Origin of the sequence: Sphingobacterium siyangense (assembly GCF_007830445.1) — a bacterium.
Lineage (GTDB): Bacteria > Bacteroidota > Bacteroidia > Sphingobacteriales > Sphingobacteriaceae > Sphingobacterium > Sphingobacterium siyangense.
In genome coordinates this window covers 1-115343 of record NZ_VLKR01000016.1, presented here as the reverse complement: position 1 = coordinate 115343, position 115343 = coordinate 1, and the positions used below count along the sequence as shown (strand labels likewise).

Annotated in this window: 94 protein-coding genes and 1 tRNA gene (1 of these 95 running past the window's edge); 51 read left to right on the top strand and 44 right to left on the bottom strand. The window is 40.2% G+C overall.

The window, feature by feature from the left end:
- The 4 genes from IQ31_RS15285 to IQ31_RS15270 form a co-directional block, all read left to right on the top strand.
- Nucleotides 1-1138: the 3' portion of a nicotinate phosphoribosyltransferase gene (locus IQ31_RS15285; RefSeq protein ID WP_208734284.1), read on the top strand. The gene continues 353 nt to the left of window position 1, outside the view; the window shows 1138 of its 1491 coding nt (coding positions 354-1491); the start codon falls outside the window, past its left edge; it ends in the stop codon at nt 1136-1138.
- Nucleotides 1128-1910, top strand: a complete 783-nt coding sequence (gene nadE / locus IQ31_RS15280) for an NAD(+) synthase (protein WP_075991911.1) — start codon at nt 1128-1130, stop codon at nt 1908-1910. The genes IQ31_RS15285 and nadE overlap by 11 nt, the downstream gene beginning before the upstream one ends.
- Nucleotides 1911-2096: 186 nt before the next feature.
- Nucleotides 2097-3008 carry a cysteine hydrolase family protein gene (locus IQ31_RS15275; RefSeq protein WP_075991912.1) on the top strand — a complete coding sequence of 304 codons (912 nt, stop codon included), beginning with the start codon at nt 2097-2099 and terminating at the stop codon, nt 3006-3008.
- Nucleotides 3009-3011: 3 nt separating this feature from the next.
- The gene (locus tag IQ31_RS15270) at nt 3012-3716 is read left to right on the top strand and encodes an NUDIX hydrolase (protein ID WP_075991913.1); all 705 of its coding nucleotides are present in this window, start codon (nt 3012-3014) and stop codon (nt 3714-3716) included.
- A gap of 121 nt (nt 3717-3837) precedes the next feature.
- On the opposite strand, the gene IQ31_RS15265 is transcribed toward IQ31_RS15270, so the two are convergent.
- Both IQ31_RS15265 and IQ31_RS15260 read right to left on the bottom strand, forming a co-directional pair.
- Nucleotides 3838-4398, bottom strand: a complete 561-nt coding sequence (locus IQ31_RS15265) for a hypothetical protein (protein WP_088160988.1) — start codon at nt 4396-4398, stop codon at nt 3838-3840.
- Between the two features lie 49 nt (nt 4399-4447).
- Nucleotides 4448-5005, bottom strand: a complete 558-nt coding sequence (locus tag IQ31_RS15260) for a hypothetical protein (protein WP_088160989.1) — start codon at nt 5003-5005, stop codon at nt 4448-4450.
- A gap of 114 nt (nt 5006-5119) precedes the next feature.
- Between IQ31_RS15260 and IQ31_RS15255 the strand changes: the two genes are divergently transcribed.
- From IQ31_RS15255 to IQ31_RS15245, 3 genes are read left to right on the top strand one after another with little or no spacing between them, the layout of a single operon-like run.
- Nucleotides 5120-7657 (top strand): SEL1-like repeat protein, encoded by a 2538-nt coding sequence (locus tag IQ31_RS15255; protein ID WP_083663560.1) that lies wholly within the window; start codon nt 5120-5122, stop codon nt 7655-7657.
- A 25-nt stretch (nt 7658-7682) separates the two neighbouring features.
- Nucleotides 7683-10232 (top strand): SEL1-like repeat protein, encoded by a 2550-nt coding sequence (locus tag IQ31_RS15250; RefSeq protein ID WP_145328592.1) that lies wholly within the window; start codon nt 7683-7685, stop codon nt 10230-10232.
- A 3-nt stretch (nt 10233-10235) separates the two neighbouring features.
- Nucleotides 10236-10463 carry a hypothetical protein gene (locus IQ31_RS15245; protein ID WP_075991917.1) on the top strand — a complete coding sequence of 76 codons (228 nt, stop codon included), beginning with the start codon at nt 10236-10238 and terminating at the stop codon, nt 10461-10463.
- Nucleotides 10464-10540: 77 nt separating this feature from the next.
- On the opposite strand, the gene IQ31_RS15240 is transcribed toward IQ31_RS15245, so the two are convergent.
- On the bottom strand, nt 10541-11071 hold the full coding sequence (locus IQ31_RS15240; RefSeq protein ID WP_075991918.1) for a YfiT family bacillithiol transferase: 531 nt from the start codon (nt 11069-11071) through the stop codon (nt 10541-10543).
- 203 nt (nt 11072-11274) lie between these two features.
- Between IQ31_RS15240 and IQ31_RS15235 the strand changes: the two genes are divergently transcribed.
- Nucleotides 11275-11940: a DUF2625 domain-containing protein gene (locus IQ31_RS15235; RefSeq protein ID WP_075991919.1), complete on the top strand. Its 666-nt coding sequence runs from the start codon at nt 11275-11277 to the stop codon at nt 11938-11940.
- Nucleotides 11941-12053: 113 nt separating this feature from the next.
- On the opposite strand, the gene IQ31_RS15230 is transcribed toward IQ31_RS15235, so the two are convergent.
- The gene (locus IQ31_RS15230) at nt 12054-13376 is read right to left on the bottom strand and encodes an NYN domain-containing protein (RefSeq protein WP_145328590.1); all 1323 of its coding nucleotides are present in this window, start codon (nt 13374-13376) and stop codon (nt 12054-12056) included.
- Nucleotides 13377-13782: 406 nt separating this feature from the next.
- Nucleotides 13783-14577, bottom strand: coding sequence for a helix-turn-helix domain-containing protein (locus tag IQ31_RS15225; protein WP_145328588.1), 795 nt, complete (start codon nt 14575-14577; stop codon nt 13783-13785).
- A gap of 89 nt (nt 14578-14666) precedes the next feature.
- On the opposite strand from IQ31_RS15225, the gene IQ31_RS15220 reads away from it, so the two are divergent.
- Nucleotides 14667-15875, top strand: coding sequence for a CynX/NimT family MFS transporter (locus tag IQ31_RS15220; RefSeq protein WP_145328586.1), 1209 nt, complete (start codon nt 14667-14669; stop codon nt 15873-15875).
- An 84-nt stretch (nt 15876-15959) separates the two neighbouring features.
- On the opposite strand, the gene IQ31_RS15215 is transcribed toward IQ31_RS15220, so the two are convergent.
- Entirely contained in the window at nt 15960-17819 is a 1860-nt protein-coding gene (locus IQ31_RS15215; protein WP_075991922.1) for a CocE/NonD family hydrolase, read from the bottom strand.
- A gap of 637 nt (nt 17820-18456) precedes the next feature.
- On the opposite strand from IQ31_RS15215, the gene IQ31_RS15210 reads away from it, so the two are divergent.
- From IQ31_RS15210 to IQ31_RS15185, 6 genes are all read left to right on the top strand, one after another.
- Nucleotides 18457-19785: an inositol-3-phosphate synthase gene (locus tag IQ31_RS15210; protein ID WP_075991923.1), complete on the top strand. Its 1329-nt coding sequence runs from the start codon at nt 18457-18459 to the stop codon at nt 19783-19785.
- Between the two features lie 182 nt (nt 19786-19967).
- Nucleotides 19968-20678 carry a nucleotidyltransferase family protein gene (locus IQ31_RS15205; RefSeq protein ID WP_088160995.1) on the top strand — a complete coding sequence of 237 codons (711 nt, stop codon included), beginning with the start codon at nt 19968-19970 and terminating at the stop codon, nt 20676-20678.
- A gap of 13 nt (nt 20679-20691) precedes the next feature.
- Nucleotides 20692-21576 carry an ATP-grasp domain-containing protein gene (locus IQ31_RS15200; protein ID WP_232475744.1) on the top strand — a complete coding sequence of 295 codons (885 nt, stop codon included), beginning with the start codon at nt 20692-20694 and terminating at the stop codon, nt 21574-21576.
- Nucleotides 21557-22510 (top strand): CDP-alcohol phosphatidyltransferase family protein, encoded by a 954-nt coding sequence (locus tag IQ31_RS15195; protein WP_145328584.1) that lies wholly within the window; start codon nt 21557-21559, stop codon nt 22508-22510. Before IQ31_RS15200 ends, IQ31_RS15195 begins: the two co-directional genes overlap by 20 nt.
- Complete coding sequence (locus IQ31_RS15190) at nt 22500-23489, top strand: lysylphosphatidylglycerol synthase transmembrane domain-containing protein (protein WP_145328581.1); 990 nt, start codon at nt 22500-22502, stop codon at nt 23487-23489. The genes IQ31_RS15195 and IQ31_RS15190 overlap by 11 nt, the downstream gene beginning before the upstream one ends.
- A gap of 1 nt (nt 23490) precedes the next feature.
- Nucleotides 23491-24198: an HAD family hydrolase gene (locus IQ31_RS15185; protein ID WP_145328579.1), complete on the top strand. Its 708-nt coding sequence runs from the start codon at nt 23491-23493 to the stop codon at nt 24196-24198.
- Here the strand turns inward: IQ31_RS15185 and IQ31_RS15180 are convergent.
- From IQ31_RS15180 to IQ31_RS15150, 7 genes are all read right to left on the bottom strand, one after another.
- Nucleotides 24181-25071 carry an AraC family transcriptional regulator gene (locus IQ31_RS15180; protein ID WP_088161000.1) on the bottom strand — a complete coding sequence of 297 codons (891 nt, stop codon included), beginning with the start codon at nt 25069-25071 and terminating at the stop codon, nt 24181-24183. The genes IQ31_RS15185 and IQ31_RS15180 overlap by 18 nt on opposite strands.
- A gap of 2 nt (nt 25072-25073) precedes the next feature.
- The gene (locus IQ31_RS15175) at nt 25074-25754 is read right to left on the bottom strand and encodes a M15 family metallopeptidase (RefSeq protein ID WP_201664938.1); all 681 of its coding nucleotides are present in this window, start codon (nt 25752-25754) and stop codon (nt 25074-25076) included.
- 124 nt (nt 25755-25878) lie between these two features.
- On the bottom strand, nt 25879-27948 hold the full coding sequence (gene ppk1 / locus IQ31_RS15170; protein WP_145328577.1) for a polyphosphate kinase 1: 2070 nt from the start codon (nt 27946-27948) through the stop codon (nt 25879-25881).
- 247 nt (nt 27949-28195) lie between these two features.
- Nucleotides 28196-28573, bottom strand: a complete 378-nt coding sequence (locus IQ31_RS15165; protein ID WP_145328575.1) for a hypothetical protein — start codon at nt 28571-28573, stop codon at nt 28196-28198.
- A 9-nt stretch (nt 28574-28582) separates the two neighbouring features.
- Nucleotides 28583-29161 (bottom strand): DJ-1/PfpI family protein, encoded by a 579-nt coding sequence (locus tag IQ31_RS15160; RefSeq protein ID WP_075991932.1) that lies wholly within the window; start codon nt 29159-29161, stop codon nt 28583-28585.
- 78 nt (nt 29162-29239) lie between these two features.
- Nucleotides 29240-29803, bottom strand: a complete 564-nt coding sequence (locus IQ31_RS15155) for an NADPH-dependent FMN reductase (RefSeq protein ID WP_075991933.1) — start codon at nt 29801-29803, stop codon at nt 29240-29242.
- A 188-nt stretch (nt 29804-29991) separates the two neighbouring features.
- Nucleotides 29992-30939, bottom strand: coding sequence for a 1-aminocyclopropane-1-carboxylate deaminase/D-cysteine desulfhydrase (locus IQ31_RS15150; RefSeq protein WP_075991934.1), 948 nt, complete (start codon nt 30937-30939; stop codon nt 29992-29994).
- An 18-nt stretch (nt 30940-30957) separates the two neighbouring features.
- Between IQ31_RS15150 and IQ31_RS15145 the strand changes: the two genes are divergently transcribed.
- Nucleotides 30958-32004, top strand: coding sequence for an RluA family pseudouridine synthase (locus IQ31_RS15145; RefSeq protein ID WP_088161005.1), 1047 nt, complete (start codon nt 30958-30960; stop codon nt 32002-32004).
- A 19-nt stretch (nt 32005-32023) separates the two neighbouring features.
- Nucleotides 32024-32890 carry an aminotransferase class IV gene (locus IQ31_RS15140; protein WP_088161006.1) on the top strand — a complete coding sequence of 289 codons (867 nt, stop codon included), beginning with the start codon at nt 32024-32026 and terminating at the stop codon, nt 32888-32890.
- Nucleotides 32891-32923: 33 nt separating this feature from the next.
- Here IQ31_RS15140 and IQ31_RS15135 read toward each other — a convergent pair whose 3' ends face one another.
- Entirely contained in the window at nt 32924-33499 is a 576-nt protein-coding gene (locus tag IQ31_RS15135; RefSeq protein WP_145328573.1) for an NADPH-dependent FMN reductase, read from the bottom strand.
- Nucleotides 33500-33712: 213 nt separating this feature from the next.
- Here IQ31_RS15135 and IQ31_RS15130 point away from each other — a divergent pair, with 213 nt between their 5' ends.
- Nucleotides 33713-34255 (top strand): hypothetical protein, encoded by a 543-nt coding sequence (locus tag IQ31_RS15130; RefSeq protein ID WP_088161008.1) that lies wholly within the window; start codon nt 33713-33715, stop codon nt 34253-34255.
- A 269-nt stretch (nt 34256-34524) separates the two neighbouring features.
- Entirely contained in the window at nt 34525-35451 is a 927-nt protein-coding gene (locus tag IQ31_RS15125; protein WP_088161009.1) for a polysaccharide deacetylase family protein, read from the top strand.
- A gap of 84 nt (nt 35452-35535) precedes the next feature.
- Here IQ31_RS15125 and IQ31_RS15120 read toward each other — a convergent pair whose 3' ends face one another.
- Nucleotides 35536-36117: a PhnA domain-containing protein gene (locus IQ31_RS15120; RefSeq protein WP_088161010.1), complete on the bottom strand. Its 582-nt coding sequence runs from the start codon at nt 36115-36117 to the stop codon at nt 35536-35538.
- 280 nt (nt 36118-36397) lie between these two features.
- Between IQ31_RS15120 and ypfJ the strand changes: the two genes are divergently transcribed.
- Complete coding sequence (ypfJ, locus tag IQ31_RS15115) at nt 36398-37267, top strand: KPN_02809 family neutral zinc metallopeptidase (RefSeq protein ID WP_088161011.1); 870 nt, start codon at nt 36398-36400, stop codon at nt 37265-37267.
- A 129-nt stretch (nt 37268-37396) separates the two neighbouring features.
- Here ypfJ and IQ31_RS15110 read toward each other — a convergent pair whose 3' ends face one another.
- Both IQ31_RS15110 and fabG read right to left on the bottom strand, forming a co-directional pair.
- Nucleotides 37397-38377: a long-chain-fatty-acid--protein ligase gene (locus IQ31_RS15110; RefSeq protein ID WP_088161012.1), complete on the bottom strand. Its 981-nt coding sequence runs from the start codon at nt 38375-38377 to the stop codon at nt 37397-37399.
- 166 nt (nt 38378-38543) lie between these two features.
- Nucleotides 38544-39287, bottom strand: coding sequence for a 3-oxoacyl-[acyl-carrier-protein] reductase (gene fabG / locus IQ31_RS15105; protein ID WP_075991942.1), 744 nt, complete (start codon nt 39285-39287; stop codon nt 38544-38546).
- A gap of 512 nt (nt 39288-39799) precedes the next feature.
- Here fabG and IQ31_RS15100 point away from each other — a divergent pair.
- From IQ31_RS15100 to IQ31_RS15030, 15 genes are all read left to right on the top strand, one after another.
- The gene (locus IQ31_RS15100; RefSeq protein WP_075991943.1) at nt 39800-41299 is read left to right on the top strand and encodes a malate:quinone oxidoreductase; all 1500 of its coding nucleotides are present in this window, start codon (nt 39800-39802) and stop codon (nt 41297-41299) included.
- Between the two features lie 214 nt (nt 41300-41513).
- Complete coding sequence (gene pnuC, locus IQ31_RS15095) at nt 41514-42131, top strand: nicotinamide riboside transporter PnuC (protein WP_088161013.1); 618 nt, start codon at nt 41514-41516, stop codon at nt 42129-42131.
- Nucleotides 42118-43197 carry an acyl-CoA dehydrogenase family protein gene (locus tag IQ31_RS15090; protein WP_145328571.1) on the top strand — a complete coding sequence of 360 codons (1080 nt, stop codon included), beginning with the start codon at nt 42118-42120 and terminating at the stop codon, nt 43195-43197. Before pnuC ends, IQ31_RS15090 begins: the two co-directional genes overlap by 14 nt.
- A gap of 456 nt (nt 43198-43653) precedes the next feature.
- The gene (locus IQ31_RS15085) at nt 43654-47994 is read left to right on the top strand and encodes a hybrid sensor histidine kinase/response regulator transcription factor (protein WP_145328569.1); all 4341 of its coding nucleotides are present in this window, start codon (nt 43654-43656) and stop codon (nt 47992-47994) included.
- Nucleotides 47995-48150: 156 nt separating this feature from the next.
- The gene (locus tag IQ31_RS15080; protein ID WP_145328567.1) at nt 48151-49296 is read left to right on the top strand and encodes a pectinesterase family protein; all 1146 of its coding nucleotides are present in this window, start codon (nt 48151-48153) and stop codon (nt 49294-49296) included.
- Nucleotides 49297-49344: 48 nt separating this feature from the next.
- Entirely contained in the window at nt 49345-52758 is a 3414-nt protein-coding gene (locus tag IQ31_RS15075) for a SusC/RagA family TonB-linked outer membrane protein (RefSeq protein ID WP_145328565.1), read from the top strand.
- Between the two features lie 10 nt (nt 52759-52768).
- A complete protein-coding gene (locus tag IQ31_RS15070) occupies nt 52769-54793 on the top strand; it encodes a RagB/SusD family nutrient uptake outer membrane protein (protein ID WP_145328563.1) in 2025 nt (674 codons plus the stop codon).
- A gap of 18 nt (nt 54794-54811) precedes the next feature.
- Entirely contained in the window at nt 54812-56431 is a 1620-nt protein-coding gene (locus tag IQ31_RS15065; RefSeq protein WP_145328561.1) for a DUF5123 domain-containing protein, read from the top strand.
- A 38-nt stretch (nt 56432-56469) separates the two neighbouring features.
- Nucleotides 56470-57948: a pectate lyase family protein gene (locus IQ31_RS15060; RefSeq protein WP_145328559.1), complete on the top strand. Its 1479-nt coding sequence runs from the start codon at nt 56470-56472 to the stop codon at nt 57946-57948.
- A 166-nt stretch (nt 57949-58114) separates the two neighbouring features.
- Nucleotides 58115-59653 (top strand): glycoside hydrolase family 28 protein, encoded by a 1539-nt coding sequence (locus tag IQ31_RS15055; protein WP_244294509.1) that lies wholly within the window; start codon nt 58115-58117, stop codon nt 59651-59653.
- A 78-nt stretch (nt 59654-59731) separates the two neighbouring features.
- Nucleotides 59732-60640, top strand: coding sequence for an alpha/beta hydrolase (locus IQ31_RS15050; RefSeq protein WP_145328556.1), 909 nt, complete (start codon nt 59732-59734; stop codon nt 60638-60640).
- Nucleotides 60641-60654: 14 nt separating this feature from the next.
- Nucleotides 60655-63117: a glycoside hydrolase family 95 protein gene (locus tag IQ31_RS15045; protein ID WP_145328554.1), complete on the top strand. Its 2463-nt coding sequence runs from the start codon at nt 60655-60657 to the stop codon at nt 63115-63117.
- An 18-nt stretch (nt 63118-63135) separates the two neighbouring features.
- On the top strand, nt 63136-64782 hold the full coding sequence (locus IQ31_RS15040) for a glycoside hydrolase family 43 protein (RefSeq protein ID WP_232475746.1): 1647 nt from the start codon (nt 63136-63138) through the stop codon (nt 64780-64782).
- Nucleotides 64783-64890: 108 nt separating this feature from the next.
- Nucleotides 64891-65928 (top strand): pectinesterase family protein, encoded by a 1038-nt coding sequence (locus tag IQ31_RS15035; protein WP_145328552.1) that lies wholly within the window; start codon nt 64891-64893, stop codon nt 65926-65928.
- Nucleotides 65912-66928, top strand: a complete 1017-nt coding sequence (locus tag IQ31_RS15030) for an alpha/beta hydrolase (protein ID WP_145328550.1) — start codon at nt 65912-65914, stop codon at nt 66926-66928. Before IQ31_RS15035 ends, IQ31_RS15030 begins: the two co-directional genes overlap by 17 nt.
- Nucleotides 66929-67081: 153 nt before the next feature.
- Here IQ31_RS15030 and IQ31_RS15025 read toward each other — a convergent pair.
- The 23 genes from IQ31_RS15025 to flxA all read right to left on the bottom strand — a co-directional run bounded on the left by IQ31_RS15025 (nt 67082) and on the right by flxA (nt 90077).
- Nucleotides 67082-67153, bottom strand: a tRNA-Arg gene (locus IQ31_RS15025).
- Nucleotides 67154-67351: 198 nt separating this feature from the next.
- Nucleotides 67352-68644, bottom strand: a complete 1293-nt coding sequence (gene flxY / locus IQ31_RS15020; protein WP_088161022.1) for a flexirubin biosynthesis putative acyl-CoA ligase FlxY — start codon at nt 68642-68644, stop codon at nt 67352-67354.
- Nucleotides 68641-70308 carry a C45 family autoproteolytic acyltransferase/hydrolase gene (locus IQ31_RS15015; RefSeq protein WP_208734282.1) on the bottom strand — a complete coding sequence of 556 codons (1668 nt, stop codon included), beginning with the start codon at nt 70306-70308 and terminating at the stop codon, nt 68641-68643. The genes flxY and IQ31_RS15015 overlap by 4 nt, the downstream gene beginning before the upstream one ends.
- Nucleotides 70262-71803 carry a phytoene desaturase family protein gene (locus IQ31_RS15010; protein ID WP_088161024.1) on the bottom strand — a complete coding sequence of 514 codons (1542 nt, stop codon included), beginning with the start codon at nt 71801-71803 and terminating at the stop codon, nt 70262-70264. The genes IQ31_RS15015 and IQ31_RS15010 overlap by 47 nt, the downstream gene beginning before the upstream one ends.
- Entirely contained in the window at nt 71796-75422 is a 3627-nt protein-coding gene (locus IQ31_RS15005) for an MMPL family transporter (protein ID WP_145328546.1), read from the bottom strand. Before IQ31_RS15005 ends, IQ31_RS15010 begins: the two co-directional genes overlap by 8 nt.
- A gap of 1 nt (nt 75423) precedes the next feature.
- Nucleotides 75424-76596 (bottom strand): DUF2062 domain-containing protein, encoded by a 1173-nt coding sequence (locus tag IQ31_RS15000; protein ID WP_145328544.1) that lies wholly within the window; start codon nt 76594-76596, stop codon nt 75424-75426.
- A gap of 2 nt (nt 76597-76598) precedes the next feature.
- Nucleotides 76599-76976 carry an ApeI family dehydratase gene (locus tag IQ31_RS14995; protein ID WP_145328542.1) on the bottom strand — a complete coding sequence of 126 codons (378 nt, stop codon included), beginning with the start codon at nt 76974-76976 and terminating at the stop codon, nt 76599-76601.
- Between the two features lie 132 nt (nt 76977-77108).
- Complete coding sequence (lolB2, locus tag IQ31_RS14990; protein ID WP_145328541.1) at nt 77109-77720, bottom strand: flexirubin biosynthesis protein LolB2; 612 nt, start codon at nt 77718-77720, stop codon at nt 77109-77111.
- A complete protein-coding gene (lolA2, locus tag IQ31_RS14985) occupies nt 77701-78333 on the bottom strand; it encodes a flexirubin biosynthesis/transport protein LolA2 (protein WP_075991961.1) in 633 nt (210 codons plus the stop codon). The genes lolB2 and lolA2 overlap by 20 nt, the downstream gene beginning before the upstream one ends.
- Nucleotides 78323-79066: a polysaccharide deacetylase family protein gene (locus IQ31_RS14980; RefSeq protein ID WP_158638893.1), complete on the bottom strand. Its 744-nt coding sequence runs from the start codon at nt 79064-79066 to the stop codon at nt 78323-78325. The genes lolA2 and IQ31_RS14980 overlap by 11 nt, the downstream gene beginning before the upstream one ends.
- Before the next feature lie 20 nt (nt 79067-79086).
- The gene (locus IQ31_RS14975) at nt 79087-80082 is read right to left on the bottom strand and encodes a beta-ketoacyl synthase chain length factor (RefSeq protein ID WP_145328537.1); all 996 of its coding nucleotides are present in this window, start codon (nt 80080-80082) and stop codon (nt 79087-79089) included.
- Nucleotides 80075-81256, bottom strand: coding sequence for a beta-ketoacyl-[acyl-carrier-protein] synthase family protein (locus tag IQ31_RS14970; RefSeq protein ID WP_145328535.1), 1182 nt, complete (start codon nt 81254-81256; stop codon nt 80075-80077). Before IQ31_RS14970 ends, IQ31_RS14975 begins: the two co-directional genes overlap by 8 nt.
- A 3-nt stretch (nt 81257-81259) precedes the next feature.
- Nucleotides 81260-81517: a phosphopantetheine-binding protein gene (locus IQ31_RS14965; protein WP_075991965.1), complete on the bottom strand. Its 258-nt coding sequence runs from the start codon at nt 81515-81517 to the stop codon at nt 81260-81262.
- 3 nt (nt 81518-81520) lie between these two features.
- On the bottom strand, nt 81521-82120 hold the full coding sequence (locus IQ31_RS14960) for a beta-ketoacyl-[acyl-carrier-protein] synthase family protein (protein WP_145328533.1): 600 nt from the start codon (nt 82118-82120) through the stop codon (nt 81521-81523).
- A gap of 2 nt (nt 82121-82122) precedes the next feature.
- Complete coding sequence (locus IQ31_RS14955; RefSeq protein WP_145328531.1) at nt 82123-83277, bottom strand: beta-ketoacyl synthase N-terminal-like domain-containing protein; 1155 nt, start codon at nt 83275-83277, stop codon at nt 82123-82125.
- Nucleotides 83274-83723, bottom strand: coding sequence for an acyl-CoA thioesterase (locus tag IQ31_RS14950; RefSeq protein ID WP_083663564.1), 450 nt, complete (start codon nt 83721-83723; stop codon nt 83274-83276). The genes IQ31_RS14955 and IQ31_RS14950 overlap by 4 nt, the downstream gene beginning before the upstream one ends.
- 2 nt (nt 83724-83725) lie before the next feature.
- Nucleotides 83726-84166 carry a hotdog family protein gene (locus IQ31_RS14945; protein WP_075991969.1) on the bottom strand — a complete coding sequence of 147 codons (441 nt, stop codon included), beginning with the start codon at nt 84164-84166 and terminating at the stop codon, nt 83726-83728.
- Between the two features lie 153 nt (nt 84167-84319).
- On the bottom strand, nt 84320-85201 hold the full coding sequence (locus IQ31_RS14940; protein ID WP_088161037.1) for a lysophospholipid acyltransferase family protein: 882 nt from the start codon (nt 85199-85201) through the stop codon (nt 84320-84322).
- Between the two features lie 14 nt (nt 85202-85215).
- Nucleotides 85216-85452 (bottom strand): acyl carrier protein, encoded by a 237-nt coding sequence (locus IQ31_RS14935; RefSeq protein ID WP_075991971.1) that lies wholly within the window; start codon nt 85450-85452, stop codon nt 85216-85218.
- Nucleotides 85453-85461: 9 nt separating this feature from the next.
- Complete coding sequence (locus tag IQ31_RS14930) at nt 85462-86688, bottom strand: beta-ketoacyl-[acyl-carrier-protein] synthase family protein (RefSeq protein WP_075994721.1); 1227 nt, start codon at nt 86686-86688, stop codon at nt 85462-85464.
- Nucleotides 86689-86692: 4 nt separating this feature from the next.
- Nucleotides 86693-87424 (bottom strand): flexirubin biosynthesis SDR family reductase FlxB, encoded by a 732-nt coding sequence (gene flxB / locus IQ31_RS14925; RefSeq protein WP_120334711.1) that lies wholly within the window; start codon nt 87422-87424, stop codon nt 86693-86695.
- A 15-nt stretch (nt 87425-87439) separates the two neighbouring features.
- A complete protein-coding gene (locus tag IQ31_RS14920; RefSeq protein ID WP_145328529.1) occupies nt 87440-88555 on the bottom strand; it encodes a WG repeat-containing protein in 1116 nt (371 codons plus the stop codon).
- Nucleotides 88548-90077 (bottom strand): flexirubin biosynthesis tyrosine ammonia-lyase FlxA, encoded by a 1530-nt coding sequence (flxA, locus tag IQ31_RS14915; RefSeq protein ID WP_145328527.1) that lies wholly within the window; start codon nt 90075-90077, stop codon nt 88548-88550. Before flxA ends, IQ31_RS14920 begins: the two co-directional genes overlap by 8 nt.
- 127 nt (nt 90078-90204) lie before the next feature.
- Between flxA and IQ31_RS14910 the strand changes: the two genes are divergently transcribed.
- Nucleotides 90205-91449, top strand: coding sequence for an NAD(P)/FAD-dependent oxidoreductase (locus IQ31_RS14910; RefSeq protein ID WP_145328525.1), 1245 nt, complete (start codon nt 90205-90207; stop codon nt 91447-91449).
- Here the strand turns inward: IQ31_RS14910 and xerD are convergent, their stop codons facing one another.
- Nucleotides 91450-92352 carry a site-specific tyrosine recombinase XerD gene (gene xerD, locus IQ31_RS14905; protein ID WP_145328523.1) on the bottom strand — a complete coding sequence of 301 codons (903 nt, stop codon included), beginning with the start codon at nt 92350-92352 and terminating at the stop codon, nt 91450-91452.
- Between the two features lie 248 nt (nt 92353-92600).
- Between xerD and IQ31_RS14900 the strand changes: the two genes are divergently transcribed.
- Nucleotides 92601-95456: a M16 family metallopeptidase gene (locus IQ31_RS14900; RefSeq protein ID WP_145328521.1), complete on the top strand. Its 2856-nt coding sequence runs from the start codon at nt 92601-92603 to the stop codon at nt 95454-95456.
- A 136-nt stretch (nt 95457-95592) separates the two neighbouring features.
- Here IQ31_RS14900 and IQ31_RS14895 read toward each other — a convergent pair whose 3' ends face one another.
- The gene (locus IQ31_RS14895; RefSeq protein WP_028068906.1) at nt 95593-96453 is read right to left on the bottom strand and encodes a sigma-70 family RNA polymerase sigma factor; all 861 of its coding nucleotides are present in this window, start codon (nt 96451-96453) and stop codon (nt 95593-95595) included.
- 390 nt (nt 96454-96843) lie between these two features.
- Here IQ31_RS14895 and IQ31_RS14890 point away from each other — a divergent pair, with 390 nt between their 5' ends.
- Nucleotides 96844-97065: a helix-turn-helix domain-containing protein gene (locus IQ31_RS14890; RefSeq protein WP_046675813.1), complete on the top strand. Its 222-nt coding sequence runs from the start codon at nt 96844-96846 to the stop codon at nt 97063-97065.
- Here the strand turns inward: IQ31_RS14890 and fmt are convergent.
- A complete protein-coding gene (gene fmt / locus IQ31_RS14885; RefSeq protein ID WP_075991979.1) occupies nt 97062-97979 on the bottom strand; it encodes a methionyl-tRNA formyltransferase in 918 nt (305 codons plus the stop codon). The two genes, IQ31_RS14890 and fmt, sit on opposite strands and share 4 nt — an antisense overlap.
- Before the next feature lie 150 nt (nt 97980-98129).
- Between fmt and IQ31_RS14880 the strand changes: the two genes are divergently transcribed.
- From IQ31_RS14880 to IQ31_RS14825, 12 genes are all read left to right on the top strand, one after another.
- Nucleotides 98130-99347: an ABC transporter permease gene (locus tag IQ31_RS14880; protein ID WP_088161043.1), complete on the top strand. Its 1218-nt coding sequence runs from the start codon at nt 98130-98132 to the stop codon at nt 99345-99347.
- A gap of 115 nt (nt 99348-99462) precedes the next feature.
- The gene (locus IQ31_RS14875; protein ID WP_075991981.1) at nt 99463-101586 is read left to right on the top strand and encodes a cation:proton antiporter; all 2124 of its coding nucleotides are present in this window, start codon (nt 99463-99465) and stop codon (nt 101584-101586) included.
- A 25-nt stretch (nt 101587-101611) separates the two neighbouring features.
- Nucleotides 101612-102874 carry an NADP-dependent isocitrate dehydrogenase gene (icd, locus tag IQ31_RS14870; protein WP_088161044.1) on the top strand — a complete coding sequence of 421 codons (1263 nt, stop codon included), beginning with the start codon at nt 101612-101614 and terminating at the stop codon, nt 102872-102874.
- Between the two features lie 55 nt (nt 102875-102929).
- Nucleotides 102930-103187 (top strand): hypothetical protein, encoded by a 258-nt coding sequence (locus tag IQ31_RS14865; RefSeq protein ID WP_088161045.1) that lies wholly within the window; start codon nt 102930-102932, stop codon nt 103185-103187.
- A gap of 186 nt (nt 103188-103373) precedes the next feature.
- Nucleotides 103374-104444, top strand: a complete 1071-nt coding sequence (gene serC, locus IQ31_RS14860) for a 3-phosphoserine/phosphohydroxythreonine transaminase (protein ID WP_088161046.1) — start codon at nt 103374-103376, stop codon at nt 104442-104444.
- Nucleotides 104445-104588: 144 nt separating this feature from the next.
- Nucleotides 104589-105536, top strand: coding sequence for a D-2-hydroxyacid dehydrogenase (locus IQ31_RS14855; protein WP_075991985.1), 948 nt, complete (start codon nt 104589-104591; stop codon nt 105534-105536).
- 125 nt (nt 105537-105661) lie between these two features.
- Nucleotides 105662-106975: an aspartate kinase gene (locus IQ31_RS14850; RefSeq protein WP_088161047.1), complete on the top strand. Its 1314-nt coding sequence runs from the start codon at nt 105662-105664 to the stop codon at nt 106973-106975.
- Between the two features lie 15 nt (nt 106976-106990).
- Entirely contained in the window at nt 106991-108151 is a 1161-nt protein-coding gene (gene lysA, locus IQ31_RS14845; RefSeq protein ID WP_145328519.1) for a diaminopimelate decarboxylase, read from the top strand.
- A 137-nt stretch (nt 108152-108288) separates the two neighbouring features.
- Nucleotides 108289-109041, top strand: a complete 753-nt coding sequence (locus tag IQ31_RS14840; RefSeq protein ID WP_145328517.1) for a prolipoprotein diacylglyceryl transferase — start codon at nt 108289-108291, stop codon at nt 109039-109041.
- 5 nt (nt 109042-109046) lie between these two features.
- Nucleotides 109047-109286, top strand: coding sequence for a hypothetical protein (locus tag IQ31_RS14835; protein ID WP_046675824.1), 240 nt, complete (start codon nt 109047-109049; stop codon nt 109284-109286).
- An 11-nt stretch (nt 109287-109297) separates the two neighbouring features.
- Nucleotides 109298-110701, top strand: coding sequence for a radical SAM protein (locus tag IQ31_RS14830; protein ID WP_120334702.1), 1404 nt, complete (start codon nt 109298-109300; stop codon nt 110699-110701).
- Between the two features lie 115 nt (nt 110702-110816).
- Complete coding sequence (locus tag IQ31_RS14825) at nt 110817-113153, top strand: mechanosensitive ion channel family protein (protein WP_145328515.1); 2337 nt, start codon at nt 110817-110819, stop codon at nt 113151-113153.
- Nucleotides 113154-113208: 55 nt separating this feature from the next.
- Here IQ31_RS14825 and IQ31_RS14820 read toward each other — a convergent pair whose 3' ends face one another.
- The gene (locus tag IQ31_RS14820; RefSeq protein WP_145328513.1) at nt 113209-114039 is read right to left on the bottom strand and encodes an AraC family transcriptional regulator; all 831 of its coding nucleotides are present in this window, start codon (nt 114037-114039) and stop codon (nt 113209-113211) included.
- A gap of 107 nt (nt 114040-114146) precedes the next feature.
- On the opposite strand from IQ31_RS14820, the gene IQ31_RS14815 reads away from it, so the two are divergent.
- Nucleotides 114147-115061, top strand: a complete 915-nt coding sequence (locus IQ31_RS14815) for an AEC family transporter (protein ID WP_145328511.1) — start codon at nt 114147-114149, stop codon at nt 115059-115061.
- The last annotated feature ends 282 nt before the right edge of the window (nt 115062-115343 follow it).

The following is a 115343-nucleotide window of genomic DNA, read 5'->3' as shown; positions in this document are numbered from 1 at the left end:
CCTGGTGCCTATTGGCGTGCCAATGTTTACCATTGAAAATACACATCCCAATTTTTTCTGGCTTCCGGGTTATCTGGAAACACAATTATCGGCCTATATCTGGTCACCGATGACAGCAGCGACAATTGCAGATCGCTATAAAAGATTATTGACGGGTTTTGCCGAGAAAACGGGCGACGTCAATAAAGTCTTTACCCAAGCCGGTGATTTTTCCATGCGTGGCATGGGCTCTCCTGAAACGGCTTATCGTACAGCTGGGGGGCATCTGTTGAGCTTCGGTGTCTCAGCTACGCTTTCCGTTAGGGAGTATCTGAAATCCTACTATCATGCAAAAAGTGATGTAATGATGTATACCCCGTCTACGGAGCACAGTGTGATGTGTTCTTATGGTGAGGATGAAGTGGAAGCATTTCGGCATCTGATCACCAAGGTATACCCAAGTGGAAATATTTCCATTGTGTCGGATACATATGACCTCTGGAATGTAGTTGACAACGTATTGCCGAAACTGAAAGATCTTATTATGGCTAGGGAAGGAAAAGTTGTTATTCGCCCCGATAGTGGCGATCCTGTAAAAATTATCTGTGGTGATGTGGCATCTGATCGCAGTACCGTTCGGAAAGGTATCGTCGAACGTTTATTTGAACTTTTTGGCGGTACAACCAACAGCAAGGGATTTAAGGAGCTGGATCCACATATCGGAGTGGTTTATGGTGATTCCATTACAGTGGATAGAGCCGCTAAAATATGTCAAGGTTTGCTCGATAAGGGCTTTGCTTCCACCAATACCATATTGGGAATAGGCTCTTATACCTATCAATATGTTACACGCGATACTTTTGGTTTTGCGTTAAAAGGAACTGCCGAAATTGTCAATGGAGAATTTAAAGCAATTCAGAAACGTCCGGCTACAGATACCGGAAACTTTAAGAAGTCACAAAAGGGTATGGTGGCTGTGGTATTCGAAAATGATGAATTTCGTTTAATAGATAACCTGAATCCAAAAACTATAGCTGAACTGGAAAGTAGAAACCTACTCCAAACCTGTTATTTGGATGGTGAATTTACACACACAACGCGTTTTGAAGAAATAAGGAATAGATTGAAAACTGAAACAATTCGAGTATATGGAAAATAGCGTAAACAAACCGTTTTTCATCCAGGATGAAAACGTTGCACAGTATGCACAATTGATGGCATCCTGGATTGCTCAGCAAGTGAAATCTGCAGGCCGTCAGGGACTTGTATTGGGAATGAGCGGTGGTATCGACTGCAGTGTTGTGGCCTGCTTATGCCGTCTGGCACAAGTAGATGTTCACTTGGTCATGATGCCCTATGGCAGCGATATGAATAATAGTAAAAGTCATCAGCATGCGATGGAGCTTATTCAGAAGTTTGATTTTCCGTTTCATGTGTTTGACATTCAGTCTGCTGTGGATGCGTTGGCAATTCATCAAGAACAATTTGTCGCGGAAGCCACAGCCGCTAACCGCGCCTTGAGCCTTGCAAATATTCGCCCACGTGTTCGCATGACATATTTGTATCAGTTTGCGCAACTGGGCAGCAGATTTGTTATTGGTACGGGGAATATGGCCGAAGCTACGGTAGGTTATTTTACGAAATGGGGCGACGGCGCCTACGATCTGAATCCGTTGGCAATGGTTACCAAACAGGAAGTATATACCTTGGCAAAATACCTGGGCGTACCCGAATCTATTCAGTATAAAAGTCCGTCTGCCGGCCTTTGGGAAGGACAGACAGATGAAGATGAACTGGGAATGACTTATGCGCAAATCGATGGGTTTATTTTGAAAGGTACATCGGGCAACCCGGTTATAGATGAACTTATTCGTAAACGTATACAACAATCTGCGCACAAGTTTGCAGCAGTGCCTACGTTCAAGGGTTAATTTTAACTAGTTAAGGCAATCGGCTAGTTATGGCAATCGACGCAAGCACTTCATAGCAGCTAACAAGAGACAAAAACTATGCTTTAATGAAGATGATTTTTAATTGGAGGAAAAGTTTAATGGCCTCATCGTTTTGCGTAATAAATGCGGCGTTGAAATAAATATTGATGAAAGAAAATGAATAGCATGATAACACCATTTGATCAGATTGTCGATGTGCAGCATATTGCCAGCGGCAAAAGTGATAATATACCGGCAATGCTGGCATTGGCAGAAAAGGAGCAGGTCAGGCCTGCAGCTTCGGACCTGAAACGGACGCTGCTTTTGGCAATAGATGTTCAGAACGATTTTATGGAATCTATTGGGAGTCTTGCGGTCAATGGTTCCAAAGCAGATGTTCAGCGTCTAACACAATGGATGTACCGTAATTTGGGCTCGCTGACACAAGTGATGTGCAGTCTTGATTGTCATTCGATGATGCAGATTTTCCATGCCGATTGGTGGCTCGATACGGAAGGAAATCATCCGGAGCCATTTACCATCATTCGCTATGCTGATGTCCGCGATGGTATCTGGCGTGCTGTGAATGGCCATACAGCCTTAGCGCTGGATTATCTTCAGCATTTGGAAGCTGAGGGAAAAAAACAATTGTGTATCTGGCCATATCACTGTTTGGAGGGGACCTCTGGCGCACAGCTTGAGAGTCAATTTACGAATATGCTCTATTTTCATAGTGCTGTGCGTCAGGTAAAACCAGTCTTGGTTTACAAAGGACAGGATCCGAATACGGAAATGTATGGTATTATTAAAGCCGAATATGATGGTCATAAATTCGTAAACCATGCTGTACTTGAAGCAATACGGGCACACGATGCCATTTATATCGCGGGAGAGGCATCAAGCCATTGCGTATTGGCTTCGGCGGTGCAGATTTTGGAGTATTTTGAACATGATCGGTCCATCACCTCCCGTATTACCTTATTGATAGACTGCATGTCGCCGATTGCCGGATTTGAAGAGCAAACCTTCCTGCAGTTTGATGCTTTAAAAGAAAAATATGGGATACAGATCAAATTGTCAACCGAAGTAAATTTGTAGTACATGGCAAGCTCAGCAAAAAAATATGTATATGAATATCCGAGGCCTGCAGTAACGGTTGACTGTGTGATCTTCGGTTTTGATAAAAACCAGCTTAAGGTATTATTGACCAAACGTGCAATAGAACCTTTCTTGGGAAAATGGGCTTTTCCAGGTGGTTTTATTCAGGAAGAAGAAACCGCCGACGACTGTGCGCTTCGTAAACTGCAGGAGGAGGCCGGTCTCAAGGATATTTTCCTTGAACAGCTTTATACATTTTCAGACTTAGCGCGTGATCCGCGCGGAAGAGTGATCAGCATTGCTTATTATGCGCTTGTCAAGCCTGAAACGTATATTTTGGAAGCGGGTGCGGATATTGAAGCTGTAAAATGGTTTGGCATTGCTGAAAATAAAGACCTCGCTTTTGACCATAAACAGATCTTGAATACCGCCATCGAAAGGCTCAAAGGGAAAATACGTTATCAGCCGATCGGTTTTGAGCTGCTGCCCGAACAGTTTACCTTGCCCGATTTGCACAATTTGTATGAAACTGTTTTGCAACGGTCAATTGACCGTGGGAATTTTCGAAAAAAAATCCTCAGCATGGGTTTATTGATCGACCACAGCGATAAGCAGAAAGATCGGCGTGCCAGGGCTGCGAAGATTTATAGTTTTGATAGGGTAAAATATAAAGAACTTACTGAATCGGGGTTTTATTTTGAAGTATAAGTAGAACAGGGGGAGCAGGCAGAAATGAAATAATTCGTATAAGGTCATTTATTAATAATCGGGATTGTTTTATTCTCCTGATCTGTTGCTATTCGTGAATACCAACGAAATCAAGCCGGTGCTAACCCTGAAAATCACCACAATCATGTACTTCAAATTGATCGATCAAAGATTTCTGGGTGTAGTATTTTGCGATACGTTTATTCTTTAGCAACAGCGAATCCCCCTTGATTTGTAATTCGAAAATAGGCTCTTTCTCTACTCGCTTGAAGATAAATTCATTGTGCTGGGTCTTTATGATTAGGCCTGTGTCGTTGCTGATAGCGGTAAATTCTTTAATCTGATAGATTTCATTGGAATCACAGACATTGACCAAAAGCAGCTGTTTTTTATTTATTTTGATTTCTGCAAGATCACAGGCATAACATATTCCTGAAAATTCGATACCATATTTCTTGAAACTATTTTTGCTCTCCGGCTGAAGAATATCAATCGGATAGAGCTGATTAAAAAGAGCCAGGTCATCATTGGGTGTGGATTTCATCGCCTCCTTTTTCTGTAAAGTGTCTATACTGGCTGGGGTACTAACTGCAATGGCTGTTTTTTGAGCCTCATTCTTTTGTTGGCAGCTAAAAAGCAATGCTATACAGGGTAGAAAAATAGTTTTTATAGTGAACTTCATGGTTGTTTTAGGTTAGTTGTACTTTTTTGAAATTGGTTATACATGTTTTTTATTCGATCTCGACCCATTTTTTTTCGAAATAGATCGTGCATACCGGTATATCGGTCGAATCGATGAATTTAGCTTGCACAAAATCACCCTTTGTGTCCACATATTTTAGTTTTGAGCCTTTACTGTCTAAGCCAGAGGTATCGTAATATGCGCCCAGTTTGAGTTGAAATGGATTGTGTTCCACATCGTTGGTAAAGATGGAAAATAAAAGTAGTTTTTTTGAGCCTATATCTGCCTGCTCATAGCCAAAGAAGCGATGGTCTAAACGTATATTCGAATGTAGGCGTATGATGCTGTCTTGAGAAGCTAGGTTTACATAAGCTGTGGTGACTTCATCAGATTCCAGTACACTTTGCGCATTGGCATGGTCAATGCTATCCAGTTTGGCGTGTTTTGGCAATGCGGTGTCTTTTAAGACGGTATCTTTGACTGGTCTTTCCGTCGTTTTTGCGGGTGCTAGGTGTGCTTCCTGTGGCTTTGATTTTTCCTGACAGGCAATTTGCAATGAAAGAAGTATCAATGCGCCGATATAATAACTGTATTTGACATGATTCATTGTTCTTTCCGTTACAAAATCCAAACCAAAGTTGCCTAAAATAGGCTGAGAAAAAAATCCCTGTTTTCCGCTAATCGAAAAAATCGATAAATACGGTATTTTTACAGCATTCGCATGATTCTTGTCATATGGAATGGATTACTGCGATATAACGACAAACAGAAAAATTCGCGCATGGCACATCGTATTTATATCTATAATGTAAATCTCAAGACCAAAGAAACATATCCTTCTTATCTGGCCGAATGGAATTATGAAATTCCTTTCCTGATGCTACCTTTATTTTCCGCCAATATCCGGTCCAAAGGCAGCCAGCTTTATGCAAACAAGGAAGATGGGATCGCACGACTGCGCTATTTTTATGCGTTGTTGGCTGATAGGTATCAATTGCATTATAAAAAAATATATTTTGAGCCTGTCAATAGGATGTTTGAATTTTTGGAGGCTTTGCCTTTCGATACTTTTCAAATCGATGGACGCGATGTTTTTACCATGAATGAAGAAAATGGCGCGGAGCAGGCCAAAGATTGGGTGGCGGAAATAAGAATGAAGGCCGCTTTGTATGAACAAGCGGTCGAAGAACAGTCCTTAGATCCGCTGGACCCGCTTGTGAAAGAGTCTGGTTATACTTCATTTTTAGATGCTCTTCAAACCGATTGGATTGATTATGGCTTGGGCTTATGGGCAGAAGAGGTGTTGAAAGGACCAGGAACGGAAGTTTTTGAAGTAGAGGGAAAGCAAGGATTAAAAAATGCTAAAGGTGATATTTTGCTTGACGCGATTTATGATGAGATATTTGAATTCAACGATCAGGGGATTGCGGTAGTTCAATCAAATGGACAATATGGTTATATCAATGCTAGCGGCGCTGAGCTGCTGTCCTGTCAATATAGCGACGCTTTCGATGCGCGGCATATCAATGGTAACAATTACGCTGAAGTAGAAGTGGCAGGAAAACGTGGGGTACTGCATATAGATGCCAAACAGCTGAGCATACCTGCAATCTATGATGAACTTGACTGGATTGCCTATGGATTTATAAACGCAAGACAAGGGGATAGCCACATTCTCCTTTCGGCTGAAGGACGATTGATTATTTCAGATCCTGCACCCGAGCCGTTTATGTATGACTATAACAAGCTGTTCTATAACCGGCAAAAAGGAACGATAAAAAGGAAATATTACCGAATGGACGGTCAGTATTTAGGGACTTTTCTGGAAGGTAGTCTGGAGCCGCTAGCCAATCGATATTTTTGGATTAAACCCAATAAGCTACAGCCCAAAATTGCCGTCATTCAACCCGATGGTAATATTTTGGATGAAGGAATTGATCGGATTATAGTCTTGGATGGCTATCAAAGTATTGCCTATCTCAAAAATAAAAGATGGCAGATTTACTCGCTTGAACAGGGGGTATTTCGACTGATGGATAGCCTGATAGATAAAGTAGCTGTAGATAGCATACAGCAATACCGCAAAGATATTTTTGTCGTAAGCTGTGTTCAAGGACAGGGGATTTATGATGCTCATCGGGGGGAATGGTTACTTGAACCTGCTATTACCCATCAGAAAATCGAACATTGCTTTTTGGATTTTATGCGCATACACTGTCCTGTGGGAATGCGCTATTTCGATACGAAGCTTAACTTTTGCAGTGAGCTTTACGATTATATTTGTTCGCCTTTTCATTATCCAGCACCTGAGGCAATCTCAGGCGAACTCCTGTTGCTTTTTAAGGGAGAGAAGATCTTTCATCTCGACCTAAACCGGAATGTGATAGAGATACCCGAAACAGCATTCGGGCATTTATATACAGAACGTTATCAGCTACAGGGGCGTGATCAAAGCTATTTTGTGCAGTTTTATCAAGCCTGGACGAAACGCAAGGGTGATGGATATGAACAGTATTTCGATAATGACACACTGCTTGAAAGGGGGAAGAAGCTCGATGCTGAAGGGAAGGTCTCCGAAGCCATTCGGCTGCTCAAAATCGCGGCCGATCGGGGCAGTGCAGACTGCCAATATTTCCTTGGAAATATATATACAGATGCAGGCTACGATGGAATGGATATCGCAAAGGGAAAGTTCTTCTATGAACAGGCAATGGCGCAGAACCATGCTCAGGCATGGAATAACTGGGCCTTTCTATATGCGACAGCGCATGGTGTTGAATTGGATATTTCGAAGGCCTTAAAAGGGTATCAGCAAGCTGTTGCGCTTGGAGAGGCGCAAGCCATGACCAACTTAGGGAATTGGTATTACGAAGGAGCCTATGTGGAACAGGACTATGCCTTAGCCTTAGATTACTTTAAACAAGCTGAAAAAGCGGGTATCCCCAACGATGCGCAAATGGCAGAAATCTATTATCAAAAACAAGATTACGCGAACTTATTGCGTTATTTAAAAAGGGATACCACAAATCAATTTGCCGCTATTTATTATGGGATTTTGTATGAGGAAGGACTGGGCGTTAAACAAAGTTTGCCAAAAGCGATCCGTTACTATGAGCAAGCCAATGAAGAAAACGTGTATGCCTATGCTGTCAATCGTTTGCTGCAGCTGTATGCTGCGCATGGAGCTGCAGCAAACGTGGATAAATACGAGTTTTGGTTAAATTTTGCTAAAGAAAATGCTGTTGAAATTGATCAATAGTAAGAGAATTATTATCGCATAGAAAATGGCTCATCGCATATATATTTACAATACAGATAAGAAGGATCAAGATTACTTTCCGCATTATTTAGGGGAATGGAACTATGTGATTCCGCCGCTTTTTTTACCCTTATTTGCTGCTAATCCGAAGGCAAAAGGTACCTTAGTTTATTCCGAAAAGGAGCCTGGAATCCGTAAGCTTCGCGCTTTTTATGATTTGCTCATTCGTGAATATAGGTTAAATTCAGATGCGTTGGCCATGGCAGCTATCGGGAAACTGTTCGATTTTTTGGACGGTTTGCCCTTTGATTACTTCCAGCTGAACGCGAGTGATGTATTTAACATGAGCGATGTTAAACATAGTCAACAGGCAAAAGATTTTGCATTTGAAGTCTATGAGAAGAATTTGCCCTATGAAAAAGCAATCGAAAAACAGTCCATAGCTGAGCTCGAATCTATTTTGCTTCCCGCTGGTTATACTTCTTTTTTAGCGATGCTCGAGCTGGAATGGGGCAACTATGGCTTGGGCTGGTGGAATAGCGAAGCGATTGATAGTCTGGATAATCAATTTTTTGAAGACCAGGGGCTTTGGGGGATACGCAATGCAAAAGGGGAGGTGAAGGTCGAAGCAAGCTATCAGGAAATTGGTGATTTTGACTATGAAGGGATCGCTGTCATAAAGAAAAATGACCTGTTCGGTTATTTGAATAGGGGCGGAGAAGAAACTATTCCCTGTATTTATTCATCGGCAGCACCAGCCCAATATGGAGTTGGATCAACCGTTGGTAAGGTGAGCTTAGCTAAAAAATACGGATTGATCAACGTCGGGAACGGAGAAATAATCATACCACTTGAATATGATGAACTCGAAGATTTTGCTTTCGGTTATTACCAGGGAAAGAAAGATCAGCAATACTACATTATCGACGCCCAAGGTCAGTTCTTCAATGTTTTTGGTACAGACAAGCCGTTTGACATAGATTATGATGGATTTATCTATCAAGATATTCCCGAAAATAAACTGCGTCATTATTATTCCAGCAGAGGCATTTTACTTGGTGCTTTTGCCAGTGGTACACTGAGCGAACTGCTGTTTGATTTTTATGCGGTCAATTTGAATAGCAAAAAGAAAAAATCTGTTTTGTCTCCCGATGGAACTTTCTTGGTCAAAGATGTTGATATACTCAATGCTGGAAACGGTCGAGCTGCATTGTTCTTTGCCAATTCCGGTAGCATTCGTTTGTTTGATCTGGAAGCCCGGGCCTATGTACTGCAAGACTTGGTAATGCAATCCATTCAAGGGGGGACTGATTTCGGTAATGGTGCCTGGGATTGCTATATCATCGAAACAGCTGCCGGAAGTGGGATCTATCAGGCCGCTGAAAAGGCCTGGCTGATCCCGATCTCAACGCACTATGTGAAGATTGTTTATGCTGCGGTGATGGATTATTTTATTCTGAAAGACCATGCGGGAAGATATTACTATTTTGACGCAGTGCAAAGGGCCGTCAGCTCCGCCTATGATTATGTCTGTGCAAGCGTTAATCACTATCAGGATCTGATGTTATTGCAAGGTGACCGCTTGTATAAAAAAGGCTACGATGGTGTGGAAGTAATTCAGGAAGAACAATATGGCCAATTTCTGAAGAAGCTGGATCAATTGTTAGGAGAAGATTTTGATGTATGTAGTCGTTTTTTTGAACGATGGAAGACTGCAAAGGGCGATAATTTTGAATCCAGCTATGATAGTTATACCTTGTATCATATGGCCTTAGACTGCTACCGGCAGGGCGATGTTGAAAAGGCGATGCGCTATTTTACCTTTTCTGCCGACCAGGGAAATGAAAGCAGCATGCATGAACTTGGGAATATCTTTACGGATACCGATAGCGAAGACAATCGTTTTTTAGATTTGGACAGGGGAATTCAATATTATGAACAGGCCGCCCAAAAAGAATATGCCCCTGCCTGGAATGCAATTGGCTACCTCTTTCAGTATGGAATCGGCTATAACAAAGACTTGAAAAAGTCATTTGATGCTTACATGAAAGGAGCCGAGTTGGGGAATGGCTATGCTTTGTCCAATTTAGGTTACTTTTATTCAAGTGGGATCTATGTTGAAGAAGATCTGGAAAAAGCCCTCACTTATTATCAGAAAGCGGAATTAAAATTAGTTGAAAACAACAGCAATATGGCCTCTATCTATTACAGTTTGGAAGATTACGATCGTCTATTGGTTTACTTGAAAAGAGATAAGGAAAATAGTTATTCCAATATTTATTATGGATTGCTCTATGATCAGGGACTGAAATTTAAAAAGGACAGTAAAAAAGCGATCCACTATTTTGAGCGTGCCAATGACTACGGCGTTTACGAAAGTGCCACAGCGCGCTTATTGGATTATTACAAGAATGATCCTACATTTAGAAATCAGGAAAAATTTGTCCATTGGTTAGGTTTTGCAAAAATCAATGAACTGGATATCGAACAGGATTTATTGCAATGGGATAATCAGTCCGATGATTCAAATGCAAGTTCTTCCTTTTTTAGTAAACTATTTAAAAAGAAAAAGTAAATCATGTTATCATCAGCAAATATAGATTTTAGTGGCATTCTGATCGACTTGATCATGATTGTTTTTTTTGGATTTGGAACGATTTATACGTTAACGGTAGGTATTGTTCATATCGTAAAGAAAAAAACACGAACCGCGGGGTATTATTTTCTGTCGTTTTTTCTGTCGGGTTTTATTGGACTCCTGATTGCAGGATTGCTAGCCTTTTTTTGGGCGATGTCATTGTCGTAAAGTGAAGGCAATAAAGTGAATTTAGCACAATGATCTTTTGACTGGCAGTCAAAAGATCATTGTGCTATGTAATTCCATCAATGGTTTTTGGCGTTGACAATATGCATGAGGTGGTGGTTACAATGCCATGCATACAGGCCTATATTGACCTTTAAAGAAATTAGTCTTTTGGTAACGGGGTGAATAAAACCCCTTTCAAGTTGTTCGGCTGAAAGGCTTTTCAGCAGTATGACCCAACGTTCATGTAGACCTTCAAGCAATTTTACCGAACTTTCTATGGGAATTATTTTGGCGTCGGGAAGTTCGGCCCACAATTTTTCTTCATATAATTTGATGGTTGGATCTTCTTCCGTTAGGGCCAATTTGAACCGGACAAAGCTATTCATATGGCTGTCGGCACAATGGTGAACGACCTGACGTATAGTCCATCCGTCAGGACGGTAACGCTTCTCTAGCGCACTGTCCGTAAGGTCGCCGACTTCGGATTTTAACCGAGCCGGAAAATCTGCAATTGTCTTGATCCAGTCATTCAACAGGGAGCTGTCAATTACATCGGGTATCGCGAAACGACCTATGGGGTATCTGAGTTTTTCTAATTCATGTTGCATAACCTAAAATTACTTAAAATAGATGCAAGGTTCCTAATCTTTATGTTCATGTTTTCGATGAATATTTTTTTTCGATACGTTCTTGTGCAAGCTGTAATTTGGATGCGATAAAGAATTGTGTTAATTTCGGCAAAAATGCTAATATCAATGATCCTCCCGTTTTTGTGGAGGATCATTGATATTAGCATATAAAAGCACAAGAAATGAAAAGTCTAAAAGAACTGATTGATACAAGTAATTCGGGATGGAAGCTGGTTGAGGGCTGGTTGAAGGAAGCGACAAATTCATATGAAGTGCTTCCTCAAAACCCTAAGCGGGCTGATGAGGAACTTTTAAGGGCACAAATTACGACGAAATCTCCGATGGGGGCCATTATTCATCAAAGCGGTGGTATACTGATCGATGGTGGCTGGTTGCGAATTTTAGGCTCCGGTTCGCCAAAGCTGAACCGCGGAATTATGGAGTGGAATAAGGGCAAAAGTTTTGACAAGGAAGGCGAAAAAGGAGGATTTCTTCTTATAGCTGACGATGTTTTGGGTGGTTATTTTGCCATCAATGCCGGCGCTCTGGGAGATGCTATTGGACAGGTCTATTATTTTGCTCAAGATACCTTGCAATGGGAAAGTTTGGAATGTGGCTATTCGGACTTTGTTTTTTGGGCTTTGAAAGGGGATATCAGACAGTTTTATGAAACATTTAAATGGAAAGACTGGAGTGAAGACGTCAAATCGTTGAATGGTAATCAAGTTTTTTCGTTTTATCCTTTTCTATGGACTGAAGAAGCACGGGATTTTCGTAAAGTAGATCGCAAGCCAATGGCAATCGATGAGAACTACCATTTTACGATGGAATTTGCTGGCAGACGCTAATCGTTATTTTAATACGACAAACCCTTCAGCTTAATGCTTTAATAGGGTGATAGGACAATATGTATATTGTCCTATCACCCTATTAAAGCGAGAAAAATAACCCTGAATAAGATTTAAACGGATTTATTTTGAAGGCTAAAGCTAACTTCATTCAGTTTGATCAGTTGTATTTGTATTCCTTCTGCAAGACCAAGCTGCGTAGCGGCTTCTTTTCCCAGTTTAAGTACATGAAATCCTCTGCCTCGGTAGGTAAAATTGCATTCATATTCTCCGGCATTGATCATAATCCTTAATTTTTGGGATTTAGTGGGAAATAAAGGTTTAAATTCTTTTGTAATCCTTATTTGCGATTTCTTAACGTCATCTGCAGTAATCTTGTTGCCCTCCGAAGGAAAAAGCATGTTTGTCGGTGGTGTCTGTACTGCGGAGGCTTGGGACTCGGCGTTTTGCTCCTGAATTTCCTGAGCTTTTGGAGACTCATTTTGTATCGGTTCAGAACTTGTTTTATCCTGACGTTTCTTCTCTTGGCGCCCTTTCTTTCTATTGTTTTGATTTGCAGTTTTTGCCGCAGTTTCTGTAGGAGGTACGGAAGGAGTAGGAGTAGAAGGAGTTTTGTGCTCGGTTTCCGCTGCTGTAGCCGGACTAGTCATTGCTAAAGGCCGTTTAATGATATTGCGGATGTAGTAGTGTTTTATGCGCGATTTGTCGGTGTTCCGCTCTTCAATTTCAAAATCTTCCCTGTAGGCTTTAAAAAGGTGGGACATCTTGTCGTATCCGTAATTTCGCGCATCAAAATCAGGTTTCCTTTTATTGAAAAGACTTCCGATTTCACCTAGGAAAGCCCAGCCATTTTCATCAGCTGTATCATCGACAGTGTCTTTTAAAAGTTCCAGGGTTTCTTCATCTAGTACTGCTATACTTGCCGGGTTTTCAACCGGGGCAGGTTTGGGTTGATTTTGCTGTTTTTTCTTTGTGACTGTTTCTTTCTTTTGATTTTTCTCGAAAATTTCCACATAGATAAACTTGTCACAGGAGGCGATAAAAGGCTTAGGTGTCTTTTTCTCACCAATACCGATTACGAGTTTGCCTGATTCCCGGAGGCGCGTGGCCAAGCGGGTGAAGTCGCTGTCGCTCGATACAATACAAAATCCGTCCACTCTGTCCGAATGCAGAATATCCATGGCGTCAATAATTAATGCGGAATCAGTAGAATTTTTGCCTTGGGTATAACTGTATTGTTGTATGGGGGTAATCGCGTGGGTAAGAAGTTTGTCCTTCCATTTTTCAACATAAGGGTTGGTCCAGTCTCCGTAGATGCGTTTGATGGTTGGAATCCCGTATCTTTTGACTTCATTCAAAATCTCTTCGATCTTTCGATAAGATACATTATCCGCATCGATTAGTATTGCGATTTGCAAATCCCCATGTTCTGCCATATATGTTTAGATTATTTTTTCAATATTTGAACTCTTTTCTATTCGTGTGACCTTTCTGATCTGAATATATTCGTTAAAAATACAGTATTGTTAAAGAATTTCTTGAATTTTTTAGAATTAATTTGAATGCTATTTTTTTAGAACATGCGATCAGCTGCTTTTGTTTGGGTGTAGGGGGGGATTTATTATGTTTGTGGAGCGGTGAAATGATTTGAGGGACGGTGAAAATAAAAAAAGGTTTTCAAACGGGGAGAATGAAAACCTTAAATAACCAATTATAAACCTAAATTATGATGATACAAAGATAGTGTAAATATTACACCTGTGCAACTATTCATTACTATTTTTTTTAACGTTCTGAATTTTGTAGCTGTTCAGCTACAAGTTGCCTGTAGCTGTGCTGAAACTAGTCCATCATGAAGCTCGAAGGTCTATATTTCATCACAGCATAAAAGCTATTGGTGAACGCTTGTACGCTTTTATAACCGACTTTATATGCAATTTGGGAGATGGTGAATTGTTTTGTGCTAAGAAGTTCCAAACTCTTGATAATGCGGAGTAACTGCTGATATTTCGCAAGTGTCATTCCGGTTTCCTTTTTAAAAAGGCGCTCAATAGTTCGGAGCGAAAGATTGGACAATAGGGCGATCTCGTCTAAGGTGCAGGCTTCTGTGTAATGGTCATGGAGGTGATTTAAGACGGCTTGAAGTCTATTTTCCTGAGGAAGGGTGATCCCAAGTTGGAGCAATTGTGCGGCGAAATAGGGGAGTTCATGGAGTAAAGCACCCAGGAAAACTTTTTCATGTTTATCTTCTTCAATCAATTTCGACCATTTTTCACAATACAAAATCATTTCCCGTAATACTTTAGGCGCCGAAAATAGCTGCACCTGACTGAAAAACAACTGGTCTTGTGCGCTGTCGAATTGTGGAGTATCAAAAAAAAGCACCATAAGCTTGATGCGCTCAGAGTGGGAGTTGGTCTTATGTAATGCACCAGAGGGAATCCAGGCAACGTGATTTTGGGGGAGTAAATACATTTTTCCTGCGACGGTAAGGTATTGGAAACCCTGTTCGACATAAATCAACTGGCCTTTGCGATGACTGTGCAGCTCGTTGTCGTGTATCCAGTTTTCTTCAAACCAGACAAAGGTTGATTTCTGGATGCGTTCAATTGTCAATGTATGATTTGTTTGATCCATGTCGTTTTAAATTAAATTAATGGCAAATTTAATTAAAATTTCAGGTATATCTTTGCAGGCGATCATTACATGTATAGCGCGATTTTATTATGAAAGAGAATATAAAAGTATCCACAGCTGTTTCTTGGACCTGGTTATCCATATTGGTTGTTGTTATGGTCTCAACCAATCTGCGGTCGCCAATTACAGCCGTTGGCCCGGTACTGGGGCAAATCAGTGAAGATTTACAATTAAATAGTTTTCAAAGCAGCCTATTGACGGCAATTCCCCTTTTTATGTTTGCGAGCTGTTCTGTCGCAGTAAGTCGATATTCGCATAAACTGGGCATGCATCGTTTTTTATTGTTTGGTTTAATGCTGTTGAGTGTAGGGATTGTGCTTCGGGTCTGGGGCAATATGCCAACGCTGTTTGTGGGATCTTTTTTAATTGGACTTGGGATCTGTGTGGGCAATGTCGTTACACCTGGCTATATAAAAACCAGTTTTCCAAAGCAGATTGGGCTGATGACAGGGATTTTTGCGGTAGCAATGAACCTGACTGCGGCTTTTGCTTCGGGTTTTAGTTTACGATTGGGTGAATGGACTGGTCTTGGGTGGCAAGGCTCACTGGGTGTTTGGGTGATTTTAGCCTTGTTATCACTTATAGTTGTTTTTTTTGATGGTTTAGGCCGAAAGAAGGCTCCAGGTATTACTGAAAATAGACAAGCGACAAGTGGAATCGGGTATATCTTTAGGTCAAGATTGGCCTGGTATATCAGCCTATTCATGGGTATTCAGTCCCTGATTTACTACAGCTTGATTTCTTGGTTGCCCAACGTATTGGTCGATTATGGTATGCCAAAGGAGAATACGGGCTGGTTGCTGTTTTTGATCCAAATTGCCATGATTCCCATTATGTTCATTGGACCTATTTTGGCTCATCGGATGAAGGATCAACGTTTAATGGCAACTGCTGTTGCGATAGGCATGCTTGGAAGTATCTTTATATTTTGGCATTACAAGCTTCAGGGAATTTATGTTGCCGCCGTATTGTTGGGACTTTCCAATGGACTGTCTTTCAGTTTGTCTATTCTCTTCTTTACCCTGCGGGCTAGATCAACGGCAAATGCAATCAAAATATCGGGCATGGCGCAGTCTGTTGGCTATTTTATTGCGGCTTTTGGTCCGCCGGTCTTTGGTAGGCTGCACGAAATAGATGCTACCTGGAATTACTCGTTCTACTTTTTGGCGGGGAGTATCGTACTTTTATTATTTGCGGGATGGAAGGCCGGAGAAGCTACGTATGTAGCGGAAGATTAAAGATAAGGCTACATCAGGCATAGGTGTTTAGCTGATGTAGCCTTATTCAATTAGCTCTTAAGCGCTGGCTTTCGAATTGACCTGTTAATCTTTGAGGACAGAAAATTCGATGTATGTGGCATTGTTCACATCGTGAAAAATACGTTGGGTAGCTTTACGGAAGTCAGCTTTGGTGGCTGTATAAGACGGTAAAAATACCTGTGGATTTCGTTCTGCTAACGGAAACCATGAGTTTTGTACCTGAACCATAATGCGATGTCCTTTTTTGAAGGTATGCGCAACGTCTGGCATTTCAAAATTAACCTTTTCGACCATACCTGGAGTCAAGGCCTGTGCTTTATCAAAACCATTTCGGTATTTCCCCGCCATGATCTCACCACGTACCATCATTTGATATCCAGCCATTGTTTTTCCTTGATAACTTGCAGCATCGTTCGGGTATACATCAATCAGTTTGACAACATAGTCCGCGTCTGTTCCTGTTGAGGAGACTTTGAGGAAGTTTTTGATTGGGCCTACTATCGTCAGATCCTCCGTCAACGGTTCCGTTTGATAAACCATGACATCAGGGCGACTAGCTGCGAAACGCTGATCATCTACCATATACTCCCGTGTTCGGTTTTGAATTAACCCACCTTGATGCGGAACAGGTTTATTAGGGTCTGTTACATATTCATCCCAGGAATCTGTACGTTGAACTTTGTCAAATCCAAGTTTCCCCTGAGGTTGGAAGTATAGTTTTTTTGTCTCTACATTTTTTGGCGGCCATTGTTCGAAATGTTTCCATTCGTTGCTGCCTGAGACAAAAATGTTAGCTTCGGAAGGGGCGAAGTTTCCTTCATCTTTTAGGTAATATTTGAAAAACGGTTGTTCAAATTGCTCCTGATAAGTAATACTGGTTTTTTTCTCAAATTGGATATCACCTAAATAGTTTCCTTCTGCACGAACCCAGCCGCCATGATACCAAGGTCCCGCGACTAAAATCGAGTTGTTTTTTTTGCTTTTATCCTCAATCGATTGGTAAGTCTTAAATGTTCCATAAGCATCTTCCGCGTCAAAGAAACCACCAACCACCATCACAGCTGGTTTTACCTCCTGTAAAGAATTGGTGATCACACGCGATTTCCAAAAATCATCATAGTCGGGATGTTTAAACAGGTCATTCCAAAATTGTACGGAGTCACCAAAATACTTTTCTTTGAGTTCCCGCGCTGTTCCTGCTTCTGCAAAAAAGTTATATTTATCGGCTTCTTTGATTTGAATTTTGCCCTTAAATTGATCCGGTGTAATGGGTTTTGGACGTGGGACACCAAAGGTTGACATGAATGTAAATGCATCCTGAAGAAACAATACGCCATTATGGTGGAAGTCGTCGCCGATAAACCAGTCTGTTACGGGAGCCTGTGGGGAGACTGCCTTCAAGCTCGGGTGTGTTTTGACCAATCCGACGGTAGAATAGAAGCCTGGATAGGAAATCCCATAGAGCCCGGCTTTGCCATTATAGTTTTTGAGATTTTTCTGTAACCATTCAAGCGCATCATAGGTATCCGTACTTTCATCGATTGCTTTTTTATCTTTGCTGTAGGTGGTCGGACGAATATCTTCAAAATCACCTTCGCTCATCCACTTGCCACGGACATCCTGATAAACGAAAATATAACCTTCACGCATCATTTGGGGAAAGTTTCCCAAGCTTTTTTTGTATTCGTTCTGCCCATAAGGAGAAACCGTGTAGGGTGTTCTATTGAGTAAAACTGGATATTTCTTGGATTTGTCTTTTGGACTGTAGATCGCAGTAAATAATTTCTTCCCATCTCGCATGGGGATTGCTACTTCGGTCTTTTCATAATGATCTCTAACATAAGCCGAGTCGGCAGCTGTTTGAGCATGTAACTGGCTTGCGCTTAAAAGCGCTAAAGTTAGGCACGAAATTGTATTTTTCATTCAGATAATTATTTGTTCAGTACATTCTTTGGTGTAAATTATAATTTTACACTTGGGTTCATTTTTTGCAATGCTATGGATACTCTTATGCACCTTGGGCGCTATGCGATACAGTTAAATTTGTCATCGCGTTATCGTTTGGCAGACCATTTCTCCAGCTACAATGAGCGGATCAACAGCTGATGGTTTATAAATTGAACGATAGATTCATTGCGTGTATTTAGATTTTAGGCTAAAGTTAGTGCTACTAAAACCATTTTCCAATTTTATTGTCATATTTATAGCGAATAGAAAAAGAAAAATTGACCAATTTTTGAGAAAGAAAAACTTTTTTTGGATTGAATTTGGATTAGTTTTCGAATCTTAATATATTGAGTAAAATTAAGGAGAATTATTTTTTGGGTTAACAGCTTTCGCTAAAAACGTTAAATTTCAATCAGATGGATTAGTAGAACACTAAATAATAATTCATTTTCAGATTATTTTTTTAGGTTTCGAATGGGGTTTGTATTGGTATTTGTCACGATTTTATAAATTAAGTGGGCAGTGGTATGAAATATGTTTTTTTAAGCTAATTTTAAGAATTATTTTATCATAATACATCAATTAAATAACAATTTAAGTATATAGAATTAATATGGGACAACAAGTGAAAGATGCCAATGGAAAATTGGGTATTCTTATTCCGGGATTAGGTGCTGTGGCTACAACATTAATCGCTGGTGTGGCATCTATAAACAAAGGTTTTTCAAAACCAATCGGATCTGTTTCTCAATTGAGCAGAATCCGTCTGGGTAAACGCACTGAGAACAGAAATCCATTAATTAAAGATTTCGTCCCTTTAGCAAAATTGGAAGATGTTGTTTTTGGTGGATGGGACGTATATGAGGATAACGTATACGAGGCTGCATCAAATGCACAGGTATTGGAGCAAGGCCAATTGGATGCTGTTAAGGCTGAATTGGAGGCAATCCAACCGATGAAGGCTGTGTTTGACCGTAATTTTGTGAAAAATTTGGACGGAACGCACATCAAATCTGAAAAAACTCGCCGTGAATTGGCAGATGCCGTACAACGTGATATTCGTGAATTTAAAGAGAAAAACGGATTAGACCGTGTTGTATTGGTATGGTGTGGATCTACTGAGCGTTATATTGAAACAAACGAAGCTTTTTCAACTTTAGCTAAATTAGAGGAAGCATTAGACAATGATGATCAACGTATTCCACCAAGTATGATCTATTGTTATGCGGCATTGAAAGAGGGAGCTCCTTATGTAAATGGTGCACCAAATTTAACATGTGACGTTCCTGCTATTGTTGAGTTGGCGCATGAAAACGGTGTGGCAATTGCAGGTAAAGATTTTAAAACAGGCCAAACATTGATGAAAACAATTGTGGCACCTGGTCTTCAAGCGAGAGCTTTGGGTGTTGAAGGTTGGTTTTCGACGAATATCTTAGGTAACCGGGATGGATTAGTATTAGATGATCCTGAAAATTTCAAAACAAAAGAGGTCTCTAAATTATCGGTATTGGAAGAAATTCTGGATGCGAAAAAGAACCCTGAGTTATACGGTGATCTTTATCATAAAGTACGTATCAACTATTATCCTCCACACGGCGATAATAAAGAATCTTGGGATAACATCGATATCTTCGGTTGGTTGGGTTACAAAATGCAGATTAAGATCAATTTCTTGTGTCGCGATTCAATTTTAGCTGCTCCGGTTGCGTTGGATTTGGCTTTGTTTATTGATTTGGCTCAACGTGCGGGTATGTCTGGTATTCAAGAGTGGTTATCATTTTACTTGAAATCTCCTCAAACCGCTCCGGGATTACCTCCTGAACACGATATCTTCAAACAATTGATGAAATTGCAAAATACATTGCGCCACATTATGGGTGAAGATTTAATCACACATTTGGGATTGGATTATTACCAGGAGCTAGTAGATAGTATTCAATAAATTACCTTAATAAGAGAGGGGAAACAATTGTTTAAAAACAATTTTTCCCCTTTTTCTTCAAAATCCTTACGATATTGAAGATTTGTGATATAACCCTCTGTAGACTTTTGCGCTTACGAACGCTGAGATAGTGACGGGGGTTTTGCTTTTTTATAAATGATTTTATTTTGCAATTAAAAGAAATGGAATTTGCAATTATAGCGGCGGGAGAAGGTTCTCGATTGCGAAAAGAGGGATTTAATTTACCGAAACCCTTGCTACCATTACATGGAGTTCCATTAATTGAGCGATTGATTCGCGTGTTTGTTAAAGAAGGGGCGCAAAGAGTTCATGTTATCATCAATAAACAATCTCCGGAACTGAAATTGTTTTTGGAAAAAACAACGTTTGAATTACCTATTGTACTTATAGAGGAAGATACTGCAAGTTCATTGCATAGTTTTGCCTTGCTTGTCAAAAATAACCCCGATTGGTCGTCCTGTTGTCTGACAACAACAGATACGGTTTTTAGACCACATGAATTTCATGCCTATTTGGAGGCATTCCAGCAACATCAACATGCCGATGCTTTTATGGCAGTCACTCCTTTTGTCGACGATGAGAGTCCGCTCTATGTGAACACAAATTCACAGCTTCGGGTGGAAGCTTTTCTGGATACAGCGACCGCAGAAACGAAGTATGTTTCTGGCGGAATTTATTGCTTCCGAAAAGCAGCTATGGATTGTGCATTAAGCTCCGTTGAAGCCGGTAATTCCAGAATGCGTAATTTTCAGCGTGCTTTATTGAAAAACGATTTACAAGTAGAAGCATTTGTATTTGACAAGGTGGTCGATATTGATCATTTAAAAGATCGTGTCGTCGCGGAACAATTTTTGAGTGAGGAGGTTAGTTAGTAAAATGAGCGATATGATTTCTATTTTAGGCGTAACTCGAAAAAATCGCTTTTCACCCAACCATGTGGGGAATGATGCCGCTATATTTAATGAAGTAGTTTTAAAACTGACTGAAAAAGGTGCTTCGGTGGAGGTGTGTAATGAAGATGAATTTTTGTCTTCATCATCCCTGAAGCAGGATAATATTCTGACTATGGGGAGAACAAAGACTTTAGTGAAAAAGTTGCAATCTCTTCAAAATAATGGGATCAATGTCTTGAATTCAGGATTTGGAATTGAAAATTGCTTTCGGAAAAACATGACCCTTAAGCTTTTAGAAGGTGGAGTTCCTTATCCGAAGAGTATCGTGATCTCTACCGTTGCAGATATCCAATCTATTTTTGAAAAACTGAAAGGAAAGGGTGTATGGATCAAACGTGGCGATTTTCATGCGATTCATAAGGAAGATGTTACCTTTGCTGCAAGTCTGAAAGAAGCGCAACATATCTTGAATGAATATGCACTTCGTGGGATTAAAGAGGCTGTGATTTCTGAACATCTTGCCGGAGACTTACTCAAGTTTTATGCAGTGCGGGGAACGGATTTTTTCTTTTATTTCTACCCATATGAACACAATCATCACAAATATGATTTGTATGAACAAATTAATGACGAGGTAGTGCATTTTCCTTTTGATCTCGACAATCTAAAAGAAGTTGCCAATCGTGCTGCGGAAGTCCTGGATGTACATATCTATGGCGGCGATGTGATTATTGATGCAAATGGAGACTTCCATATTATTGACTTAAACGACTGGCCAAGTTTTGCGCCATGTCGGGCAGAGGCCGCTGAGGCCATTGCTCAAATGGTTTACCATAAATTTACTGAAAAGAACCACAATGCAGAAAGAACAAGTTAATGTAATCGAAGAAGATAATTTGAGTGCATTCGAACAATCTTTAAAATCTAATGATACAGAAGAGCGAATTGATATTTGGTTTTATCGACCTATAGGTTATCGTATCGCGCAAGTCTGTGCCAAAATTGGTATTACACCCAACGCTGTGACAATTATTAGTATTTTCTTTGGCGTTGCGGCGGGTATTTTATTCTATTACCCTGCATTATGGATTAATGTGATTGGCATGCTTTTATTGGTTTTTGCCAATTCTTTAGATAGTGCCGATGGACAGCTGGCAAGAATGACAGACAATAAAAGTCGCTTTGGTCGTATCTTGGATGGTTTTGCCGGAGATTTTTGGTTTGCTTCTATTCATATTGCGATCTGTTTACGCAGTATTAATGAAGGATGGCCACAATGGCTATGGGTATTCTGTGTACTTGCAGGTGTATCGCATATGCTTCAGTCGGCAATGGCTGACTATTATCGTAATGTACATTTGTATTTTATAAAAGGTAAAGCTGGAAGTGAGCTGGACAATACACGTGATTTGAAAGTTGACTATGATGCCTTGTCTTGGCGCAAGAATTTTTTCAGCAAATTTGTGCTGAATGGCTACATGGGCTATACACGTAACCAGGAAAAGCTTTCTCCAAAACTGCAAAAGCTGCTGCATATTGTGAAGAGTCGTTATAAAGATGAATTGCCAAAACAATTGATGGTCGACTTTAGAACTCAAAATAAACCATTGATGAAGTATACAAATATTGTACAGTTCAATACAAGGGTGATTTTCCTATTTGTTTGGTTGTTTATCGGTCAGCCTTGGATTTACTTTTTCTTTGACATGTTTGTCCTTAATCCGATATTGATATACATGTGTAACCGACAAGAAAAAGTAAGCGGTTATTTTGTTGATAAATTAACAAATGATCCAACTTATGGGGATTAAGATCTATAAAGTACTCTTTATGCTCATCGGTATAGGTACACTGGCCTATATGATTCAAGCAATGGGAATTGATGAGATTTGGAACAACCTCGAAAAAATTGGCTGGTGGTTTTTGCCCGTCCTCGGTAGCTGGGCAGTACTCTACTGGATGAACGCAATGGCATTTAAGGCAATTATTCAGGAACCCGAATTGCCGCAGACAGATGTACCCTTTTGGAAGGTCTTACAATTGACAATATCGGGGTACGCCATTAATTATATAACGCCATTTGTTGCATTAGGTGGTGAGCCTTATCGTATTATGGAGCTTAAAAACTATGTCGGTGGTTCGAAGGCAGGTTCTTCCGTGCTGTTATACGGTGTCATGCACATTTTGTCGCATATTTTATTTTGGGTCGCTTCTGTTTTTCTAATTCTTTGGTTCGTACCGGCAAGTACAATGGTTGATGTGGCCTGTGCTGTGATTTTTGTGATGGCTATCATTTGTACTTGGCTATTTACGAAATTTTATAAGAAGGGAATTACAGTTTCACTATTGAAGGCTTTGTCTAAACTACCTTTGGTAGGCAAAAAAGTTGGTCATTTACTGGAGACGAAGTATGAAACGTTGAATGACGTCGATCAGCAGGTGAAAAACCTCTTTCAAAATCGTCGCGATCGCTTCTATACGGCCCTTTTTTGGGAATTTGTCGCACGTGTTGTGGGCTGTTTTGAGATTTATTTTATTGGTTTAGCCTTAGATATCAATATTGATTTTATTGATGCTATGATCATTAGCTCGGGATCTTCTTTATTTGCCAATCTTGTTTTTTTCTTTCCAATGCAATTGGGAACGCGGGAAGGTGGATTAGCAATGGCTGTGATGAGTATAGGATTGCCTGCGAAAGTCGGTATTTTTATGGGTGTTGTGACACGAATTAGGGAAATTGTCTGGATTATGATCGGTTTGGGGTGGATGAGTTTAGTAAAAAAGAAATAACATGAATAAGTTTAATATTAAAGGGATTATTTTTGATTATGGTGGAACCTTAGACACTAACGGAGGCCACTGGGGAGCTGTTATCTGGTCGGGTTATGAAAAATATCAGGTTCCTGTAAATTTGAACGCTTTTCAGGAGGCCTATACCTACGCGGAACGTCAGATGGCTTTACAGCCTATCATTAAGCCGCAGTTTAATTTTTTAGAAGTACTTGAAGCAAAGCTCAATGTACAATTTGATTATCTTATTGCTGCAGGGTACGACCTAGATCGCTCATTAGCTCATAAAATAGCCTTTGACGGTTATTCGCTGGCAAAGAATACCGTTGAGGAGGTAAAACCACTGTTAAATTCACTTCATGCAAAATATCCAATTGTCATGGTGTCCAATTTTTATGGTAATTTAAAATCAGTACTTGACGATTTTGGTATCCTGCCTTATTTTCAGTCTGTTGTGGAGTCTGCTGTCGTTGGTGTACGCAAACCTGATCCTGCAATTTATGCTTTAGGTGTGACTGAAATAGGTCTTCCTGCGCAAGAGGTATTGGTTGTAGGTGATTCCTATAGTAAAGATATGGTACCTGCCAAAGCCGTTGGCTGCCAGACCCTATGGTTGAAAGGGCAGACTTGGGGCGAGGATAAATTGCAAGATACTTCAGCTGCAGACCAGCAATTTACAAGTATCTTTGATTTAATCGACTTTGTTTAAATAAAGATTCTGACGAAATTCTTTAGGCGAGATTCCAACATTTCGCTTAAAGAATTTACCAAAAAAGGATTGATCCGAGAAATGCAATTTCACCGCAATTTCTCCGATGGAACGCCCCTGGCAAAGTAACGATTTTGCTTCCTCCACTAAGACGTTCTGAATAAGTTCTATCGCTGATTTTCCGGTTAGTTCCTTCGTAATTACGGATAGGTGTTTCGCTGTGATACCAAGTTCCATCGCATAAAATTGCACCATGTGTTCTTTATGAAACGACTTTTTGAGGAGCAAATGGAAATTGGCAAGTATCTCTCTTTTTCGAGAGGGAATAGCTGGTGTATTTCGCATATTTTGGCTTCCTAGACGGGCTATTTCGCAAAATAATATTTCCGTTAATGACTTTATAATCTGATTTTTGAAAAGATAGCTAGCCCCTTGTCGATCGTAATGAATAAACTGTTTAAATAAGTTGGATAAGTTAGTTGAATCTTGGTTTGATAGCGACCAGATGTAGCTGTCATTTAAGGCAAGAGACTTTTTGGTGACCTCGAAGAAATCCTCCTGGAAATCCAGTTTGAAGCTAAAATCCAGCGTAAAGAAAATCAAATAAACCTCACAATCCCAAGACTTGACGACCGAAGAGCCATTAACTCGCGAAGAAGGATTGGTCAACAATAGGTGATTTTGAGCAACTTGTACCCGTTCATTATTAATGATGAAGGAAGTTTCACCTTTTTTTATTAAACAGAGCGAATAGAGCTCACCTTTTGATAAAATGTGCTGCTGCTCGGAACTAAAGACGGGTTTTGATTTGTTGCCTTTAAAATGAAAGACATAAAAACCCTTGTTTTCGATGGGAGTTTCCTTTACAGACATGTTTATTTTACGATAAAATCAAAATAGGTTTTACGATAGGGTTCATCTTGCAAGGTGTAATGCCACCATTCCTTATCATAAGCTTTAAAGCCAAATTTAGCCATCGCTTCTTTTAAGATCTTTCGGTTCTCTTTCTGTTGGGCTGTCAGATTCGCGTATTGATGATGTGAGACTGCGCCGAAAAAATCAAAAGGTCCACCCATGTCAATCTCTTTCTGATCTTTTAAGCTAATGAGCGTTAGATCTACTGTACTGCCCCGGCTGTGGCCCGATTTGGAGGCAATAAAGCCTAGATTAAACAAATTCTTCTTATTGATAAGCGGGTAGAACTCCTTTTTTGCGATGGTATCATTGGTGTTTAAGGACCATGTTTTAAAGTTGTCAACAGCACGTTGCGGGCGGTAGGCGTCGAATATTTTCAAGCCAAGACCTTTTTTATTTAAATGGTTCTCGACTTGCTGTAGTGCTAGCGCTGCGCGTTTAGTTAAAATAGCGACTGGTTTTTCATAACCTTTAATCGGCCTTCCGGTGAAGTTGTGACTGCCAAAATAACGCATTTCTAAGCTTATTGTAGGGATAATGTCCTTGACGTATACAAAATCTGAAGGCATGATCTTTTCCTGCCCACGGAGGCAAAGTGTGAAAAGGCTTAAGCCAAATGTAAGACACAAGTTGAATTTCATGGAATGAAGATACAACTTGTGTCTTAATTAATATAATAAAAACGGAGATTCTCGTCTGTATCAATAGGTATAAAACCCAGTTGGGTTTATGGATCAATTTGGGCGCCTATTGATAAACAGGCCGCTAATGATCAGCTAATTTTTTTTTCAGGTAATTGTATATTTCTATCTGTGAACGACATGGTGCCTCTTTATTCTCGACGTAATGATTGCTCAGGGAATTATTGAGTATCCGCGCTTTGACATTATCTTTGAGCTGGATTTGAAGCATTTCTTTTAAATCCTCCTTGATTTTTTTGCTTGTTATTTTTACTGCGGCTTCAATACGATGATCCAAGTTTCTTGTCATCCAGTCCGCTGAGGAAATAAATAGCTGCTCTCGACCAGCATTATAAAAATACATCACACGTGCATGCTCCAAATATTCATCTACGATTGAAATGGCGTTCATTTGCAATTTAAACGTTTTTTGATTTGTTGCGCAGTAGATTCCCCGGATAATAAGATCTATTTTGACACCAGCTGTTGCTGCGTCATAGAGCTTTTTAATCATCTCTTTATCGCTGAGCGAATTTACCTTGACAATGATGTATGCTTTTCGGCCAGCCTTTGCTTCGGTAATTTCCTGGTCGATGTAGTGTAGAAGTTCTCTACGCATATCCGTTGGGCATATCAAAAGGCTTTTGCAATTTTTGATAATGTCAGCCGGATTTGATTTGGGTCGTCTCAGGTAATTGAAAACCTTATTTATATCGGCAATAACGTCCCTATTACTCGTTAAGAGGCAATAGTCTCCGTATAATTTCGCCGTTTTCTCGTTGATATTTCCTGTGCTGACAAAACCATATTGGATCGTTTTCATCCCAATACGTTTTTTTATCACACATAGTTTTGCATGGACCTTTTTATTTGGGATACCGGTAAGTACTTTAATGCCTTCGAGTTCAAGTTTCTCTTTCCAGTCCAAATTGTTTTCTTCATCAAATCTTGCACGAAGTTCAAGCATCACGGTGACTTCCTTTCCATTGCGGGCTGCATTAATCAAGGCATTTGCAATTTTGGAATTGGAAGCTAAGCGATATGCTGTAATCTGGATCGTTTTTACATCGGGATCCATTGCTGCTTCCCGAAGTAAATCGATGATCGGTCTAAACTCATGATATGGAAAGGAGAGCAGCACATCTTTTTTTAATATAGTATCCGTTACACGTTCGTAGTTTTTGAAATAAGGATGTGGAAAGGACGTTCGTTCCAAGGGCTGATTGTAGGATTTAAACACATTGGGAAAATCCATGAAGTGTTTGAAGTTGTGTATTTTTTGTCCTGGAATGATGCTGTCTTTTTTTGAAAGGTTAAGTTTCTTGATCAGGAATTCGACCAATTTATGGTCCATCTCTTGATCAAAAATAAACCGGGTCGGTTTACCTTTTCTTCTGTTTTTTACCCCTTTGCTTATCTTCTCAACCAGCGTCGTGTTGATATCATTGTCAATGTCAAATTCGGCATCTTTTGTTACTTTAAAGACATGTGCATTGAATACATCAAAACCGAAATAGGAAAATATTAATGGAAGATTAAACTTGATAACATCCTCCAAAAGTATAATATGCTTTTCATCTTTTGGCGAAGGTAATTGTACGAAGCGTCCATTTTGACTGGTCGGGATTTCGATGAGTGCAAATTTGGTTTCATACTGCCATTCCTGTTTTCCCATCGCAATACCCAAGTAAAGGCTCTTATCCCGAATATAGGGCATAGGTCGTATATCGTCCAATATCAAAGGAATGACGTTCGATTCCACCTCATCCTGATAATAGTCGCTCACAAACTTTTGTTGTTCGGGATTCAGTTCCTCACTGGTCTTAATATAGACATTCTGTTTGGCCATATCTTTTTGGATACGATTCCACGTACTGTCAAATTTCTTTTGCTGCTTGATTACCCGGATATTGAGCTCTTCCAATATGAGCTGTGGGTCTTCGTAGAAGGATTGGTTGGCACTTTTGTCTTTCAGGTCTATAGCCCGTTTTAGACCTGCAACACGTACACGGAAAAATTCATCGAGGTTATTGGAAAATATACCTAAAAATTTGATTCTTAGGGGTAAAGGGACCGTCTCGTCCGCAGCTTCCTGTAATACTCTGCCATTAAAGCTCAACCAACTAACGTCTCTAGGAATAAATTTTTTCGACATAACTAAATATACGTAAATTTAAAAAGCAAAACTATAGCTCTACAGGGGATAATCGAACTTTTTTGTGTTAAAGAATTATTAAGTTATTTTTAGTTCATGTGTGTGGACCGTAGTTTTAAAGGTACATTTTTGACACTGCTCTTCTTTCCTGGCAATAACCGCTATAAGGTGCTGCACTGCATGGTAAAAAAAATCCCCCAAAGGTCTATTCGGACTTTGGGGGATATGTCATTATGTTTGGTTTCGTCTATTGCTTCTTTCCGTACTTTTTGGAAATTTGAATAGCTTTGTATTTCGTTGTGTCAAAATGTGGCGTGTCAATTGACAAGCTTGTCGGATAAGGAGCACTTCGGTCGAAGAAATACACGGTTGTTGTACTTCCGTAATCATTAACAGGCATTAAATCAAGACAGGCAGAATAATCCGCATTCAACAGGTCGCCTACAGTAACGGCATAAATGCGTATGATGCCACCTTTATTTTGTTCATTTCTGACGAAAGCGACTTCCTTAAAACCTCCCGGTAGATCTTCAATACTTTTCTGATTGAAACTATCTTTTAAAATAAAACCCAACAGCACTAAAATCGGTATGACCAAAAGCCATAGCCTTTTATTCTTCTTCATTAAAAATACTTAAATTGTAATTGTTATACCTAATAATTTGTAAAACTCTTTTAAAATTGCCTGGTGTCCTGGCCAAGCAGGAGAGGTGACCAAATTGCCGTCTACCACCGCTTGATCCGCAGGGATATTTTTCCATGTGCCACCCGCTAGTTCAATGTCGGGACCCACAGCCACATAAGCTGTCAAAGTGCGACCTGCGAGTACTTTTGCGGCTGTCAACACTTGGATGCCATGACATATTGCTGCCACAGGTTTATTGTGCTCAAAGAAGTGTCTTGTAATCTCCAAAACACGTTTGTTGAGTCGAATATATTCTGCCGATCGTCCTCCCGCAATATATAAACCGTCATAATCTTCGACATTGACCTGGTCGAAATCTTTATTGATTGCGAAATTGTGCCCGCGCAGTTCTTTATAAGTCTGGTCACCAGTGAAATCATGCACTGCTGTGGGGACTACATCTCCGCTTTTGCGGTCCGGAGCAATTGCATCTACCGTTAATCCTATTGAACCCATTGCTTGAAATGGAACCATTGCTTCGTAATCTTCTACAAAGTCTCCTACAAGTAGTAATATTTTTTTTGCCATATCAAAAAACCTCTTTTAATAGGTTTTCAATTTACATATTAAAAGAGGTATTCACAACGATTATTTGTTAATCTTTTGTTAACCTTGTACGGATAATTTTTCGGCAAGTGCACGTTTTGTTTTACGTACTTTAGCTTCTAATTGACTTCTTAAAGTGGGATCGATAATACCTTTACCTTCTTCAAAGTTTTTGTGGAATTCAGGAAGGGAGAAGGAGTCTAATATATCGGCGCCATCCCAAGTGATTCGGTTTACAGCAGTGTTCAATACCGTGGCACCTCCCATTGGACCAGGGGCAGTAGCCAATAAGAAAACAGGCTTGCCATTGAATAATTTGCGGTTAGGAATACGTGAAACCCAGTCAACAATATTTTTGTAAGCTGTAGTATATGAACCATTGTGTTCGGCCAAAGAAATCAAAAGGAAATCTGCCGCATCCATTTTAGCAGCAAAGTCATGCGCCAACTGTGGAATGCCCAACTCGACTTCTTTGTCGTAAGAATAGATCGGCATTTCAAAATGGTTTAAGTCTAGCAATTCGATGATATCGTCTGCTTCTTTATAGTATTTGGAAGTACTTGTGACGAATGTTTTGTTGATTGAATTTTTGTTGCTTGTTCCTGCAAATGCTAATATTTTCATCTTTATATCATTAATTTATGAGGTGTTGAATAGGGGCAAAACTACCCCATACTGACCTCGTTGTTACCTTTAGAAAATCATGATTTTCACATGTTTTCGCTATGTTTTATTTTAAAATCTGGTCAAACTTACGATATAATTGCTGAATAAATGTCAATCAAATGTCTCTGTACGGCGTTCTAGCGTATTTATTGATGTAGATCAATAAAATTGAAACGTTCGTACATACCAAGCAGGCCTGTAAGTCCGCCAGTATGAATAACGAGCACCTGATCTGCGGGGGTAAAGTAGTCCTTTTTGATCAGATCATCTACGGCATAAAGTAATTTGCCGGTATAGGTGGGTTCAATCATGATTCCTGTAGCCGCTATAAAATGCTGAACAAAGGCGAGTAAGTCTGTATTGGATTTTGCATAACCACCAAAATGATAATCAAGATGTAAAATAGGAGGGGTGATGTCGGGGTAAAGTTGATCGACTTCCTCCTGAATAAAACCTCCATTTTTTAAAACAGGTATGCCGTGTACGCGGGTAAATAGATCTCGTTTTTCTATCGCATTGGCTATTCCAGCTAATGTTGTTCCTGTGCCGCAGGCGGTAAAAATATGCTGGTATTCATGTTGGAGTTCATCAACGAGTTCGGAGCAACCTTTTGCTCCTAGCATGCCGTAACCACCCTCGTGTATATAGAACGTCGTTGGATCCTGACCAAAATAGGTGTTGTATAAATTTTCTTTATCTCGGTAAGATTCGCGGTCGACGTAAATGAGCTGCATCCCAAAAAGGCGGCACATTGCTAAAACAGGGTTGTTAACCCCTTCTTCACCTCGAACAAAAGCGGTTGTTTTAAACTTAAAGGTAGCTCCGGCGCAAGCGGTAGCTAAAAGATGGTTGCTCCATGCTCCTCCAAATGTAACAAGATGATTTTTCTGAAGCTGCAGGGCTTCTTCCAGATTATATTTTAACTTTCGCCATTTATTGCCTGAAATAAACGGATGTATGAGGTCATCGCGCTTAAGTGTTACTTTAATATGCTTCTTCTCCCAGGCTGGGAGGCACAATTCAGTTTCGGGGCTATGGATTTTGAAGGGCAACATAACATTAAATGAAAACAAATTTAACGAAAATTGTTTCATTTGGTTTATTTTTGTAGCATGACAGAACAAATTGGATCGCAAGATCAGGAAGAACAAGAATTATTTGAGCATCTACGTATTGAGGTGGATAAGGGACAAGCATTACTCCGCATTGACAAATACCTGATGAACAGGGTGGAAAATGCGACGCGGAGCAAAATTCAGCATGCTATTGAAGCAGGTTCTGTCATGGTTAACGGTAAGGAGATCAAGGCGAGCTATAAGGTTAGACCTGATGATGTGATTACATTGGTGCTACCTGATCCACCACGGGATAATGAAGTTTATCCAGAAAACATTCCATTGGATATCAAATACGAGGATGACGACGTGCTGATTGTGAATAAAGAGGCGGGTATGGTCGTGCATCCAGGATATAATAATTATACGGGAACCTTGGTAAATGCATTAACGTATCATATCCAGCAGCTGCCACAGCTTCCAGGAAACTCCGATCGCCCAGGTTTAGTGCATCGAATCGATAAAGACACTTCCGGACTATTGGTTATTGCTAAAAATGAAAAATCAATGGCCTTTTTGGCAAAACAGTTTTTCGATCACAGCATTACCCGTAAATATATTGCATTAGTTTGGGGTGATTTAAAAGAGGACGGAACAATTACAGGTTATATTGGACGTCATCTAAAAGACAGACGCATTATGGCCATGTATGATAGCGAAGATAAAGGGCGTTGGTCAGTGACACATTACAGCGTTTTGGAGCGACTGGGCTATGTTACTTTAATTGAATGTCAGTTAGAAACAGGGCGTACACACCAAATTCGTACGCATATGCAATCTATTGGTCATCCGTTATTTAATGATGCAATGTATGGTGGAGATAAGATTTTAAAAGGTACCGTATTTTCAAAGTACAAGCAATTTGTGGATAACTGTTTTTCATTACTGCCACGACAAGCCCTTCATGCGCAAGTATTGGGATTTATCCATCCTTCTACAAAAGAAAATATGTATTTTGAGGTACCATTTCCAGAAGATTTTCGTTTAGCTTTAGAAAAGTGGCGCGGATATGCGGCAAATTCAATGGCTATAGAAAATGATTAAAATTTAGAACAAAATTAAGATGCCAACAAACTATATCAATTTCAATGGCAGTGTAGTGCCGGAAGATCAGGAAATATTTAGCATTGAGAATAGAGGTTTCCGTTATGGGGATGGATTATTCGAAACGATGCTGTATAAGGATGGTGATATCCGCTTTCTAAATTTTCATGTCGAGCGTTTACAGAAAGGAATGGAGTTGATTCATTTGGATGATGCGAATCTATTCGATGAATTTTTTATTCGTTCGAGATCCGAAGAATTAATCCGTAAAAACAATATGTTGGGGCAGCAGGTTCGTATCCGATTGATCGTGTTTAGATCTGGAGGCGGATTGTATAGTCCAACAAGTAATAAACCTGGTTTTGTTTTGCAGGTGCAGCGCATAGAACCCAATCTTCGCGATAAGAAGGTCGGTTTGATTGTAGGACTTTACAATGAATTCAAAAAACCGTATAGCGATCTTTCAAAGATTAAATCTTTAAATGCGCAGATTTATGTGTTGGCTGGCATCTATAAAAAGAAAATGGCTTTTGATGATGTATTGATTCTAAATCAGGAAGGTTATCTATGCGAATCCTTGATTTCAAATATCTTTGTCTACTATGAAAAGGTACTTTATACACCAGCGTTATCCGAAGGATGTATTGAAGGAGTAATGCGCCGGGTAGTCATGGACATGGCACAGGATGAAGGTATAGAGGTGGTTGAGGCACAGATAAGCCCCGAAATCATGAAACGGGCAGATGAGATTTTCTGTACCAATGCTGTACAGGGCGTACAATGGGTAATGGGCTATAAGCAAAAGCGCTATTTCAATAAGATATCGCGGATCTTGCAGGAAAAATTACAACATTGGAACTATGACGTCAGTGATGAACAGGACTAGAATAATTTGATTATACATACAAAAGGGCGGGATTTAATCCTGCCCTTTTGTATGTATAATTCGCTCAGCCCATTGCTCAAAGGCATTTTTAAAGCTGCGTAGAAAATCTTTGGTTTTTTGTGATTCAATAGTCCCGTTGGGTCCAATACATGTTGTTATACTACCCAAATAAGCTTCGGGTTGCTGCATCGTTAAGACATTGACGAAGACCAGTGATTGACGTAAATGGTGGTTGGCGCCAAAGCCACCGTAAACTCCCGTTGATGAAGAAATTATTGCGCCAGGTTTGCCATCCCATTTATTTTTTCCATAGGGTCTTGAACCCACGTCAATCGCATTTTTTAAAACTGCAGGAATGGAACGATTATACTCTGCAGTAATAAAAAGTACAGCATCCAGAGAAGCGACCTCTTTCCGAAATCGCACATAGCTCGGAGGCGGATTTCCCACATCGTCAAAATCCTGATTATATAGGGGAAGCTCGCTGATATCGATTATGCGATAGCCAAATTTAGATTCCTCTTGCTCAAGAATAAACTGCGCAATTTTTTTGTTGTAAGATTCCTTTCGTAAGCTACCAACCAATATTCCTACATTATATATACTCATTGTGATTAGTTCATTAAAGTCTGTATGATCTGAACAACTGATCCTACTAAAAAGTTTGCGGTTTTATTGCTAACTACAATCATATTTAACCTGTTTAAAATGAGACTCTTATTGCTTCGTTAACAAAAATTAACATTTGAACATTAATCTTTTGCACACTGTTTGTTGTCGTATTGTAAAGAAGAAATTACAAACTAGAGGGAGGAGCTACTTATGAAAAAATTGTTTTACGCGGCGGCGATTATTGCAGGCCTTTTTACAGCGGGAGCTGCACAAGCGCAAGTCAGTATCAGTGTCAATATTGGGAGTCAGCCAAGCTGGGGGCCAGCAGGTTATGATTATGCCCGCTATTATTATATTCCAGAATACAATATGTATTACGATGTACCCGCGAGATGTTACGTTTATTATGATAATGGCGGCTGGATAAGAAGAGCAAGTTTACCGAGGAGATACAGACATTACGATTTTTATCGGGCTCATAAAGTCGTTATTAACGATCGCACACCATGGCATCACCACGATCGGTATAGAAGCCGTTATGGCGGTTACCGTGGAAGACAAGTATCTATCCGTGACAACCACCACGGTGGTAGTGGGTATTCATTTGCCAGCGAACGTAGTGTAAGGCGCGAACATTCATGGGGAGAAAGCCGTCGATACGATAGCCGAAATGGGCATGGACGAGGCAATAGCCATGGGCATGGAAACGGACATGGGCGTGGTAACGGTCACGGAGGAAGACATAGAGATTAATCGAGTAATTGAATAACATGATAAAAAAGGAATCTATATACATATAGGTTCCTTTTTTTTGGCCAGAAATAACAGGCTGTTTGCATTCGTAGCTTCGGGTTTTTCGGAATCATGAAGCTTTTAGTGTACATGCACAATAAATTAAATAACATAACAGCTTGATTAATGAAAAATATATTAATTTTGCGCTACACGGGACTGAGATCCGCTTATTTTAGGTGATTTTGAGTTTATGGGAAATAATTGTAATGTGTAAGTTAATTTTTGTAATGAGAAAACTGGTTAATTCGGGTGTTGTATGGGTAGGGTTAAGTATATCTATTTTTGGATTTTACTCCTGCAATCAAAGTGGGACAAATAAGGTGCAAAATGTGGGAGCTGTTGACTCTATGCCGCCAAAAAAGGATAGTTTGCTTGCTGTGCAAGATTCGATAAGTAAAGTGGATTCGCTGCGCAAAGACACCATTACAAAAATGGAAGAAAATGTGGACTACAAAGGGACTAAAGATACGACCGTATTGTTGACTGATACTGTTTCTCCACGTTATATTTATCTCACTTTTGACGATGGTCCACTGAATGGAAGCCAGCACCTTGATTCCATTGCGACAGCGAAAGGCATCAAAATTAATGCTTTTCTGATTGGCAATCATGATAAAATGAGTAAAAAATTACACAGTTTTACAGAACGTTACAAGAATAATCCTTTAGTGGATTGTTACAACCACAGTTACTGGCATGCGCACAATAAATACAGTACTTTCTATTCGAATCCGCAGACGGCTTTTGAAGATTTTGAACTTGCTGAGCAATCGCTGGGATTAACACATAAAATAGTTCGGTTGCCGGGACGAAATATCTGGTATATCGGAGACCGTAAAAAGGTTGATTTGAAAAGTGGGGCTTCGACTGCCGAGTTACTACACCAGAATGGTTACAAAGTAATTGGTTGGGACTGTGAGTGGAAGATAAATGGTGTTACAGGGAAACCGGACCTATCGGTGAATCAGTTGTATACCCAAATGAAGAATTTACTCCGTAAAGGTACCTCTTATACGAAAAACAATGTTGTGCTATTGACACATGACAATATGTATCAAACGAAAAAAGGACAGCGGTTGTTATCGGATTTGATCGATAGTCTCAAACAACATTCAAACTATCGTTTTGAATTTGTGCGGAATTATCCGCAATAGTGACTGCTATCTCTCTAAATAATTAAGGCTTAAACAGGAATGAACCCCAGTTTAAGCCTTAATTATTTAGTCGAAAAGTCTATTTTAATTTTGTTTACGGAGATATTTGGTCAATATAACGATTGTTTGACCTTCAATCTTTCCTTCAATTTGTTCGATATTGTCTGCTACTAGTCGAATATTCTTAACCACGGTGCCTAAAGTCGCTTTTAAGGAGGAACCTTTCACGTCAAGCGTTTTTGTCAGCACAACAGTATCGCCCTCCAACAGTCGTTGCCCGATGCTATCTTCATGAAAAGAAACATAGCCATCATTTTCATGATCTCCAGTTTTCTTAGCTTCCAATAGCGTTTCATCGTCGAGATAGAGGATATCCAGTGCTTCCGACGCCCAGCCTTCATTTTTTAATCGGTTTAACATACGCCAGCATACAATTTGCACCGATGGGTTTTCGGCCCACATTGCATTTGGAAGGAATTTCCAGTCGTCTGGATTTAATTGTTCTGTTTTGTTGAGCTGATTGACCAATGTTTCTGAAATCAGTAAAGTATTGTCCAAATTTGATGTTATTTCCGGAGGTAATGTGTAGGCAATTAAAGTGGCATCTTCGCCTGTCAGCTCACATTTTCCGCCAGCTCTCGCTTGTAATTGTTCTTCTAATTTCATGTCAGTTTTTTTGAAAGCCCAAACTTAGCCAAATTTGCTTTGATGTGCAATGACGAATATCACGGCTTGGGGAAATAATTCCTGTTTTTACTCTTATAAAGCATTGTTTTTGCTTATGACTATCATTTGTTTGCTGGTAAATTTATTTATATGATGCGGACTACGAGGTAAAGTGAAGTAAATTTTTTCTTCAAATAAATTTACTTCATGTAGAACATTGGTACCGAATTTGTGTTTAACCAACATTAGAAAAGATTATTAACTGTAATATAGGAATACTATGAAATGGCAAGGAGGCAAGCAAAGTGGTAATTTTGAGGACCGTCGTGGAATGTCGGGGGGAGGAAAAATTGCTTTAGGAGGAATTGGTGGAATTATTGTTTTGGTCATTGGATTTTTGATGGGTGGAGATCCGATGCAACTCTTACAGCAAGCCCAAAATATGGGGGCACAAACTGAACAGTCAGGACAGCCGCGTGAGTTAAATCCGGAGGAAAAAAGACTAACTGAATTTTCATTAACTGTACTTCAGAGTACCGAGGATGTTTGGGCAAAGCTGTTTAAAGAGCAGATGCAGAAAAATTATACCCCTACAACACTCGTATTTTACGATGGGGGAACACAAACGGATGGTTGTGGTATGGGGCAGGCTTCTTACGGACCTTTTTATTGTCCGGGTGATCAAAAGATTTACCTGGATCTGAGCTTTAGTAGAGAACTTTCGGATAAATTCGGTGCAAAGGGAGAGTTCGCCATGGCGTATGTAATTGCGCATGAAGTCGGACATCATATCCAACAATTGGTGGGATTATTGCCGAAGACCAATCAAGCCCGTGGGAAACTGAGCGAGCGTGAAAATAACAGGATCTCCGTTATGACCGAGCTGCAAGCGGATTTTTATGCAGGTGTTTGGGCGCATTACATCAATGATTTAACCGATATAAAAATTGATTATAATGATATAATGGACGGGATGAAAGCGGCAGCTGCTGTTGGTGACGATAAATTACAGACTGAAGCACAGGGCTATGCTGTTCCTGAATCATTTACGCATGGTACATCTGCGCAACGTATGGAATGGTTTAAAAAAGGATATGATTCGGGGGATATGCGATCGGGCAATACCTTTGAAGATCCGAGTCTGAAATAGGAATCGTATTTCGAATAAAAAAACACCTGGCCGTGCATCATGACCAGGTGTTTTTTTATTGTGGTATAGGCAATTTGCTTTGAGGGAACCAAGCCGTTTGGCAAATGCCGCGCTGGTCATATCAGATCATTACTGAACCAACAGATTACAACCACGAATATCACTTTGGTCAAAACGTCCCAATATTTCAAAAGAGCCATCCTGATATACTTTACCTAAATCTTGTGTGGCTATAAATGAACAGGAGTAGCGATTGGCGAGGTCGATTACATTGATGCCGCCAGTTTTATTCAACGGAATCAGGCTTAAAGGATCATTGGTATCTCGGATCAAGATTTTCATCCATTTGGGAAGATAGAATATTCCCTGACCTGAAGAGTAGCCTTGTGAGAGTAATTCTGTCATGCCATATTCAGAATGGATACCATGCACAGAAAAGGCTTCTTCCAGGAGTTTATGGATTTCCTGTTTCACCATTTCCTTACGCTTACCTTTCATTCCGCCGGTTTCCATAATGATCAGGTCAGGAAATTCAAAGGCATATTGTTCAATGAAGTCGAGTAGGGCATACGTTACGCCAAAGAGGATGGTCTTTGTGCCTTTATTTTTGAGTTTAATAAGTGTATCGAAAAGCTCTTGGTGGTTATAGAGGAAATAATTGCTTTCCGGTTGCTCACTTTGCTTCATGAGATCATCAATCATATAGATCAGCGACGAACCACTTCGCTCTAGGTAGGATGGGAGCAATGCAAGGACGGCGATGTTGCCGAGCGGACCATAAAAACTTTCGAAAATCTTCCGAAAAGTTCGCTCATATATGCTCCGGTCAGCGACCAGATGTTTTGAGGTGACCATACCTGTTGTACCCGAACTCGAGAATACGATTTCAGCCTCCATCCCTTCAGCAATAACCTGTTGGGTCTTAAAAAATTCGATGGGCATGAAAGGAATATCGGTATAGTGCTGAATCAGGTCTTTTTCTCGCCCAAGGAGCCTGATATAGTCACGATAAATTTTGCAATGCTGGCTTTGGAATTGGTAGGTATCTAAACAATGCTGATTAAAATCATCCTCGGTTTTAATGTCAAAAAAATCCTTCCAGTTCGTCATAGCATTTAAAAATTTGATGGACAAAATTAACTAAAATTTGGAAAAGAAAACCGTTAATTGTGGCGTGCATAGGTGTTTCGTAGAAATAGATCAGGATAGGCCGTGAAATATAACTAGAGAACAGGCTTAGGTCAAGTTTTCTTAACTCAACCTAAGCCTGTTTATTTTATAACATACCACCATCAACAGGAAGAACCTGTCCGGTTACGTATGCTGATAAATCAGATGCTAAATAAAGACATGCATTGGCAACGTCTTCTGGTTCACCAGCGCGTTTCAATGGAATTCCCGCTTCCCATCCAGCCACAACTTTAGGATCCAGTACATCAGTCATTTCGGTACGTATAAAACCTGGAGCAACTACGTTTGCACGGATATTACGAGAGCCTAATTCTTTAGCGATAGATTTTGTGAACCCGATAATACCAGCTTTTGATGCGGCATAATTTGCCTGACCGGCATTTCCTTGAACTCCAACAACTGAAGACATATTGATAAATGAACCTTTACGGTTTTTCATCATAATTTTCGAAGCAGCTTTTGTAACGTTAAAGACAGATTTTAAGTTGACATTTAATACATCATCCCAATTCTCTTCGGTCATACGCATTAACAAGCCGTCTTTTGTGATACCAGCATTATTTACAACGATATCTAATCCTCCAAAATCGGCAACGATCGCGTTGATTAATTGTTCTGCTTCTTCGAATTTTGAAGCGTCAGAGCGATAACCAATCACTTTGGTGCCGAAAGCCTGAAGCTCCTGTTCTAGCGCCTGTCCTTTTTCGACAGAAGAAAGATATGTAAAAGCGACGTTAGCACCATGTTGTGCAAACACTTCTGCAATTTTTCTTCCGATTCCTTTTGATGCTCCTGTTACTAAAGCAATTTTTCCTTCGAGTATTTTCATCTGTATAAGTTATTTGTTCTTCAATTATTCACACTTAGGCATTTATGTCCATTTTCCACGCGCTGTCTTTCTCTCACAGCCCGTCTGTTACTGGAATTCAATACGAAACATGAACTCGTTTCCATTTGGTTTATCTTGGTTATGCCCCAGTGCTTGTGTTTTTTCGATGCCGTCGTATTAGCGAATAAATGATCTTGTTTTTTAGCTATTGTGTACACTATTGCCTTTCGATGTTCTGCAAAAATGTTAAAACTATATTATAACACAAAATCTTTCGATAAATAACGGTTTAAAATAGAAAAACATTGTGTGCTGACCTTGTGTTTATGTTGGAGTGGAAGCGTGTTTTCAGGAAACAATTTTAGAATTTTACGGTAAGCGATCGCTCACTTAGGATTATTTTAATAAATCAATGGTATTTTTGAATAAGTGGTTCTAAAAAGTACAGTTTTTTGACAAAAGACTTGGACGTTTACCAAAAACTATATTAAATTTGCATCAATCACAAAAACATGAGCAAAAAATCAAATAAAGAAGTTGACGTTGTTCTGATCGGCGCCGGTATTATGAGTGCTACTTTGGGTACTCTAATCAATGAATTAAGCCCAGACGTTAATATTGAAATTCTTGAGCGTTTGGATGTTGTGGCTGCTGAAAGTTCTGACGCTTGGAATAATGCTGGCACGGGTCACTCTGCCTTATGCGAGTTAAATTATACCCCCGAACAGAAAGATGGTTCTGTAAAGATTGATAAAGCAGTTAAAATTGCAGAGCAATTTGAAGTGTCTAAGCAATTTTGGTCCTACCTCGTTGATAAAGGCATTATTGCCCAACCTGAAAATTTTATCCGTAGTATTCCACACATGAGTGCGGTTTTTGGTGAAAAAGATGCTAAATTCCTAAAGACAAGATGGGAAACATTGACGACCCAAAACTTGTTCAAAGGGATGGAGTATACCGAAGATACGGCATTGTTGAAATCGTGGATTCCATTGATGATGGAAGGACGCGAGGCCGATGAAAAAATCGCTGCGACAAAAATGGATCTGGGCACTGATGTTAATTTTGGGTCGTTGACACGTGATTTGATCGCTAATCTTGAAAATAAAGAAAATATTTCGATCTCCTTAAACCATGAAGTAATCGACATCGAACGTGAAGACGATGGCCGTTGGGAAGTGGAGGTCAAAGATTTAAAGACAGGAACAAAGAGAGAAATAAAAGCAAAGTTTGTATTTATTGGGGCCGGTGGCCACTCGTTGTTGTTGTTGGAAAAATCTGGAATACCCGAAGCAAAAGGCTATGGCGGATTTCCTGTAGGGGGCCAATGGCTACGTTGTGTAAATGAAGAGATCATTAATACACATCATGCGAAAGTGTATGGAAAAGCTTCTGTTGGAGCTCCTCCAATGTCTGTACCGCACTTAGATACACGTTATATTGATGGCAAACAAGCGTTATTGTTTGGACCATATGCAGGTTTCTCAACTAAATTCTTAAAACAAGGGTCTTACTTCGATTTACCTGCTTCTATCAAATTGTCCAATATCCGCCCGATGTTATCAGCCGGACTTGACAACTTACCTTTGACGAAGTATCTTATTACTGAAGTCATGAAGTCACCAAAAGATAAACTAGAGTCTTTAAAACAATTTATGCCTACAGCTAAATTGGAGGATTGGGTTATCGAGAAAGCAGGACAACGTGTTCAGGTCATCAAGAAAGATGAGAAGAAAGGTGGAATTTTAGAATTTGGTACAGAGGTCGTTTCTAGTGCAGATGGTTCTATTGCTGCGCTATTAGGAGCTTCTCCTGGAGCTTCGACGTCAGTTGCTATCATGATCAGCCTGTTGAAGAGATGTTTCCCTGAACGTGCGAAATCAGATGAATACCGTAAAAAACTACGTGAAATGATTCCTTCACACGGGAAATCATTGAACGATGATGCGCAACTATGTAAAGAAACGCGTACGCGTACGCACAAAGCGTTGAAATTGATTGATATAGAATAATCAATTCGACAGAAAATATACTTATGGGGTGCTTGGAATGACCATGGTCATTCTCGGCTGAGATTATACCCAATAAAAGCGATTGTACCTCCTTGTACAATCGCTTTTATATACCTGATCCAGGTAATGCTGGCGTAGGGATTTAATTTCAATAAAAACGTCCGTTTTTCTCCCATAGGTTTATTATGAACTACACGAAATAATAAACAAGGCGATGACTTCTGAAACAATTTTCGAAGCTTTTATAAAACAGATTCAACAGGCCACCATCGCGGAATGGCTAGGGGTATCCTTTGGTGTTTTACAGGTTTGGTTTTCCCGGCAAAATAAATCGATCAATTACATTTTTGGGATTATTGGTATCTTAATTTCTGTTTACGTATTATTCCATGCGAAACTATATGCAGAAATATTACTACATCTCTATTATTTGATCATGAGCATCTATGGCTGGATCTATTGGAAATATAGTAGCGATGTTGCTGCTCCCATAACGCATTGTGAGCCGAAAGAATGGTGGATAGTAGGGGGAATCTGCGCTCTCGGTTTTCTGTTGTTTTATTTCGGATTGGTCCATTTAACGGATTCTGATGTACCGCTTTGGGACTCTGCAGTTTCCTGCACAGCTTGGGCAGGGATGTGGTTATTGGCAAAACGGAAGATAGAAAATTGGATATTGTTGAATATCAGTAATCTGATGGCAATTCCTTTACTGATCCATAAAGGGTTATTTCTTTATTCGGGCTTGACCTTGTTTTTATTTGTTATGGCATTTAGTGGATATTTTAATTGGAGGAGAATAATAAGTGAAGAAAGATATGCAACTCAATAGCGAAGATATTGCTATTCTGAAAGATAATCAGGCTAAGGGAATCCATCAGAAAACATTGTCGGATGGACAGCTCGAACTGATTTTTCGTCGGAAATGGTTTAAGATTTGGGTTCCACCTGCATTGGGTGGATTGGGGTTAAGTCTACCTGAAGGGCTCAATTTATTGGCTGACCTGGCTTATTGGGATGGGGGATTAGCTTGGACAGTAACGTTATGCTCAGGAGCAAATCTCTTTGTCGGTTTTATTGATCCGGTTTTAGGAGATCAGATTTTCAAAACGGATCGGGTTTGTTTTGGCGGCAGTGGGCAGGTATCAGGTACAGCTACACGTGAAGGTGAACATTATCGGCTCCGCGGTTTTTGGAGATATGCAACCGGAGCTCCTCATTTAACCCATTTTACCTTAAATGCTGCAATTCAGGAGGCAGGAAAACCCGTGTTGGACGAAAAAGGTGAACCACTGATAAAATCATTTTTTGTGGATCGTGACCATGTACTGGTGCATTACGACTGGGATACATTTGGATTGGAGGCTACGGCTTCGCATTCCTTTTCGCTGGAAGACATACTCGTTGATGGTAGGCAGTCTTTTGATATTGATGCGGCAAAAAGTACACGTAGCGAGCTGTTGTATCAATATCCCTTTATGCCTTTTGCGGAATTGACTTTACTGGCCAACTTTACGGGAATGTATAAGCGCTTTTTGGATTTAATCGAAAAACTATTTGTGTTAAAAAGCAATCAATCCAAATGGGAGAAGACTGAAAGTAAAGAAGCGTTTAGGGTACTCGATGACTTTCAGCAAGATTATGTTAATCGGAGGGAAGCAATAATGAATTTGGCCGTTCTTTCTTGGGTAAATCTTCATGATGGCAATGATAATGCAGCAATTTATGAACAGATAGGGATACAAAGTCGAGATTTTGTGGAATGTATCTTGACAAATACAATAAGACTCTATCCGCATACCGGAATCTCGGGGGCCGCCATTGATCATGAAATCAATATAATCTTCCGGAATATTTTTACGGCTTCGCAGCATAAGTTACTACAGAATAGTTTATAACAAAAAAGACTATCCTAGGATAGTCTTTTTTGTTATAAAAGAACGTGTAGATCGCCAGACTTGGTTAGAAGTTTTGCTACCGTAAATAATTTCTTATCTTGTTGCTTGAAATAACCAATTGTAAGCATAAGAGAAGTTTGTGTTTGATTAAAAGTTTATTTGTAATATTATTGTTTAATTTTTTTTGTCAGGTGCTAATGGCACAGCAACGGCTTACACTTTTAAAATCAATTTTTCAGGAGCTTAAAAATAATTCAATCCATAAGAATAAGATAAATCGGTCCAATATGGATCTTATTACTATTAGGTTGCCATATATACTTAGATTGGGCAATATCTGCATATCATATTTTTGAGATCGTTTGCGTAGAAAATATAAAGTAATACGTGAATAAAAAGCTACTTTTAGGTAGTAACCAAATTTTCAAAAAGAGAGGGATAAATCTAATCTTCATTATGATAAAATTTAGTAGTTCGTGGATATTTTTATTAGCGGTAGTATTCGCTTATATACCCACCGTTCTAGGTCAGGAAAGTTTTAGATTGGATCATTTTGGCGGAGATAAAGGTCTTTCTCATGGTAATCTGACAGGACTATTGAAGGATAAGGATGGTTTTATCTGGATTAGCACATGGAACGGAATTAACCGGTACGATGGTCAGCATTTCAAAACCTATAATTCTACAGAATCCAAGAAGTATGATGTCGCAAGTCGTCGAGTTATTCAGATGATCGATGGTAATAAAAACGACATCTGGTTTCTTACTTATGATATGAAACTTTATCGTTTTGACAAGGCTACCGAAGAGTTTTGCTCGATATCGGAAAAGGTGGAAGCTACACAAAAAAAATCAGTACAGTTTAACAAAATTTTAGCAATTGATGCACAATCTATATGGGTAGGCAGCACAGACGATGGTTTATTTTGTATAGATACGAAAAGTGGAAATTCTGACTATTCAATCTTTAGCTCAGACAATAAAGCTGTAGATAATCATCTATCGTCAAATCAATTGACTTTCTTCCATAGGAATGTCGAAGGACAGGTATGGATTGGGACAAAAGATGGTCTTCATTTGCTTCAATTATCTTCAAAAAAAGGGAATAAGCCACATGTTATTCAATCTTTTGAATTGGCTTCAAATGGTATCTTTAAGATTGCTGAATCTTCTGATTTCATGTTTTTTTCTACCGAAAAAAACAACCTTTTGGTGTATAATAAACAAGGACGAAAATTGCAGAAGTTATCGGTAACAAAAGGACGAATCAATGAAATGCGTATGTCACGCGATCAAAAGCAGCTTTTCCTGTCGACCTCCTTGGGTGAACTTATTGCATTTGATGTTGTAAGGCATACAATACAGAAACTATATCAATTTCGAACTAGCCTTACTGGAATTTATGAAGATAGTAAGCGACGATTGTGGCTTGAACCAGAGGGAAATGGCGTGGTCCTGCTGAATTTGAACGATCTTAAAAGCAACTATTTTAGTTCTCCTTTCTTTAAAAAGAGTTCAACCGTGAGTTTTAAATGTTTTGAGGATGCATCGCAAAGAGTCTGGATCAGTATGCGAGGGGGCGGATTCGGTTTTTTTGATGAACAGAATGCCCAGCTCAGCTTTTCTTTCAAATCAATCAATGGTCAACAGATAGACTTTCCACGCTTTGTCCATGATATTCTATATGACCCTGCTGGTGTAATTTGGTTTGCCGTAGAGGGGGAGGGAATGGCACGGATAGTCTTTTACAATAAAGGGGTGTCATTCCAACCTTTTGGTAACGAAGAGGTGAAAGCAACGGACCCTGAAGTTCGTAGCCTTCTATTTGATCAGTTGGGAAGACTTTGGGTTGGCAAAAAATTGGGACGCATATCAGTTTTTGATCAGGGGAAAATTTTGCCAATTTCTTTTAGTGGCGTGGATTCAGAAGCACTTTCGTCCGTCTATAGTCTATTGGAGGATCGTAAAGGAACAATGTGGATGGGTACTAAGAAGCATGGGCTGTTAAAGGCTGTACCACAAAATAAGGAGCGAACTTCATATAGACTTGAACAATTTAATACGATAAACAAAAAATTAATTAGCAACCAAGTTTATTCGTTATTGCAGGATAAACAGGGGGCTATTTGGATAGGAACTTATGGAGCGGGTTTACTTCGAGCTACTGAAATTAATGGAGTAACGAAATTTGAACAAATAGCATTGCATAAATCTGGTTTGCGGAAGGATGTATTTAACAGAGTTCGGCAATTAACTCTCGATGATAAGGGAATGGTTTGGGTAGCGACAACCCATGGTGTTCTAGTTGTTAATCCAATCAATAAAAAGGATAATTTTTATTTTGTGTATTATGATGGAGATCATATTGGCGATAATGATGTGCAATATCTGTACAAAGATCATTATGGAACCATGTGGATATGTACGTCAGGGGGGGGATTGACAAAATGCAGTGGCGATCCTTTTAATGCTCTTCGATTTGAACATTATACCGCCAACGAAGGACTTTTTAATGATTATGTTTTAAGTTGTATCTCAGATGAAGAACATAACCTTTGGTTAGCAACAGAAGGTGGATTGTCGAAGTTTGATCGTCAAAAAAAGAGGTTCGTAAATTTTAATGCAAGTGACGGTTTTGGTAATATGCGATTTTCAGAAAAGACGGTAGTACAGAGGAAGCAAGGAGTGATTTTTTTTGGTACAACAAAAGGAGTACTTTGTCTCGACACCAAAGCCTTTCAACAGAAATATAGCAAACCGAAGCTTCTATTGACTGGACTCTTGATTAATAATAAGGAATTTGTAATTAATACCCAAAAAAAAGGACAACAAGTCGGAGTACAATATACTGATCGGCTTATATTAAACCATAATCAAAATAACCTATCTTTTGATGTAACAGTTTCGGATCCGCGTTATATGCACCCTAATTTTCAATATCGTATAAGACAGATTGATACTAGCTGGCATCTTAATAACCAGATTACACGCATTACCTACACCAATTTAAATCCCGGCGATTACACCCTTGAGATAAGGGGGGAAGATGATCTTTATGAAGGAATCCCTTATAGAAAGGTTGAATTTATGATTAATCCACCACGGTGGAAGACACATATGGCATATATAGTCTACGGTTTTTTGATTCTCGGGATTTCCTATGCAGTTTTTAAAATATGTCTGCAAATGATACATTTAAAACAGAAAGTACTTCTCGAACAGCATCTTGGTGCACTTAAAATGGAGTTTTTGACTAATATTTCGCATGAATTGCGGACACCATTGACACTTATTATAAGCCCGGTCAAGAAATTGATACGTGAAGAGACCGATTCAAAAAAACAGGTATATATGGATATTATTCATCGGAATGCTGCGCGAATGGAGCTTTTTGTCAATCAATTGTTAGACTTGCGAAAGGTACAGGAAAGTAAGCATCAATTGCATCTTACGCAATTCGACATCGTGGTATTGATCTCTGACGTATTGTTCGCGTTTATTGCATCTGCCGAAGCAAAACAGGTGAATCTTAAATTTGTTACCGCTTTTAAAGAACTGATTGTTCAACTAGATCAGACGAAAATTGAGATAATCCTTTTCAACTTGTTGTCAAATGCACTCAATTATGCACCCGAAGGAAGTAGCGTGGAAATCCAGTTAAACCTGGAGCAAGAGAAAATGTATATCCATATCATTGATGAGGGACCTGGAGTTCCAAGTGCAACAATGCCTTATATTTTTGAATTATTTTACACAGAAAATAACCCTAAAGTGCATAAAAGAAAAGGTACGGGAGTAGGTTTAGCGCTTTCAAAAGAATTTACATTATTACACGACGGAAACATTTATGCAAAAAACAGGGAAACCCAAGGACTCCATGTTAGCGTTGAAATTCCAATTCACAATAATGCAAATGTACCGCAAAATGTTCAAGAATTCCGTAATTTTAATTCTTTTGACCTTCCTCCGTATTCCGATCCCAATAAGCATAGCATGGTATCTTTCGATACAGACAAAAATGAAACTTTATTGTTAGTTGAAGACAATGCGGATTTACGAATATTTTTAAAGGGGCAATTAGACGCTCATTATCACGTTGAAATAGCTACAAACGGTAAAGAAGGGTTGGAAAAGATTCACTCCATGATGCCTGATTTTATATTAAGCGATCTGATGATGCCAGTAATGGATGGTATTGAAATGTTGAAAGAAGTTCGGCGGGATGCGCGGGTTTGCCATATTCCTTTTGTGTTGTTGAGTGCTAAACACGCTGTTGAAACGCAAATTGAAGGATTGCATTATGGCGCTGATTATTATATCACAAAGCCATTCGAACCTGCTTTTCTATTAACAGCTATTCATAATTTACTTCAAAAAAGAAGATCCTATTTTAAACAGGTTACTGAGCGGAATGCTCCTGTAATTCAGGTATCAGAAGTTCAAATTGACGACAAGGATAAGAAATTCTTGGATACGGTAGTTGAGGTGGTGGAACAGCATATGAACCAATCTGACTTTAATATTGATTTGATTGCCGAACAGCTGAATTTGGCCCGCAATACCTTTTACAAAAAATTTAAGAGCCTGACAAATATAGCTCCAGTTGAATTCGTTCGGGAGTTGCGCCTGAAAAAGGCTAAATTATATTTTGATGCGGGGCTGGAAAACGTATCCGATGTAGCTTATCGCGTAGGATTTAATAATCCCAAATATTTCAGTACTAGTTTCAAGGAAATGTTCGGGATCTCTCCAAAAGAATATACTATGCGAAATAAAAATAAATCATTTTTATCATAATTTTTAAATATAAATCACTGATAATTAATTTTTTATAAAAATTAAACCTTTTTTGTCAATTATTGAACCTTTAATTTGTTGTGCTCCATTAGCTTTGATTATTGCTGACGACAGTCTTGCAAACTTAATGTTAAACGAACCAATTATAGACTTCTAATGATTAGACAAATTCTTGTATCTATTCTATTGACCTATGTTCAATTTTGTAGTCCCTTTTTTTGCTGTGCCAGCATAATTAAAACGATAGCACTAAATGGAGGTCACAATGTGGTCGTGTCAGCCGATGGTACCGGCGATTATAAAACTATACAAAAGGCAATTGATAGTGCGCCAAAACATTGCGGTGAACCTTACCGTATTTATGTGAAAAATGGAGACTATAATGAAGTAATCACGGTACCCATAGAAAAAAGATTCATCCATTTAATTGGTCAAGATAAGCAGCAAACACGTGTTCATTTTATGTTAAACGTACAGTCTTTACCTAAGCCGGATTCTAAATGGTATCAAACAGACACTGCAGCTTGGGAATTTTCCGTTCACAATCCCAAAGCAGCGGTTTATCGCTATCCCGGGGCAGTGGTGTCAATCTATGGGGATGATTTTTATGCCGAAAATATCAGTTTTATAAATGATTGGGGACTTGAACGGCAAAGCGGCCCACAGGCTTTGGCAATACGTATCCAAGCGGATAGGGTAGCATTTAGTGGTTGCATATTCCGATCTTTTCAAGATACCTGGATGACTAGTACACGCAAGCCCAATGATCGGCTATATGTATACAATTGCTGGATAGAAGGGGCTGTAGATTATTTTTATGGGGGCGGTAATGCATATGTTGAGCATTGCACCTTGTATAATGTTCGCAGCGGATCGGTGATTGTGGCTCCGAGCCATAAGGAGGAAACTAAATGGGGTTACGTGTTTAAATATTGTACAATCGATGGAAATACCGCTGCCGCAGATGGAAAAGTAAAATTAGGACGTCCATGGCACGATCAGCCTAAAGCTGTTTTTCTTTACACACGAATGAATATCCCGGTGGCCAAAGAAGGATGGACAGATATGGGGGGGATTCCCAAAATATTTGCCGATTACAAAAGTATAGATGTGTCAGGAAATGCGATAGGCACCGACAATCGTAAGACACGATTTAAAAACAGCAATAATGAGATGGGTGTGTCAAAAGCAATACTAACTGATGCGGAAGCTGCTAGTTATACTTATGATACGGTTATTGTGGGGAATGATCAATGGAATCCTCGCAAATTTATCTGCACTAAACCCCAAGTATGGAAGTGATTTCGCAGAAATCGAGCGATATAGCCAAGCAATTATAAATCAAATCTTATGAGAAATAACAAATTGAAACCATTTGACGGAATAAAGTTTTCTTTGTTTCGTTCTACGCAGCTGCGTAAAAATTTGTTGCATTCAGACGGTGTTAGGGATGTACCTTATTACAATTGGCGGAGCCGGGTGAATATTGGCTTCTTGCTGGTGTTCATTTCAACTACCATTCAGGCAAACGATAGTTATGCGACCATGACAGTGCTTTTGGATAGCCCCCGTAAGCAGGTTCGATGGATATCTCAAAGGTCTATTGCTATCGTAGGCAAGGTGTTGGATGAAAAAGGAGTTCCGATAACAGGGGTAACTGTGCGAATAAAATCAAGCAGTATGGTGACATCAACTGATCAGTCGGGAAGTTATGCATTTAAGGATGTTCCCGAAAATGCTGTTCTTGTATTTGTTTTTGTTGGAAAAAAAAGCCAAGAAGTTCAGGTCAATGGACGTATGAAAATAGATGTTGTTCTTGCAGATAATACGTTAATAATGGATGAAGTTGTAGCCATCGGCTATGGTACTACAAAACGGAAAGATCTGACAGGTTCAGTAGCCTCTATTAACGCCGAACAATTGAAAGATCTACCCACAGTATCTGTCCTTCAAGCCATATCCGGTCGTTTACCGGGGGTCAATGTCACCATAACGGAAGGTTCGCCTGATGCCCAGATAAAAGTCCGTGTCCGTGGTGGAAGTTCCATTACCCAGGACAATTCGCCCTTATATATTGTCGATGGATTTCGTGTAGCCAATATCAACGATATTCCGATGGCAGATATTGAAAATATAGATGTACTGAAAGATGCGGCCTCAACTGCAATATACGGTTCTGAAGGAGCCAATGGGGTTATCTTGATTACGACTAAATCTGGGAAAGGCGGAAATCCAAAAATTACTTTCAACTCCTATCTGGCTGCAAGTAAAGTGTACAACCTTACTGAGGTACTGTCGCCCTATGAGTATGTATACTGGCAGCGTGAGCTCGATCCTTCTATGGCTGCGAATAACAGTTTTAATTCCATGTATGGACTCTGGGAAGATGTGGATATCTATAAGTCCAAAGATGGACTTAATTGGCAGGATAAATTATATGGTAATACGGGGCTGCAGCAAAACTATAGCTTGGGAATGACGGGAGGTGACAAAGATGGAAGTCTGACCTATAACTTAAACTATACACACGACAATGAGGATTATATTATGTTAAACTCGGCTTACCAGCGGGATTATGTGAGCGCAAAGCTCAATAAAAAGATTAGTCCTAAGCTTTCCTTTGAGTTTAACTCGCGGATGTCAAACACAAAAATCACGGGTCCCAGTATCTCTGACGGGCGCAAGTTGCGGGAAGCTGTAAAATATGCGCCCGTTCGCAGTCTTGCATCGCTGACCGAAGGAGCCCTTGGTGGAGCGGAAGATATTACTTCAGCTGAAGCGCTGAGCTCACTCAACGACCCCGTTGTAAATGTTGTGAATGAGTATAAAGATCAAAATCGCTTTAATTTAATTTTTAATGCCGGGCTGAATTGGAAAATCGCCAGAGGATTGAGTTTCAATGCCAAAGGTTCTTATGGTTTCAATAAAAATTTTACGGATAATATCTGGATAAATGGTACGGGGCAGTCCAGTGCTAACGGTGGTCAGCCCGTAGCGCGGCGAGAAGATCAAAAAGGGGCGCTGTGGTCATTCCAAAATGTGCTGACTTACGATTTCAAACTGCAAGAAAATAAACATCGTTTTACAATCGTTGGGGGGCAGGAGATGACAAATAGCGAGCAAAACGATATGCTGTTGGAGTCTAAATTTTATCCCAAAGATTTCTCAACCGATGACGTGTTAGCGATGTGGAATTATGGTATTCCATCGCCTACCTACACCACCATTCGCGAACCATCACGGACGACCTCCTTCTTCTCGAGGGTTAACTATACTTTTAGCGATCGCTATATTCTGACATTGACGGGTAGGGCAGATGGTAAAAATGTATTTGCACCCGGCAATCAATGGGGATTTTTTCCAGGTGCGGCTTTTGCCTGGAGATTTTCGGATGAGTCTTTCATGTCAGGTACCAAAGCTTGGCTTTCTGACGCCAAATTGCGCTTGAGCCACGGCTCTGTCGGTAACGCGCGCGTAGGATCTTATTGGCGGCAGGACTATGATTTTATTAATGCGGCAAATCAATTGTATTATATTGGAGAAACCCCACAGAGTGCGTTACGTACGAAGACCACGCTGAAGAATGAAAATCTAACATGGGAAAGCACAGTGTCCAGTAATATAGGTTTGGATCTTTCCTTGTTTAAAAACCGGTTGAACCTTACTGTTGATGCTTATAATAATATTACAAACGATTTAATCCTTCAGGTACCGTTGCCGTCGAGCTCGGGGTATGCCAACCAGTATCAGAATATAGGTAGTACTTCCAATAGGGGAATTGAGTTTTCGGCATCTGCAGTATTGGTGGAAAAAAAAGATTTTCGTTTATCAGCAGACTTTAACATTGCTTTTAATCGCAATAAGATTCGTAAGCTGATTGATGGTCTGAATGAAATGACAACGCCAGCCTCTCCATGGCTGGATTTTGGACGCGATGATTTTAGGGCCATTGTTGGACAGCCACTGGGATTGATGTATGGTTTTAAACAAGATGGTTTCTATTCTTTTGATGATTTTACTTTTGATGGTACGCAAAATAGATGGCTATTAAATGAAGGAGTGGTGGATGCTTCGAAAGTAATGTCCAGAGGGGGGAATTATTTTGGCCCAGGTCATATTAAACTTGAGAAGTTGGGCGGAGAAGGTCAGGTAATTACATTGGAGGATGACAGAGCGGTGATTGGCCAAGCACAACCAAAACACACAGGTGGTTTGATGTTGAATGTGCAGTACAAAAGCTTTGATCTGGCGGGTATGTTTAACTGGTCTTACGGCAACGACATATATAATGCAGATAAAATAGATTTCATGGCTTATGAAGGTTCTAAACGGTATCAGAATATCAGTAATGATATGAGGCTTTCACAACGTTTTACCACGATAAACCCTGCCACTGGTGCCAATATCATGTTTGGAAATGATGCCAATCCCGAGCTTTTCCGTGCGCTCAATGAAGGAAAGACGATGTGGAATCCTATGGCAGCAAATGGTCGTATTTTAACCGATTGGGCCATCGAAGACGGCTCCTTTCTCAGACTGAGCAATGTGACACTAGGCTACACCTTGCCGACACATATTGCTAAGCGGCTTCTTATGCAGAATTTACGCATTTATGTCGCTGGCTATAACCTGCATGTCTGGACAAAATATAGTGGACAGGATCCAGAGGTTGACACACAACGTAATCCATTGACTCCCGGGGTAGGATACTCTGCCTATCCGAAAGCGAGAAAGGTGTTGTTTGGATTAAATGTTACATTTTAAACACAAGAACATGAAAAATATAATCATCATTGCTGTTGTCATACTGGCCTGTATGAGTTCATGCAAAAAATATCTTGAAACCAGTTCTCCTTCTTCCCTAAGTGGAGAGACTGTATTTAAGACAAGTTCTATGACTAAAGCTGCGGTTATGGGACTGTATGGGAAAATGACCGATACCTATATCTATGGGCAGAAATTATCGGTCAACTGGCAAGGAGTATCGGATACGGAATCCAATGGGTCATTTAGCGAAACCGGATATATCTCTCAGACAGACGATTTTGGCGCCGGAAATTATTTCGGACACGCCAACAATTCTACGACAAGGTGGCAACGTTTGTTCGAGTTTGCAGAAATGGCAACCGCAGTCGTCGATGGTATCCGCAATTCACCGATTCTCGCGAGTGAAGCAAATAGCATGAAACCTCTTCTGGGAGAAGCGCTCACACTTAAATCGCTCGCATTTTTTGAGCTTGCGCGGTATTGGGGTGATATTCCGTATAAAAAAGAAGCTTCCAAGTCCGACCTGTCTAATGTGTACTTGCCAAAATCCGATAAGGATACGGTGTATCATTATTTGGTAAAGGACTTGGAAGAAGCACAGTCCTATCTTCCATACAAAGGCGGAAATAGTGAGTATGGTACAGTAGAACGTGTAACCAAAGGTTTCGCAAAAGGTCTGTTGGCACGTGTCGCATTATTTGCTGGCGGCTGGTCTCTCAGAGACAGTAAAGCATTTCCTAATTCAACTGCTGAGAAGCATCCGACAATACCTTCCAACAATGGCTATTATGTAGGTCGCCCTCAAAACTGGAAAGAATATTACCGTATCGCAGCAGAACAGGCCGCAGAATTGATCGGATCAGCAGATAACCCGCATCGTTTGGATCCAGATTTTGAGAATATATGGTCTTCCGTATGTGGTAATCGTCCAAATGCTTCAAATGAAAATTTGTTTGAAGTAGCATTTGGCATGGGTAACAATGGAGATATTGGCTCCTTGATGGGCTATGCTGTGGATGGAAATTCAAAGTATGGCTCCCGTGGATTCGGTGGTAGTTATGTAACCTCAACCGCATATTATTTTTATTCCTTCGACAGAGAAGATAAAAGGCGTGACGTGACGCTTAGCTGGATTGGCTATGGAGCTGACAATAAAGAGAAGGTGAGTAATAATCCGAATGATGTAAAATTTGGTAAATGGAGGATTTACTGGATGTCTAATTCCTATCTTGCTATGCACAAGACCGCGACAGGGCGTATCGCTACTGGAGTCAATTGGATACTAATGCGATACTCCGATATTTATCTCATGTATGCCGAAGCTCAAAGTCAGATTGAAAATCCTGATGCAGTACATGAAATGGCCAAAATATCACCGAGACAGGCTTTGGAAAAAGTTCGTGAAAGAGCATTTGGCGTCGGGTCTTCCAAAATACAAGCGTATGATGCTAACTTTTTGGATGCAGTAATTAATGAACGTGCTTGGGAGTTTGGCGGTGAGTCTGTCCGTAAACAAGATCTGATTCGTTGGGGATTGCTTTATAAAAAAATTGAGGATATGAAAATGGCGCTATGTATTATGTATGATCATAGCAAACCAGTGAAAATATTTGATAAAACCTATCAGCCAGCACAATTTCCTTCGACAGTTTATTTCCGTTATAAAGATAACGAATATATTGATAAGGCTTCATTAAATTATTACGGTGATTTGCCTGCGGCTCCAGGTGGGGACTACATTTCTGTCAGATGGTTTCCTCAAGATGCTGCCAAGCCAGAAAAAGTAGAATCCGGAAAAGTATACAATTATACAATTTGGCCGATCAGAACATTATTGGCTGGAACAGGATTGATGGCTACGTACAATTATTCGGAATTTTTATCCACGTTGACCTATGGCGCGGAAATTCAAGCGCAGCTTAACCAGTATAAAATGGGCAATGGCGTCTGTAATTATCGGTACGTTTATCCGATATATATCGACGATATTCGGGAAGCAAGGGGCTACCTGAGTAATGCCTACGGTTATTAATATCAAGCAAATAGTTTTATGAAAAAGATACTTTTAAATAGCATAATGTTGCTGGCTCTGGTTTTAAACCTGCTTAGTTGTAAGAAAGCTAACGATTGGGAGGTGGATGCTTCACATCAGCGGCTTTTTAAATCACTAAAGTTTACTACTGGTGTAGTCGGTGCAACTTCAGTGGAAATTAACTATACAAAAACAGTAGCTGCGCAGAAATATATTTTTGAATTTAGTAAGGATAGTTTGCAGTTTGCCGAAATTGTTAAGACAGTGGAAATATTAGCTGATACGTTGACTCCCTTCGCACCATCCACCATTCCTGCAAGGGTTGAATATCGGACTTTATTTGATAATCTGGATGGCCTTACGGAGTATTCTGTCAGGATGAAAGGAGTAAATACAGAAACAGGTGAAGAATCAAATTATTCGCAATTATATTTTAAGACAGCTGCAGAGCAGTTATTCAGTAAACTGAATATTGGTGTGGATCATATTGAGCTCTATTGGCCTGTAACAGATCGTGTAACTCATGTTAGTGTTTTTGAACCAGTAAAGAATACTGAACTGCAGAAGATAACTTTGTCCCCTACTAATAAAGCCGATGGTCATCTCAAGATTGAAGGTTTACGGCCAGGAACAAGCTATCGTGTCGCAATTTTTAACGAGGAAAACGAGCGAGGAGCAAAGACAGTTAAAACCTTAGGTATAGCTGGAGGAGAGATGATAACAGTAAACCCTGGAGACGATATCCCTACGCTGATAAGCTCAGCTGTTGCCCAAGGAAAAACCAATATCGTGCTGGTATTTACAGGTGGTAAGACTTACGATTTGGCCAATTTACTGATACCTGCAGGAATCAGTAACCTAAATCTGACCGGCACCTCAGATGCCGGCGGCAATTATCCTAAGTTAAATCTTTTGGGTCTGCAATTGACCGATCTTGTCTTGGGTGAGGTCGTGTTTGAAAATCTCGAAATTTATGCAAACGGTAGCTCTTTTTTGATCTCTCAGGATAAAAATGGTGCAAGTGTAGCTGCCTACACTTTTAAAAATTGTTATATAGAAAGACTAGGTAGTGGGGTGGTACGCCTTAACAATGCTGTGACCGTGAAAGGGATAAACTTTGATCATTGTAGAGTCGATAAAATCGGAGGATATGGTGTGGTAAATATCGGTGGTAGCACCGCAAGTGTGGATTCGATCTCAATAACCAACAGTACCTTTACCGATCTGACAACGCAGTTGATGGACGTTCGCGTCGCTGTCGGAAAGATAGTTGTTGGCAATTGTACTTTTTATAATCAAAATGCAGCAATGACTCAATTGCTCCGCTTTGATACCGCTCGATTGCCTTTTTCCTTTGTTGGAAGCAACAATATTATTGCCGGAACGAACAGTGGTGGGCGTATAAACGCAACGAGCTACGATCATGCTGGTTTTGCGCTTAACGTATCGTTTGCTGGGAGCTATCGTACAAATGAATTGCAGATAGAGCGTACTTCCCGGGATTTTTCGGAGATCACTATTTTCAGCGGAACCGCGGAAGACTTATTTGTAAATCCGATGAATAAAGACTTTCGTATTAAAGCTGGTAATGGATTTGGTGGACGTGGTACTGCTGGAGATCCACGTTGGTTTGAATAGATTGAAATATGCATAATGTTAAATCAGGAAAGGTAAGTATGAACAAATTGATATGGTGCGGAATGTTGTGTTTGATATTTTATAACACACGAGTTTCTGCTCAGCATATTGCAGCTTTTCCGGGAGCTGAAGGCGGCGGAATGTTTACAAAAGGAGGTCGGGCTGGTACAGTCTATTATGTGAATACATTGCGTGATGACGACCAGGGTGATGCACAACTAAAAGAAGGCTCGTTACGCTGGTGCCTACGACAAGATGGGGCAAAAACAATTTTGTTTAAAGTAGGGGGGACAATATGGCTCCAACAACGATTGTCAATAAACAAGGGTGATTTGACGATAGCTGGGCAATCTGCTCCCGGTGAAGGAATTACGTTAGCGGGAAATCCTGTTTCAGTAGATGCGGATAATATAGTTATCCGATTTCTGCGTTTCCGTATGGGGGATCTGCAGCTCGCTGGCCGCGATGCTGACGGAGCGGATGCTCTTGGAGGACGCCAAAGGCAGCATATCATCATCGACCATTGCTCCATTAGCTGGAGTACGGATGAATGTGCTTCATTCTATGACAATAAAAATTTCACGATGCAATGGTGCATTATTTCTGAGAGTCTGCGTCTTTCTGGACATTCCAAAGGTCCACATGGTTATGGTGCTATTTGGGGGGGAGTTCATGCAACCTTTCACCACAACCTCCTTGCTCATCATGATAGTAGAAGCCCTCGATTGGGCCCAGGAGCCCTTTACGCAGGAAGCGATACGACAGATATTCGTAATAATGTAATTTACAATTGGAATGGCAATGGAGTATATGGCGGTGAAGCCATGTATGTTAACATCGTTAATAACTTGTATAAACCTGGGCCTGCTACGAATAGTAACATTAAGGATAGAATTATAGCCATTAATGCCAAAACAGAAGAGCACCCTTTTCCAAAGATCAAAGATGTATGGGGTAAATATTTTGTGAGCGGTAATTTACTGACCCACAATTCCAGCATTTCCGCAGATAATTGGCAGGGTGTGCGGATCGTCGGCGAACAGATTCAGTCGGGAATCAGATTAGATAAGGAGATACCTCTACAAGGAACGATCCATACCCACGACGAACAAACAGCTTACGAAAAAGTACTGACATATGCAGGTAACTCCTATGTACGTGATGCTGTCGATCAGCGCATCATTAACGAAACACGTAGTGGGAGTGCTACTTTTCAAGGAAAGAGCCCTCACAATGGCGAAGGGGGAAAATGGAAAAGCCTACAGTATCCCCGTAAAGGTTTGATCGATTCACAGCAGGATATTAATCCAGATCCTGTGGGTAATCGATATGGGGCCTGGCCATCGTTGGAGGCTGGCACAGCCATTCAAGATCGTGACCGGGATGGAATACCAGATGGCTGGCTTAAAAAGAATTACCCCGAAAAACAAGCAACCGATCTAACCGAATCAGGCTATACATACCTAGAGGTGTATCTCAATAAATTGGTAGCTTCCATAACAGAGGGGCAGATCTGATATTTTATAGATTTTGTATAACAGATGAGTAAAACTAAAATAGATGTTTAAAAAAAATAAGAAAAAAGGGCTAAAGCTGGCGTGCTTTTGTTTAGCACTCGGAGTATGCCAGCATATTAGCGCTCAGTCGGTAGATAGTCCATATCATTGGAATAATCTTCCTGAGGTGGAACGACCTCAATTTCGAAATGATACGATTAGTATCGAGAGGTTTGGAGCGAAGGGAGACGGCTATACCTTAAACACAAGTAGTATAAATGAGGCTATTCGTTCTAGTAGCAAAAGCGGTGGCGGTGTTGTCTTGGTGCCGGCCGGCTATTGGCTTTCAGGGCCAATAATATTACAGAGCAATGTGAACCTTCATTTGGAAGAAAACGCTTTTTTGCAGTTTACAGATGACTTCAACCAGTACAAAATTGTAGCAGGAAATTATGAAGGAAAAGTTTCGGCACGAAACGAATCACCGATCAGCGGTACAGAACTTGAGAATATTGCTATAACAGGCAAAGGTATTATTGATGGCAATGGAGATGCTTGGAGGATGGTTGGTAAAGGAGCATTGACAGAAAGCGAATGGAAAACTAAAGTTGCGTCCGGTGGTTTAATCAGTGCCGACGGCAAAACATGGTACCCCAGTGTCAAATCGAAGCTTGCGCATGAAGAAAGACGTTCTTTCTTGTTAGCTGAGGGCAAAAAATTGACTGACTTCGAGGATATCAAAGATTATTTAAGGCCTAACTTGTTAGTTTTGACCAAATGTAAGAACGTATTACTTGAAGGTGTGACCTTCCAAAATTCACCTGCCTGGAATTTACATCCCCTTATGACGCAGCATCTGACCATAAGAGATGTGAAAATCACAAACCCGGATTATGCCCAGAATGGAGACGGTATTGACATCGAATCATGTTCGAATGTGCTAATAGAGCATTGCGTCCTGGATGTGGGTGACGATGCGATTTGTATTAAATCAGGTAAAGATGAAGAAGGACGCAAACGTGGGATTGCGACCGAACGCGTTATTATTCGCCATAATAAAGTCTATAAAGGACACGGTGGCTTTGTGGTGGGTAGTGAGATGTCCGGTGGCGCACGAGATATTTTTGTAGAAGACTGCACTTTTATGGGGACTGACAAAGGCTTGCGTTTTAAGACCACACGTGGTCGAGGCGGGATAGTGGAAAATATCCACATCCGCAATATCAATATGAATAATATTGTGCAGGAGGCTATATATTTTGATATGTACTATTGGACGAAGCCTCCACAGGCCAACGAAGTTCAAGAGGTCCCGCCTGTAAGTATTGAAACCCCACGATTCCGTAATATATCAATCGATGCAATTACATGTAGGGGGGCTCAAGTTGGCATCTTTGTTCGGGGATTGCCAGAGATGCCCGTGCAGCAGGTTAGCATGACCAATCTAAACATTGTTGCCAACAAAGTGATTGAGCTTAAAGATGCAATGGGTATTGTTGTGAAAAATGCATTCTTGCACTCGAAAGATGCTAAGATACCAACTATTTATATTGAAAATGCTTCTAACTTACGGTTTGAAGGTTTGAGATTTGACAAGAACATCTCTCCAGAATTAGAAGTAAATGGACTCAACTCAACGAATATTGTATTTAATAATTCGAACATAGATAAAAAGAAATTAAGTTTTAAACATGGCGCAAAAACTAATGCTGTCAAAATTAATTAGTCTATGAGATTGTGTAGAGATTTGAAGTACTGGATGTACAGACCTAACATTAATTTTTTGACTTAAATCTCCGTGTAAATGAAAAAGTTATTGACAATTCTCTTATCTTTTGCATATCTACTGACCCAGGGTCAAGAATCAATTCTGTTATACGATACAACAATGCCAAATAGTAAAGGGTTGAAGCTTTTAGATAGTATTGCTAACGAACGCGTGTATCAAGTTGCTGCGCCTCGGATTATTCCTTTTTTTGTTTCAAAACAAGAAAATTCAGGAACTGCAGTATTGATTATTCCTGGAGGAGGTTACGCCCGTTTGGCTTATGTGATCAGTGGCACACAGTTGGCCAAATGGTTTAATACAATTGGTATCAATGCGTTCGTGTTGCTTCATCGCTTGCCAAACTCGCCTGACGTGATCGATCGACCGCTGGCCCCCCTGCAGGATGCACAGCGGGCAATCCGTGTTATTCGGTCTAAGACGGCTGAATGGCATATCGATCCCGGTCGTATTGGTGTGATGGGCTGTTCGGCCGGAGGACATCTTGCTGCTTCCTTATCGAGCATAGAACGGCCGATCAAAGTTCTGGGTGATGCGATAGATCAATTAAGCAGTAAACCCAATTTCAGCGTTTTGGTGTCACCCGTAATTACAATGAAGGGTGATCATGCCCATCAGGGAAGCGTGGATAATCTATTGGGTAAGGTCGCTGATGATTCTCAAAAAGAGCTGTTTAGTTTGCAGGCTCAGGTGACAGAGCGTACGCCGCCCACATTTTTGGTGCATGCTCAAAACGATAAGACTGTTTCTGTACAAAATAGCCTTTTATATTATCAAGCTTTACTAGAACATAAGATTACAGCCTCTTTGCATATTTTTCCACAGGGAGGACATGCCATCGCACTGGTCAACAATCCAGGGTCGACAGCAACTTGGCCAAGCATATTGGCAGCTTGGCTTCATGAAATTAAAATGATTAAACCATAAATCTATATCTTGATATGAATATCAAATATCTTATATTTTCTAGTGTTCTATTGCTGTTTTGGAAGTTTAGTTCATCGCAAGAATTGAAGTTACACTATGATAAAGCGGCTAGTAACTGGAACGAAGCATTGCCTTTGGGGAATGGGCGTATCGGTGCCATGGTATACGGTGGAGTTTCCCAAGAAGAGATTCAACTGAATGAAGAAACGATCTGGGCCGGACGCCCTGGAAACAATGTGCCTGAAGGCAAATACACGGATATTGTAAAGATTCGTCAGTTTTTAGTTGAGGGCAGGAATAAAGAAGCGCAGGAACTGTCGAATCTCGCTTTTCCAAGAGCTGCACCAGCAGGATTGGACTATGGCATGCCTTACCAAACTTTCGGTAGTCTATTGCTTGGATTTCCGACTCACCGTCACCCTGTTCAATATCGACGGGAGTTGGATTTAAATAAAGCGATAAGTACTGTTTCTTATCAAGTCGATGGCGTCCATTATCGAAGGGAAATGTTTACGTCACTGGTCGACAGTTTGCTGTTGATCCGCATCACTGCTGATAAAGCGAAAAGTATTTCAATGGATCTAAACTGGAAAAGTCCACATCAAAATATTGGCCTAGGCATAAATAATGGAGCATTATTTCTGCGGGGAAAAGGAGGTACGGTGGATTCTAAAGAAGGGCAGGTGGCATTCTATGGATTTGTTTATCCGCAGGTTAAAGGTGGTCAAATTAATCATCATGGTGAGCAGATTACAATTAAAAATGCAGATGAAGTAATTCTTTATGTATCCATTGGAACAAACTTCAAAAATTACAAGGATCTCTCCATCGATCCTGAACGAAAGGCCATACGAATTTTTGAAAAATCAAAAGGAATTTCTTACGCGAAAGCATTGGAGCAGCATGTGAGAAAATACCAGCAGTTCTTCAGTCGGGTGAAATTGGACCTTGGTAACAATGCGCAGGCAAAAAAAACAACGGATGTGCGGATTCGGGAATTTGCGACAAATTTTGATCCACAATTAGTTGCTCTTTATTTTCAATTTGGTCGTTATTTGTTGATTTCTTCTTCACAACCTGGAGGCCAGCCTGCCAATTTACAGGGGATTTGGAATGCCAAACTTTCTCCTCCTTGGGATAGTAAGTATACGATAAACATCAATACTGAAATGAACTATTGGCCGGCTGAGGTAGGGAATTTAAGTGAAATGCACGAACCATTGTTTAGTATGTTAAATGATCTTGCTGTTACAGGTCAAGAGAGTGCACAGAAAATGTACCATGCCAGAGGGTGGAATGCTCATCATAACACTGATTTATGGCGCATTACGGGGGTTGTAGATGGCGGTTTTTACGGTATGTGGCCAATGGGCGGAGCTTGGTTGAGCCAACACATTTGGCAACATTATCTGTATAAAGGAGACATGCAATTTTTGAAGGATTATTATCATGTATTGAAAGGAGCGGCTTTATTTTACCTGGATGTTTTGACGAAGGATCCATCTGGGAAATGGCTGGTCGTAAGTCCTTCCATCAGTCCTGAAAATAGCTATGAAGCAGGTAGTGTTGGGGTTTCAGCAGGCACGACAATGGATAATCAACTTGTGTTTGATGTCTTTAATAATTTTATCCGTGCATCCTACATTGTGGATGCTGATGTCGTATTGCGGGATTCTGTCAAACAAAGTCTGGCACAGTTGCCACCAATGCAAGTTGGTCAACATGGTCAGCTTCAGGAGTGGCTTAAAGATTTGGATAGAAAAAATGATCGTCACCGTCATATATCGCATCTATACGGATTGTTTCCATCTGGTCAGATTTCACCTTTTCGCAACCCTGAACTTGCTCAGGCAGCAAAAAACTCATTGATCTACCGCGGAGATAAGTCGACTGGTTGGTCTATGGGCTGGAAAGTAAATTGGTGGGCACGTTTGCTGGACGGTAATCAATCATATAAATTGATCAAAGATCAATTGAGCCCAGCCCCAGAGGAACGGAAAGGACAACATGGTGGTACCTATCCTAATTTACTGGACGCCCATCCACCTTTTCAGATTGATGGTAATTTTGGCTGTACATCTGGAATCGCAGAGATGTTGGTGCAATCCTATGATGGGAGCATATTTTTATTACCTGCTTGGCCAGATGAGCTACCGAATGGCGAAGTGAACGGTTTAGTCACTAGAGGTGGATTTATTATAGATATGAGCTGGAAAAATCGAAAGTTAACGAAATTAAAGGTCAACTCGACCTTAGGAGGCAATTGCCGTATTCGTATTAACTCTGGGAGTACACTCTATTTAGAAAGGAAGCGGTTGAAAAAAGCGAATGGAAAAAATACGAACTCCTTTTTTGACCTAGATGAAATCAAAAAACCATTGGTAATAACACAAAATAGTTCATTTGAAATTCCCGAAACAGTGCTTTATGATCTTTCTACCACGAAAGGTAAAGTTTATGAAATTGTTGTGAAATAAAACTTAAAATTCGAATTTATGCTAAATACCGATAAAAAAAAATGGAAATATGTTTGCCTGATGACCATTATGAGCTTCTGTAGTTCTTCATTGACTTTCGGACAACATTATAATTCTAAGGTCTGGAGCCCGGATCTTGGAAATGGAAAATTCAAAAACCCTATCATCAATGCAGATTATTCCGATCCCGATGCTATCCGTGTAGGTGAAGATTATTATATGATTGCCTCAAGTTTTAATCACAGTCCAGGCCTGCCCATTCTACATTCTAAAGATATGATCAACTGGACGATTATAGGACATGCGTTGCAAAGGCAGTTACCGGAAGAGGTGTTCAATAAAGTGCAACACGGAGGTGGTGTATGGGCGCCTTCCATACGGTATCACGATGGAGAGTTTTATATTTATTATCCCGATCCGGATTTTGGGATTTATCAGATAAAGACCAAGAATATTCGGGGGCCATGGTCTGCTCCTACGTTGGTTTTCCAAGGGAAAGGATTGATCGATCCTTGTCCTTTTTGGGATGAAGATGGTCAGGCTTATTTAGCTTATGCCTATGCGGGGAGCAGAGCAGGCTTGAAAAGCGTGCTCGCTATCGCCAAGATGAGTACCGATGGAACTTCTGTATTGGACAGAGGTACGATCGTTTATGATGGACATGAATTGGATCCTACAATTGAAGGCCCCAAAGTATATAAGCGGAATGGATATTATTATTTGTTTGCACCAGCAGGTGGCGTATCAACGGGCTGGCAATTGATTTTGCGTTCGAAAAGTATTTATGGACCTTATGAACGCAAGGTGGCTATGGCCCAGAACAAGTCGACAGTTAATGGTCCACATCAGGGAGCATGGGTAGACACACCCTCAGGAGAAAACTGGTTCTTCCACTTTCAGGATAAAGAAGCCATGGGGCGTGTGGTCCATCTGCAGCCTATGGTTTGGAAAGCCGATTGGCCCATTATAGGCGAGGACATCGATGGAAATGGAGTAGGGACACCCGTGATGAGCTATAAAAAACCTAATGTAGGAAACCAGGTTATTGCTCTGATGAATCCTCAGGAATCGGATGAGTTTGATTCTCCTCATTTAGGACTGCAGTGGCAATGGCAGGCAAATCCGGATGGAAACTGGCTTATGCCATCACACGAAGGCAAACTTCGGCTTTATAGCCAGCAGCTTCCTGAAGGAAGTAAAAATCTGATGGCAGCGCCAAATATACTGACGCAAAAATTCCCTGCCGAAAATTTCAGTGCGACAGCAAAAATACGACTGCGTCCTAGCGAGAAGGAACTTGGTGAAAAAGCAGGATTGGTGGTGGTCGGCGAAGATTATAGTCAGTTTTTTATCCGTAAGGAAAAGGGCCACTTTCAACTTTATTATGGTAGTTGTGTCAATGCCTATTCGGGAGCTGAAGAGCAGGTCAGGCGCATCGCTACTTTGCCAGAAGACTTTGTCTACCTTCGTGTACAAGTTAAAAATGGAAAGACCTGCAGCTGGACGTATAGCTTGGATGGTAAAAAATATACAGTCGTGGAAAATGGCTTCCAAGCGAAACCTGGCAAATGGATAGGAGCCACATTAGGACTCTATGCCAGCCGCGAAAAGCATATCAATGATAGTGGCTATGCAGAAGTGGATTGGTTTCGAATAGATCAATAACATAGTTTTGACCCTTTAATAACTATGAAATTATTGGAATATTTTAAAGTTATGAATAAAGTTTATATATAAATATATTAGTTTGATAATGCAATTATTTTCTGATTTATGAGACGGATAAAATTAATTAAGATCTTGGTGGCAGTTTATCTAGTTGTTAGCCTGTCATTGTTAGGATCGGGATTGCGAGCGGCCAGCCTTGAAGTGATCACTGTAGACCAACACGGAAAAGGTGATTTCACAAGTATACAGGCAGCCGTGAATTCCGTTCGTGCTTTTCGTGCAGAACATGCGGTTCGGATTTGGATCAGGAAGGGAATTTATCACGAGAAAATAGTTATCCCAACTTATGTCGAAAATGTCCAGCTTGTTGGTGAGGATGCTGCCAATACCAAGATTATTTTTGATGATTATGCAGGTAAGTTGGTTGATTGTCCGGATGAGACAGGGCAGCCGAAGCTTGGGACTTTTAGTAGTTATACGCTATTGGTACGTGCAAATAGGGTGCTTATCAAGGATATAACTATCGAAAATGCAGCCGGACCAGTAGGGCAGGCCGTAGCACTTCATCTAGAAGGGGATCAGATAGCACTGGTTAATTGCCGTCTTTTGGGATTTCAGGACACCTTGTATCTGGGTAAAAGCGGTGCAAGAAGCTATTTTTCTGATTGCAGTATCAGCGGCACGACGGATTTTATCTTCGGGCCAGGCATTGCATTCTTTAAGAGTTGCCGACTGATTTCTTTGCGGAATTCGTATGTCACAGCAGCTTCTACGCCGCAGGGGCAATTTTATGGTTACGTTTTCGACCAATGTGATTTTGTAGCTGCAGATGAGTCTGTCGATAAAGTATTTCTTGGCAGGCCATGGCGTCCTTATGCAAATACGGTTCTGGTAGATTGTAACCTAGGAGCTCATATTATTCCTGAAGGCTGGAATGAATGGAAGGGTGACACGTTGTTCCCAGATAAAGATAAAACTGTATTTTACGCCGAATTGGGGTCTAAGGGAGCAGGGGCATCGGAACTCTCAAAGCGAGTGACTTGGTCACATCAGTTACCGGAAGATAAACGGGATGTTTATAAACTCGAAAAAGTAATGGAGGATTGGAAAGTTAAAGAAATGCTCGATGAAATGGAAAAATAAATATCGCTCACAGGCTCTTTTGTGGAGTACATTATTATTGTTTATGTTTTGCGATTCGGTGTGGGCGCAGAATCGAGACATTCCGAAAGATACGACCTATAATACGATGCGTGTATGGCGGCAGATCAAGAAAAGCTATCCCCATGCACGACCGGCTATGGACAGCCTAGGAGGAGATCTAAAGGTCGTACGTAATCTGGTATATGCACATCTAGCTCGAACCGATTTTGGCCCTCGGGATCTACATCTCGATGTTATCCGGCCAAATGACCAGCGAAAACATGCGGCAGTGATATGGATCCATGGTGGTGGATGGCGTTCTGGGCAGAAGGAAATGGATGTACCCATGGCACAGTTGCTGGCGAGAAAAGGGTATGTCTGCATTCCAGTGGAGTATCAATTATCTTTGGAGGCAAAATATCCCAATGCCTTACTCAATATCAAATCGGCAATTTTGTGGCTTAAAAATCATGCCGATCAGTACGATATCGACAGTAGCCGTATCGTGGTGGCGGGAAGTTCCGCAGGAGGTCACCTAGCGAGTCTGGTTGGATTGACAGGTAATGTGCCCGAATTTGAATCATTTCTTGAGTCTAAACACAGTACGCAGATTCAGGCTATTATTAATTTGGATGGAGTGGTGGATTTCATGGCTCCGCTTTCACTCAATTTAGAACGAAAGCCCGATTCTCCTGATGCCTTCTGGCTTGGAGGAACCTTTGCCGAAAAACCGTTAATATGGAAGGAGGCTTCGCCTATATTTTGGGCCAGAGAGGAACAGAAAATTCCGATGTTATTCATAAATAGCGGTCTTCCTAGATTCCATGCCGGACAAGATGAATTGGTCGGTATGCTAAAGCGTTGGGGGACGGCACATCAAGTGTATACATTTGATGTACAGGTTCACCCTTTCTGGCTTTTCCATCCTTGGGTGAATAAGTGCGTCGATGTTATTGACGAATTTTTAAAGAATAATTTAATAAATCCAGAGCGCTTTTAGTTTGAAAGTTTTTGATCAAAGAATTGAGTCTGCTCATATTGTAATTTTTCTGGGCAAGCTATATAGGTTAGTTGGCATTTTAGGCGTTGTGAAGTGAAATTTAAAAATAAACCCCACTTTAAATTAATTTAAAGTGGGGTTTATTTTTAAATGTGTCCCCGACGAGATTCGAACTCATATCGTCAGAACCGGAATCTGAAATTCTATCCATTGAACTACGGGGACCTGTCGCAAAGATATACTATTTTCTAGATCTTACAAATAATCTTTGCGATAAAATTCAATCTTTTAGCAGACTATTTTTAATGCCTTTTGTCGACAGCATTTTTATGTTTAACATTCGCTAATTCCCTATTTTTTTATACGTGGGCTAATGATTTGTATATGAATGCTTAGCATCTGGGTGATAGTACTGTGGGCTACTTACAATTTCCTTTCATCCACCAGATAAATGGGTTTTCTGCTGAGCGGATTATAAATCCGGCTGATCAAAATTTCTTCGCGTTCGAACTCCACATTGGGAATTACGCGCAGTTTCGCCTGAAAACTATCTTTGATTTCTTTTAATAATGCGCTGTTTTGTTGTTTGGAGGATATTAAAATCCGAATGTCGTCTGTACCGACTGCAGTGCTGGAGATCTCGATCTGATAATGTTCAATTGCGGTGTAGCTGGCCAATACATCAAACATAGCCGGGGGAAACAGCGTCGTACCCTTATACTTAATCATCTGCTGTTTTCGGCCTTCAACAGGGCCTATTCTATAGGAGTTCCGACCACATGTGCAAGGGCCAGCATGTCGTCTGACCATATCGCCAGTTTTATAGCGCAAAACGGGCATAGCCTCTATTCCTAAGGTGGTGACAACTAATTCTCCCAGTTGACCATCGGATACAGGATGGTCATTATCGTCCAATATTTCGGTAATGATTAATGCTGGATGTTGGTGACCACCGGCAAAAGCTTCACATTCTGTGAATGCTGAGCTCATTTCGGTGGAAGCATAAGTGGAGTAGAGGGCAATATTCCATTTTTCCTGAATTCGTTTTGCCAGTTGGTTGTCCTGCAGGTCCGCAGTTCTAAGATTTTCACCGATACAAATGGCGACCTTTACAGAGCTGCTGTTGTAGTCGATGTTATGTTCTTCGGCATAAGCAATCATTTTGAGTAGGAAGGAGGGGACGACAACAAGAAATTTGGGTTTAAACTGCTGGATTGAATCCCATTGCATTTGAGGTATGCCAGCCCCAATACGAAGTATTCCGGCTCCAATTTTACGGAGTCCAAGAAAGTAAGCTAATCCCGCCATAAAACGACGATCTAGGGTCGTCATAATTTGTACCCGGTCGCCTTTTTTAATACCTACCCGTTGGAAGGAAATCATCTCATTATAAGCGAGACGCTCCAGGTCCGCGTCTGTTAATCCAAATACAACAGGTGTCCCCAGTGTACCGGAAGTTGTGGAGAAGTCGACAATCTCCTCTTCGGGGACGCACAGAAAATCCCAGTTAAACTGCTGCAGCTGTTCTTTGGAAGTCGTCGGCAAAAGGGGGAGATCCTGAACACCGCGGATGCGTTGTAAGTCAACTCCTTCACGTTGAAAAAGACGTTTGTAGTAAGTTGAATGTGTATTCAAATAGTTTAAAACATATCTTAGCTTTTCATCTTGATAATGGGTTATTTCTTCAAGACTGGCTTGTTCTATCGTTGGGATCATCGATTATCTCCTTTCTTCTCAATTTTATGAATATATGAAGCAATGTTTTTGCGGTCAACCAAAGTGGTCACTTCGCAGGAGTCGGCCTGTTGCAATTGCTTTAGTGCTTCTTCATAGCGCTTTTGCTCAAAATAATACGTTCCTCTCTTGTGATAGACTGCCCAAAACAGGGGATTGAGCTTTTGATATTCCTGCCATTCCGATTCAGTAATTTCTTGGTCAGACTTCAGTTTGTGGTCTATTATTCGATCTCGTTTACGGTAATCCTCATAATCGCGGTAGGCTTTACTATTCAAAAATGTATCTTGGGGAATATTCAATGCTGTATTGGCCAATGTAGACGCTGGCTGATGTGCCTTGTTGTCGAAGATTTTATTTAAGTCATAACAGACAAATTCCCCAAGCTGATAGGGGTTGGCTGAGATCCATACAAGGCGTTTTTTTGGTTGGAAAATGACGCCATGATGAGCCAAGAGCTGATTTAAGGCCTTTTCATTGCCATAGCCTATTTCTTTATTTTTTAATCCATTGCGATCTCTTAGTATAGCCGCAACTTTAGGGGCTGTAAGCTTATCCTGCTGTTGCAACTGCTCTGTCAGCAGTTGGTGTCGATAAACACTGTGGCTTTCTTCAATCTGTTTTTGATTGCGCTTATCGGATTGATAGGTACTGCTCTGAAAATGATTTGTGCATAGCAGGTAATTTGCATTGTCTGATTCAAAAACAGCAAATTTATGTGGCGACATCTCAATTAAGATGGCACGGCCTTCATCTGCAGACCCGATCATAAGTGATTCTGAAATAAAAATAGGATGTTTTTTTGCAATGGCGATGGCTTCCTTAAAATTTCGAGCATATTGGAGTATTTCTCGGGCAACAATAGATATAGGCGTTTTTGCAGCCCAAGGAATAGACGATTTTCCTGCATTGAGTGTAACTGTCAGGCCAGCACTGTTCATGCCGGAGACGACACCAATCATGCCTGCCCAGCCCACGGAGAGAAATGAATAACCAGAATCGGGTTTCACAATAGTGATTAATTTGTTGTGACTAAAATCGTCGCCCGCATAAAAGTCAAAATTTCGCCCGATAATGAGCTCGCCATCTGCAGACTTTGGTCCCCATGCCGCTAAGGAAGAACAGCCAACCAAAGCGAGGTCCTGAAAAGCATGACCCAAGTCATGGGCCCCATGAAGAAAAAGATTCCGCTGATAGGGATCCATAAGGGAGTCGTAGCGAGGAGAAGCATACCGTGACAATCCAAAAATCTCTTTTCTATACGCTATCGGGATATATTTATGGATGTTTCGATTATAGACTTTAGTCAATTTCATCATCCATTTCTGCTTGCGCTGAGAAGGGATAAACTCTTGAATTTTAGAAAAGAAAGCCTTTTCTTGGTAGGCATAAAGCGATTGTGTCAGTATACCCGTTTTTAATCCAAGTTCCATCGGGTTACCGCTGACGTAGAGTTCCCATAAACCTTGTGCGTTATGAAATAGGAAGTTACTGTCTATGCTGAGATAATTGTCCGTAGAGTCGGCCAACCTTAATGTCGGAATCGCCTGCTGTTCGAATTTAGCTTTTTCTTTCAGGGCACCATTTAGCGCACAAGAGCTAAATAGTGATGCTATCCAAATCGCCAACCAATACTTTTTCATCATTCTCTTTAAATAGATCATCTTCAAATTCTTTTCCAAGCATCATTAAGCAACAGGAGAAGGCTGTAATTGTAACCCCCAACACACCGTGCATCTTGACATTTTGGCCTGTCAGAAACAAGTTCTTGACTTTCGTCTTCGTGGAAATTAAGCTATTCAACGGATGCTTGTATTCTTTTAAATAGCCATACATATTACCTTCCTCGGCCCCGATAAAATCACGGTAGCTTAATGGACTGGACGTGTGAACAGATTGAGCGGCAGCTTTAATATTCGGAAACAAGTGTTGGAGTTCTTCGATAATTTCTGCAGCCTTGGCAGCTTTAAAGGCTTCATACTCTTCACCACGGCTACTTAACTGCTGGATAATGGACCGATTGAAAGTCTCATTCCACTGTTGCACTTCGTCCGCAGTCATATAACACATCACGGTCATGGTGCTACAATAGCGTTGATTTTCGCTGTTACAGCTCATGGAAACGACTAAGGGAGATTGCTCCTGATTATACCAAACGGAAGCGATGTTTTTATAATGGTAAATATTATAATTTTGATAGGGGATATAACCTTCTTTACAAACGATGTAAACGGAAAAAACCGAAGGGCTCAACGGTAAGCCTTGTATACGCTTGACATAAGCTTGCTTTTGAAATCTTTCAGGCAGCATGGCAAAGGTATGCCGGAGATTGATATTCGAAACAAACTCCTTTGCATAAATCAGCTGCTGGTCATCGGTGCGTACTGCTTTGATCAGCTGATCGTCCATTTCTACAGCAATGACTTCTTTATTTTTGATGATGTCACCACCATATTTACGCAATTGGCGGATCAATAACTTGGCAATTTGGCTACCGCCGTTTACACAACGCCAAGCGGACTGAATATAGGAGTTTATGGTAAGCGCATGTACATAGAGTGGGGTACTTTCTGCTTTTGCAACATAAAGGAAGTTCGAACCGACGAGTACAGCCTTAAGGAGTTCGTTATCGGTCAAATCGTCTAAAAAAGACTTCAATGAAATACCGAGTACAGCCTCATTGAACCCAAAACTTTTGCGGAGATTATACATAGGAAATGAATTACAGATGTCCTGTATCTTCTCACAATATACGGTTAAGGCCTGCTTTTCTTCAGGAAAGTAATGAAGCAATTGTTGTACAAAATTTTCATATCCTTGTGCATGTGGATAATTGATCGGATTTCCATCAAATGAAATTCGATCATATTCATCGATTCCCATGCGTTGGATCGATAGATCCTTCATAATCCCCAGATACTCAAAATATTTATACAGGTTTTCACCTTCACCCAAACCGCCAATGTAATGTACCCCTGTGTCTAAGATTTCTTTGTCTCGCACAAAAGTCTGCAGATTGCCACCATATTGATTGTTTTTTTCAATGACACATACTTCGCGTCCAAATTTAGCAAGGAGAACTGCGGTAACAAGGCCTCCTAGCCCTGAACCAATGATGACGCTATCGTAGACTTTATCCATTTGTTCTTCTTTTTAATACGCAACTGTATTGATCTTTAAATACTTCTTCAAAACCAATGTAATGTGGCTTTTCTAGGAAATCATAACATACAATAGTATGTATCGAATCGCTGATTTCAACCTTTTCATCGTTGCTGCCCCAGATCAGTACATCGAAACGTAATGTGGTTTCGGTCGGCTGATTTAGATAAGTCAATTTACGTTTATGCTTTAGATACGTATTGCCCGCAATAGCACGTTTTTCAGGATCACGGATATAGCTTTCTATATGTCGCTGTGCCTGTTGCATGGTCAACAAAAAATCAATATGACCAAAATCGTTTCCAATATGCAAAATTTTTGCATTTGCTGCAATGAAATTATTCCAGGTTGCATAAGACTCCTGATGAAGGTCAAAATCATTTAGGCTTAATTTTTCGATTTCCGTTTCTTTATACCGATAGTTTAAGCTTATTTTTTCTCTAAAGTAAGTCGGACCCTCAAATTGCTTTCTGATTTCAGCGAACTGTTGTTTGAATAAGCGACTGATTGTTTTACAGCGTGCAGAATAATTATCTCCAAACTGTTGGTCGGTAGGTCGAATTCTTTCGCCTATGACTGTACTGAGTGTTCCATCATAAATGACAAAATCTCCTTTTGGACAAACATCGGCAGCTCCGTGTATATAAATAGGGAGGATATCCAATTGCAGCTGTTCGGCAATATAGAATGCGCCTTTGTGAAACCGTTGTACATCATTTGTTGCCGATCGCGTTCCTTCTGGAAAAATCGCAATCGAATACCCAGCATCGATACGTTGCTTTAAGATGTTTTTCGATTTTTCTAAATCGTCGTCGAGCATTAAAAAACCTGCACGCCTAACCACACGGCCAAAGACTGGTGATTTGTAGACCCATTCGTTCGTAACAAATACGCACTTTGGCAATAAACGCCCAATAAGAAGTGTATCTAATAGCGAATTGTGATTGGCTATAATAATCGCGGGTTTTTTGAAGTCTTCGTCATGCGCGTTGAATTGCTGTTTCTTGACAAAAGGGTTGGACTTCAATACAGAGTCTCCAAAACGAGACATTACGCGTGTCATCCAAGCTCTATTAGAGATCAAACTAAAGAGAAGGCCTGAAAGCATACTTCCGATGATATAGTAGCTGAACGAAAACGCTGAAATCAAGCGCAGACGCAAACTAAGCGGAGATAAGCCTTGGGAAGGCCTGCGGCGAAATACAAACCTAAAAACGAGCGGATAAAGAACAAAAGTGTTTAAAACCGCTGCTGTAACACCGAGTAGGGAAACTGCTGAAATGGATTTTAATGCCGGGTGTTTAGCGAAAATTAAAGCACCGATGGCTAAAATTGTCGTTAATACGGCAAGTAGAATAGACGTACGGTACATAGGCATTTCATCTTTGCCGGTACTGTATTCTTTTTGCAGGGCTGCGGTCATAAATATGGCAAAGTCTACACCGTGACTGAATACAAGTGTACAGACAATGGTACTGAAAATATTAAATTCGAGGTGAAACAGGCCCATGAGGCCCCCTGTAACCAAGCCTGTTAACACAATAGGTACCATGCTGATCAATGTCAGCTCGATGCGGCGAAATGACAACCAAAGAATAACAAATATGGCTACAAAGCTATAATTGACCAAGGTGTTGAAGTCATTGACCAGCTGTCCCAAAAAGGTTTCATTCATTTCTTTGCGATCAATGACAACGGTACTGCCATTATTGAACTGCTTCATCAATTTTTCCCGGTTTCCTTCTGCCGTTTTTACAATGGTATTTGCGGTGAAAAAGCCATCTTTGGAACTGATATACTCGCTCAATATTCCATTGTTGAGTTTCTGATAATCATCCCATGTGACGGTCGAAAATTTTTGATCCAAAAGGGAGAAGAAAGCTTGATAAGCAGTTGGTTTGAAACCAAAAGCAGCGCTAGAACGGATAAGATTCTCGCGGATTTCCGTTTTACGGACATCTGTCCAAAAGGAATTCCACTGGGCAATTTTCGCCTCCTGATCCTTTTTCGATAGAACAATTTCACCAATGGAATTGATAGCGATCATACCTGTATCTTGTTGTAATCTACTATACAATAAAGAATTAGCCGAAAGAACCTGGTCGATATTGTTACCATAGTTTATCAGAAATAGCGACTTATTTTGTTGTTGTGCTGAATTTTCAAGTTTGTATTCGGCTTCTTGCAGTTCTTTTGGGAAGAAATTTAGTGCAGATAAATCTTTATTGAACCCGACTTTCCAAAAAGTAAACAAGCTCACTACTAACAATAGGTAGCTAAATATTTGTAAGGGTTTATTCCGTTCAAAACTGAATGCAGAAATCCGATCGATGAGATGGTTTTTATCATCCGAGGTTTTTATATTCGGTTTATAGATATGCGGGATAAGAATCAAAGAGAATATTCCCGAGAACAGGATGGCAATGAACGCAAATATTCCCAAATCTTTTAAGGCCTCCGAATTGACGAAGAGCAGGCAAAGAAAAGAAACGGCTGTAGTGCCCGCACTCATCAAGATTGGCTTAGTGATTTCTTTATAGAGGTGTTTGATATCCTGAGTTTGCTTGAAATGCGTCATGATATGCAGCGCATAGTCTATGGTAATGCCAATTAATACTGCAGCAATGGAGATTGAAATAGCAGATATTGTACCCCGCAGAAAGTAAAGAAATGCGAGTGCTAGTAAAGCCCCAAAAAGCGAGGGAATAAAGATGATGACCGGAATTTGCACTTTCTTGTAAAAGAGAATCAAAATAAGCATCAATAAACTCATCGAAATAAGGATGGTCGTTTGGATATCTGTTTTGATTTGCTTTGCATTGGCGACAGCAACCAAAGATGATCCGAAGTAGCTTAGTTTGGTTTTTTTTAGGTAGACCTTGTTTAACGCACTTTTCATGTTGTCAAGCCTGTCGACAAAAATCGCATTATGTTCTGTTTCCGAGCCTGAATATTTGGGATTAATAAACAATAACAGCTTGCTTGAATCTTTTGTAATAATATAGCCATTGTAAAGTTGAAAATCGCCGGCAATACTGAGCTTTTGGAATTTTTTAAGCGCCATAAAGCCAATCCCTAGGGGATCTCGTTGTATAAAAGATTTTGCAACGATACTCGTAGGCGAAATTAATGCAGCATAATTGGCTTCCACTACCTGCGCTATGCTATCACTTGGCAGGTGGCTTGCTATGGTTTTGTAATCGTTCTCGTCCAATAATGTCGGCAAATGCTGGTATACAAACTGCATGGTACTTTCCATTTCCGCGTCGCTAATTTGCCCTTGTATACTATGATAGTAGGGAGCAAGCGATACGATGCTATCGGAAAAGGAATTAGCCATTTCAACCATATCGTCAATTGAAGCATCTTTTTCCCGTTCAATAATGACGCTTATTTTATCCGAAAACTTAAGTTGGGTCAATATTTTGGCAACCTCATTTGTCCGTTCATTTTGAGGTATGATCCGCGTAATATCTTCTTCAAATTTTAGTTTTAGTGCGAAATATCCCGTTGCGACCAAAAAGAGCAGGGCAACTAACCAGGCGATATAAGGTTTCTTCTTGAAAAATAGATAAAGCTGATAAAAATAATGCTGCATATTAACGTCGTTGATTAAACCGCAATAGCGTAAAGGAGGAAAGTCCAAATAGGACTGCGGTCACTAAAGCCAAAGCGAGACTACCCAGTACATATTGTAAAAAATGTTCGGATATAGCTTGAAAATCTATTTGGCTATAATCCAACAAAGGTTTGGCACTGGATATAAATAACTTTCCTGTTTGTATCGATCCCCAAATAATCAATGGGATCATAGGGGGGATACTGACATTTGAAAAGGCAAAACAAAGACCTTTATTAAGCCTAAAGACAGAGGCGAGAAAAATTGATAAAAAAGACTGAAATCCCCATAAAGGGGCAATCCCAATAAACACACCCAATGCAATCGAAATGGATTTAATAAAATTCGAATCGTGCGTTCCCAGAATATCTTCTTTTAGAAAATCCTTAAAGCTTTTTTTTTTGAAACTTCGAAAAGCGTTTCTTGGAAATATGTAGAGTAGACTAATCAAAACTAAGAAGGTGTTAAGGATGCTAATTCGTGTGAAGTCCTTAAATGGTCTAAAATGCGAAACTCGCTCTGTCGGATCGTAAAGTATCTTAATCGGTACATTCTTCACGACAATGTCTTTCCATGCTGAGCGTACAATTACTTCAATTTCTAGTTCGAATTTGTTGGTATATAGTTTTTTAGGTATGCGATCAAGAGGGTAGAGTCTGTATCCTGATTGCGTGTCAGCAAGTTTTATCCCTGTTTCAAACCAAAACCAAAAATTGGAAAACTTATTACCGAAACTGCTCTTTTTGGGTATGCCGGCTTGGTCCATTTGGCGCTCACCAATCAATAAAATATTTCCGTCACTTTGGTTGAGTGCGTCTATAAAAGTTGGAATGTCATCGGGAAAATGTTGCCCATCCGAATCGATGGTGATTGCATACTGAAATCCCTGTTTTCTTGCCGTATCAAACCCTATTCGTAAAGCTTTGCCCTTACCTGAATTCTTTTCCAGGTGCAGCACTGTAATGGAAGGGTAATTTGCTAAAATCTCTGCTGTTGTATCCGTTGAACCATCATTGACTACAATAACCTGTGTGGTATAGGCCAAAACCCCATCTAAAACTCTTTTTAGCGTTTTAGCATTGTTGTAGGTGGGTATGAGTACACATACAGCTGTAGGAATAATAGATTGGCTGAAGCTTGGCGAATTGATCATGGTTATACAACAGGATAAGTGCGGCAAAAATTGAGTTCCATTTTAAGTGCAAGGGTATCATCGAAAGAACAATTGGCCTTGATCTGTATGGTTTCGGTTTCTTGAACCGCCAATTCCAATGTCAGCATGGAATGAACGGAAGGATCTATAATGGCATAAAAACGAATGTTTTTGGCAGACCGCATACGGAGTTTTGTCTGCAGTAAATCTTCGGTTATATTTTTTATGATCTGTAACATACATACACCTGGTGTTACTGGTCGCCCTGGAAAATGCCCGTTAAAAATCGGATGATCGGGATGAATACCTATCTCCATCAAATATTTTCCATCTTCACGCACCTGACTATTGTGTATCGTATAAAAGTCTGCTAAAACCATGTTTCAAACTTAGATAAATTACCTTTTATATGCAATATAATAGCGGAGCATAATAAAAGTAATTGAAGAACTTACTATAGCGGAAATACGGCTTTGTTTATTTTTTATATCTAGCCTTATGTATCATGTCGCTTAAAATGGAATATTTACAAAATCCATTTTTAGCTTGATACCACGATGTTTTATATTAAAGCTGTCAAGTTTCCCCAAAGAATCTGGTTTGAATTGAATTTCAAAAGCTCTTTTGTACTTGGATGCCATTTCGATTTTGGTTAAGGTTCCTTGGTCATCTATCTTAAGAAAATATCGTTTGCCGTTATAGATACTTAAAAATTGATTGGCTATTAAATTTTGATAGTCAGCTCTATAAGTTGTTTGTGTTAAAGCTCTGAAATCCCTCACTAAGGTGTGGAGGATTATCTTTCTGTCGAGATCTTGCATGACATAATTGACCAGATGTTGGTCTTTGGAAATCGTTATATCAAATAAGGTATTCCCCAGATCAGAGGTAAGTACAATCCGATGATCGTCCTGACTGATTCTTTTGGCGACAAACATTCCTGTCATCTCTTTTCCATAAAAGCGAATTGTGGCCCGATATAAGCGCTCTTCATTTAACCTGGCAAAATAGGGGTTTTGAACGAGAGTGTCGATTGCACCATAGTTTTGTTTACCATTTGGGTAGTAAACCTTACATCCTGTCAGAAGAACTAAAAGTAACAGACTAAAAACTGAATAACGCATCGCTGATTGGTTGGTTGATCTGCTTGTTTTTGAAAACTATTTTTGTATAATCTTTAGACGGTTCTATCAACTGGACTTCCGAAACTGTAGATTGTTGATCATTAAAATACAATACGATCGTTTGAATATAAGCCGATAGCTCTTTTGTTTTAGGTGAAAGCTTCGCTATGCGTTGATTTCGATTTTTGTGAAAGGTGATCGTAAAGTCATCGGCAGCAAAGAGATCTCCACTGATGCTGCCAATAATCATTTTATTGATTTTCTCGAACTTTTTATTGTTGCCAAGGTCGACCTTATTTTTTTTACCTTGATCATTTACCAATACTTTATTGTCTTTAAAAAGAATACCATATTGGATCGGTGTATTGTATTTCCAAAGCAGCTTGTTTGGGTTTTTCAATAACATGGATCCACTGGACGTAATCTCTTTAGAAAGAAAATCCAAGTGCTTATATTGGACAAAATCTGTTTTTAAGGTTTTTATTTTTTGTGCTTCCGCTACGACGGTTTGTTTAAAACTAGTTATTTCAGCGCTTGACATAGCTGTTTCTTGTGCTTTGGTCAGCGCAATGTGAAATACAGAAACAAGGAGTAGAATGAGCTTAGTTTTCATATACTTTTTGATTTAAGAAATCTTCCAAATTTACGGCTTCTAATTTGTTAACCTTTAATGCCATTAATAAACTTTTAACGATATGTACTGTTTTCTCGGATGTATCATGTAAAAGAATGATACTGCCGGGACTTAGTTTTTTTGCAATGCGTGCAAAAATCTGATCTTCAGTTAGATTTAAAGTATCCAAGGAGCGGATGTTCCAACCAATGGATTTCAACTTGCAATCGTGCAATGCTTTTGCAATATGTGGATTGCTGACACCAAATGGAGGCCTGTAAAGCAATACTTTTTTTCCTGTTGCCGTTTCAATGGCATGATTAGCTTCATTTATCTCTTCAACAACTTGTCTGCTTGGCAGAAACCCCATCTTATTGGGATGATTCATGCTATGATTGGCAATTACATGGCCCCTTTCAATAATTTGCTTCGCTATCATGGGATACTTGACGACCTGTGTGCCAATACAAAAAAAACTAGCTGTTGCTTGATATTGATCCAGTAAGTCTAGTATTTCCAAGGTAAAAGGTGTAGGGCCGTCATCAAAAGTGATCGCAACTTGCCGCACATTTTTTCTTACGCTTGTTGTCGATTGCATAAAGAAATTTAGACGGAGATCAAATGCTCCCCAGGAAACTATTCCAACATACATAATCAGCACAATAATCAAAGGAGAATACAGTTGATCGTTTTTCCAGATGAATACAGTCATCAGAAAAAGGGCAAGACTCACGTATGTTGTGTTTTTAAAATTTAGCATCTCGATAACAGCATTAGACTGTTTTGGTCTCCAAAATTACAAATCAGTACATGTTGAAAAGCACCGATCTTATTTCCAATTGGACTCTCTATCGATCGAAAGGTTTGATTATTCAATTGCTTTAAAGCGAAATCGAATGCAAACACAACATCTGTGTCAAAGTATCCTATCTGCGATTGATAGTTTATTTTAGCTAAGTCGTTGAAGGCCTCAGCTTCCATTTCCGATGGGGTTTCCGGCTTTGCCGAACCATAAATAACCAAGTCAAGCTGCTCGGCAGATAGCTTGTTTTTTTTAAGAAATGCAGCTAGTTGGCTTTCTGGTCGGAGCTCTTCTGTTGGATGATAAATTACCATGTCAACCAATTCACCAAGGGTATGTTGATTCTTTTGATTGGAGAAAATAAAGAAACCGGCACCTTCTGTCCGCGGGATTCCTGTTGTTATCGGTTGATCTGTTGTATTGGCTATGCTCTCGCTGATGTCGATACTGATATCTGAAAGCTCGTCAACGGCACCGACCAATAAAGTTTTCCGTTCGTTCAGCACAAGTTGTAGATAGGCATCAAATACGGTCGATTCAAATGATACACGGCCCTGTGAATAGGTCATATTATAACCTGTATTTTTGATTAAAAGGGCAATTTGACCGGCAACGGTATTGTGCGTCGACTGGATAAATGCAGTCGGTGATAAAAACTCTTCTTGTTGAACAGCAATGGACTGTAAGAATCTATCGGAGTCTATTAGACAGCCTTTTCCACTTCCAACGAGGATACCGTCCAGCTCACTGCGATCAATCTGTTGCAGTGCTTCCATAGCACATATAATTCCCATTTTTACAGCTTTGGACATTCGCCTTGCACTGTTGGGCGATAGGATCTTACTGTCTATTTTAGGCAGATCAACCTTGATCCAATTTTCTCGACTATTTGGTAGGCTAAGGTTGTTAACGCATATGCTTGCGGCATTAATATATACTTTATGCATGCGAAAAAATTAAGCTTGAACAATTACCGCCAAATCCAAAGGAATTGCTGAGTACATGCCGGATGTCAATACGTTGGTGTTCAGCGAGCGGCGGCAACGCAGGCTGTTCCATGGTATTTTCAAATCTTAAATTAGCAAAGGCCAGTTGATGCTGAATGGCGAGTAGTGCATATATTGCCTCAATACCGGCTGAAGCTCCCAATGTATGTCCAGTATATGATTTGGTTGAACTAAAAGGCGGTATCGCATCGTTAAATAATCGCTGTATCGCTGTTGCTTCTGTTCGATCATTATTTTCGGTCGCCGTTCCGTGTGCATTGATATAATCAATTTCGCTCGGTATCAACTCTGCCATTTTTAGAGCCTCTTGCATAGCGAGATAGGCACCTTCACCGCTATCCGAAGTGGAGGTTTGATGAAAAGCATCATTGGCGTTGCTGAACGCGTTCAGGTAACCTAATATGGGTTTCTTTGTGTTTTTTAAGGATCTTGTAGATTCAAGCACTAAAAAACCTGCACCTTCACCTAAGTTTAACCCCTTTCTATTGCTGTCAAAGGGGCGATTAAGTTGGTCGGACAGGAGCATTAAACTGTCAAAGCCATTGATTGTAAATTTTGACAGGGCATCCGATCCGCCCACTAACACGCGATCTGCGCGTCCCGAGCGCAAAAGTCGAGCCCCAAAGCCAATGGCATTAGCCGCCGAGGAACATGCTGTACTAATAGCCGTCACATAACCATTGCTGCCCAATATTTTGGCCAATAAGGCACTTGAATCCCCAACATCCCGGCGTTGTATGAGTGTGTCGTTCTGTTGTAAATGCGGGAAATGTTGTTCAAAAATATCCATTCCCGCAACCGAAGTTCCCAGAACAATTGGCATATCAGCTGCTGCTGTAATACCAGCCTGAGACATGGCTTCTTTTGCAGCAATTGCGGCAAGTAGGCTGGTTCGGGAACAATAGTCGGGTACCTCAGTACGTAATTTTTCAATTAATGCTTCGTTCGTTAACGATACTTCACCAACAAGCGTGTGATGTTGATGTTTTCCCGAGATATGTTGAAGCGGTTTGATACCATGCTGTTTCTGGAGCAAAGAATGATAGTTTTGCGCGACATTATTTCCAATGGCGGTAATCATGCCCATTCCAGTAACAGCAATAGTATTTTTCATGTTTTATTTCGTTCTATTTTCTGAAATATAGGTTGCCAATGTTTCAATGGATTGAAAAATAGTCTTTCCGATTTTTGGGTCAGTAACTTTAATACCATAATCCTTATCCAATAAAACAGTCAGCTCCAAGGCATCAATAGAGTCTAGTCCTAGACCATCTCCAAATAATGGCGCCTGATCTTCAATTTCATCTACAGTGACTTCTTCTAAGTTTAAGGCTTCAATGATTTTCGTTTTTAATTCCGATTTCAACTCTTCCATTCTTTATTGTGTTAGTTGTCTTACGACATTTAAATTATGTGCTACAATGCCTGTTTTTTCCACAAGATACAAAACCAATTTATAGTTTCCTTCCATATAATCGACCCAACCGCATAGTACCTTTTCCACTCTGCTGGAATTTAAGAGGTAATTGCAGTAATTTACTGCAAGTTGACTGTCGAATTGCGCTGAAACAAAAAAGATATTTTCCGTTTGCAGGTTATGCCTAATCGCAATTTCACCCATACAGACATTGGGCAGGGTATATACAAATATAGCAGGACTGGGATAGTACTGCTCCTTGTCTGCGATCGTATTAAGGTGCTTTAAGTCGGTATCAAGGCTACTGTGCCTATTCGACAAGACAATGCCGATATTCTTTGTTTTTTCCTCTTTCAATAGCAATTCAGCTCCTAGCCAAGCTAATTTGCTGAGGTTATCCATCTTGAAAAACTTCGGGTAAGTCGTTTCTAGTGAATAGTAAAATGCTTTTGAAAAAGTTGCAAAATCTGAGGATATTGCTGCTGAAATCTGTTCACCATTAACATATACGCCCTGTGTATCGATGCGGCAATGCCTGCTGATTTGATAGTGTTGTTCCATGCTTATCGTAACTCCCTTTCAAATAATACGGCTGTATTTGTGCCAGCAAATCCCGATGCTGTTTTTAAGCAGCGAATAAGTGGTTGGGGTTGTTCCAATAGTTCAGTGACAACCGCTAGAGGTAATGAAGTACCTTGTTTTTGATAGCCTAAACTGGGGAGTAGTACATTATTTCGTAAGCATTCCAAGGAAATAATACTCTCGATGAGCCCTGCGGTTCCCAAGGTATGACCGAAGTACCCTTTTAAGCTATTGATCGGTTTAGTGGCTAATCCGGAATGATGTATGGCCACAGCTTCCATTTCATCGTTGTAAATTGTGGCTGTTCCATGTGCACAAATAAAATCAACAGATTTTGGTTCTAATTTGGCTTCGGCCAATGCAGATGCGATGCTAAGTCTCAGTCCTTCGCCTGTACGTGATGGTCCTGAAATGTGATTTGCGTCGTTGATTGAGGCTTCGCCGGCGATAAAGAATTCTTGATCTGTTAATTTTTGGCCGGTGACATGAATTGCTGCCGCTGCTTCGCCGAGATTTAAGCCCTGTCTAAACTCGTCATAGGGTTTACATACCGTGTTACTTAGGGCCTGAAAAGACTTAAATCCTGAAACGACAAATTCACTGACCAGGTCTCCAGCAACGATAATGGCATCTTTACAATAATCCATCTGTATAAGTCGTTTAGCGGTCGAGATGGCCTGCAGACCCGATACACAGGCATTGCTAATGATTATCGGAGGCCGTTTAAAACCAAAAAAATCGGCTATTTTTTGAGCTAGTACGGGAAGGCTTGCAGCAACAATATCGTTTGCTCCGCCTGCGCATTGCGCGATATTGCCCTTGGTTGTTGAGACGATTAATTCAGTCTCTTGTGTAATAACAACTGCTTTGACAAGAGGTACTAATGCGGCTATCATGAGCTTTTCTAGTTTTGAGAATGCCGCATCGGAGGGGAGCTGTGTGTCCTGCAGCAATTTGTTTAAATGCTGATCCAATTGTTCTTCTTCAACAATAGCGGCGTAAACGTCTCCATGCAATTCAGCAAAGTCGGTCAACTTGATTCCTGATTTGCCGCTAACAAGGGAATTCCAGGTGTCTGCCAGATTATTACCTATGGGGGATACACAATTGTATGGGCCTAAATATACCTTTTTCATTTGCTGACAAAATCAAGCCGATTTTTCCATTGCTGAAAAAAGTCCGGAGTATACAATTGTAAGTTTCCTGAAGAATCTAAAAATACCTGGATCGTTTCACCTAGGCAGACAACCTGATTGTTGTCATTTAGGATGCGGTAACGATAAATAATCTTTGCTGCTTTGGTATCCAATAGGGATGTTTCAATACGTGCATTGTCACCATATTTTAATGGGAGTTTATGTTCGCAGGTACTCTTCACGATCGGTGTTGTATAACCATGGCCATGAATATCTAGATAGGTCAGTCCATGTTCCATGCCGAAAGATTCTCGGCCATCTTCAAAATAACTGATGTAATGGCCATGCCAAACTATCCCCAACGAATCGACTTCATTGAAACGTATACGTAAAGGGCTTGTCCAAGTAATCTGATTGACTTGTTCAGTTCGTTTATTTTTTGCCATAATCATGAAGAAGCTATTACACTTTTTATTTCAGCTTGAGCGATCTGTCGATCTCCGACAAAGCTTTCTACGGAAACGAGTGTAACCCCCATAAACTCTTGTAGAATCGTTGCTTTGGTCAGCAATTTTTCTCCGACCTGAGGGAAGGAATCTATTGAAATACTTTTTATTGTACCGAGATAACCTATAGGTGCAGTTTGTTGTTTGATATAAAAGCTGTATCCAGTATGTAAAGCAATGGATTGCGCCATGTGCTCAATAATACCTGCTTCCAATAATATACCATCTTCCACAAAAATATTATCTTCTTGAACAGTTAAACCTGCTGCCACTGTCTTTTCGGTGAAATCGTAGAGGCAGTCAATCATAACCATCGGAGCACGATGAGGTAATAAATTCTGTAAAAATATGTTATCGACTATTGGAAATGGGGCAGCTGTCATTTGTCTAAAAAAGTTCACCCAAAGGTACTAATTAAAAGATAAAATCATAGGTTTCAAGTAGCGCAAAATTGCTTTTGATCGGTTTTAGCACAGCGCCTCTGCTGTGTTTTTTTTGTTTCTTCAGATAAATAATGTAAACAGAACTGTGGATGTTTATTGGGAATAGTCCTTCCAGAAATCGTAGAAGTTAAACCACTGCATTGGATATTTTTTGATCATATAGGTTAGCGACTGACAATAGGTTTGTAGCAAGCCTTGAGCGTCACGGTGTTTCACTTCCACTTCGCGTGCATAGAGATGATAGTGGAGCTTAGGTTCTTTCATGACATAGACAAAAATAACAGGAACCTTGAGCCTGGAAGCGATTAAAAATGGACCAGCTGGAAATTGTGTGTTTTTGCCCAGTAAATCTGCTGAAAGAGTTTTTGTGCCATCTAGATAGCGATCACCTGTAAAGACAATTAGTTCATTGTTTGTAAGTGCTTCATTGATGGCAAATACGTGGGAGAGGTCTTCTTGGATAACGATGAATTTTACGGTCGATTTACGCGATACTTTTGCCAAGTATGATTTGATGGCTTGATGTTCGCGGTCCGAAATAACCAGATTAATCTGATTTTCGATATTGATGTCCTCCAGGAAATAAGAGGCGATTTCAAAGTTACCGATATGTGCTGATAACAGGATACCACCGTTTTTTTTCTCCAAGGCGGATTTTAAAATCGCAATACCGTCAAATTCATAGCTGAATCTGTTGCGCATACCCGCAGCTATGGCTGTTTTATCGATCAGGATTTGACCGAAAGTAAAGTAACTCCGGTAAAATCCAATGAGCGTTGAAGGAAGTGAATATTTTAGTCGATATCTTAGGTAATAATAGATAGAACGGTTGCTACTCCAAGAAGTCAGGAAATAATAAAAAGCTACAAATACCAGCAGCAGATAAGCTGTACGGATTCCTAGCTTTTGAATACAGAATACAAAGATTCGATATCCTAAGACACTACCTTTCGATTGTCCTTTCCACTGACTCATTGGTAAACATTGACTTAGTTATGAGCTGTCTTACGTTTGATGAGGTCATAAAAATCTTGGAAGGTTTGGATATTTGTGAAATCGGCTTCGACCAATTTGACACCAAAATTGGACTCAATGATAACGACAAGATCGACATAATCCAAACTGTCTAAATTTAATGTATCTTTTAAATTTAGATTCGGTTGGATTAAATCAACATCCACTTCAAACTCATCAACAAGTATTTCGTTAATCTTTTCAGAAATCATTTTTATAAGTTAATCGTTTATTTTTTTAATGACTAATGCAGAGTTTGTTCCCCCAAAGCCAAAAGAATTGGACAAATATAGGTCAAATTCTTTAAATACGGTTTGTTTAACGATATTTAATTTGGCTGAATGTTCATCCGGATTTTCAAAATTAATGTTTGGAGCCATAAAACCATTTAACATCATGATGTTGGAATAGATGATCTCACTGGCGCCTGCCATCCAACATTCATGGCCTGTCATAGATTTTGTGGAGCTGACAAAAGGTTGGCTTTCACCGAATACCTGCAAGATAGCCTGTGCTTCATTGGCATCGCCTACAGGGGTGGATGTGGCATGTGCGTTGATGTAGGCAATATCGGAGGGTTTAACGCCAGCTTGTTTAATTGCGCGTTCCATGGCCAAGGCCGGTCCTTCGACATTTGGTGTAGAAATATGCCCTCCATTGGATGAAAATCCATAACCTACAATTTCCGCTAGGATAGGGGCTCCTCTACGTACCGCGGATTCATAACTTTCTATAATTATTGTAGCGGCGCCGCCAGAAGGTACCAATCCGGACCGATCTTTGTCAAAGGGACGTGATACTGTTGTAGCCGGCAGGGTATCATCTCCAAAAACACCTAAACCATCAAAACTGGCCATGGCATATTTATTGATCTCTTGCGCTCCACCACAGATAATCATATCTTGCATGCCACTTTTAATCAGGTTAAATCCAAGCCCTAGAGAATGGGATCCGGAGGCACAGGCGGCGGATATCGTCATGTTAATGCCTTTTAAACGGAATATCGTGGAGAGATTCATGGTTACCGTGGAGTTCATTGATTTAAAAATCGCTCCAGAACCTATCAGGCTGGTATCCTTTTTCTCCCGTACAATATCGACAGCTTCAATAATGGCTTTGGAGACCGAATCATTTCCATAGAGAATACCAATTTCATGTTCATCGAGAAAAGCATCGTCAATGGCTGCATTTTTTAAGGCTTCCATCGTAGCCAAATACGCATATTCTGTTTCTTCACCAATGGATATTCGCTGACGGCGGTTCAATTCATGTTTTAAATTTGGTTGTGGAACGGCACCGGTTAATGCGGAACGAAATCCAAAAGTTTTTCGTTCTTCATCGAAGATAATCCCTGATTTTCCTTGTTGCAGAGAATCTTTTACTTCTTCCAATGATGTCCCCAAGCAGGAATATATTCCCATCCCCGTGATCACTACTCTTTGCTCCATAGATTTACGAATAAATTCCTCCATTTATATTAATTACTTCCCCCGTAATATAGCCTGCTTTTGAAGAAGCTAAAAAGGTGACGAGGTCTGCGACTTCCTCAGGTTCCCCAAATCTATTGGCCGGAATCAGTTTTTTTAGTTCCTTTTCGTCCATATCGGCAGTCATGTCACTGTGAATAAATCCAGGTGCCACAGCATTGACGGTGATATTCCGTTTGGCAACCTCCTGAGCCAGCGCTTTAGTTGCACCTAGCAAAGCCGCCTTGGCCGCCGAATAGTTGGTTTGACCAGCTGTACCTTTTACACCGGATACGGAAATCATATTGATGATACGACCATAACGCTGGCGTAACAGTTTCTGTATAAAAAATTGGGTAACATGATAGAAACCATTGACAGTTGTGTTGATTACCGAGGACCAATCTTCTGCTGGCATCCACATAAACAAGCCATCTTTGGCTATCCCGGCGTTATTAACGATAACCTCAAGCTGAGCTTCGGGATGGCTCGATTCCCAGGTAGATAAGGCCTTGTCGACTGCGGATTTATCTGCGACGTCGAATTTTAGAAGCGAACCACTACCGCCCTTTGCTTCTATAGCAGCAAGTGTTTCTAATGCTGCAGTTTCATTCTGCTGAAAGTTGATCAACACATGATAGCCCAATTCTTGAGCCAGTTTAAGACAAATTGCCCTGCCAATTCCCCTTGATCCACCTGTAACTAAAGCGCATTTCATCCTACAATATGTATATTAATTTTGAAATAATTCTGCATTATCAAACCATTTGTTTCCTAAAAGGTTTCCTTTGGTGTCAATAAATCCCCATTTGCCATTGAGTTTAACTCGCGCTAAACCATCGATAAATCCCTTCTCCTGTTTCTTAAACGTTAGCGCCGCAGTAATCTCATATTGAAAGGGGATGATAACTTTGGCATTTTTATCGATGAATCCCCATTTACTGTCTTTAACTGCAGCGAGGCCCTCCGGAGAAAATGAAAGGGCATCCTGATAGGCAGTAGGGATGACCATTTTACCTGTAGTATCAATATATCCCCATTTCCCATTTAATTTCACGGGCGCTAGACCTTCCTGAAAATTTCGCGCATCATCATAAGTTGCAGGTATCACCCATTTGCCATCCGATGCCATAAAACCGATTTTATTTCCTTGCTGAACAAGGACAAAGTCGGGGTTTTCAATATTTTCAATTTTTGAAATACCGGGGAGGGCAACTTCTTTTTGACCAGATACGAGAAACCAGTTGTTCTGTTTTTTTGCCCACACCAATCCAACATTAAAATCGCCGATATCATCATAATTTGGAGCGACGACCTCTTTTCCCTGATTGTCAATGACACCCCATTTTTTATTTTTGGCGACTTTAGCGTAACCATCCTTAAATGGACGGATGACATCATAAGTTGGTGGAAGCACAACCTCTTGTTTGTTGTTGATGAGACCGACTAAATTAGTCGCATCACGATAAAAAGCAACACCATCATTGAATTCATAAACCCGCTTGCTAGAGATCGACTTCAGTTCCTGCCCGAGAGAATCAATGTAAAGCCAACCGCTTGCAGATTTCACCATCGCCATTCCCTGACTGAAGGATTTGGCATTGACGTATTGAGGTTGAATAATATAGTTCGCATCTTTATCTACAAATCCCCACCTGCTGCCATCATAAACAGCAATCTTTCCTTCGGATTGATCTTGAGCATTTTTGAATTGAGGTGTAATCTGAAACGATCCATCTTTATTGATAAATCCGACAAGTCCCTTTTCTTGTACCCGCGCCAATTGTTGCGCAGATGCGAAGGTGCATGATAGTATAAATAATCCGCCGAATGTGAGCCTTTTAATCATGATTTTTATTGATTAAGTATTCTTTTACTTTTTTAATAATCGGATACATCACTTGATCTTCGGCAAAGGCCGGAAACAAATTGCGCAGGTCCATATACCAAGATAGTGTTTCTTTTGCTAATTTTTCCTGACAACCTAAATGGTCAATTGCCTGTGCTAAAGTAATAAATTCTATCGCCAGCACTTCAAAGGAATTTTCGATGACCTGACTGCATGACATTGCTGCATTCGTACCCATGCTGACAATATCTTGGTTGTCATTATTGTTGGGAATGCTATGGATGTAGAGCGAAGTGCTTAGCGCTTGGGATTCCGCTGTTGTGGATGTTGCCGTAAATTGGACACCCTGCATGCCAAAATTTAGTCCTAATGTGCCTAAATTTACGAAAGGCGGGAAAATCTCATTGATCTTGCTGTTGAGTAGATAATTCAATTGTCTTTCCGCGAGCATTGTCATCTTGGTCATAACCAATTTAAGTTTATCCATTTCCAGTGAAATATAGTCGCCATGAAAATTGCCGCCATGATACACATGTTGATCGTTTAGATCAATGATGGGATTGTCGTTTGCTGAATTTAGTTCATGCTCAAGCACTGTACCCACATTGTTAATGGTATCCGAAACCGGACCCAATATTTGCGGAACACAACGGACGGAATAATATTCCTGTACTTTGTCTTTGAAAATATCTTCTTGATTTTCACCAGTATAGAGGTGGTCTTCGCGTTTTCGAATCAACTTACTGCTCGCAAGGTGACTGCGCATCTTTTTGGCAATAGCTTGTTGTCCAGGATGCTTTTTGCTTTGATTTAACGCTTCCGAAAAATGATCGTCATAAGCTTGAACGATTTCGTTGATTGCACAGGCTGCTTTGATGGACCAAGATAAGGCTTTTTGCGCATGGTTCCAGTTTAGTATGCCAATCCCTGTCATGACCGAAGTCCCATTGATCAGTGCCAAGCCTTCACGTAGAACAATCTGAATAGGGGCAAGACCTTCAGCATCAAAAGCTTGTTGAGTTGGAATTCGTTCGTTTTTATACATTACCTCACCCTCACCAATTAATACGAGGGCCAAATGTGCGAGCTGTACGAGATCACCACTGGCACCGACACCACCGTGTGCAAAAATAACGGGATAAATATTGCGGTTGATCAATTCTTTCATCAAAGCAATGGTGGACTTATGGACTCCTGAATAACCGAGGGTTAATGTATTTAAGCGTGCTAAAATCGTGCTTTTTACCTGAAGCGGATCAAGAAGTCGTCCTGTTCCTGAGGCATGGCTGCGAATTAGATTGTATTGAAGTTTAGTGCGGTCTTCGTCTTTAATCCGATATTGAGCCATGGGGCCAAAACCGGTATTGACACCATAAATTACTTTGTTTTCAGCAAATTTCTGAAGAAAATTGTGGCTAGCATCTACTTTTTCCCAAATATCGTCATCGATATCCAATTTTTCGTTTCCGTAGGTTATTTGGATAAACTGTTTTAAATCTAAATGGTTGGTGAGTAAGCTCATGATTTATGGGATAGCAATTTTGAAAAACTCTCGAAATTGTTTTTTTTATTTTATTTTTTGTGAATAGATTTGGCAATTATTAATCAGGCACGAAATTAATATTTTTTTCTTTTAATCAAAGCGTATAATGAACGTTGAACAGGTTGACATTTTGATCATCGGGGCGGGACCTTCCGGTTCGGTTGCTGCTGGGTATTTACAAAAACAAGGGGCAAGGGTAAAGGTTGTCGAAAAAAGCCAGTTTCCGAGAATCGTGGTAGGAGAGAGTCTAATACCGCGCGTGATGGATCATTTTGATGAAGCTGGGCTGTTTGATGCGTTGGATGCACAAGGTTTCGAAAAGAAATTTGGAGCGCGGTTTATACGCGGGAAGGAAGTCTGTATTTTCGATTTTTCAGATAAATTTTCCGAAGGTTGGGATTGGACCTGGCAGATACCGAGAGCTGATTTTGATCAGGAAATGGCGAATGAGCTTATGCGTAAAGGGGTAGATCTTTCCTTCGGTACAGAAGTAACTGACGTACAATTTGATGGTGCAAAATCGATCACTACGGTATGCGATAGCCAAGGTGTTGAAACAAAAATAGAGGCAAACTTTCTGATCGATTGTTCGGGTTATGGTCGCGTTTTGCCCCGCATGCTAAATTTGGACCAACCCTCACGTTTAAGCCCTCATTCGGCGATATTCAGCCATGTCAATGACGTTAATCGACCGCTAGGGCAAGAAGGTAGTCTGATTTCTTTTGATATATTGGAAACGCAGGTTTGGTTGTGGGTAATTCCATTTTCCAATGGCAATACTTCTGTTGGAATTGTGGGGCCAACTTCGTTCATCGAAAGCCTGGGCGAAGATACCACTACAGCACTAAATAGGGCTATTCAACTGTCCGATTACTATGTTAAGCGGTTTGGTGATGTCCCTTTTGTTTTTGAACCCCGTAAGTTGAGTAATTATTCTACCGCGGTGAGTAAAATGTATGGGCCAGGGTATGCCTTGACCGGCAATAGTTCCGAATTCCTGGATCCTGTTTTTTCTTCCGGTGTGTGTTTCGCTACAGAATCTGGTATTTTGGCGGCGAAGTTAGCTTTAAGGCAGATCCAGGGTGAAACAGTGGATTGGCAGTCAGAATTTGAAGACTATATGAAAGATGGGATTGCAGTTTTTACAACATATATACAGGAATGGTATACAGGCAATCTGCAGGAGTTATTTTATCATCAACCCGAAAACCCGGAGGTGAAACGTAGCATTTGTGCAATATTAGCGGGATACGTGTGGGATAAAAACAATCCATTCGTTTTGAAACACGATCGTGTGTTGAAAAATTTGGCACATCTTATTCGAATGTCCAAGCAGGAGGAATCGATATAGTTAAGATCTGGGGTGATATTGCGTAATAATGGAATGAAGGTAGTCCCTATCGATGTGTGTATATATTTCGGTCGTGGTAATACTTTCATGACCGAGCATATCTTGTACAGCTCTTAAGTCGGCACCGCCTTCCACCAGGTGTGATGCAAAGCTATGTCTAAAAGTATGTGGGCTGATGGTTTTTTGTAACCCGATTTTTGAGGCAAGTTCCTTAATGATCAAGAAGATCATAACCCGCGATAATGCGGCGCCTCTTCTGTTGAGGAATACAATATCTTCATTTCCGGCCTTAATCTTGATATGAGGTCTGACCGTTTCTAAGTAGATGCGAAGGTGTTTAATGGCGTGTTGGCCAATTGGAATTAGGCGTTCTTTGCTTCCCTTGCCCTCAACTTTGATAAATTCTACATCTAAAAAAAGGTTTGATATTTTGAGGGTGACAAGTTCGGAAACACGGAGACCACATCCGTATAAGATTTCGATGATCGTTTTATTACGTTCACCTTCGGGTGAAGAAAGATCGATTGCCGAGATTAATTGATCGATCTCCTGTATGCTCAAAACGCTGGGCAGCTTGCGTGCCAAGCGTGGCGCCTGAAGGAGATCGGTCGGATTGTTGACGAATTCATGCTCGATCATCAAAAAGCTAAAGAATGTCTTAAGGCCAGATATCAACCTGGATTGTGTGAAGGGCGAAATATTAAATTCCTGCAACCAAGCCAAAAACTCCTGTATATTCTTTCTCGTTACGGTATTTAAAACCAAATGATTGTCTTCACAGTAGATCTGAAATTTGGATACATCATTTAAGTAAGCATCAATTGAATTAATGCTCAAGCCTCTTTCGAACTTTAAGAATTGTTCGAATTCCTTTTTTATATCACTCCAGTTTTCAAAATCCATTTGCAACAAAATTACAATTAACTGTTGTTCTTTTCGAAAGTTATTCTGTATTTTTAGATGGAATTTTTACAGATTATAAATAACACAAAGAGACGTTCCCTAATGGAGGGACCCGATTCCTCCTTGGATAATGAAAAAAGTATTGATCTGTATTTTACTATTTATTGGGACAATTGATCTCCAGTTCCGTTTACCCTAATATATAACAATTAGCAAAAATAACTGACTAAAAAAAGACATTTTTTTGTATGAAATTCATTAAACCACTTGCATTAGCTTTTCTGTTACCGGCTACATTCTATATAGCAGAAGCAAAAAAGCCAACTACGTTAACCGCGGAAGCACGGGCGATTCTATCCCAAGATAGTTTGGCCCTGAATCAAAAATTACCCTTCGACAACGAAGTCATCACGGGGAAGCTGAAAAATGGATTTACATACTTCATTCGTAAAAATAGCGAGCCTAAGGGGCGTGTCACCATGTATTTGGGCATGAAGGCCGGCTCCATTCTGGAAAATGAAAAACAGCTTGGTTTGGCACATTTTTTAGAGCATATGAACTTCAATGGCCTGAAGCATTTTCCAAAGAATGAATTGGTTAACTACTTGCAAAAGGCAGGAGTTCGATTTGGCTCGGATCTGAATGCCTATACGAGCTTTGATCAGACAGTTTATCAGCTACCAATTCCTTCTGATGATCCTGAACTTTTAAAAAATGGTTTACAGGTGATGCGCGACTGGGCTCAGGATGCTTTGTTGGATGGCGAAGAAATTGATAAAGAGCGGGGCGTTATCCTCGAAGAAAAACGTGGTGGAAGAGGAGTGCAGCAGCGTTTACAGGATCAATACTTTCCGATGTTGCTCAATGGATCCCTTTACTCCAAACGTTTGCCTATCGGAACTGAACAGATCCTGAAAACATTTCCTTATACAGAAATACGCAAATTCCACCAAGACTGGTATCGCCCAGATTTACAGGCTCTAATCATTGTTGGCGATATTGATCCTAAGGAAATGGAAGAAAGGGTGAAAGTTATGTTTTCCGATATGAAAATGCCAAAAAAAGCATTGGAGCGTAAAAAATATCGTGTTGATTTGTTAAACAAGAACCAGTTCTTGGCAATTTCAGATCCGGAACTGCCTTATACCGTCGCGCAGATTTTGATTAAAAGTGAAAAAGAAAAAGTTTCCACTGTAGGAGATTATAGAAACGAGCTGTTGAAGAGTGTTTTCAATCAGATGATCGCAGGTCGTTTTTCTGAATTGATGCAGCAACCGAACCCTCCTTTTATGCAGGCAGGTGGAAGTATCAGCGATTTTGTTGCTAACCTTAATACTTTTTCATTGCTGGTGGTCCCAAAACCGGGCGAGTTGGAATCCGGATTTAAGGCGATGCTAACAGAATTTGAGCGTATTCAAAAATACGGTTTTACACAGACGGAGTTGGATCGTGCCATCGCAGATATGAAAAAAGGTAACGAGATGTCTTTTATCGAGCGTGACAAAAAGAAATCGGATAGTTACGTCAACCGTTATCTAAATTATTTTATTGATGATGAACCCGCTTTAAGTAATGAAAACGCCTATCGTTTGACTAAACAGCTGTTGCCAACGTTGAAGCTGTCAGAAGTAAATGGCTTGGTGAAAAAATATTATACCGATCTGAACCGCGATGTTTTGGTTATGGGGCCAGAGAAGGATAAGGCCAACTTACCGGCTGAGTCTACCGTAATGAGCTGGGTAAAAGCAGTTGAAGAGACTCCTGTGACAGCTTATGAAGATAAAGTGTCCAATCTTCCCTTGCTTTCAAAAGAACCGGTGAAAGGCGCTGTTGTATCGTCAAGAAATATTGACGCAGTTCAAGCGAAAGAATTGACCTTAAGCAATGGTGTTAAAGTGATCTTAAAGCCTACGGACTTTAAAAATGATGAGATACAGATTATGGCGTATAGTCCAGGTGGAACATCTGGCTATAACGATGCAGATTACTTTTCGGCCTCTAATGCATCCTCTTTAATTGATGCAAGCGGCGTTGGACAAATGAACAACGTTGAGCTTACGAAGTATCTTTCGGGAAAAGATGTTTCCATCTCTCCGTACATTTCTGAACGCTACGAAGGTATCTCAGGTAGCACAGATAAAGAAGGATTGAAGAATGCTTTTGAATTGATTTATGGTTATTTTACCGAACCTCGCTTGGACGAGGATATTTTCCAGAGTACCATGACCCGGGCAAAAGGATCTTTGGAAAATAGATTGAGCAATCCAAATAATGTATTCTCGGATAAAGTGAAAGAAGTGCTTTATGGCAACAATGTCCGTCGGCAAAACCCAACCGTAGAAACGATCAATAAAATTGATCGGGAGCGTGCTTTGGCAATCTACAAAGAACGATTTGCGGATGCTTCGGATTTTGTGTTTACAATTGTGGGGTCATTTGACGAGAATCAGATCAAGCCTTATTTAGAAACCTATCTTGCCTCGTTGCCGGCCCTTAAAAGAGGGGAGAGCTATAAGGATTTAAATATTCTGGAGCCGAGCAAGGGAGAGCGCGTGGTTGTTCATAAGGGAAAAGAAGAAAAGGCAAGTACGCAATTGGCCTACTATGGGGACTATACCTATAATGAAACTGAAAATGTTAATATGGAAGCCTTGGAGAGTGTTTTGACGATCAAATTGCTTGAAAGACTCCGGGAAAAAGAAGGTGGTGTTTATGGAGTGGGTGCTCGGGCTAGTTTTAGTAAGCTGCCAAAAGCGCGTTATGCTTTCTCCATTGGTTTTGGTTCCGCAGTAGATAAGGCTGATGCTTTAATTGCTTCGGCATTGGATGAGGTGAAAAAGATTCAGGAACAGGGCCCCGAAAATGGAGATATTGAGAAGTTCCTAGCAGAACAACAGCGACAAAATGAGTTAAATCTTCGTGAAAATGGCTATTGGCTGAATTACATATCAAGTTCATATCAGAATGATCTTGATCTTACGCGATATACACGAAGAATAGACAATTTGAAGAAGGTAACTTCAAAGTCAGTGCAGGACGTTGCCGGGAAATATTTGAAAAGAGATCGACTTTTTGAATTTATCTTGATGCCGGATTCTAAATAACAGGAATCTTGGAAAATAGAAAAAGGGTTGGCTGCTCAGTAGGCAACCCTTTTTCTATTGGACAAAAAATTATGGACAAAAAAAATCCCAACCATTTCTGATTGGGATTGCCAAAATGTCTAATAAGTATCTCTTGTTAACCCAAATAGGATTTTAAGATTTTGCTTCTTGAAGTGTGTCTCAAACGCTGAAGAGCTTTATCTTTGATCTGACGAACACGTTCACGTGTCAAATTGAATTTCTCTCCGATTTCCTCTAACGACAATTGGTGATTGGAACCTAAGCCGAAGAAAAGTACGATAATTTCACGTTCTCTTTCTGTCAATGTTGCCAATGATCGTTTGATTTCTTCTGATAGAGACTCATCAATCAAAGAACTGTCTGTGTCTGGATCATGGTTCTCCAAAACGTCCAAAAGTGTGTTTTCTTCACCTTGAACAAAGGGAGCGTCCATAGATACGTGACGGCCAGAGTTACTTAGGGTATCCGAAACCTTGTCTACTGTGGTTTCAAGGATATCCGCCAATTCTTCTGGAGATGGTTCCCGTTCGTATTCTTGTTCTAGTTTTGAGAAAGCCTTACTGATTTTGCTCAATGAACCGACTTGGTTCAATGGCAGACGTACGATACGCGATTGTTCAGCAATTGCTTGAAGAATAGATTGGCGAATCCACCAAACGGCATAAGAAATGAATTTAAACCCCTTTGTCTCGTCAAAACGTTTAGCTGCTTTAATTAAGCCCAGGTTACCTTCATTGATTAAATCACCTAAGGTTAAACCTTGATTTTGATATTGTTTTGCTACTGATACTACGAAACGAAGGTTGGTTTTAGTCAATTTTTCCAAGGCAACTTGATCGCCTTCGCGGATACGCTGTGCTAATTCTACTTCTTCTTCTGCTGTAATTAAGTCTACTTTACCAATTTCGTGTAAGTATTTGTCCAAAGACTGTGACTCACGATTGGTGATAGATTGTGTAATTTTGAGCTGTCTCATTAATTTTTATTAATTCTCCTCTCTAAGAAATGTTTGCGAAAATACGAAAAATTTTTGAATTATTAATGGAAAATTGATTATCTAGCCACTCATATTTAATGAGTTAGGTTTTTTTGAGTTTCAATTTTTAATCATCAAAAACTATTCCATTTTAATATTTTTTTTCTTCTTATCTGTTGCTGTAATATTCAACTGTTTGATATTTAAAGTGCTAAAGGGTTTAATTTTTTTTTCTTATTCTAGACAATTTAACTCGACGGTAGCTGATTTATTATGCAATATGCATTCCTCAAATTTATTTTAAAATGATAATTTTATGATAAAACAAAAAGATGGATCTTTTGTTTTATTAGTGACATTAAATAAATTTAAAAGAATAAAAATTATATTATGCCAATCTTAATTCACTTGGATAAAATAATGAAAGAGAAAAAAATGTCGCTTAACCAATTGAGTGACAATGTCGGAATTACCCTTTCCAATCTTTCAATCATCAAGAATCAAAAGGCGAAGGCATTGCGATTAGATACCCTTGAAGCGATATGCAAGGCGCTAGACTGTCAGCCTGGTGATCTGCTGCAATATTATGATGGTGGTGATGAAAAAGGCTAAAATCGATAGCCTTTTAAAAAATCGACTACATTCATTCTTTTCTTCCCTTCGAGTTGAAGGTCAGAAATGACAATATAGCCGTCTTGCGCCGCAATTTTTAAGAAACTTTTCTTGTCAGTTTCTATGGTTCCCGGTATTGTAGCTGTATTGACAAGTTCTTTTTCTGTGCTATAGATTTTTAGGACCTTATCATTTAAGAGGGTAAATGCCGCTGGATAGGGGCTTAAACCGCGAATGAAGTTATACACTTGTGCAGTGGGCTGATCCCAGTTTATTTTACAGTCTTCTTTGAAAATTTTTGGCGCATGTTTGAGCGGCTCCGTTGTGAGAAGGACGTCTTGAGGTTTGGGCTGCAAGGCTCCAGCCTTTAATTGCTGAATGGTTTGCAGGAGAGTTTCTGCTCCGGCAACCATGAGGTTATCGTGAAGATCACCCGCATTGTCTGTTTCTTTGATGGCAACTTTTTTCGACAATAAGATGTTTCCCGTGTCGATTTCGTGCTGCAGTAAAAATGTCGTTACGCCCGATTCTTTCTCTCCATTGATGATTGCATGATTTATCGGTGCTGCCCCCCGGTATTGTGGAAGGAGTGAGGCGTGGACATTGATTGTTCCAAATTTAGGCATATTCCAGACGATCTCAGGAAGCATGCGGAATGCTACCACAACCTGTAGGTCCGCCTGAAAACTTTTCAGTTCATCTAAAAATGCCTCATCACGGAGTTTCACTGGTTGAAGAACTGGGATATTATGTTGCGTAGCAAATATTTTCACAGCAGATTCATGTATTTTTTGTCCACGTCCTGCAGGTTTGTCCGGTACCGTAACCACAGCGACAACTTGTTCGCCAGACTGAATCAGTGCTTCAAGTGAAGCTACAGCAAAATCGGGAGTACCCATGAAAATAATACGCATAATACTTGTAATTTTTATAAAACTCTTTAAACCAGTATAGGGGCCTCCTTGTTGAATAGCCTACTGAAAAACGCCTAATTATTTGTCATTTCAGTTTTGTAAATAACAAATTTTTATAACTTTGCGAAGTTACATAAATATATTGAAAGCTTGAATTTTCCTTATTTTTTAGCAAATCGGATCGCATTTTCTGGAAAAAGAACGTTCTCAAAATTGATCGTTCGGGTGACTATTGGTGCAATTGCTCTTGCTATTGCAGCGATTATCATATCTATTGCGGTATTGCGCGGATTTAAGGGAGAGATTATCAGTAAGCAACGGAGTTTTTTTGCCGATGTATTGGTTTTACGTTACGACCTGAATAAGTCTTACGAGAATTCACCCATAACACTTACACCGGAGGTCCGTAAGTCCATATTAGCGATTCCCCAAGTCAACTCAATCAGTTCCTTTGCGACCAAGGCCGGCATCATTAATGTCAACGATGAAGTTGAAGGAGTGGTTCTCAAAGGTATCGATTCCTTGTATAATCAGCAGCCCTTTCAGCGTATGCTGGTGGAAGGGAGCATGATAGACTTTAAATCGGATAATGCGGATAATCAGATTTTGGTGTCCAAGTATCTCGCAGATCGACTGCTCCTAAAAGTCGGTGACGATTTTATTATGTATTTCGTGCAGGATCCTATACGTAAACGTAAATTTGTCATTAAGGGCATTTTTAATACAGGCTCCGAAGAATTAGATAAGGTTTATGTGATCGGGTCTCTCAATGTCATTCGTAAACTAAGCAACCTCGATGATCATGAAGTAGGGGGCTATGAGATTCGGGTTAAAGATTTTAGTCAGCTCGAACAGACAACGAACAAGGTTGAAGATCTGTTGCCTATCGATATGCAGGCAATCAATATCAAGGATCAGGTCCCTGATATTTTTCAGTGGCTGGAATTGCTTGACATGAACACCAAAATCATTTTTATACTGATGACGGTTGTTGCTATTATCAATATGATCTCCGCCTTGCTGATCACCATTCTTGAGCGGACTTCAATGATCGGTATCTTAAAGGCATTGGGGTATCACAATGCCGGAATTCGCCGCGTCTTCATGTACAGTGCCTTGTACCTCATCGGTCTGGGATTATTAATCGGTAATCTTATTGGCTTAGGTTTTTACTTTTTTCAGGATTTTACCCATTTCTTTAAATTGGATGAGAAGACCTACTATATCTCCTATGTGGCCGTTCAACTTCAATGGTCTGATGTGATTTTGGTCAATTTGGCTGTCGTGTTTATCGGAATGATCTCATTATTTATTCCGTCAATGCTAATTACCAAGATTAGTCCGATCAAAGCCATTTCTTTTAAGTAACACTACTTTTAGGCTTCGCTTTCTTGAAAAAATCGTATTTTTAGTGCTGTTAACTATTTTTCGAGCTGTATAGAAAAATAAGTATATACATATTACGGCTAGTATACAAGCACTTATGAATAAAACTTTTGAGCATATTTCTCACGCTTTCGAAGCGCCTTTACAAAATCCTGTACTTATATTTTCGCTGGTACTTTTTATTATCCTGTTATCACCGATCGTACTGCGACCGATTAAGGTTCCGGGTATTATTGGATTGATTATATCTGGTGTTATTATTGGACCACATGGACTCAACTGGTTGGAAAAAAACTCGGCTATCACACTGTTTTCAACAATAGGCCTGCTCTATATCATGTTTATTGCTGGTTTGGAGTTGGATATGAATGAGTTTAAAAAGACCAAGAATAAGAGTTTACTTTTTGGCTTTTTAACATTTATTGTTCCGATCAGTATTGGCTATCCTGTTTGTCATTTTTTACTGGGCTACGGTGTTTTACCGAGTTTGTTGATATCAAGCATGTTTGCTACCCATACGCTGGTTTCTTATCCCATCGTAAATAGCTATGGTATTTCTAAAATGGAGGCTGTTGCGATCACGATAGGTGGAACAATCCTGACGGATACGGCCGTGCTGATTATTCTTGCGGTGATTACCGGCGTTTCTCAGGGAAATATTGGCAATGAATTTTGGATTACCCTGACGATTTCCTTTGCTATTTTCCTGTTTATCATGTTTGGTGTTATTCCAAGGATTGCAAAATGGTTTTTTGAACGCTTGGGGAGTGAGAAGACATCCAATTATATCTTCGTGCTCTCTGTCGTGTTTTTTGCTGCATTTTTAGCGGAAATTGCCGGCCTTGAGCCTATTATTGGGGCTTTCGTTGCCGGTCTGGCTCTCAACAAACTGATACCACACTCTTCCGCTTTGATGAACCGAATTGAGTTTATCGGCAATGCGATTTTTATTCCTTTCTTCTTGATATCTGTGGGGATGATTGTCGATGTCAGCGTGATTTTGAAGGGGCCGCAGGCACTTATTATTGCTGGAACACTGACCGTTGTGGCTATCGTCGGTAAATATGTGGCCGCATGGTTGACGCAGCTCGTTTTTAAATATAGCCGTGGTCAGCGCAATCTGATATTTGGTTTAAGTAGTGCTCATGCTGCTGCAACACTAGCTGTAATCATGGTTGGACATAAGAACGGTATTATCGATGAGAATGTGCTTAATGGTACGATTCTGTTGATTTTGGTTACCTGTATTGTCGCTACAGTGGTTACAGGGAATGCCTCGCGTAAAGTGGTTATGGATGGTGAACAGGACGAAGAACATACAGATGTGGTGAAGGAAAAAGATGAAAACATCTTGATATCTATCGCTAACATGGATAATATGGAGCCTATTTTGGATTTTTCAACCTATATTAAAAGTAAGAAATGTTCCTATCCAGTCAATATCGTGTCCGTTGTGAAGGATAATGAGCAGGCTCAATTAAACATGTCCAAAGCACGGAAGAACCTGGATAACATGGTCAGGTATGCTTCGGGTAGTGAAACCAATGTTAATATCAGTGCCACAATAGATTTAAACATTGCTAGCGGGGTTGCACGGTCGGCAAAAGAAGTTTCTGCCAATTGTATTGTTTTGGGCTGGCCGAGTGCGGCCAATTTTATGGATAAGTTTGTTGGAGAAAAAACGGAAAGTATCTTAAACAGAACCTCGGCTAATGTGATGTTATGTCATTTTAAAAAACCTTTTATTTCTAATAAATCCATTGTCGTTTTTGCACCACCCATGTGCGAGGCAGAATTTGGGTTCGAGTATTGGCTGGAGAAGGTTGTTAAACTGGCGCAGGAGCTATCCGTTCCGGTAACATTTGTTGTTGATGAACGCTCTGCTGCCGCCATTAAAGAACATCTTGTTGAGCTGAAAAATTCTGTTCCTGTCACCTTTGAGTATTACGATGCCTGGGACAATTTGCAGGGCCTTAAAGCGTTTAAGGAAGAAGATGCGATGTTTATTTTTGTTTCGGCCAGAAATGGAGAAGTTTCCTATCGTGATTCTCTAGATGGGGTAGCAAAGAAATTAGATCGTATTTATGCAAACGAAAATCTTGTTTTAGTGTTTCCTAGTAGAGTGGAAAATGCACACATCGACGAGTATGAAGATGTTGAAGCAGCTCCAATCTTTAGAAAAATTAGCAAAGAGATCGGAAATATGTTTAATAAGGGATAGTAATTGTCCGTTAAAATTGAAGGTTATGTCAAATAAGATTACAATGTCAAGTGAAGGAACTTTACAGGTTCCAGATTTTCCAACAATTCCTTTTATTATCGGCGACGGTATTGGTCCTGATCTTTGGCATGCGGCAGTGCGTGTTTTTGATCAAGCGGTGGAGAAAGCGTATGATGGAAAACGGAAAATAACATGGAAGGAGGTGCTGGCAGGTGAAAAAGCTTTTAACGAAACAGGCGAATGGCTACCAAAAGATACCCTAAATGTACTAAAAGAATACCTCGTTGGAATTAAAGGGCCACTAACCACGCCAGTAGGCGGCGGAATCCGTTCTTTGAATGTTGCTTTGCGTAAGGATTTGGATCTCTACGTATGTCAAAGGCCGACAAAATGGTTTGTGGGCGTACCTTCACCAGTCAAACATCCGGAATATGTGGATATGGTGATTTTTCGTGAAAATACGGAGGATATTTATGCTGGAATAGAGTTTCAGGCGGGAACAGCTGAAGCCAACAGGTTTCAGGATTTCTTGCATGACGAGCTTGATATTGATTACAATTTCTCGGCCACAACAGGAGTCGGTGTCAAACTGGTTTCTGAGGAAGGGTCGAAAAGACTGGTCCGTGCGGCAATAGAACATGCTATTCATCACAATTTACCTTCAGTGACGATTGTTCACAAAGGAAATATCATGAAATTTACGGAGGGTGCTTTTAAGATTTGGGGGTATGAGGTTGCTGAAACGGAATTTGCCGACAAAACGTATACCTGGGGACAATGGGAGCGAACGAAAGCAGAAAAAGGTGCGGAGGTTGCTAATCAGGAACAAAAAGCCGCCTTGGATTCAGGTAAAATTTTGATTAAAGATATTATTGCCGACAATTTTTTACAGCAGATCTTACTTAATCCACGGGATTTTTCCGTTGTGGCAACTTTAAATCTGAACGGTGATTATATTTCTGATGCGCTGGCCGCAATGGTTGGCGGTATAGGGATCGCACCGGGAGCTAATATCAATTTTAAAACAGGGCATGCTGTTTTTGAAGCTACTCACGGCACAGCACCTCGTTTTGCAAATACCAATACCATGAATCCTTCGTCGGTTATTTTAAGCGGTGTTATGCTACTCGAATACCTTGGATGGACAGAAGCAGCGGCGGCAATTGTTAAGGCCTTGGGCGAAACCATAATTGCCAAGACCGTGACCGTAGATTTTTACAATTTAATGGATGATGCTACATTAGTCAAAACAAGTGAATTTGCCGATCGAATTATCGAAAAAATATAAGAATTTTATTTTCTGAGATATTAAGCAGAAATTTGAATAAAATTTCTGCTTTTTTATGGATTACAATCAGCTTCCTCCTTTTATAAGGGAATCGAATATTTTTACGGAAAACGAGAAAATTAAGTTGGCTCAGATCGAACGTTTACCCACTCCACATGAGGTAGATGATATAACTAGTCTCCCTGAAATTTACGAATTGCTTAATGCCTTTATTGGCGATCAATCCGCCCGTAATACCCATCTTCAACTTAAAGCTAAGGAGTATTTGCAAGATAATCAGGTAGATATGGCGTGGAAAGTGCTGCTTATTTGATATTTTTTGCATTGAACTAGGTGTTTGTTGTGCGATCTTTTTATTGAAATCATTTAGAATTTTATAAATTTTCAATAAAAAAACAGATTAGTTGAAAAATATATAATTTTATTTTACCTTTGGTTTTTAAACAACGGATTGCTTAGCTAGGGTTAAAGAATAGCAATCAAACAAACTATAACATCAATGAAACATAATTTTGGAGCAGGTCCATGTATTCTGCCAAAGGAAGTATTTCAACAAGCCTCAGAAGCTGTAATTGATTTTAACAACACCGGTTTATCAATTTTAGAGATCTCTCACCGTTCCAAAGAGTTTGAAGCAGTGATAGACGAAGCCACACAATTAGTACGCGAGTTATTGGCAGTACCTCAGGGATATTCGATTCTTTTCCTTCAAGGAGGGGCTAGTTTGCAATTTGCAATGGCGCCGTTGAATCTTTTACCTGAAGGAGGTAAAGCTGCTTATTTGGATACTGGTGTCTGGGCTACAAAAGCATTAAAAGAAGCTAAAAAATTCGGTACAGTAGATGTTGTAGCTTCGTCGATTGATAAAAATTATTCCTACATCCCTAAGGGATATGCCATCCCAACAGATGCTGCATATTTTCATTATACAGCTAACAATACCATTTACGGTACTGAGGTTTTTGATAAACCTGAAACGGCATTGCCAGTGGTTGTTGATATGTCTTCTGATATTTTCTCACGTGAGATCAATGTTGCTGACTATGATTTGATCTATGCTGGTGCTCAAAAAAATATGGGCCCTGCAGGTGTTACACTCGTGATTGTTAAAGATGATATCTTAGGTAAATCAGGACGTGTTCTTCCGTCGATGTTGGATTATCAATTGCATATCAATGGTGGTTCAATGTACAATACTCCACCGGTATATTCGATCTTTGTTTCGATGTTAAACCTTCGTTGGTTAAAAGCAAAGGGCGGTGTTTCTGTATTGGAGCAAGAGAATATCATCAAAGCACGTGCTTTATACGATGAAATCGACCGTAACCCATTGTTCAAAGGTACTGCAGCTGTTGAAGATCGTTCACGCATGAATGTTACTTTTGTAATGGATACACCAGAGTTGGAAGCTGAATTTTTGGCTTTGGCAAAAGAGCGTAATTTGATCGGAATCAAAGGTCACCGTTCTGTAGGTGGATTTAGAGCTTCGATTTACAATGCTTTACCATTAAGCAGCGTAAATGCGTTGATTGATGCAATGAAAGAATTTGAGGACACGCATACGGCATAAGGCAGTGTGCATGTTGCTGAAATTTAGCAGTTGACAAACAGATAATTAGTTAGATTAAGAATTATAGAGGTCGTATTGTATTCACCTGGTTGGATCTTCCGATGAGTTGAACGGCACTGATACCTTTAAAAACGAATTATAAAGATGAAAATATTAGCGAATGACGGTATCGATCCACTAGGAAAGAAAATGCTGGAAGATGCAGGTCATAGTGTAGATACAACTCATATTCCGCAAGAAGAGCTTCCAGAAAAGCTCCTTGCTTATGATGCAATCACGGTACGTAGTGCAACTAAAGTACGTCAGGCCCTGATTGATGGCTGCCCTAACTTGAAAGTTATCGGCCGTGGTGGAGTAGGCATGGATAATATTGATGTAGACTACGCCCGTTCAAAAGGGATTGCTGTTGTCAATACCCCTGCAGCATCTTCTTTATCAGTTGCTGAGCTGGTTTTTGCTCACCTATTGAATGGTGTACGTTTCTTATACGATTCTAATAGAAAAATGCCTGTTGAGGGCAATACAAAATTTGGCGCCCTTAAAAAAGCTTATGGTGCTGGTACTGAGCTTCGTGGTAAAACGATCGGTATCGTTGGATTTGGTCGTATCGGTCGCGAAGTTGCCAAAATCGCCATTGGTCTGGGGATGGATGTGGTTTACACGGATTTGTTCGAAGGACCAAAAACATTGACCATAACACTTTCAGGTGGTATCCAAGTTGAGGTACCTATTCAACAAGTGGAGATGGACAACTTATTTAAAGTTTCAGATTTTATCTCTTTACACGTTCCATTTTTGGATAAACCAGCTATCGGAGCTGCAGAGTTCCCATTATTGAAAGATGGTGTTGGCTTAGTTAATGCCTCGAGAGGCGGCGTTATTGATGAATTGGAATTAGTGAAAGCATTGGATTCGGGTAAAGTTGCATTCGCCGGTTTAGATGTATTCGATAATGAACCTACTCCACGCGAAGAGATCTTAAAACATCCAAAAATTTCGTTGACGCCACATATTGGGGCGGCGACCAATGAAGCTCAAGAAAGAATCGGCGAAGAATTGGCCGGTCTACTGATCGAAAACTTGAAGAAGTAATTCTTCCGCATAACATATAAGATATGCGGCACAAAACTTTCATGATTTTGTGCCGCATTTTTTTTAATATAAATTCATGAATTGCCTATATTGGCACACAGAAATTTAATAATTGTAACTTCAGTATGAAAGTTTTAAAATTTGGTGGTACTTCCGTGGGAAGTGCAGCACGTATCAAAGGGTTGTTGGATATTGTAAACCCTGCTGAACGTCAGATCGTCGTATTGTCCGCAGTTGCTGGAACGACAAATGCTTTGGTTGAAATAGGTCAAGCTTACACAGCAGGTAAGAAGGACGAAGCTAAAGATTTGGTCAAGAAGCATAAGGATAAGTACGAAGACCTTATTAAAGAACTTTTCAGCACTGAACAAGGTTATAAAAATGGTAAAGAATTGATCGATTACCATTTTAATCTGATTTCTACTTTAGCCAATGAATTATTTACACCTATTGAAGAAAAAGTTATTCTGGCGCAAGGTGAATTGATGTCTACTGCTTTATGGCATTTCTATTTGAACGAAATCGGTATAAAATCTGTGTTGTTACCAGCCCTGGATTTTATGAAAATTGATGAGGATAATGAGCCTATGGTGGAATACATTGGCGAAAAACTAAGTCATATTTTGGCACAGAGCCCAGAAAATACGTTATTTATCACACAAGGTTTTATTTGCCGAAATTCATTTGGTGAAATCGATAATTTGCGCCGTGGTGGTTCAGATTATACGGCTTCATTGATCGGCGCAGCAATCCGTGCGGAGGAAGTTCAGATCTGGACGGACATCGATGGGATGCACAATAATGATCCTCGTGTTGTCAAAGGAACAACACCGATTGCACATCTAAGCTTTGATGAAGCTGCGGAGCTGGCTTATTTTGGTGCTAAAATTTTACATCCACAATCGGTATTCCCAGCGCAAAAATATAACGTTCCGGTTCGGTTATTGAATACGATGGAGCCCAATGCAAAAGGGACTTTGATCAGTAAGGACGGTGCTCAGAAAGGTTGTATTCGCGCCATTGCCGCGAAAGACGGTATCACGGCAATTCACATCCACTCATCGCGTATGCTACTTGCCTATGGTTTCCTACGTCGTGTTTTTGAAATATTCGAACGTTATAAAACACCAATCGATATGATCACAACTTCGGAAGTGGCGGTATCGTTGACCATTGATGATACAACCAATTTGGCTGATATTATCAAAGAAGTGGAGGATTTTGGTTCTGTAACAGTAGATGGTGATCAGACAATTGTATGCGTTGTAGGCGATTTCGGTTTGAATAGCCATGGTTATGCTGCTCGCGTACTTGACGCTGTAAAACACCTTCCAGTTCGTATGATTTCTTACGGTGGTTCAGACTTTAACGTGTCGATTCTATTGAATTCAGATCATAAAACAGAAGCATTACGTTCATTGCACAATCGTTTATTTTAAGAAGTAGGTTTTTATATGATAAATACAGGTATCGCGGCGAAGTTTGCAGAGAAAGAAACGCCGTTTTATTATTATGATCTGAATGTGTTAAACAAGACCCTGGAGGCTGCGCATGCTGCGTCCCACAAACGGGGATTTCATGTTCACTATGCATTAAAGGCCAATTTTAATGACGAGTTATTGAAGGCGATTCAAGAGATCGGCTTTGGTGCGGATTGTGTGAGTGGCAATGAGGTAAAGAAAGCCATTGAATGTGGCTTTGATTCCAAGAAAGTCACTTTTGCGGGAGTTGGTAAATCTGATAAGGAAATCAATTATGCGCTCGATCAAAATATTTTTGCTTTTAATGTGGAATCCATTCAGGAGCTTGAGGTCATCAATGAGCTTGCCTCAAAGAAAGGTGTAAAAGCAAATGTGGCTTTACGGATCAACCCAAATGTGGATGCACACACCCATCATTATATTACAACAGGGCTTGATGAAAACAAATTTGGTGTGCCCAATGCCGATTTGGAAAAATGTGCAGCCGTGCTTAAAAAATGTGAATCTATTGAATTGGTTGGTCTTCATTTTCACGTAGGTTCACAGATTACGGATATGACCGTATTCAAAAGCCTGTGCGTGAAGGTCAATGAATGGAAAAACTGGTTTGAAGAACGCGGTACACAAATCCGTGTATTGAATGTCGGTGGCGGATTGGGGATTGATTATAAAAATCCTGATGGAAATACAATTCCTGATTTTGAAGCCTATTTTGATATTTTCGACCGCTTCCTGGAGCGCACAGCACAGCAAGAAGTGCACTTTGAATTGGGGCGGGCTTTGGTCGCACAATGCGGAAGCCTTGTTAGCCGCGTGTTGTATGTCAAAAATGGTGTCAAGAAAAACTTCTTGGTATTGGATGCTGGAATGACTGAATTAATGCGCCCGGCCTTGTATCAGGCCTATCATAAAATTGAAAATATCAGCGCGACAGACAGCGCCGAAGCCATTAACTACGATGTGGTTGGGCCAATCTGTGAATCGTCCGACTGCTTTGGTAAGGAAGTACCACTTCCCGTTTCAAAACGTGGTGACTTAATTGCCATTCGTTCCGCAGGCGCTTATGGCGAAGTGATGGCCTCGCGTTATAATCTACGTGAGGAAATCCGATTTGTGTATAGCAATCAGCTATAAGCTCCCGTTTTTAAAATATTTATTTAAAAGCCAGTCTGTTCTTCAGACTGGCTTTTTGGTTTTAAGAGTTTTGTCCTATGTGCAGAAACTTTTGTTTATCATTTTCTTGATCGTCTTTCGTATACTTGTTTATGCTTATGGCGATTGAATTTCCAGTTACGATAGATTTGTTTGGGAAAACACTTCTCCTACATCCTTTTATGGAAGGATTGGGGATGTTTATTGGTATGCGTTATTATCAGCTGCTCAAATGGAAGGATCAGGAAAGTTTAGGGCATACCAATTCCCTTCTTATTGTTATTGCTGCCGGTCTAGGGGCTTTAATCGGCTCACATGTCATCGGTTCTCTCGAACGCCCGGCTGAATTGCTCAATGCGACACATAAATGGGCTTACATCTGGGTGAACAATACGATAATCGGTGGCTTGGCAGGAGGTTTGGTTGCCGTGGAAGGGATGAAAAAGATCATGGGTAAAAAAGAAAGTACCGGTGATCGGATGGTCTTTCCCTTGATTAGTGCAATTTCCATTGGTAGGGTAGGTTGTTTTTATACGGGGGTATTCGAGCAGACCTATGGTTTACCCACAACGTCTCCATTGGGGATGTATCTGGGGGATCCCTATAAACGGCATCCGGTAGCGCTGTATGAAATCGCATTTTTACTACTCTTATTTGTAGGACTCCAACTTTTTAAACGACGATACAATTATCGAAATGGTGTGTTGTTTCAGCTTTTTATGCTTAGTTATTTTAGTTTTCGTTTCCTATTGGACTTTATTAAGCCACGGGCAATTATACTTTTGGGGCTAAGTACCATACAAATTACCTGCATCGTGGTGATAATTTATTATATTTATTTATTAAAAAATGAACGTTTAATCAAAAAATAGAAATTATGTATTTGCTTGAGGGGTCATTTGGATCGGAAAGTACTGCGATGTTGGGACTTTTTCTACTTACTATAGGTGCTATTGTGATCGGTATTGCACTTTTGGTTATTATTATCGGCTCGATTATTAAAGCTGGAAATAAAGAATCAAAATTCAATGTCAATCCCTGGCTTAAAGTATTGTTGGGCGGAATTGGAGCAATGTTGGCAGGGGGACTTGCCTGTGGACTTACCTTTATGAACTAGAGATCAGCTTTATGCCAGTTAGAAACTATACATATTACGATTACACCATCAGCCTATGTCCAACATGCCTTTCGCGTGTTGGTGCCAAGATTATTATCGAGGATGAACAGGTATTTATGACAAAAAACTGTCCTGATCATGGCTTTTTTAAAACACTGATTGCAACTGATGTTGACTATTATAAGAATATTCGGAATTATAATAAAGCCTCAGAAACACCTTTGAAATTTGATAATGAAGTACATTATGGCTGTCCTTATGATTGTGGCTTATGCGTCGATCATGAACAGCACAGTTGCCTTTCTATCATCGAAGTGACCGACCGCTGTAATTTGACCTGTCCAACCTGTTATGCCATGTCCTCGCCCCATTATGGACGACATCGCTCGCTGGAAGAAATTGAACGGATGTTTGACAAAATCGTCGAAAGTGAAGGTGAACCGGATGTGGTTCAGATCAGCGGTGGAGAGCCAACCATACATCCTGATTTTTTTAAGATTTTAGACATTGCGAAAACAAAGCCTATTAAGCATCTCATGCTCAATACGAATGGGATCAGAATTGCAAATGATCCTGGTTTTGCTGAGCAACTCGCGACTTATGCGCCTGAATTTGAAATCTATCTCCAGTTCGATTCCTTTCGCCCATCGGTGCTTGAAAAATTCCGGGGCAAAGATCTTACGGATATCCGTAAAAAGGCCATAGACAAATTAAATGCACTCAATCTAAGTACAACCTTGGTCGTTGTCCTGGAAAAAGGAACCAACGATGATGAAATAGGTGAAATATTGGATTACGCCTTACAACAGCGATGTGTACGGGGGGTAACCTTTCAACCGGTGGAAATTGCCGGTCGAAATGCGGCCGATGCACAGCAACATAAAATGACATTAACGGAGGTACGTCAGGAAATCCTGAATCAATATCCACTATTGGACCCACATGATATTATTCCTGTTCCTTGTAATCCTGATGCTTTGGCGATGGGCTATATACTGAAAATAGGAGCGGAGCGTATACCTTTGACCCGACATATTGATCCTGCTATTTTGTTAAATAGCCAATCGCGCAACACCATTGTATATGAACAGGACAAAGGTGTTCAGATGCAATTGCTGGATATATTTAGCACGGGAATTTCTGTGGATAAGGTAAAGCCAAAAGTAAACCAGTTGCTTTGCTGTTTACCCGAAGTCTGCGCACCTGATCTTGATTACGACAATCTTTTCCGAATTATCATTATGAATTTTATGGATGCCTACGATTTTGACGTTCGTGCTGTCAAAAAATCATGTGTCCATATCGTCAACAAAGACTTGAAATTAATTCCTTTTGAGACGATGAATTTATTTTATCGTGATGATAAAGTAAAACGACTGGAAGAACTAAAACTATCGGATGCTATTCGATTTTAACGGGAGATAAGTTATTTTTGTCGAAGAAATACCTTTGGTCCTTTCTTTGCAAGATGTAGTGTTCATCGCATTTGGCTACACATTGTCAGGTAAGGAAATCAACAAAATTAGAAGTATGAAATTGGGCATTGTTAAGCGTTTTATTTTTGTCTTAAGTCTCTTGGCTTTTCAGTTGCATGTGTTTGCACAGGATTCAGTTCAGGTTAGAAGAAATCAGAGTAACGATCGAACCGCGGCACATGTTGGCTTCAATAAAAGGTCAGCTGTGGATTCCACACGCGTTGGCAATGACTCCTTACGCAATGACCTGAAGAAGGTCAATTTGACTTTTCTTGCTAATATTCGAACAGGTTCAATGGCGGATTTCGTTGCACAACTGAATGAGAAATCCAATACGTATACTGCGACCAATACAGGATCGGCCAAAGACAGCATTGCTGCAATTAAAAATAGTATTCACGAAGAAATTAGGCAGCTGAAGTCTATTAAGGGCAGTATCAGTAATTATTCAAACAGTCTTAATATTACCCAGGATCAGATCAGGAATTTGGTCAACCGTTATGATATTAGTACCAGTAATCATAGTCGAGCGTACCAATACCTTGATAATGCTCAGCTCAAGCTGTCGGCAAAAATGGATTCTCTTGAGGCAATCAACCGTACGATAGATGAACTCATCGCCAAGAACCAACGCCATTTGCTGCGTCTGGATGCTGTGCATGAAGTGAAAAATGTAAGTAAAAAGGTCGATTCTACATCGAGCAAAAGTTCGATCTGGAAAGCAAATACGGCGGCGATTTCAAAGGATGTAATTTTAAACAATATACGGAGTAATTATAGTAACAATACAGCGATAGACAAATATGTTAATCGGACCGATTGGGCGAGCCGTATCCTATTGATTGTATTGGGATTGGGCTATTGCTACTGGATTGTGCGGGTGTCCTATATCCTTCGACAGAATGATCCTGAACATAAACTTGCGATTGATGCTATCGTTGGAAAAACAATTATTTTTCTCTTGACACTGTTGCCTTTTGTAAACTTCTTTACACCAAGTTTCATTCTGCAGGCTTCCCAATTGGTCATTATGTTAATCTTCATGTTTTTGCTAAGGCATCGCATGAGCGGGTTACAGCGTAAAATTGCCATTATCCTCATTGTATTCTATCTCCTGGATGTATTTGTCAATATGATCGTAAGCGATGACCTCTTTTTAAGGATCGTTTGTATCGCCTTTAATCTGATTGCACTGGGACTTGTTAGCTACACAAAGCGACGAATCAAAAATGCAGATAGTCCGGGGTATATCAGCAATTTTATTTATGTCGTTTTCGCTATCCTCAATATCACGGCAATTACCTTGAATGTGATTGGCCATGTTGAGCACTCGCGGAGCTTTAGTATTGCCTGTGCCGTTGGTTTAGTCCAATCTTTTACACTACAGTATTTTGCCGACATGATTAAGGCAGATGTACGTAATCAGTTTAAAAAAGATCGACTGACTGCGGGGTTCTGGATGCGTTTTAACGAACAGCGTACATTGGCTATCATCACCGAAATTCTTCGGATCGTCTGTGTGCTTTTGGCCATTATTGTGTTGGCAAACAACTTACAATTTATAGAAACATTATTGGCAGCGAGCGAAGTCTTTTTTGGCAAAGTGCGTAGCATTGGAAGCATATCTTTTACACTTGGCAACCTTGTTGTGGCTGTTTTACTGCTTCTCGTGGCCAACTGGTTTCAAAAAAATATCAGTTTGATTGTTCTCGGCGGTGAAGACGGTCAGCTTAGCCAGGTCTATAATCAGAAGATGACCCTATTTCCGCTTTTTCGATTGGCGATTATTCTGATTGGTTTTTTTATGGCAATCTCTGCCCTGGGAATGAGTTTGGATAAACTTACCGTTGTCATCGGAGCACTGAGTGTTGGTATCGGTCTGGGCATGCAGAATATCATCAATAATTTTGTATCGGGCATTATTCTGGTTTTTGACAAGCCATTTCGGGTGGGTGACCAAATTGAACTTGCCGACAAAAAAGGGCGGGTCAAAGAAATCGGTATACGCGCCAGTGTCCTAAAAACTGCAGATGGTGCCGATGTTATCATTCCAAATGGCGATTTACTCTCTGGAAGAGTCGTCAATTGGACTTTATCACAGGAATACAGCAAAACAAGCTTTGTACTCCATATCGATCGACAGGCCGATCTGGACAAAGCGAAAGAATGGATTAAAGATGCGATGATGTCCAGCCCACATTATATACAGGATAGAGATAGCGGGATCAGCATACAGGATATCAGTGCCGAGATGATCTACCTGAGTGTTTACTGCTGGGTAAACGCCGCAGCCAATGCCTCGTCGCTTAAAAACGATGTGTTGCTTGTATTATACAAAAAGTTTGAAGCGGAGGGGTTGAAATTTTATAGTGTCATTCCTCCCAAAAATTAATTTATCAATTGACTTTTTCTGACGAGTATGCATCATGGATTATGGTCAAGGCTTATTATTTAGTCAAATGAGTTCGGAAATATAAGGGGCTGAATCCCTTGGCGCGTTTGTAGAAATGGGAAAGATGACTCTCGTCGGTAAATCCGAGTTCTGCAGCAATTTGTTTCAAGGTATAATCTTTGGATTTAAGTCTGTTCTCGATGAGTTCAATCCGGTAGCTGTTGATATAGGCTCTTAAACTGGTGCCGAAGTTCTTCTTAAAGTAGATTCCAAAATAGGATGGAGCAATATTAAATTTCTGAGCCAGCAGGCTGACCTGAAGTTTTTCGGGCGAAAAAATATAGCGATGAATATAAGCCGAAATCGATCGGTCTACATATAGTTCATGCTGCTGGGGTAAGCGTTGTGTTTCTGATATTTCTTTGTAGAGCCCAAAGATCGCAACGAGTTGGTCAAATAGCCAATCAGAACGCTCGTTGACAGTGGTATTACTATATAGTCGGACAGCTTCCAGGATATGTGAATAAATCAGGCGATGGTGCTCCTCCATATACAGTTTGCGTTCCTTTAATCCTTTATCGTTCATTAGCTCCATAATCCAGGCATAGCGCTTTAGATTACGTTTATTCTGCAGGAAGTAGGTGTCTGTAAATAAAATAAACAAAAAATGGGTCTTTTCTTCAATGTTAAAATAATGCTTGTCTGCCGGACTAATTAAGAACACATCGCCAGGTTCATAATTCAGTTCAAATTTGTTGATCACATGGGTTCCTTTGCCCGAACGAATATAAACAAGCTCATAATAATTTTGCTCGTGGGGAGGCAAATGAAAACTATCCTCAATAAATTCACTGATCCGTAAAGGTTCAAACTGTTTTTTGCGCATTGCTCGCCTGATATATATCTTTAAATGTACATAAAAATAATGTATTTGTACATGTTATTGCCTGCTCTACTATCGCACCTTTGTGTCGTATAAAATGATAAGAAAACATGATTAATTTTATAATGATTGCATTTTGCATCGCAGCGGGGATGTTATTAAGGCGAACAAATTTAATTCATTCCGAAGCACATAAAGGGATCAATACCTGGATTCTTTATTTTGCTCTGCCGGCGGTGTCTTTCAAATATATTCCGAAGATCGTATGGTCATCACAATTGCTGTTTCCCGTGTTTTCCGCGATCCTCGTTTGGGCAGGCAGTTGGTTATTTATGGAAGTATACTGTCGGCGTAAAAATTATAAGCAGCGCTCCCGCAGTAGCTTGGAATTGGCCGCAGGTTATAGCAATACCTCCTTTATAGGCTTTCCATTGATCATCGCCTATTTTGGTGAAGCCCAATTGCCGATTGCAATTATTTGCGACCAAACTACATTTATTCTACTTTCTACAGCCGGAATCATCAATGCACTAAAAGCGAATGTCCAGGATGGCGAAACGATCGATGTCAAATTTATGCTTCGAAAGTTAGTCAGCTTTCCACCCCTGATCGGTTGTATAACAGCCTTAATGCTGTCTCAATTTGTTGATCTTTCAGTTGCCGAGCCTTTTTTTGATAAGTTGGTGGCCACGGTTGGGCCATTGGCCTTATTTTCTATTGGTTTGCAGTTGAAGTTTGATGGTTGGCGACAACAGATTTCGCAGATCAGTACAGCGATGAGTTATAAATTGATTCTAGCGCCAGCATTGGTATTACTATTTGCATTACTACTTGGTGTGAAGGGAGCTGTTGCGCGGATCAGTATATTCGAAGCAGCTATGCCAACCTTGGTCACTTCAGGGATCATTGCCGAACAATACCATCTGAATACCAAGCTGGTCAATCTGGTTATCGGTTTTAGTATTGTTGTGGGGCTGCTAACAACTGCATTTTGGGATTTTGTTATTCGACTTTTTTTCTCCTAGCCTACGGTTGCATTGATTGATTGATTGATTGATTGATTGATTGATTGATTGATTGATTGATTGATTGATTGATTGATTGATTGATTGATTGATTGATTGATTGATTTTGAAAACAGCGTAAGCCTGATTTGGCAGCAATTTGTCTTATCCGAAGTATTATGTAGGCGGGGGGATGTATTCACTTCGTAACATTTTGATAGTGAATCATCTCATGCGAACAACTTTTTTGCTGTTCAACTGTTATTGGGCTATAACCATCTATAAAAAGGAGGTATGTTATGA

Bases quoted from the DNA above. Each gene is read 5' to 3' on its own strand.
- nadE (WP_075991911.1), top strand. From the start codon at position 1,128: ATGGAAAATAGCGTAAACAAACCGTTTTTCATCCAGGATGAAAACGTT.
- IQ31_RS15275 (WP_075991912.1), top strand. From the start codon at position 2,097: ATGATAACACCATTTGATCAGATTGTCGATGTGCAGCATATTGCCAGC.
- IQ31_RS15270 (WP_075991913.1), top strand. From the start codon at position 3,012: ATGGCAAGCTCAGCAAAAAAATATGTATATGAATATCCGAGGCCTGCA.
- IQ31_RS15265 (WP_088160988.1), bottom strand. From the start codon at position 4,398: ATGAAGTTCACTATAAAAACTATTTTTCTACCCTGTATAGCATTGCTT.
- IQ31_RS15260 (WP_088160989.1), bottom strand. From the start codon at position 5,005: ATGAATCATGTCAAATACAGTTATTATATCGGCGCATTGATACTTCTT.
- IQ31_RS15255 (WP_083663560.1), top strand. From the start codon at position 5,120: ATGATTCTTGTCATATGGAATGGATTACTGCGATATAACGACAAACAG.
- IQ31_RS15250 (WP_145328592.1), top strand. From the start codon at position 7,683: ATGGCTCATCGCATATATATTTACAATACAGATAAGAAGGATCAAGAT.
- IQ31_RS15245 (WP_075991917.1), top strand. From the start codon at position 10,236: ATGTTATCATCAGCAAATATAGATTTTAGTGGCATTCTGATCGACTTG.
- IQ31_RS15240 (WP_075991918.1), bottom strand. From the start codon at position 11,071: ATGCAACATGAATTAGAAAAACTCAGATACCCCATAGGTCGTTTCGCG.
- IQ31_RS15235 (WP_075991919.1), top strand. From the start codon at position 11,275: ATGAAAAGTCTAAAAGAACTGATTGATACAAGTAATTCGGGATGGAAG.
- IQ31_RS15230 (WP_145328590.1), bottom strand. From the start codon at position 13,376: ATGGCAGAACATGGGGATTTGCAAATCGCAATACTAATCGATGCGGAT.
- IQ31_RS15225 (WP_145328588.1), bottom strand. From the start codon at position 14,577: ATGGATCAAACAAATCATACATTGACAATTGAACGCATCCAGAAATCA.
- IQ31_RS15220 (WP_145328586.1), top strand. From the start codon at position 14,667: ATGAAAGAGAATATAAAAGTATCCACAGCTGTTTCTTGGACCTGGTTA.
- IQ31_RS15215 (WP_075991922.1), bottom strand. From the start codon at position 17,819: ATGAAAAATACAATTTCGTGCCTAACTTTAGCGCTTTTAAGCGCAAGC.
- IQ31_RS15210 (WP_075991923.1), top strand. From the start codon at position 18,457: ATGGGACAACAAGTGAAAGATGCCAATGGAAAATTGGGTATTCTTATT.
- IQ31_RS15205 (WP_088160995.1), top strand. From the start codon at position 19,968: ATGGAATTTGCAATTATAGCGGCGGGAGAAGGTTCTCGATTGCGAAAA.
- IQ31_RS15200 (WP_232475744.1), top strand. From the start codon at position 20,692: ATGATTTCTATTTTAGGCGTAACTCGAAAAAATCGCTTTTCACCCAAC.
- IQ31_RS15195 (WP_145328584.1), top strand. From the start codon at position 21,557: ATGCAGAAAGAACAAGTTAATGTAATCGAAGAAGATAATTTGAGTGCA.
- IQ31_RS15190 (WP_145328581.1), top strand. From the start codon at position 22,500: ATGGGGATTAAGATCTATAAAGTACTCTTTATGCTCATCGGTATAGGT.
- IQ31_RS15185 (WP_145328579.1), top strand. From the start codon at position 23,491: ATGAATAAGTTTAATATTAAAGGGATTATTTTTGATTATGGTGGAACC.
- IQ31_RS15180 (WP_088161000.1), bottom strand. From the start codon at position 25,071: ATGTCTGTAAAGGAAACTCCCATCGAAAACAAGGGTTTTTATGTCTTT.
- IQ31_RS15175 (WP_201664938.1), bottom strand. From the start codon at position 25,754: ATGAAATTCAACTTGTGTCTTACATTTGGCTTAAGCCTTTTCACACTT.
- ppk1 (WP_145328577.1), bottom strand. From the start codon at position 27,948: ATGTCGAAAAAATTTATTCCTAGAGACGTTAGTTGGTTGAGCTTTAAT.
- IQ31_RS15165 (WP_145328575.1), bottom strand. From the start codon at position 28,573: ATGAAGAAGAATAAAAGGCTATGGCTTTTGGTCATACCGATTTTAGTG.
- IQ31_RS15160 (WP_075991932.1), bottom strand. From the start codon at position 29,161: ATGGCAAAAAAAATATTACTACTTGTAGGAGACTTTGTAGAAGATTAC.
- IQ31_RS15155 (WP_075991933.1), bottom strand. From the start codon at position 29,803: ATGAAAATATTAGCATTTGCAGGAACAAGCAACAAAAATTCAATCAAC.
- IQ31_RS15150 (WP_075991934.1), bottom strand. From the start codon at position 30,939: ATGAAACAATTTTCGTTAAATTTGTTTTCATTTAATGTTATGTTGCCC.
- IQ31_RS15145 (WP_088161005.1), top strand. From the start codon at position 30,958: ATGACAGAACAAATTGGATCGCAAGATCAGGAAGAACAAGAATTATTT.
- IQ31_RS15140 (WP_088161006.1), top strand. From the start codon at position 32,024: ATGCCAACAAACTATATCAATTTCAATGGCAGTGTAGTGCCGGAAGAT.
- IQ31_RS15135 (WP_145328573.1), bottom strand. From the start codon at position 33,499: ATGAGTATATATAATGTAGGAATATTGGTTGGTAGCTTACGAAAGGAA.
- IQ31_RS15130 (WP_088161008.1), top strand. From the start codon at position 33,713: ATGAAAAAATTGTTTTACGCGGCGGCGATTATTGCAGGCCTTTTTACA.
- IQ31_RS15125 (WP_088161009.1), top strand. From the start codon at position 34,525: ATGAGAAAACTGGTTAATTCGGGTGTTGTATGGGTAGGGTTAAGTATA.
- IQ31_RS15120 (WP_088161010.1), bottom strand. From the start codon at position 36,117: ATGAAATTAGAAGAACAATTACAAGCGAGAGCTGGCGGAAAATGTGAG.
- ypfJ (WP_088161011.1), top strand. From the start codon at position 36,398: ATGAAATGGCAAGGAGGCAAGCAAAGTGGTAATTTTGAGGACCGTCGT.
- IQ31_RS15110 (WP_088161012.1), bottom strand. From the start codon at position 38,377: ATGACGAACTGGAAGGATTTTTTTGACATTAAAACCGAGGATGATTTT.
- fabG (WP_075991942.1), bottom strand. From the start codon at position 39,287: ATGAAAATACTCGAAGGAAAAATTGCTTTAGTAACAGGAGCATCAAAA.
- IQ31_RS15100 (WP_075991943.1), top strand. From the start codon at position 39,800: ATGAGCAAAAAATCAAATAAAGAAGTTGACGTTGTTCTGATCGGCGCC.
- pnuC (WP_088161013.1), top strand. From the start codon at position 41,514: ATGACTTCTGAAACAATTTTCGAAGCTTTTATAAAACAGATTCAACAG.
- IQ31_RS15090 (WP_145328571.1), top strand. From the start codon at position 42,118: ATGCAACTCAATAGCGAAGATATTGCTATTCTGAAAGATAATCAGGCT.
- IQ31_RS15085 (WP_145328569.1), top strand. From the start codon at position 43,654: ATGATAAAATTTAGTAGTTCGTGGATATTTTTATTAGCGGTAGTATTC.
- IQ31_RS15080 (WP_145328567.1), top strand. From the start codon at position 48,151: ATGATTAGACAAATTCTTGTATCTATTCTATTGACCTATGTTCAATTT.
- IQ31_RS15075 (WP_145328565.1), top strand. From the start codon at position 49,345: ATGAGAAATAACAAATTGAAACCATTTGACGGAATAAAGTTTTCTTTG.
- IQ31_RS15070 (WP_145328563.1), top strand. From the start codon at position 52,769: ATGAAAAATATAATCATCATTGCTGTTGTCATACTGGCCTGTATGAGT.
- IQ31_RS15065 (WP_145328561.1), top strand. From the start codon at position 54,812: ATGAAAAAGATACTTTTAAATAGCATAATGTTGCTGGCTCTGGTTTTA.
- IQ31_RS15060 (WP_145328559.1), top strand. From the start codon at position 56,470: ATGAACAAATTGATATGGTGCGGAATGTTGTGTTTGATATTTTATAAC.
- IQ31_RS15050 (WP_145328556.1), top strand. From the start codon at position 59,732: ATGAAAAAGTTATTGACAATTCTCTTATCTTTTGCATATCTACTGACC.
- IQ31_RS15045 (WP_145328554.1), top strand. From the start codon at position 60,655: ATGAATATCAAATATCTTATATTTTCTAGTGTTCTATTGCTGTTTTGG.
- IQ31_RS15040 (WP_232475746.1), top strand. From the start codon at position 63,136: ATGCTAAATACCGATAAAAAAAAATGGAAATATGTTTGCCTGATGACC.
- IQ31_RS15035 (WP_145328552.1), top strand. From the start codon at position 64,891: ATGAGACGGATAAAATTAATTAAGATCTTGGTGGCAGTTTATCTAGTT.
- IQ31_RS15030 (WP_145328550.1), top strand. From the start codon at position 65,912: ATGAAATGGAAAAATAAATATCGCTCACAGGCTCTTTTGTGGAGTACA.
- flxY (WP_088161022.1), bottom strand. From the start codon at position 68,644: ATGATCCCAACGATAGAACAAGCCAGTCTTGAAGAAATAACCCATTAT.
- IQ31_RS15015 (WP_208734282.1), bottom strand. From the start codon at position 70,308: ATGATGAAAAAGTATTGGTTGGCGATTTGGATAGCATCACTATTTAGC.
- IQ31_RS15010 (WP_088161024.1), bottom strand. From the start codon at position 71,803: ATGGATAAAGTCTACGATAGCGTCATCATTGGTTCAGGGCTAGGAGGC.
- IQ31_RS15005 (WP_145328546.1), bottom strand. From the start codon at position 75,422: ATGCAGCATTATTTTTATCAGCTTTATCTATTTTTCAAGAAGAAACCT.
- IQ31_RS15000 (WP_145328544.1), bottom strand. From the start codon at position 76,596: ATGATCAATTCGCCAAGCTTCAGCCAATCTATTATTCCTACAGCTGTA.
- IQ31_RS14995 (WP_145328542.1), bottom strand. From the start codon at position 76,976: ATGGTTTTAGCAGACTTTTATACGATACACAATAGTCAGGTGCGTGAA.
- lolB2 (WP_145328541.1), bottom strand. From the start codon at position 77,720: ATGCGTTATTCAGTTTTTAGTCTGTTACTTTTAGTTCTTCTGACAGGA.
- lolA2 (WP_075991961.1), bottom strand. From the start codon at position 78,333: ATGAAAACTAAGCTCATTCTACTCCTTGTTTCTGTATTTCACATTGCG.
- IQ31_RS14975 (WP_145328537.1), bottom strand. From the start codon at position 80,082: ATGCATAAAGTATATATTAATGCCGCAAGCATATGCGTTAACAACCTT.
- IQ31_RS14970 (WP_145328535.1), bottom strand. From the start codon at position 81,256: ATGAAAAATACTATTGCTGTTACTGGAATGGGCATGATTACCGCCATT.
- IQ31_RS14965 (WP_075991965.1), bottom strand. From the start codon at position 81,517: ATGGAAGAGTTGAAATCGGAATTAAAAACGAAAATCATTGAAGCCTTA.
- IQ31_RS14960 (WP_145328533.1), bottom strand. From the start codon at position 82,120: ATGGAACAACACTATCAAATCAGCAGGCATTGCCGCATCGATACACAG.
- IQ31_RS14955 (WP_145328531.1), bottom strand. From the start codon at position 83,277: ATGAAAAAGGTATATTTAGGCCCATACAATTGTGTATCCCCCATAGGT.
- IQ31_RS14950 (WP_083663564.1), bottom strand. From the start codon at position 83,723: ATGGCAAAAAATAAACGAACTGAACAAGTCAATCAGATTACTTGGACA.
- IQ31_RS14945 (WP_075991969.1), bottom strand. From the start codon at position 84,166: ATGACAGCTGCCCCATTTCCAATAGTCGATAACATATTTTTACAGAAT.
- IQ31_RS14940 (WP_088161037.1), bottom strand. From the start codon at position 85,201: ATGAGTCAGTGGAAAGGACAATCGAAAGGTAGTGTCTTAGGATATCGA.
- IQ31_RS14935 (WP_075991971.1), bottom strand. From the start codon at position 85,452: ATGATTTCTGAAAAGATTAACGAAATACTTGTTGATGAGTTTGAAGTG.
- IQ31_RS14930 (WP_075994721.1), bottom strand. From the start codon at position 86,688: ATGGAGCAAAGAGTAGTGATCACGGGGATGGGAATATATTCCTGCTTG.
- flxB (WP_120334711.1), bottom strand. From the start codon at position 87,424: ATGAAATGCGCTTTAGTTACAGGTGGATCAAGGGGAATTGGCAGGGCA.
- IQ31_RS14920 (WP_145328529.1), bottom strand. From the start codon at position 88,555: ATGATTAAAAGGCTCACATTCGGCGGATTATTTATACTATCATGCACC.
- flxA (WP_145328527.1), bottom strand. From the start codon at position 90,077: ATGAGCTTACTCACCAACCATTTAGATTTAAAACAGTTTATCCAAATA.
- IQ31_RS14910 (WP_145328525.1), top strand. From the start codon at position 90,205: ATGAACGTTGAACAGGTTGACATTTTGATCATCGGGGCGGGACCTTCC.
- xerD (WP_145328523.1), bottom strand. From the start codon at position 92,352: ATGGATTTTGAAAACTGGAGTGATATAAAAAAGGAATTCGAACAATTC.
- IQ31_RS14900 (WP_145328521.1), top strand. From the start codon at position 92,601: ATGAAATTCATTAAACCACTTGCATTAGCTTTTCTGTTACCGGCTACA.
- IQ31_RS14895 (WP_028068906.1), bottom strand. From the start codon at position 96,453: ATGAGACAGCTCAAAATTACACAATCTATCACCAATCGTGAGTCACAG.
- IQ31_RS14890 (WP_046675813.1), top strand. From the start codon at position 96,844: ATGCCAATCTTAATTCACTTGGATAAAATAATGAAAGAGAAAAAAATG.
- fmt (WP_075991979.1), bottom strand. From the start codon at position 97,979: ATGCGTATTATTTTCATGGGTACTCCCGATTTTGCTGTAGCTTCACTT.
- IQ31_RS14875 (WP_075991981.1), top strand. From the start codon at position 99,463: ATGAATAAAACTTTTGAGCATATTTCTCACGCTTTCGAAGCGCCTTTA.
- icd (WP_088161044.1), top strand. From the start codon at position 101,612: ATGTCAAATAAGATTACAATGTCAAGTGAAGGAACTTTACAGGTTCCA.
- IQ31_RS14865 (WP_088161045.1), top strand. From the start codon at position 102,930: ATGGATTACAATCAGCTTCCTCCTTTTATAAGGGAATCGAATATTTTT.
- serC (WP_088161046.1), top strand. From the start codon at position 103,374: ATGAAACATAATTTTGGAGCAGGTCCATGTATTCTGCCAAAGGAAGTA.
- IQ31_RS14855 (WP_075991985.1), top strand. From the start codon at position 104,589: ATGAAAATATTAGCGAATGACGGTATCGATCCACTAGGAAAGAAAATG.
- IQ31_RS14850 (WP_088161047.1), top strand. From the start codon at position 105,662: ATGAAAGTTTTAAAATTTGGTGGTACTTCCGTGGGAAGTGCAGCACGT.
- lysA (WP_145328519.1), top strand. From the start codon at position 106,991: ATGATAAATACAGGTATCGCGGCGAAGTTTGCAGAGAAAGAAACGCCG.
- IQ31_RS14840 (WP_145328517.1), top strand. From the start codon at position 108,289: ATGGCGATTGAATTTCCAGTTACGATAGATTTGTTTGGGAAAACACTT.
- IQ31_RS14835 (WP_046675824.1), top strand. From the start codon at position 109,047: ATGTATTTGCTTGAGGGGTCATTTGGATCGGAAAGTACTGCGATGTTG.
- IQ31_RS14830 (WP_120334702.1), top strand. From the start codon at position 109,298: ATGCCAGTTAGAAACTATACATATTACGATTACACCATCAGCCTATGT.
- IQ31_RS14825 (WP_145328515.1), top strand. From the start codon at position 110,817: ATGAAATTGGGCATTGTTAAGCGTTTTATTTTTGTCTTAAGTCTCTTG.
- IQ31_RS14820 (WP_145328513.1), bottom strand. From the start codon at position 114,039: ATGCGCAAAAAACAGTTTGAACCTTTACGGATCAGTGAATTTATTGAG.
- IQ31_RS14815 (WP_145328511.1), top strand. From the start codon at position 114,147: ATGATTAATTTTATAATGATTGCATTTTGCATCGCAGCGGGGATGTTA.